General features: G+C 38.7%; 109 protein-coding genes and 3 pseudogenes (1 of these 112 cut by a window edge). 27 read left to right on the forward strand and 85 right to left on the reverse strand.

The genetic code is table 11. The features are described from left to right. Positions 1-593, forward strand: the final stretch of a protein-coding gene (locus ACQKIC_RS11320; protein WP_427591248.1) for a PLP-dependent aminotransferase family protein. 835 nt of this gene lie to the left of the window's left edge; the window shows 593 of its 1,428 coding nt (coding positions 836-1,428); its start codon lies beyond the left edge, outside the window; the stop codon is at positions 591-593. 13 nt (positions 594-606) lie between these two features. On the opposite strand, the gene ACQKIC_RS11325 is transcribed toward ACQKIC_RS11320, so the two are convergent. The 7 genes from ACQKIC_RS11325 to ACQKIC_RS11355 form a co-directional block, all read right to left on the reverse strand. After that, entirely contained in the window at positions 607-1,941 is a 1,335-nt protein-coding gene (locus ACQKIC_RS11325; protein WP_402988574.1) for a D-serine ammonia-lyase, read from the reverse strand. Between the two features lie 34 nt (positions 1,942-1,975). Further along, a complete protein-coding gene (gene pabB / locus ACQKIC_RS11330; RefSeq protein WP_402988571.1) occupies positions 1,976-3,724 on the reverse strand; it encodes an aminodeoxychorismate synthase component I in 1,749 nt (582 codons plus the stop codon). 89 nt (positions 3,725-3,813) lie between these two features. Then, a complete protein-coding gene (locus ACQKIC_RS11335; RefSeq protein WP_402988568.1) occupies positions 3,814-4,836 on the reverse strand; it encodes an LLM class flavin-dependent oxidoreductase in 1,023 nt (340 codons plus the stop codon). A gap of 88 nt (positions 4,837-4,924) precedes the next feature. Then, on the reverse strand, positions 4,925-5,923 hold the full coding sequence (locus ACQKIC_RS11340) for an LLM class flavin-dependent oxidoreductase (RefSeq protein WP_402988565.1): 999 nt from the start codon (positions 5,921-5,923) through the stop codon (positions 4,925-4,927). A 271-nt stretch (positions 5,924-6,194) separates the two neighbouring features. Further along, on the reverse strand, positions 6,195-8,441 hold the full coding sequence (locus ACQKIC_RS11345; RefSeq protein ID WP_402988562.1) for an AAA domain-containing protein: 2,247 nt from the start codon (positions 8,439-8,441) through the stop codon (positions 6,195-6,197). A gap of 217 nt (positions 8,442-8,658) precedes the next feature. Then, entirely contained in the window at positions 8,659-10,455 is a 1,797-nt protein-coding gene (gene pepF, locus ACQKIC_RS11350) for an oligoendopeptidase F (protein WP_427591247.1), read from the reverse strand. Positions 10,456-10,620: 165 nt separating this feature from the next. After that, entirely contained in the window at positions 10,621-11,355 is a 735-nt protein-coding gene (locus ACQKIC_RS11355) for a YqcI/YcgG family protein (protein WP_402868614.1), read from the reverse strand. A 240-nt stretch (positions 11,356-11,595) separates the two neighbouring features. Here ACQKIC_RS11355 and ACQKIC_RS11360 point away from each other — a divergent pair, with 240 nt between their 5' ends. Then, complete coding sequence (locus tag ACQKIC_RS11360) at positions 11,596-11,850, forward strand: small, acid-soluble spore protein, alpha/beta type (protein ID WP_402868617.1); 255 nt, start codon at positions 11,596-11,598, stop codon at positions 11,848-11,850. Positions 11,851-12,046: 196 nt separating this feature from the next. Here the strand turns inward: ACQKIC_RS11360 and ACQKIC_RS11365 are convergent, their stop codons facing one another. Beyond that, complete coding sequence (locus tag ACQKIC_RS11365; protein ID WP_427591246.1) at positions 12,047-13,135, reverse strand: branched-chain amino acid aminotransferase; 1,089 nt, start codon at positions 13,133-13,135, stop codon at positions 12,047-12,049. A 551-nt stretch (positions 13,136-13,686) separates the two neighbouring features. On the opposite strand from ACQKIC_RS11365, the gene ACQKIC_RS11370 reads away from it, so the two are divergent. After that, positions 13,687-14,958, forward strand: a complete 1,272-nt coding sequence (locus ACQKIC_RS11370; protein WP_402958780.1) for an L-lactate MFS transporter — start codon at positions 13,687-13,689, stop codon at positions 14,956-14,958. 373 nt (positions 14,959-15,331) lie between these two features. Then, positions 15,332-16,144 (forward strand): formate/nitrite transporter family protein, encoded by an 813-nt coding sequence (locus tag ACQKIC_RS11375; protein ID WP_402868623.1) that lies wholly within the window; start codon positions 15,332-15,334, stop codon positions 16,142-16,144. A 119-nt stretch (positions 16,145-16,263) separates the two neighbouring features. On the opposite strand, the pseudogene ACQKIC_RS11380 reads toward ACQKIC_RS11375, so the two are convergent. From ACQKIC_RS11380 to ACQKIC_RS11390, 3 genes and pseudogenes are all read right to left on the reverse strand, one after another. Further along, a pseudogene (locus ACQKIC_RS11380) lies at positions 16,264-16,578 on the reverse strand (hypothetical protein). A gap of 68 nt (positions 16,579-16,646) precedes the next feature. Continuing rightward, a pseudogene (locus ACQKIC_RS11385) lies at positions 16,647-16,856 on the reverse strand (IS1595 family transposase); the annotation flags it as partial. Continuing rightward, positions 16,837-17,031, reverse strand: coding sequence for a hypothetical protein (locus tag ACQKIC_RS11390; RefSeq protein ID WP_427591349.1), 195 nt, complete (start codon positions 17,029-17,031; stop codon positions 16,837-16,839). The gene ACQKIC_RS11390 and the pseudogene ACQKIC_RS11385, both read right to left, overlap by 20 nt. Before the next feature lie 108 nt (positions 17,032-17,139). Here ACQKIC_RS11390 and ACQKIC_RS11395 point away from each other — a divergent pair, with 108 nt between their 5' ends. Then, positions 17,140-18,216, forward strand: coding sequence for an AI-2E family transporter (locus ACQKIC_RS11395; RefSeq protein ID WP_402988541.1), 1,077 nt, complete (start codon positions 17,140-17,142; stop codon positions 18,214-18,216). Positions 18,217-18,309: 93 nt separating this feature from the next. Here the strand turns inward: ACQKIC_RS11395 and ACQKIC_RS11400 are convergent, their stop codons facing one another. From ACQKIC_RS11400 to ACQKIC_RS11465, 14 genes are all read right to left on the reverse strand, one after another. Beyond that, positions 18,310-18,768 (reverse strand): YueI family protein, encoded by a 459-nt coding sequence (locus ACQKIC_RS11400; protein ID WP_402988534.1) that lies wholly within the window; start codon positions 18,766-18,768, stop codon positions 18,310-18,312. Positions 18,769-19,331: 563 nt separating this feature from the next. Continuing rightward, the gene (locus tag ACQKIC_RS11405; RefSeq protein ID WP_402868629.1) at positions 19,332-19,454 is read right to left on the reverse strand and encodes a hypothetical protein; all 123 of its coding nucleotides are present in this window, start codon (positions 19,452-19,454) and stop codon (positions 19,332-19,334) included. A 114-nt stretch (positions 19,455-19,568) separates the two neighbouring features. Then, entirely contained in the window at positions 19,569-19,991 is a 423-nt protein-coding gene (locus tag ACQKIC_RS11410; protein WP_402988525.1) for a nucleoside 2-deoxyribosyltransferase, read from the reverse strand. Between the two features lie 472 nt (positions 19,992-20,463). Continuing rightward, positions 20,464-20,814, reverse strand: coding sequence for a hypothetical protein (locus ACQKIC_RS11415; protein ID WP_402988520.1), 351 nt, complete (start codon positions 20,812-20,814; stop codon positions 20,464-20,466). Between the two features lie 123 nt (positions 20,815-20,937). After that, on the reverse strand, positions 20,938-21,204 hold the full coding sequence (locus ACQKIC_RS11420) for a DUF4190 domain-containing protein (RefSeq protein ID WP_427591245.1): 267 nt from the start codon (positions 21,202-21,204) through the stop codon (positions 20,938-20,940). Positions 21,205-21,345: 141 nt separating this feature from the next. Further along, the gene (locus tag ACQKIC_RS11425) at positions 21,346-21,996 is read right to left on the reverse strand and encodes an amino acid ABC transporter permease (RefSeq protein WP_402868637.1); all 651 of its coding nucleotides are present in this window, start codon (positions 21,994-21,996) and stop codon (positions 21,346-21,348) included. A gap of 14 nt (positions 21,997-22,010) precedes the next feature. Continuing rightward, the gene (locus tag ACQKIC_RS11430) at positions 22,011-22,649 is read right to left on the reverse strand and encodes an amino acid ABC transporter permease (protein ID WP_402958753.1); all 639 of its coding nucleotides are present in this window, start codon (positions 22,647-22,649) and stop codon (positions 22,011-22,013) included. Positions 22,650-22,771: 122 nt separating this feature from the next. Next, entirely contained in the window at positions 22,772-23,599 is an 828-nt protein-coding gene (locus ACQKIC_RS11435; protein WP_402868641.1) for a transporter substrate-binding domain-containing protein, read from the reverse strand. A 22-nt stretch (positions 23,600-23,621) separates the two neighbouring features. Then, the gene (locus ACQKIC_RS11440; RefSeq protein WP_402868643.1) at positions 23,622-24,350 is read right to left on the reverse strand and encodes an amino acid ABC transporter ATP-binding protein; all 729 of its coding nucleotides are present in this window, start codon (positions 24,348-24,350) and stop codon (positions 23,622-23,624) included. 457 nt (positions 24,351-24,807) lie between these two features. Then, complete coding sequence (locus tag ACQKIC_RS11445; protein WP_402869851.1) at positions 24,808-25,218, reverse strand: hypothetical protein; 411 nt, start codon at positions 25,216-25,218, stop codon at positions 24,808-24,810. Between the two features lie 240 nt (positions 25,219-25,458). Beyond that, positions 25,459-26,652, reverse strand: a complete 1,194-nt coding sequence (locus ACQKIC_RS11450; RefSeq protein WP_402868645.1) for an ABC transporter permease — start codon at positions 26,650-26,652, stop codon at positions 25,459-25,461. Next, positions 26,652-27,341: an ABC transporter ATP-binding protein gene (locus ACQKIC_RS11455; protein ID WP_427591244.1), complete on the reverse strand. Its 690-nt coding sequence runs from the start codon at positions 27,339-27,341 to the stop codon at positions 26,652-26,654. Before ACQKIC_RS11455 ends, ACQKIC_RS11450 begins: the two co-directional genes overlap by 1 nt. Further along, complete coding sequence (locus ACQKIC_RS11460; protein WP_427591242.1) at positions 27,338-28,459, reverse strand: efflux RND transporter periplasmic adaptor subunit; 1,122 nt, start codon at positions 28,457-28,459, stop codon at positions 27,338-27,340. Before ACQKIC_RS11460 ends, ACQKIC_RS11455 begins: the two co-directional genes overlap by 4 nt. After that, on the reverse strand, positions 28,459-29,133 hold the full coding sequence (locus ACQKIC_RS11465) for a Yip1 family protein (protein ID WP_427591241.1): 675 nt from the start codon (positions 29,131-29,133) through the stop codon (positions 28,459-28,461). Before ACQKIC_RS11465 ends, ACQKIC_RS11460 begins: the two co-directional genes overlap by 1 nt. A gap of 355 nt (positions 29,134-29,488) precedes the next feature. Here ACQKIC_RS11465 and ACQKIC_RS11470 point away from each other — a divergent pair, with 355 nt between their 5' ends. From ACQKIC_RS11470 to ACQKIC_RS11480, 3 genes are all read left to right on the forward strand, one after another. Further along, the gene (locus tag ACQKIC_RS11470; protein ID WP_427668635.1) at positions 29,489-29,941 is read left to right on the forward strand and encodes a nucleoside deaminase; all 453 of its coding nucleotides are present in this window, start codon (positions 29,489-29,491) and stop codon (positions 29,939-29,941) included. Positions 29,942-29,976: 35 nt separating this feature from the next. Next, positions 29,977-31,740, forward strand: a complete 1,764-nt coding sequence (ade, locus tag ACQKIC_RS11475; RefSeq protein WP_427591240.1) for an adenine deaminase — start codon at positions 29,977-29,979, stop codon at positions 31,738-31,740. Positions 31,741-31,876: 136 nt separating this feature from the next. Beyond that, positions 31,877-32,938 carry a lactonase family protein gene (locus tag ACQKIC_RS11480; protein ID WP_402988815.1) on the forward strand — a complete coding sequence of 354 codons (1,062 nt, stop codon included), beginning with the start codon at positions 31,877-31,879 and terminating at the stop codon, positions 32,936-32,938. 159 nt (positions 32,939-33,097) lie between these two features. Here the strand turns inward: ACQKIC_RS11480 and ACQKIC_RS11485 are convergent, their stop codons facing one another. The 3 genes from ACQKIC_RS11485 to ACQKIC_RS11495 form a co-directional block, all read right to left on the reverse strand. Further along, entirely contained in the window at positions 33,098-33,895 is a 798-nt protein-coding gene (locus ACQKIC_RS11485; RefSeq protein ID WP_402988500.1) for an endonuclease I family protein, read from the reverse strand. A gap of 90 nt (positions 33,896-33,985) precedes the next feature. Then, positions 33,986-34,600 carry an NUDIX hydrolase gene (locus tag ACQKIC_RS11490; protein ID WP_402868655.1) on the reverse strand — a complete coding sequence of 205 codons (615 nt, stop codon included), beginning with the start codon at positions 34,598-34,600 and terminating at the stop codon, positions 33,986-33,988. A gap of 312 nt (positions 34,601-34,912) precedes the next feature. Next, on the reverse strand, positions 34,913-36,253 hold the full coding sequence (locus ACQKIC_RS11495) for an aspartate aminotransferase family protein (protein WP_427591239.1): 1,341 nt from the start codon (positions 36,251-36,253) through the stop codon (positions 34,913-34,915). A 393-nt stretch (positions 36,254-36,646) separates the two neighbouring features. Here ACQKIC_RS11495 and ACQKIC_RS11500 point away from each other — a divergent pair. Both ACQKIC_RS11500 and ACQKIC_RS11505 read left to right on the forward strand, forming a co-directional pair. Then, a pseudogene (locus ACQKIC_RS11500) lies at positions 36,647-37,613 on the forward strand (D-2-hydroxyacid dehydrogenase). Positions 37,614-37,793: 180 nt separating this feature from the next. Next, a complete protein-coding gene (locus ACQKIC_RS11505; RefSeq protein WP_071349777.1) occupies positions 37,794-37,994 on the forward strand; it encodes a cold-shock protein in 201 nt (66 codons plus the stop codon). 218 nt (positions 37,995-38,212) lie between these two features. On the opposite strand, the gene ACQKIC_RS11510 is transcribed toward ACQKIC_RS11505, so the two are convergent. The 8 genes from ACQKIC_RS11510 to ACQKIC_RS11545 form a co-directional block, all read right to left on the reverse strand. Beyond that, a complete protein-coding gene (locus ACQKIC_RS11510) occupies positions 38,213-39,043 on the reverse strand; it encodes an enoyl-CoA hydratase-related protein (protein WP_427591238.1) in 831 nt (276 codons plus the stop codon). Positions 39,044-39,242: 199 nt separating this feature from the next. After that, positions 39,243-40,235 carry an ABC transporter ATP-binding protein gene (locus ACQKIC_RS11515; RefSeq protein WP_402868663.1) on the reverse strand — a complete coding sequence of 331 codons (993 nt, stop codon included), beginning with the start codon at positions 40,233-40,235 and terminating at the stop codon, positions 39,243-39,245. 12 nt (positions 40,236-40,247) lie between these two features. Continuing rightward, complete coding sequence (locus tag ACQKIC_RS11520; RefSeq protein WP_402868665.1) at positions 40,248-41,258, reverse strand: ABC transporter ATP-binding protein; 1,011 nt, start codon at positions 41,256-41,258, stop codon at positions 40,248-40,250. 48 nt (positions 41,259-41,306) lie between these two features. Then, positions 41,307-42,236: an ABC transporter permease gene (locus ACQKIC_RS11525; protein WP_402868667.1), complete on the reverse strand. Its 930-nt coding sequence runs from the start codon at positions 42,234-42,236 to the stop codon at positions 41,307-41,309. Beyond that, positions 42,236-43,165, reverse strand: coding sequence for an ABC transporter permease (locus tag ACQKIC_RS11530; RefSeq protein ID WP_402869855.1), 930 nt, complete (start codon positions 43,163-43,165; stop codon positions 42,236-42,238). Before ACQKIC_RS11530 ends, ACQKIC_RS11525 begins: the two co-directional genes overlap by 1 nt. 119 nt (positions 43,166-43,284) lie before the next feature. Beyond that, the gene (locus ACQKIC_RS11535; RefSeq protein WP_427591237.1) at positions 43,285-44,919 is read right to left on the reverse strand and encodes a peptide ABC transporter substrate-binding protein; all 1,635 of its coding nucleotides are present in this window, start codon (positions 44,917-44,919) and stop codon (positions 43,285-43,287) included. 538 nt (positions 44,920-45,457) lie between these two features. Continuing rightward, positions 45,458-46,033: a GNAT family N-acetyltransferase gene (locus ACQKIC_RS11540; protein WP_427591235.1), complete on the reverse strand. Its 576-nt coding sequence runs from the start codon at positions 46,031-46,033 to the stop codon at positions 45,458-45,460. Positions 46,034-46,096: 63 nt separating this feature from the next. Next, a complete protein-coding gene (locus ACQKIC_RS11545) occupies positions 46,097-47,332 on the reverse strand; it encodes an NAD(P)/FAD-dependent oxidoreductase (RefSeq protein WP_427591233.1) in 1,236 nt (411 codons plus the stop codon). Positions 47,333-47,676: 344 nt separating this feature from the next. On the opposite strand from ACQKIC_RS11545, the gene ACQKIC_RS11550 reads away from it, so the two are divergent. Further along, positions 47,677-48,303, forward strand: coding sequence for a CAP domain-containing protein (locus ACQKIC_RS11550; RefSeq protein WP_402958731.1), 627 nt, complete (start codon positions 47,677-47,679; stop codon positions 48,301-48,303). A gap of 201 nt (positions 48,304-48,504) precedes the next feature. After that, positions 48,505-49,104 (forward strand): exonuclease domain-containing protein, encoded by a 600-nt coding sequence (locus ACQKIC_RS11555; protein WP_402868676.1) that lies wholly within the window; start codon positions 48,505-48,507, stop codon positions 49,102-49,104. Positions 49,105-49,280: 176 nt separating this feature from the next. On the opposite strand, the gene ACQKIC_RS11560 is transcribed toward ACQKIC_RS11555, so the two are convergent. The 11 genes from ACQKIC_RS11560 to ACQKIC_RS11610 form a co-directional block, all read right to left on the reverse strand. Continuing rightward, on the reverse strand, positions 49,281-51,671 hold the full coding sequence (locus ACQKIC_RS11560; RefSeq protein WP_427591232.1) for a YhgE/Pip family protein: 2,391 nt from the start codon (positions 51,669-51,671) through the stop codon (positions 49,281-49,283). Positions 51,672-51,990: 319 nt separating this feature from the next. After that, on the reverse strand, positions 51,991-52,989 hold the full coding sequence (locus ACQKIC_RS11565; RefSeq protein WP_402958727.1) for an NAD(P)H-dependent flavin oxidoreductase: 999 nt from the start codon (positions 52,987-52,989) through the stop codon (positions 51,991-51,993). Positions 52,990-53,147: 158 nt separating this feature from the next. Continuing rightward, positions 53,148-53,888: a Cof-type HAD-IIB family hydrolase gene (locus ACQKIC_RS11570; protein ID WP_402868682.1), complete on the reverse strand. Its 741-nt coding sequence runs from the start codon at positions 53,886-53,888 to the stop codon at positions 53,148-53,150. A gap of 119 nt (positions 53,889-54,007) precedes the next feature. Continuing rightward, on the reverse strand, positions 54,008-55,003 hold the full coding sequence (locus ACQKIC_RS11575) for a cation diffusion facilitator family transporter (protein WP_427591229.1): 996 nt from the start codon (positions 55,001-55,003) through the stop codon (positions 54,008-54,010). 200 nt (positions 55,004-55,203) lie between these two features. Beyond that, entirely contained in the window at positions 55,204-55,974 is a 771-nt protein-coding gene (locus tag ACQKIC_RS11580) for a hypothetical protein (RefSeq protein WP_427591228.1), read from the reverse strand. A gap of 178 nt (positions 55,975-56,152) precedes the next feature. Beyond that, positions 56,153-57,412 carry a glycosyl hydrolase family 18 protein gene (locus tag ACQKIC_RS11585; protein WP_427591227.1) on the reverse strand — a complete coding sequence of 420 codons (1,260 nt, stop codon included), beginning with the start codon at positions 57,410-57,412 and terminating at the stop codon, positions 56,153-56,155. 322 nt (positions 57,413-57,734) lie between these two features. Further along, complete coding sequence (locus ACQKIC_RS11590; RefSeq protein ID WP_402868690.1) at positions 57,735-58,484, reverse strand: (S)-benzoin forming benzil reductase; 750 nt, start codon at positions 58,482-58,484, stop codon at positions 57,735-57,737. A 48-nt stretch (positions 58,485-58,532) separates the two neighbouring features. Then, positions 58,533-59,990: a cardiolipin synthase gene (gene cls, locus ACQKIC_RS11595; protein ID WP_402868691.1), complete on the reverse strand. Its 1,458-nt coding sequence runs from the start codon at positions 59,988-59,990 to the stop codon at positions 58,533-58,535. A gap of 248 nt (positions 59,991-60,238) precedes the next feature. Beyond that, positions 60,239-60,502, reverse strand: a complete 264-nt coding sequence (locus ACQKIC_RS11600) for a metal-sensitive transcriptional regulator (protein ID WP_402868692.1) — start codon at positions 60,500-60,502, stop codon at positions 60,239-60,241. A 136-nt stretch (positions 60,503-60,638) separates the two neighbouring features. Then, positions 60,639-61,085, reverse strand: coding sequence for a CoxG family protein (locus ACQKIC_RS11605; RefSeq protein ID WP_427591226.1), 447 nt, complete (start codon positions 61,083-61,085; stop codon positions 60,639-60,641). A gap of 207 nt (positions 61,086-61,292) precedes the next feature. Next, entirely contained in the window at positions 61,293-61,901 is a 609-nt protein-coding gene (locus ACQKIC_RS11610; protein ID WP_427591224.1) for a flavin reductase family protein, read from the reverse strand. A 587-nt stretch (positions 61,902-62,488) separates the two neighbouring features. On the opposite strand from ACQKIC_RS11610, the gene ACQKIC_RS11615 reads away from it, so the two are divergent. Further along, positions 62,489-63,088, forward strand: coding sequence for a nitroreductase family protein (locus tag ACQKIC_RS11615; protein WP_427591223.1), 600 nt, complete (start codon positions 62,489-62,491; stop codon positions 63,086-63,088). A 165-nt stretch (positions 63,089-63,253) separates the two neighbouring features. Here the strand turns inward: ACQKIC_RS11615 and ACQKIC_RS11620 are convergent, their stop codons facing one another. From ACQKIC_RS11620 to ACQKIC_RS11630, 3 genes are read right to left on the reverse strand one after another with little or no spacing between them, the layout of a single operon-like run. After that, positions 63,254-64,282: an alpha/beta fold hydrolase gene (locus tag ACQKIC_RS11620; protein ID WP_427668637.1), complete on the reverse strand. Its 1,029-nt coding sequence runs from the start codon at positions 64,280-64,282 to the stop codon at positions 63,254-63,256. 35 nt (positions 64,283-64,317) lie between these two features. After that, positions 64,318-64,752 (reverse strand): hypothetical protein, encoded by a 435-nt coding sequence (locus ACQKIC_RS11625; protein WP_402988467.1) that lies wholly within the window; start codon positions 64,750-64,752, stop codon positions 64,318-64,320. 22 nt (positions 64,753-64,774) lie between these two features. Then, a complete protein-coding gene (locus ACQKIC_RS11630; protein ID WP_427591221.1) occupies positions 64,775-65,551 on the reverse strand; it encodes an SDR family oxidoreductase in 777 nt (258 codons plus the stop codon). A 202-nt stretch (positions 65,552-65,753) separates the two neighbouring features. Between ACQKIC_RS11630 and ACQKIC_RS11635 the strand changes: the two genes are divergently transcribed. Continuing rightward, positions 65,754-66,206 carry an OsmC family protein gene (locus ACQKIC_RS11635; protein ID WP_402868705.1) on the forward strand — a complete coding sequence of 151 codons (453 nt, stop codon included), beginning with the start codon at positions 65,754-65,756 and terminating at the stop codon, positions 66,204-66,206. A gap of 46 nt (positions 66,207-66,252) precedes the next feature. Here the strand turns inward: ACQKIC_RS11635 and ACQKIC_RS11640 are convergent, their stop codons facing one another. The 6 genes from ACQKIC_RS11640 to ACQKIC_RS11665 all read right to left on the reverse strand — a co-directional run bounded on the left by ACQKIC_RS11640 (position 66,253) and on the right by ACQKIC_RS11665 (position 69,559). Continuing rightward, positions 66,253-66,504, reverse strand: a complete 252-nt coding sequence (locus tag ACQKIC_RS11640) for a YkuS family protein (RefSeq protein WP_402868709.1) — start codon at positions 66,502-66,504, stop codon at positions 66,253-66,255. A 108-nt stretch (positions 66,505-66,612) separates the two neighbouring features. Then, a complete protein-coding gene (locus ACQKIC_RS11645) occupies positions 66,613-66,774 on the reverse strand; it encodes a hypothetical protein (RefSeq protein ID WP_402868711.1) in 162 nt (53 codons plus the stop codon). A gap of 99 nt (positions 66,775-66,873) precedes the next feature. After that, entirely contained in the window at positions 66,874-67,812 is a 939-nt protein-coding gene (locus tag ACQKIC_RS11650; RefSeq protein WP_402868713.1) for a magnesium transporter CorA family protein, read from the reverse strand. A 19-nt stretch (positions 67,813-67,831) separates the two neighbouring features. Next, a complete protein-coding gene (locus ACQKIC_RS11655; RefSeq protein WP_402868715.1) occupies positions 67,832-67,957 on the reverse strand; it encodes a hypothetical protein in 126 nt (41 codons plus the stop codon). Between the two features lie 192 nt (positions 67,958-68,149). Continuing rightward, positions 68,150-68,413 (reverse strand): hypothetical protein, encoded by a 264-nt coding sequence (locus ACQKIC_RS11660; protein ID WP_402868716.1) that lies wholly within the window; start codon positions 68,411-68,413, stop codon positions 68,150-68,152. Between the two features lie 63 nt (positions 68,414-68,476). Next, positions 68,477-69,559, reverse strand: a complete 1,083-nt coding sequence (locus tag ACQKIC_RS11665; protein WP_402958711.1) for a nitric oxide synthase oxygenase — start codon at positions 69,557-69,559, stop codon at positions 68,477-68,479. Positions 69,560-69,825: 266 nt separating this feature from the next. Between ACQKIC_RS11665 and ACQKIC_RS11670 the strand changes: the two genes are divergently transcribed. Then, on the forward strand, positions 69,826-70,149 hold the full coding sequence (locus tag ACQKIC_RS11670; RefSeq protein ID WP_402868720.1) for a winged helix-turn-helix transcriptional regulator: 324 nt from the start codon (positions 69,826-69,828) through the stop codon (positions 70,147-70,149). Positions 70,150-70,281: 132 nt separating this feature from the next. Next, on the forward strand, positions 70,282-71,196 hold the full coding sequence (locus ACQKIC_RS11675) for an NAD(P)/FAD-dependent oxidoreductase (protein WP_403122732.1): 915 nt from the start codon (positions 70,282-70,284) through the stop codon (positions 71,194-71,196). A 90-nt stretch (positions 71,197-71,286) separates the two neighbouring features. Here ACQKIC_RS11675 and ACQKIC_RS11680 read toward each other — a convergent pair whose 3' ends face one another. Further along, the gene (locus ACQKIC_RS11680) at positions 71,287-71,433 is read right to left on the reverse strand and encodes a lmo0937 family membrane protein (protein WP_402868724.1); all 147 of its coding nucleotides are present in this window, start codon (positions 71,431-71,433) and stop codon (positions 71,287-71,289) included. A gap of 258 nt (positions 71,434-71,691) precedes the next feature. On the opposite strand from ACQKIC_RS11680, the gene ACQKIC_RS11685 reads away from it, so the two are divergent. After that, complete coding sequence (locus ACQKIC_RS11685) at positions 71,692-72,018, forward strand: DUF2680 domain-containing protein (protein WP_402958705.1); 327 nt, start codon at positions 71,692-71,694, stop codon at positions 72,016-72,018. A gap of 187 nt (positions 72,019-72,205) precedes the next feature. Next, positions 72,206-74,182 (forward strand): S9 family peptidase, encoded by a 1,977-nt coding sequence (locus ACQKIC_RS11690; RefSeq protein WP_427591220.1) that lies wholly within the window; start codon positions 72,206-72,208, stop codon positions 74,180-74,182. 48 nt (positions 74,183-74,230) lie between these two features. Here the strand turns inward: ACQKIC_RS11690 and ACQKIC_RS11695 are convergent, their stop codons facing one another. From ACQKIC_RS11695 to ACQKIC_RS11725, 7 genes are all read right to left on the reverse strand, one after another. Continuing rightward, on the reverse strand, positions 74,231-74,662 hold the full coding sequence (locus tag ACQKIC_RS11695) for a CBS domain-containing protein (RefSeq protein WP_402868730.1): 432 nt from the start codon (positions 74,660-74,662) through the stop codon (positions 74,231-74,233). Between the two features lie 55 nt (positions 74,663-74,717). After that, entirely contained in the window at positions 74,718-75,554 is an 837-nt protein-coding gene (locus ACQKIC_RS11700; RefSeq protein ID WP_427591219.1) for an MBL fold metallo-hydrolase, read from the reverse strand. Positions 75,555-75,655: 101 nt separating this feature from the next. After that, positions 75,656-76,636 (reverse strand): ABC transporter permease, encoded by a 981-nt coding sequence (locus ACQKIC_RS11705; protein ID WP_427591218.1) that lies wholly within the window; start codon positions 76,634-76,636, stop codon positions 75,656-75,658. Further along, complete coding sequence (locus tag ACQKIC_RS11710; protein WP_427591216.1) at positions 76,629-77,543, reverse strand: ABC transporter ATP-binding protein; 915 nt, start codon at positions 77,541-77,543, stop codon at positions 76,629-76,631. Before ACQKIC_RS11710 ends, ACQKIC_RS11705 begins: the two co-directional genes overlap by 8 nt. Continuing rightward, positions 77,540-78,337 carry a GDSL-type esterase/lipase family protein gene (locus ACQKIC_RS11715; RefSeq protein ID WP_402988417.1) on the reverse strand — a complete coding sequence of 266 codons (798 nt, stop codon included), beginning with the start codon at positions 78,335-78,337 and terminating at the stop codon, positions 77,540-77,542. Before ACQKIC_RS11715 ends, ACQKIC_RS11710 begins: the two co-directional genes overlap by 4 nt. A gap of 261 nt (positions 78,338-78,598) precedes the next feature. Next, complete coding sequence (locus ACQKIC_RS11720; RefSeq protein ID WP_402868739.1) at positions 78,599-79,774, reverse strand: MFS transporter; 1,176 nt, start codon at positions 79,772-79,774, stop codon at positions 78,599-78,601. Positions 79,775-79,815: 41 nt separating this feature from the next. Continuing rightward, positions 79,816-82,002 (reverse strand): PAS domain S-box protein, encoded by a 2,187-nt coding sequence (locus ACQKIC_RS11725; RefSeq protein ID WP_427591214.1) that lies wholly within the window; start codon positions 82,000-82,002, stop codon positions 79,816-79,818. A gap of 357 nt (positions 82,003-82,359) precedes the next feature. Between ACQKIC_RS11725 and ACQKIC_RS11730 the strand changes: the two genes are divergently transcribed. Continuing rightward, positions 82,360-83,268 (forward strand): YitT family protein, encoded by a 909-nt coding sequence (locus ACQKIC_RS11730; RefSeq protein ID WP_402868742.1) that lies wholly within the window; start codon positions 82,360-82,362, stop codon positions 83,266-83,268. Between the two features lie 90 nt (positions 83,269-83,358). Here the strand turns inward: ACQKIC_RS11730 and ACQKIC_RS11735 are convergent, their stop codons facing one another. The 4 genes from ACQKIC_RS11735 to ACQKIC_RS11750 all read right to left on the reverse strand — a co-directional run bounded on the left by ACQKIC_RS11735 (position 83,359) and on the right by ACQKIC_RS11750 (position 87,796). Continuing rightward, positions 83,359-83,553: a cold-shock protein gene (locus tag ACQKIC_RS11735; RefSeq protein WP_402868744.1), complete on the reverse strand. Its 195-nt coding sequence runs from the start codon at positions 83,551-83,553 to the stop codon at positions 83,359-83,361. Positions 83,554-84,394: 841 nt separating this feature from the next. After that, positions 84,395-84,601 (reverse strand): cold-inducible protein YdjO-related protein, encoded by a 207-nt coding sequence (locus tag ACQKIC_RS11740; protein ID WP_402868746.1) that lies wholly within the window; start codon positions 84,599-84,601, stop codon positions 84,395-84,397. Positions 84,602-84,734: 133 nt separating this feature from the next. Then, positions 84,735-86,855: a DNA helicase RecQ gene (recQ, locus tag ACQKIC_RS11745; RefSeq protein ID WP_427591212.1), complete on the reverse strand. Its 2,121-nt coding sequence runs from the start codon at positions 86,853-86,855 to the stop codon at positions 84,735-84,737. Positions 86,856-86,989: 134 nt separating this feature from the next. Further along, the gene (locus ACQKIC_RS11750; RefSeq protein WP_427591211.1) at positions 86,990-87,796 is read right to left on the reverse strand and encodes a LysM peptidoglycan-binding domain-containing protein; all 807 of its coding nucleotides are present in this window, start codon (positions 87,794-87,796) and stop codon (positions 86,990-86,992) included. A gap of 257 nt (positions 87,797-88,053) precedes the next feature. Here ACQKIC_RS11750 and ACQKIC_RS11755 point away from each other — a divergent pair, with 257 nt between their 5' ends. From ACQKIC_RS11755 to cotJC, 3 genes are read left to right on the forward strand one after another with little or no spacing between them, the layout of a single operon-like run. Then, positions 88,054-88,287 carry a spore coat associated protein CotJA gene (locus ACQKIC_RS11755; protein WP_427591210.1) on the forward strand — a complete coding sequence of 78 codons (234 nt, stop codon included), beginning with the start codon at positions 88,054-88,056 and terminating at the stop codon, positions 88,285-88,287. 2 nt (positions 88,288-88,289) lie between these two features. Beyond that, complete coding sequence (locus ACQKIC_RS11760) at positions 88,290-88,556, forward strand: spore coat protein CotJB (protein WP_402868753.1); 267 nt, start codon at positions 88,290-88,292, stop codon at positions 88,554-88,556. A 12-nt stretch (positions 88,557-88,568) separates the two neighbouring features. Beyond that, positions 88,569-89,138, forward strand: a complete 570-nt coding sequence (gene cotJC / locus ACQKIC_RS11765; RefSeq protein WP_402868755.1) for a spore coat protein CotJC — start codon at positions 88,569-88,571, stop codon at positions 89,136-89,138. A gap of 48 nt (positions 89,139-89,186) precedes the next feature. Here cotJC and ACQKIC_RS11770 read toward each other — a convergent pair whose 3' ends face one another. The 4 genes from ACQKIC_RS11770 to ACQKIC_RS11785 form a co-directional block, all read right to left on the reverse strand. Continuing rightward, a complete protein-coding gene (locus tag ACQKIC_RS11770) occupies positions 89,187-90,059 on the reverse strand; it encodes a CvfB family protein (protein ID WP_427591209.1) in 873 nt (290 codons plus the stop codon). A 122-nt stretch (positions 90,060-90,181) separates the two neighbouring features. Continuing rightward, entirely contained in the window at positions 90,182-93,076 is a 2,895-nt protein-coding gene (locus ACQKIC_RS11775; protein ID WP_427591208.1) for an ATP-binding protein, read from the reverse strand. After that, a complete protein-coding gene (locus tag ACQKIC_RS11780; RefSeq protein ID WP_427591207.1) occupies positions 93,051-93,434 on the reverse strand; it encodes a response regulator transcription factor in 384 nt (127 codons plus the stop codon). The genes ACQKIC_RS11775 and ACQKIC_RS11780 overlap by 26 nt, the downstream gene beginning before the upstream one ends. Positions 93,435-93,563: 129 nt before the next feature. Further along, entirely contained in the window at positions 93,564-95,171 is a 1,608-nt protein-coding gene (locus ACQKIC_RS11785) for a GGDEF domain-containing response regulator (protein WP_427650547.1), read from the reverse strand. A gap of 339 nt (positions 95,172-95,510) precedes the next feature. On the opposite strand from ACQKIC_RS11785, the gene ACQKIC_RS11790 reads away from it, so the two are divergent. Then, complete coding sequence (locus ACQKIC_RS11790; protein ID WP_427591204.1) at positions 95,511-96,704, forward strand: alanyl-tRNA editing protein; 1,194 nt, start codon at positions 95,511-95,513, stop codon at positions 96,702-96,704. 80 nt (positions 96,705-96,784) lie between these two features. On the opposite strand, the gene ACQKIC_RS11795 is transcribed toward ACQKIC_RS11790, so the two are convergent. Then, entirely contained in the window at positions 96,785-97,198 is a 414-nt protein-coding gene (locus ACQKIC_RS11795) for a hypothetical protein (protein ID WP_403122700.1), read from the reverse strand. Positions 97,199-97,276: 78 nt separating this feature from the next. Continuing rightward, complete coding sequence (locus ACQKIC_RS11800) at positions 97,277-97,489, reverse strand: hypothetical protein (protein WP_402868768.1); 213 nt, start codon at positions 97,487-97,489, stop codon at positions 97,277-97,279. A 120-nt stretch (positions 97,490-97,609) separates the two neighbouring features. Here ACQKIC_RS11800 and ACQKIC_RS11805 point away from each other — a divergent pair, with 120 nt between their 5' ends. Next, complete coding sequence (locus ACQKIC_RS11805) at positions 97,610-98,131, forward strand: N-acetyltransferase family protein (RefSeq protein WP_427591202.1); 522 nt, start codon at positions 97,610-97,612, stop codon at positions 98,129-98,131. A 53-nt stretch (positions 98,132-98,184) separates the two neighbouring features. Here ACQKIC_RS11805 and ACQKIC_RS11810 read toward each other — a convergent pair whose 3' ends face one another. Further along, positions 98,185-100,428, reverse strand: a complete 2,244-nt coding sequence (locus tag ACQKIC_RS11810) for a HelD family protein (protein ID WP_427591200.1) — start codon at positions 100,426-100,428, stop codon at positions 98,185-98,187. Between the two features lie 519 nt (positions 100,429-100,947). Here ACQKIC_RS11810 and ACQKIC_RS11815 point away from each other — a divergent pair. Beyond that, the gene (locus ACQKIC_RS11815; RefSeq protein WP_402958671.1) at positions 100,948-102,567 is read left to right on the forward strand and encodes an ABC-F family ATP-binding cassette domain-containing protein; all 1,620 of its coding nucleotides are present in this window, start codon (positions 100,948-100,950) and stop codon (positions 102,565-102,567) included. A 121-nt stretch (positions 102,568-102,688) separates the two neighbouring features. Here the strand turns inward: ACQKIC_RS11815 and mnmH are convergent, their stop codons facing one another. Next, positions 102,689-103,726, reverse strand: a complete 1,038-nt coding sequence (mnmH, locus tag ACQKIC_RS11820; protein WP_402958669.1) for a tRNA 2-selenouridine(34) synthase MnmH — start codon at positions 103,724-103,726, stop codon at positions 102,689-102,691. 114 nt (positions 103,727-103,840) lie between these two features. Beyond that, positions 103,841-104,890, reverse strand: a complete 1,050-nt coding sequence (selD, locus tag ACQKIC_RS11825; protein ID WP_402868777.1) for a selenide, water dikinase SelD — start codon at positions 104,888-104,890, stop codon at positions 103,841-103,843. A 167-nt stretch (positions 104,891-105,057) separates the two neighbouring features. On the opposite strand from selD, the gene ACQKIC_RS11830 reads away from it, so the two are divergent. Then, positions 105,058-106,116, forward strand: coding sequence for a permease (locus ACQKIC_RS11830; protein WP_402958667.1), 1,059 nt, complete (start codon positions 105,058-105,060; stop codon positions 106,114-106,116). A gap of 287 nt (positions 106,117-106,403) precedes the next feature. Here the strand turns inward: ACQKIC_RS11830 and ACQKIC_RS11835 are convergent, their stop codons facing one another. Beyond that, entirely contained in the window at positions 106,404-106,985 is a 582-nt protein-coding gene (locus ACQKIC_RS11835; protein ID WP_402868781.1) for a hypothetical protein, read from the reverse strand. Between the two features lie 193 nt (positions 106,986-107,178). On the opposite strand from ACQKIC_RS11835, the gene ACQKIC_RS11840 reads away from it, so the two are divergent. Beyond that, a complete protein-coding gene (locus ACQKIC_RS11840; RefSeq protein WP_402868783.1) occupies positions 107,179-107,439 on the forward strand; it encodes a hypothetical protein in 261 nt (86 codons plus the stop codon). Positions 107,440-107,876: 437 nt separating this feature from the next. Here ACQKIC_RS11840 and ACQKIC_RS11845 read toward each other — a convergent pair whose 3' ends face one another. The 7 genes from ACQKIC_RS11845 to ACQKIC_RS11875 all read right to left on the reverse strand — a co-directional run bounded on the left by ACQKIC_RS11845 (position 107,877) and on the right by ACQKIC_RS11875 (position 115,291). Then, positions 107,877-108,740, reverse strand: a complete 864-nt coding sequence (locus ACQKIC_RS11845; protein ID WP_402988386.1) for a 3-hydroxyacyl-CoA dehydrogenase family protein — start codon at positions 108,738-108,740, stop codon at positions 107,877-107,879. A 154-nt stretch (positions 108,741-108,894) separates the two neighbouring features. Next, entirely contained in the window at positions 108,895-110,046 is a 1,152-nt protein-coding gene (locus ACQKIC_RS11850; protein ID WP_402988383.1) for a thiolase family protein, read from the reverse strand. Positions 110,047-110,111: 65 nt separating this feature from the next. Further along, complete coding sequence (locus ACQKIC_RS11855; RefSeq protein ID WP_402988381.1) at positions 110,112-111,260, reverse strand: acyl-CoA dehydrogenase family protein; 1,149 nt, start codon at positions 111,258-111,260, stop codon at positions 110,112-110,114. A 60-nt stretch (positions 111,261-111,320) separates the two neighbouring features. Continuing rightward, positions 111,321-112,361, reverse strand: coding sequence for a phosphotransferase family protein (locus tag ACQKIC_RS11860; protein ID WP_402988378.1), 1,041 nt, complete (start codon positions 112,359-112,361; stop codon positions 111,321-111,323). Then, entirely contained in the window at positions 112,339-113,550 is a 1,212-nt protein-coding gene (locus ACQKIC_RS11865; protein ID WP_427591194.1) for an acyl-CoA dehydrogenase family protein, read from the reverse strand. The genes ACQKIC_RS11860 and ACQKIC_RS11865 overlap by 23 nt, the downstream gene beginning before the upstream one ends. 78 nt (positions 113,551-113,628) lie before the next feature. Beyond that, positions 113,629-114,387, reverse strand: coding sequence for an SDR family NAD(P)-dependent oxidoreductase (locus tag ACQKIC_RS11870; RefSeq protein ID WP_402988372.1), 759 nt, complete (start codon positions 114,385-114,387; stop codon positions 113,629-113,631). A gap of 115 nt (positions 114,388-114,502) precedes the next feature. Next, entirely contained in the window at positions 114,503-115,291 is a 789-nt protein-coding gene (locus tag ACQKIC_RS11875; RefSeq protein WP_402988369.1) for an enoyl-CoA hydratase/isomerase family protein, read from the reverse strand. Between the last annotated feature and the right edge of the window lie 52 nt (positions 115,292-115,343).

The raw sequence follows: 115,343 nt of genomic DNA on the forward strand, positions 1-115,343 counted from the left end.
ATAGTGAATTTCGTTATAGTGGAAAAACGATTCCCTCTCTACAAAGTTTGGATGCTGGTGATAAAGTGATTTATTTAGGATCATTTTCTAAATCATTGATTCCTTCTATTAGGGTCAGCTATATGGTTTTGCCTCTCGCTTTACTAGAAAAACATAAAGAGGAATTATCTTTTTACCATTCAACTGTCTCCCGAATCGATCAACATATTTTGACACAGTTTATGAGAGAAGGAGATTTCGAGAAACATTTAAACCGAATGAGAAAAGTTTATCGTAGAAAGTTGGAAAAGGTTTTGGAACTATTTAAACCCCATCATCAGCAGATAACGATAATTGGCGAGCGATCAGGACTTCACATCGTCCTCATCGTTAAAAATGGTATGAATGAAGAGGATCTTATCCTAAGAGCTTCAAATGCTAATATTAAGATTTACGGACTATCTTCCTATAGCATTCAACATAAGAAAGAAAGTCCACCCAAAATCATTCTTGGTTTTGCAGGAATTCCTGAGAAGGAACTGGAAAAAGCCATTCAACTATTGCTGGTTTCATGGGGATTCGACAAAAAAAAAGAAGTTCAGAATGGTTACTGAACTTCTTTTTTTGTTACATTCTTGTTAAGTATCTTTCCATCATTTCTTTCGGGACCATACTTCCCCCTGTAGCCCATATGATGTGCGTGGACTGATTTAACCTTCCTGTCAATCCTTCCTTAATGATATACTTTTCTCCTTCTTCCCTACTGAATATTTGAACCGGTCCATATGCTCCTGCCAGGGCTGATGGCTCTAAATAATAAGCTTCCGTTTTAGCCATCATTCGAAGGAAGTCAAATAATCTTTCGTCCCCAATCGTGAAACTTCCACTCAACATAGAGTCCATCATATTCGAAACCAACTTGGAGGGTCTACCGACTGCCAGGCCATCTGCTTCCGTTTTATTATCCACCCCAAAATCCTGCACGGAAACTTTTTCATGAAGTCCTGTTGCCAACCCGAGCGTCATACATGGTGAATGGGTTGGCTCTGCGAAAAAGCAATGAACATTTTTTTGAAAGGCCAGTTTAAGCCCATACGTTATCCCTCCTGGGCCTCCACCCACACCACAAGGTAAGTACACGAACAGAGGATGTTCTTCGTCAACTATAATCGACTTTTCATTCAATTGCTCTTTTAGCCGTGTTGCGGCCGTTGCATAACCAAAAAGTAGATCGACTGAATTTTCATCATCAATAAAATGACAACTGGGATCGAGAGAGGCCTGTCTGCGCCCCTCCTCAACGGCTTTACTGTAGTCCTCTTCATATTCCTTTACGATGACACCGAGCGACCTGAGTTTATCCTTTTTCCACCGCTTGGCATCAGCTGACATATGAACGGTTACCTTAAACCCAAGGTGGGCACTTATTATCCCAATGCTTAAACCTAGATTCCCTGTCGACCCGACAGCAATGGAATAGTGTGAAAATAACTCTTTATATTCATCACTGGCCAATAATTCATAGTTATCGGTTTCTTTAAACCCCCGATCTTTCATCGCTATTTCTTCCGCCCGTTTTAATACCTCATATATGCCACCTCGAGCCTTGATGGAACCGGAGATCGGTAAATGACTGTCACACTTAAGCAGTAGTTTACCTGGGATGGCAATTTCATAGATTTTTTCCATTCGACTCTTCATGGAAGCTATTTCGACTAATGGAGATTCAATGATTCCATTCATGGGTTTTGTTTCCGGAAAGGCTATGGCAATATACGGAGCAAACCTATTCAATCTTTCTTCTGCCTCTTTCACCTTTGCTGCTTGAACAATTGGATGATCAAACATGCTTGTGTAGTTCGGATTTAACCAGAAAGTTTCTTCAGTGTCCATTAGTTGTTTAAGCAATGGATTTTCCTTCCATTCTTTTTTTGTCAGTCCCGCAACTGTATGTTCTTTCATGACACCCCTCCAAATAATGAATGTTATAGAGTTTTTATTGATTGGTAAGCTGAACCTTAATCCTTCCTCTTACACTATTAATAAACCAAATTTCCTCAGCAGTAACCAATTCTTCCTTTTTTATGACCCTTTCCTGGATTTCTTTCCTCTTTAATAGTTCTCGACGAAAAGTTCCTGCAAGCAAGCCTGATTCCAAAGGGGGAGTGATGAGTTCCCCATTGATTTTCACGACAATGTTTCCGTTCGTGAACTCCGTGACATCCCCTTTTTCATTCCAGAGCAATACGTCATGAAAGTCAGGATACCTTCTTTTAAATTCATCATAAACGCCTCGATTCGTAGTTTTATGATGAAGAAAAGGATTTTCACTATGAATCGGACTTTCGGCTACGATAACTGATATTTCCGGATTTACCCCATCAATTACTTGCCCAGAGACACTAATTTCCCCATTTTCCGAAACTAGCACACGAATCTTTTCTAACGTGTCGGTATGTATGGAGGAGTATTCTATTAGTTGATTTCTAAGCGTCTTTTCAGGGAGCCTGAAGCCAAAATAATCTGCAGATTGTATCACTCTTTCAATATGTTCCTCCAATAAAGAATATTCGCCATTCTCAAGCCTGATTGACTCTAAAAGCTGGTAAGCCGGGTGCTCTTCCGTCAATAGTTTTGCTTTCAAGAAGGCTTCCTCGTATTCTTCCAAAGAAGCCGAGTCCCAAGTGATTCCCCCTCCGACTCCATATGCAGCCTGACCAGTTTCCTTATCAATTACTACTGTCCGTATCGGTACATTGAAAACTGCTTCCCGATTAGGAGTGATGTAGCCAATGGCGCCACAATATATTTCACGCGGTGAATTCTCAAGTTCAGCGATGATTTCCATTGTTTTAATTTTCGGTGCACCCGTTATCGATCCACATGGGAAAAGTGCCTTGAATAAATCAATAATAGTCGTTTCCGGCTTCGTACTTGCAGTGATTGTCGATGTCATTTGCCAAACTGTCGGATATTTTTCGATTTCCTTAAGCTTAGATACCTTAACAGTCCCTTTTTCCGATACCATCCCCATGTCATTTCTAAGCAAATCGACAATCATTAAATTTTCGGCTTGATTTTTTTCGGAATTGGCTAACCATTTGGCATTCTCCAAATCTCTCTCTCTATTTCCAGCCCGCTTTACTGTCCCCTTCATGGGACGGGTGATTAATTGTCCATCTTCCCATCGAAAGAATAACTCTGGAGAAGCGGAAAGAATCCGATATGTTCCCAGATTTAAATAAGCACTATAGTTGGAACGTTGAGCTCTTACAAGGCGATTATAAAATGCATAGTCATCCCCTTCAAACTTCGATCGTAAACGCATTGTGTAATTCACCTGATAGCTGTTACCTCTCTCTATCTCTTCTTTAATCCTTTGAAATCCAGCATGATAGGATTTAGAATCGGTTTCGGAATCCCAATCGGCCATATGAAAGGCACCCAACGTTTCTTCTATGAATTCTCCCGGACTTTCAAAAATCCCAAACCATAATAAAGGCATGTTTCCACCCTCTTTTACTTTCAAACAGTTATTAAAGGCTGGGGCGGCTTCATAAGAAACATAACCTGCTACATAATATCCTTCATCAATCGCTTTCTGTACTTCATCGAATTTGATTACCACTTCTTCAATCGAATGGGCAATCAGAATCTTTTTCGGCTTATTAAAATACATGGGCTTTTTATGTCCATATTTATCTGTAAAATGAAACAATAATGATATTGGAACTTCCTGGGTCATGTTTTGCTCCTTCAGTTTTAGTGAATAAAGATATCCCGTTTCCAGTTTTAAAAAAGAGCTTGCAGTGTTTCTGCAAGCTCTTTTAACCCTCATTTCATTCCAGTGATCTCGGCAACGATTTCATAAGAACGAAGTCGGGCTCCGTGATCATAAATCGCCGAGTTTATAATCATTTCATCCGCCTGTGTTTCATCAAGGAAAGCCTGTAATTGTTCCTTGACTTGTTCCGGATTCCCGATGATTGATGCGTTCAATTGCTTCATGACGATCGCTTTTTCGTATTCGGTCCAGAGCCCCTCCATCGAATCGACCGGCGGCGCCATTTGGCCAGGGGTATTCCGAATTAAATTTAAGAATTGTTGTTGATAAGAGGTCGCAATTTTGTGTGCTTCTTCAGTAGTGTCTGCCGCAAATACATTGATGCCTACCATCGCATGTGGTTTATCAAGTACATCGGAAGGTTGGAAATTATTCCGATATCGCGCTAATGCCGGTTTAGTGTTTTCGGGTGAAAAGTGACTGGCAAATGAGAAAGGCAGACCAAGTTTTGCCGATAGCGCTGCACTGAATCCGCTTGAACCGAGTAGCCAAATAGGGATATCCTGTCCTTCCCCAGGTATAGCCCGGACCCGATTATGTTTGGAATCGGCACTTAGATAGCTGCGAAGCTGTTCCAACTGTTCCGGAAAATCCTGTCCATTATTACGGACATCACCGCGAAGAGCCATAGCAGTATACTGATCGCTTCCTGGAGCTCTTCCTAGACCCAAATCTATTCTGCCCGGATACATTGCCTCAAGTGTACCAAACTGTTCCGCAATAACAAGAGGAGCATGGTTCGGAAGCATGATCCCCCCTGAACCGACCCGGATTCTCTCCGTCTTGCCAGCGACATGGCCGATTAGCACGGAAGTCGCAGAGCTTGCGATGCCGGGCATGCTATGATGCTCAGCCACCCAGAAGCGGCGATATCCCCATTCTTCTGCGTGCTGGGCTAAGTTTACGGTATTATGAAATGCTGCAGATACTGTACCGCCTTCAATAATGGAGGCTAAGTCCAATACGGAAAAAGAAATATCACTCAGTTTTTTTGTTGATGTGTCATAATTCATATATTCAACTTCTTTCTCTTTTTAAAATGAATGGTCGCAAAGCCATCATATAGAAAATGCAGGGAAATTGCACATGAATTGCTTATACTTACTTTCCAAAAAGCTCCTTGGCAATCAAACGGAACGAGTTCAAGCGGTCTTCCAATAGATGTGTGATCGTGATAATCATGATTTCATCCGCTTGATATTGCTCCTTTAGGTCCAAAAGGCGACGCTTGACTTGTGATGGAGAACCAACAATCATCTTTTCATCTATTTTCCTCTTCCATTCTTTTTCCCTATCCGTCCATACATATTCGCTAGCCTCTTCTATACTAGGAACCATACTACTTTCCCCTTTATCGCTTTGAATTCTCCATAAAGTATTGCTCAATGCAATTTCTTTTGCTTTTTGTTCATCTTCTGCACAAATTACAGATACCGTTAAGATCGTTTTCGGGGACAAAAGGTTCCCTTTTGGTTGAAAGTGGCTGCGATAATGCTGTAAACTTTTCACACCATCATTTTGGCTCATGAACTCGCCGAATGCGTACGCAACACCATTCTCCGCAGCAAGCTTCGCACTTTTTTCACTTGTGCCAAGAATCCATGGTTCCGGTAAAGTCTCTGGGACAGGTGCAGCCGCAACATTAGAAAACTGGTGATTCTCCGGAAAATCCCCTCTCAGAAAATGTAGCAATTCCTGTACTAGCTCTGGCATTTTGTAGACATTTTGCAAATAATTATCTGACAGTGCCATCGTTGCTTCTGCAGAACCACCTGGGGCACGTCCAATCCCAAGATCGACCCTCCCTGGGAAAAGTGTGGCCAGCATGTTGAATGTTTCAGCCACTCGATATGGCTTATAATGTGGCAGTAAAACAGCACCTGCCCCAATTCTAATGTTCTTCGTTTGAGTACCAATGTAACTAAGCATCACCTCGGGTGTAGCACAGGCCAAACCTGGTAAATCGTGATGTTCCGTCAACCAAATTCTGTTGTATCCCAGTCTATCACCTTCCTGCGCTAGAAGTAGTGAATCATGTAAAGCTTGTTGTGCCGTTTGGCCAGATGAAATGGGCGATTGATCTAAAATACTAAGCTTCATTTCTTCCTTCCTTTCATGTTCTCTTTATACTTCATCGTAAATCATTGGTAGAAAATTGTCGCCTAATTGGCTTATACGTTGAATTCCTTAACTAAGACGATAAGGATTGGAACAAATTTCAGGATGAAAGGGTGATAATGATATTCTAGCGAGGTTATCTATTGGATAATGAATGATTTTTGGTCAAAAATAATTACTTATTCATATATTTTAACGAGTTGAACTATAAAATATTCACAAAAAAAGACCCAATCAGGGTCTTTTCGTCAAATTATTCATTTCTTTTAAATTGAGAGGTAAGTTCCATGGCGATGATTGACGAATCCAGTCGAGCGGATATAAACGGTGGCTGAATTCGATTATTTGTCTCAATAGGGACTCCCAGCCAGACAAAGCGTTTATCGAAGATGATAAACGAGAAGGAAACCGGCAAACTTATAAAGGAATGTAAAGGGATATCCGAATTTCTCTTTCCGGATATGATTGTCAACTTGACCTTGGGGTTTCTTTTCAACAAAATCTGCTTCCAATCATCTGACAGCAAGTTTGCATCAGGGATTGCCATAATCATCTCATGGTTGGTATTACCCAGATCCTCCAAGACTTTTTCCAGTTTTCGTGCATGCATCCACTGCAATCTGGAATGTTGGTGTTTCACCCATTTCCCAATGTCTTTCCTTGGAATCACCTGACCGTTATGCGTTTGATGGTCCACAAGTTGTCGAAGCGTTTTACTACGATATACATGTTTATTTATAAAAGAAGTATCGCACACATGCAGAAATTTACCTTTTGTCCGCGTTATTGCCACATTAATGAGCCGTTCACTTTCTCTTCCTGTCAATAACATCCCAGCACGATCCTGTGGATAGCTATCTACCGTATCAAAAACCATTACATCACGTTCACTGCCCTGAAAACGATGGACAGTTGCGGCAATAATATCAGTAGTTTGCCGTTCGTTCCGGTACAGATCATCCAATAGCTTTTCCATCCATTCAGCCTGTGCCCGATATGGTGCCACATAACCAATCGATTTAGCACCATCAACATATGCTTCATGAATCAGCTGAAATGATAATAATAATTGCCAAAGATTCATCCTTGAGTGGGAAGTACGCTCCGTCATACAATATTCACCAGAACAGCTCGTATCAAGAAGAACAGAAGCCTTGTTGGCAAACGGTTCCGCAGCCCTGATACTTTCTCTGCTTATCGAAACACTTTCATGATCTCCCACAAAATTGTTGTAGACAACACGGTTTGTAAAGGCCGAAATCTCTGGATGCATACGGCGCTGTTCTTTTAAAAGGAATAAATGTGGATGAAGCGTCCCTTCTTCAACTGATTGCGCAACTCCAGCCCTATGAAATATATCCTCTTTCAACCAAAGTTTCACTAAGGAATCACGGGCTGCTGCGATCGGTGGAAGCTGTTTGAAATCACCTGAAACTAAAATGTGTTTAGATAAAGCCGCAGCAAATGCCACTTGCGGTACGTATGCCATGCTGGCTTCATCCAAAATGATCAAGTCATACTCCCTAGTGTATAACGTTTCATCTTTAGCGGCTTTTGCCAGGGTCGTCCCGATAATTTTGGCTTCTTTTAGGAATTCTATCTCTTTTTGACGGATTTTCTCCAAAACCCGCGCCAATTTCTTTTCTAATTCAAGCAATTCGTCGGTGTCCCTTTTACTGAATGAACCTGCTAAATCCTGTTTCAATAAACGTTTTTCTCCTACAAGTTTCTCTTTATCCGCTAATAAGTCCGGTTCATGCTTCCCTAGTAATTGCCCCGTTACAATATCTTCATGAATTGCTAAGGATTCACCGATTTGTGACCCATATCGAAGGACGTCCCCTTCGTGAAAACGTTCTTTCCTTTTTATGAATGAAGAAATTTCGGCCATCAAAACATCAACAGCTTGATTACTATGAGACAGGACGAGTATCTTTTTACCTTGAAAATAATGGTTGGCAGCCGTACGAGCCAATGTGTAGGTCTTTCCAGTCCCGGGTGGACCCCAGACAAATGTGACTGGATTGAACTTTGAGCGTGCATACAATTCCCTCACACTACTTTGTTTCTCGCTGGAAGGATGTTTTTGTGGCATGGAAGGATCCATAAGACGCTTAATCCTCAGCCTCTTTTTCTTACTTCTCTTAACTTCATCTAACCTTGTGATTAGTTGCTCTAAAAGTTCCCAAGGATCGTGGTATAGAAATGCTTCCCCTATTAAATCACCCAATGACCGTTCAAAGGAAAGGATGATGCTTTTTCCTTCTGACGATAAAACTCTCCCATCCTGTTTAATTCCTCCCCATTCCAGCCGTACAATCGACCCGACCGGAATTTTCACTGAAGAGCCCGTTTCGAAGAAATAGGTGAATGAGCCATCACTTGAAAGGAGATGGCCATTTGAAACTAAATATTTTGTACTTCCGTATTTCTTTAGATGCAGAATTTCAAGTTGAAGGGCCTGTTGCCATTCTTTTATATAATTTACCGTTGAATTCATTGTTCACGTTCCCTCACAATTTATGCTAATGAATGAAAAAGAAAGCTATACTAAAATACTTTTTGTGAGTAAAATTCGACCACAAAAAAGTGTATACTCTCTCAACATACGGAATAAGACCCAATCAATGAAGATTGGGCCTCTCTTTTGCCAATAATCTTACTATAGCATCTTTTCATTCATCGTACCATGGGCTGTTTTGGAAGAAATGGGTACATTAGCCCTCGTTCAGCTCGGCAAATTGGTCAACCAAATCACTGAAAATTTTCATCGCATTTTCAATCGGTTCCGGTTTGGTTAAATCCACTCCGGTTTTCTTAAGCAATTCTAAAGGAAAATCCGAGCTGCCGCTTTTCAAGAACGTTAAATAGCTTTCAAGGGTCTCTTTGTCTCCAGAAAGGATTTTATCCGCAATGGTGATGGCAGATACATAGCCCGTAGCATACTTGTAGACGTAAAATGGACGATAGAAATGAGGGATGCGTGACCAACCATATTTCACTTCCTCATTGAAGATGATCTCCGGACCATTATACGTGCGAAAAATCTCTTCATAAGCTGTATTCAAAACCTCTACATTAAGAGGTTCATCATTTTCCGCCTTTTCATGGACGATCTTTTCAAATTCAGCAAACATGACTTGCGTGAAGAAGGTTCCTTTAAAGCTATCAATAAAATGATTGAGCAAATGCTTCTTCTTTTGAAGGTCCTCGGTCGTTTTAAGTAAATGACGTATCAGTAAAATCTCATTTACGGTTGAAGCTACCTCCGCAACAAAAATGGAATAACCAGCTGTGATTTTTGGTTGATATTTTGAGCTGAAGTACGAATGCATGCCATGACCGGACTCATGAGCTAGTGTAAACACACTGTCAAGATCGTCACGGTGATTCAGCAATATGAATGGATGCACACCGTAAAGTCCCAAGTTATAGGCTCCAGACCGTTTTCCCGGTGTTTCCCTTACATCATAATAGCGGTTTTCCTTAAAGCTTTTTAGGATTTCCACATATTCCTCACCTAATGGCTTCAACGCATCGATCATTAATGCAAATCCATCATCATAGGTAATGTCTTCTTTAGCGCCTTCAACAAGTGGCACGCTTAAATCATATGCACGCAATTCATCCACACCCAATACCTTTTTGCGCAAAGCGATATATTTATGCATGGGTTCGATATTTTCTTTTGTGGACGTGATCAGATTATCGTACACTTCTTTTGGCACTTTGTCCCCGAATAGGGATTTCTCTAAAGCGGATGGATAGTTCCGAAGCTTCGATAAGTTGACATTATTTCTTATTGCCGTTGAAAGAGTGGAAGCTATTGTATTTTTTAATTGTAAATAAGGTTGGTAATAAGCCAAATAGGCCTCTTTCCGCTTTTCCCTGTCATCATCTTCTATTAATTTTGAATACATTCCGCGGGTCAACTCTACTTTTTGACCTTTTTCATCTGTCACTTCACCGAATTTAATATCCGCATTGTTAATCATCCCGAAAGTTTTTTGCGGAGCTGAAAATGCTTCACCTATTTGGGAAATTACTTCTTCTTGTTCCTTCGATAACACATGGGCTTTATAACGGTATGAATCAAGTAAATCTTCCTCAAAGTATTTTAATCCCTCTACTTCTGCTATGTATCTTTTAAGTGTTTTTTCATCTAAGCTTAGTAAGAATGGCATAAAGAAGGCAGATGCACTGCTAATCTTTCTGCCTAACTGACCTGCTCGGTCAAGTAGTGCCTGAGATGAGGTGACACGGGTATCCAAATCCGCTTGGAGCATGGCAAACACATAGAGTTTATTATAGGTATATCCGATTTCTTCACTTAAATGTAAGTAATCAAACAACTCTTGAGCTGTATGAATATGACCGTCAAAAGCCTTTAATGTATCAGTTACAGTAAGGACTTCTTGAAAATCCTTCTCCCAATCATCCTGGTTTTTATAAATATCAGTAAGATTCCACGTTTCTTCCTGTTTTACTTCTTCACGTGTCTTGAATGTTTTCATGATAACACTCCCTTTCATATCCCTTATCCTCTTATTATAAGCGACTTTCCGGAAAACCTGCACAGAAATGCATGGTTGAGGATTTTTTTTATTGTTATTTGGATTAAATCTCACTATCCATTTCAAGAAGCAGATAATGAAAAAACGAGAGCATCTTGCCCTCGTTTACTTGGAATCTTTGTGATGAAACGGACATTTCCCAAGGATTGGTTCGCTATCATCACCTATGAAGAATTGTTTCCATTCATTGTGGTTGACATCTCCATAATGACTGATGTCTGGATGCGTGGGCAGGTTATCCCACTTTTCGACTCGTTCCCTTACCTTTTCACGTGACATGATTCCTCCCTTTTCCGTTCCTTCTAACCCTTCAAATATCATTCGAGGTTGAAATCCTAGGACGAGGCTATTACCTAAATCACGCGTTTTACGCTGTTTATATGCCGGTGCATTTCCAAAAATAAAGATGGGTTCCCCTGCAAAATGAAAGTCCCACAGATAATGTTCAGGATCCTTTGGCTTCTCTATCGGCCAAGGTGTATGATCATGGGCATGTAAATATTGAAGGATATCCCAAAATCGCTTACGATATAATTCCAAGTCACCTTCTTCTTTTTCCGGCTCCATGAAAACAAAAAGACCATGCCTAATATATGGAGGCTCCTGAAATAATTGCAGAAATTTTTCTACAGCCTTTGGGAGATTGGACCAATCTTCCTGAGTGATATATGCATAACGCAGTTCACCTTTATTTTCTGCCTTCATGCCAAAATAACAAGGAAAAGTCTTGTCTGTTACCGTATCATGGAAAGTTTGATATTCTTTAATCACCCATTGTGGTACTCTTTTTGGGTTCGTCATGTCTTCTTTCGTTAATAAACAAGAATTCGCAGTCAGCATTTCACTACTCCTCACAAATATTATTTATATTTATGTACCCGTTGCCTAAAAAGTAAAACGTCCGAGGTGACTGCAATTATTGACATTCCACGTTAAAATTTCCCTTTACCTTTCCTTTTGTTCGTTATTTGAAATGACAAATAGAAGAGTTCATATGAAAATTTTTCAATCGATCACTAGCATGAGCATATGATGTTTTTTTTACCTTTTGGACAGCCTAAAATAAAGGGGTGATAATCGGTGTCAAGAAGAAATAAAATCCTAGTAGAAGAAGCCCGAGCAGACCTTAATCAACTAAAAGCCAAAGTTGCTGGATCAAGAACCCATGAGGAGGCGAAATTTGAAGCTGCCAATGAAGTCGGCATTCCTTTAAAAAAAGGGTATAATGGCCAAATGACAGCAAAGCAAGCTGGTAAAATTGGCGGTCATTTGGGAGGTAATATGGTTAAGTCACTTGTTGAAATGGCCAAAGAAAACCTAAAAGTCCAAAAGTAATGTTATATAAAGTGTGGCTCCTCATTCCAGAATAAACATATCTTCCCCATTCTTAACTAAACTATATTGAACATGGTATCCTGTTATTCCAAAATTTTAAAAAGGGGTCTGGAAATAAATCATTCCAAACCCCTTTTGATGAAGGCAAAATGTTTTTTCCTAACATTCCGACTCATTTCTGTATAACTTCAAAATCTTAGAGAGTAATTTTTTCTTCAACTTTCGTAGTCCAACCCAATTCATCTTGAATTTTACCTGTTTGAATTCCAGTTAGCGTTTCATATAGTTTTTTGGATAGTTCACCCGTTTCACCATTTTGAACGACCATTTCTTCACCATTCCATAGGAATTCACCTATAGGAGAAATGACGGCTGCAGTTCCAGTACCGAATGCTTCTTCTAATTGACCTGATTTATAGGCATCATAGACATCCTGCATGGAAATTCGCTTTTCACTCACTGGAAGGTTCCAATGTTTTAACAATTCAATAATGGAATCGCGAGTGATGCCCGGAAGAATGCTACCATTTAAAGCTGGAGTAATAATTTCCCCATTGATTTTAAAGAAAACATTCATGCTTCCCACTTCTTCGATATATTTCTTCTCCACTCCATCAAGCCATAGAACTTGCGAATAACCAAGCTTTTCGGAAACCTCCTGAGCTTTAAGGCTCGAAGCATAGTTTCCTCCGGTTTTAGCTTCTCCAGTACCTCCATTCACTGCACGCGTAAAGGATGACTCAACCGCTATTTTCACTGGGTGAATACCTTCTTTATAATAAGAACCTACCGGCGACATAATGATGATGAATTTGTAACGGTCTGATGGAGAAACTCCTAAATAAGGTTCCGTCGCAATAATGAAAGGACGTATATATAATGATGTACCCTCTGCTCTAGGAATCCAGTCGTTATCAATACTAATTAACGTTTTTAACGCCTTCAATGCATAGTCGACATCTACATGAGGGATACATAAACGATCATTTGAACTATTTAAGCGTTGGAAATTCTTTTCCGGACGGAATAAGATAACTTCGTCTTCATCTGTTACATATGCTTTTAATCCTTCGAATACAGATTGTCCATAATGAAATATCATTGATGAAGGCTCTAATTCGAGCGGTTGATAAGGAACAATTCTTGGATCATGCCACCCTTGCCCTTGTGTATAGTCCATAATAAACATATGATCGGTAAATGTTTTACCGAACTCCAGCTGTTCAGCCTTTGGCTTTTCTTTCTTCGTTGTACTAAGCGTGATTTGCATGTCTTGTTCCTTCATTACCAAAACCCCTTGTTGAATATTTTTACAAGATTTCACTTCCATAAAACCTATCTTAATTAGTTTACTCCTATAAGGTTTCATAGTTCAAGCCCTTATAACTAAATTTTCCGAATTTTTTAAATAAAATTTCGTTTTCATCTAATTTTTTCGTCATTTAGAGGAAAATCCATTCTATTATGTAAGTTATTTGGTCATATCATTCCCTCCCATGCTATCGTTTATTGAATATTTATATGTTTTCAGCTAGCAAATTATCCAGTTTAATTGATTATTATCTCCTATCCCTACATATTAATTTAAAAAATTCTTTTCTCTCAAAATTTAATGGTGTGTATGTTTCTTCTATAAACTCTTTTACAAAAACACTCCCTTAATTAAGGCTTACTGTCATTTAATCTCATTTTTATTAAAAAAATTTAATTTAGTAGTTTACTAGTAAATAATAATCTTATATACTAAGGCAACGAGATAGATAAAATGCATATAACTTAACGAACCATAGATAAAACGCATGAATCTTTCTCATAACTGTGAAAAGGGGTACCAACATGACAAAAAACAGATGGTTAATCGCTTTATCAGCTATCGCTATCCACCTTTCTATAGGAGGGGCATATGCTTATAGTGTTTACAAAAAGCCCATAGTAGAAGCAATGGGCTGGTCAGAGACTGAAGTTACTTTAGCGTTTACTATAATGATGGCACTTGCAGGGACCTCTGCAGCTTTCTTTGGAAAGTTCGTAGAAAAAAATGGGCCAAGGAAGTCAGCCATGGTTGCCGCGGTACTATTTGGTTTAGGTCAAGCCGGATCTGGCGTGGCGATTATGATTGATTCGCTTCCACTTTACCTCCTTACCTATGGGTTTTTAAGCGGATTAGGAATGGGTATCGGTTACATATCACCAGTTTCGACCCTTGTTAAATGGTTCCCTGACAGAAGAGGACTTGCAACTGGGATGGCAGTGCTCGGTTTCGGTGCAGGTGCACTTATTACGGCGCCTGTTGCAGCTAGCCTTATGCAGTCTGTAGGAATATCTACTACCTATTATATTTTAGGCGCTGGATACTTCATCCTAATGTTTTTAGGTGCTTCTTATATTGCACCGCCCAAAGCAGGTTGGATTCCAGAAGGCATGAAACAAGACATCGAATCAGGAAAAAAGGAATTGAAAAAAGATTTAAGACAATCTACCGCGAAGGAAGCGGTTAGAACAAAACACTTTTGGATGTTATGGTTCATGAAATTGATCAACACTAGTGCAGGAATCATGATGATATCAGTAGCTTCTCCCATGGCTCAGGATGTAGTCGGGCTTTCAGTTGCTGGGGCGGCTACCCTAGTTGGTATCATGGGGATTTTCAATGGTGGTGGAAGACTTGGCTGGGCAGCCGCTTCCGATTATATCGGTCGTCCTAATGTTTTCGTCATTTTCTTCATCATCCAAATTGCGGCATTCCTATTACTTCCGACCACTACCAACTCCTTATTATTCCAAGGTCTGATTTTACTCGTTGTTAGTTGTTATGGAGGAGGGTTCTCTAACCTCCCTGCATTTGCCGGTGATTTATTCGGAACTAAAGAAATCGGTGCAATCCATGGTTACCTATTAACAACTTGGTCTCTTGGTGGAGTTTGTGGACCTATGTTGGTAACTTATATCAGAGAAAGTACAAATAGCTACATTCCTGTGTTTTACGTTTTCGCAGTCTTGATCACGATTGCATTCGTCATCTCAATAATGCTTCGTTTAGATATCAAGAAAATGAGAAACGCACAGGAACAACAAGGATTCAAGGCTCCAGTGGAAAAAATCTCCTGACATGAGCCTTGATTCATCAACTGAATAAGCTAAAAAAGGCATTATCGAAGCAGGCCCTTTGGGCAACATGCTTTTGATAATGCCTTTTTAGCTGCCTGAGGATTACATCCTTTACCAAGGCACACTATGCATCTGGTTATTTTTTCATTATTTTATTTTTTCAATATATTTATTAATTTTTCTCAAAACCCCCAAAACCCCATTAAAATCTATCTTTTTTTTAAAAAAAAATAAAAAAATGTTATTTTGTTATAGAAAAATCTAAATAGAAGTGTATAATAACTGATGGTATTGTTTATATGGTAAGTAAGTCCTTGCCTCTTAACTACTAAAAAATAAAAAATAGAGAAAGTATTTTTCAAGGGGGAGCAAAATGAGTTATAACAACCCGCAACAAATGGCGCAAATTGCAATCAATGCAGGGAAAAAGAAAGCCACGTTGCCACTAAGAAGCATTTTAATTTTAGGATTCCTTGGAGGCGCGTTTATTGCCTTAGGTTTTCTATTTTACATCCGCGTTACGGCCGGATTACCGCCAGAATGGGGTACACTGAATAATCTTATAGGCGGATTAGTTTTCCCGCTAGGATTAATCCTTACGGTCGTTGCAGGCGCAGAATTGCTAACAGGAAACATGATGGCAGTCTCAATGGCAGCACTAGCTAAAAAGGTCACTGTTAAACAATTGACGATTAACTGGATTTTAATTGCCGTTACAAACCTAATAGGCTCCGTCTTTGTAGCATACGTATTCGGACACCTTCTTGGTTTGACCGAAACAGGGGTTTTCCTGGATAAAACCATTGCAGCTGCCAACTCAAAGGTTGATGCAAGTTTTATTGAATCTTTCATCTCTGCAATAGGATGTAACTGGCTTGTAGCATTGGCTATTTGGATGAGCTATAGCGCAGAAGACACTACTGGTAAAATTGTTGGTTTGTTCTTACCAATTACAGCCTTCATCGCTATTGGATTCCAACACGTTGTAGCCAATATGTTCATCATTCCAGCTGGTATTTTCGCAGGTGCACTTACTTGGGGAGATTATATCATGAATTTCATTCCCGTATTTCTAGGTAACGCTGTCGGTGGGGGAATATTGGTAGGATGTCTTTACTACGGTGCTTTTGGACGTTCTGAAAAACAACCCGCAAAAGAAGTACAAAGTTTGAAAAAGTCATCATAAGGTTCGGATTAGATCTCCATTTTACATGGAGGTCTTTTTTTATATAGGCTTTGTTATAGTTTAAGTTAAATTTTGATTTTAAAAAAGTAGAACTTCTTAAAAACGGAAGTTCTATTAAATTATTTATTTAGTTCTTCGGTAAGAATGTTGATGGCTTCCAGAACTTCTTCAACATTTTCCTTGTCATTCATTTCATTTTTAGCGTGAAGTAATACTGGTCGAACTGACTCAACTGAACGCCCGAATATACATCCATTCATATCTTGGAACCATCCAAGTATGAAAATGATGGGATATGCGACATCTTGATGGGCGTGAAAGAGCTCTGTTTCAATGACCACGCCGCCATCTGGTTCAACTACTCCACTTGTTAATGCACAACTAAGACACTCAACTTCTACCGTTCCTCCATTAGATAAGGTGATTTTCCTCAAGTGTTTTCCCCCGAGCGAAAAATATTTTACTTATTCCAGATATAACTCCATTTGGTTAAATATATAGTTTATATCTCGAACTCAGATAACCCAATTGTACTATATATATTTCTTTATTTGGAATTAAATTCCCCTTAACTAGTATATCTTTCATTGTGACTTCTTCTTTGAGGATGGATACTTTCTAACAGGTGTAACCAAGCGAGGTAATTATTTAGACATTTGGTTGCTACACCGTTAAATCGCTGTATCCATCCTTTAAGTCTGCGGTGGTAGTCGCAACCGATGCTTTTCTGCTGGATTACGTTTTTGGATGACTTCGAGGATTTCAATTGCTCTCATAGTTGTCACCCGTTCATATTTGATAATCCCATCACAGAACATTCGTTCCTTTAAAGTGAATATCAGACCTTTAACAGAGCCTTTATATAAAATATTCAAGAATTTGTCCATTCATTTCTACTCTATCGAAAACCACTGAAAATGGCATAAAAGTTTAGTATAGCGTCATTCAAGGGAAATAGTGATAGTAAAAGTAGATGTAGAAGGGGGAATTCAATTGTGTGGATAAACAAACCTTTTTTTAAATATGCAACAGGGATTATTTTAACCATACTTATCATTGTATTACTTGGTAAGATAGAATATGTTTTTAGACCCATTCAAAATATCATTGCGGCCGTATTTTTCCCCATCCTATTAGCTGGATTGTTATATTACATATTAAGGCCGGTTGTTCAATTTCTAAGCAAGTTCATTCCTAAAACTTTGAGTATTTCCTTAGTTTTTCTGATAATATTTAGTGCAATTGGTTATGGCAGTTACTTTGGAAGCCCAGTTCTCGTTGATCAATTCCAAAAATTATCGGATCAATTCCCAGGTAAAGTCAAGGAACTTTCTGAACAATCCGAAGATGTCGAACATGTGATAGAGAAAAATGATTTTGGCATGGTAAATATAAAAACCCTTAAAGAGAACTCCGTAACCTATTTTAAGAATTTTTCAGATAAGATCATGGTAAATATCAACACCATTTTCACTACAGTAACAAGTGTTCTAACTGTTATAGTCATAACCCCGTTCATTTTATTTTATTTTCTGAAAGATGGCGAAAAATTAAGGCCGTTCTTATTAAAGTTTATTCCAAAAGAAGTGGAGGCAGAGGGAAACACTATATTAAAAGACGTCGATAAGACTCTATCGACCTATATTATCGGCCAATTCATCGTATCAATCGTAATTGGGGTCTTATTATATATCGGATACCTCATCATTGGACTCGATTATGCATTAGTATTTGCCCTTATAGCTATGGTATTTACGATTGTACCCTTCCTAGGCCCACTGATAAGTGTACTTCCAGCTATTTTCATCGCTTTGCAAACAGATGTTGGTTTGGCGATAAAAGTCACCGTTGTCTTTATAGTGGTTCAGCAAATCGAAGGTCACCTGATTACTCCAAACATTATGGGAAAGAGACTTAACATTCACCCATTAACGATTATCTTGCTGCTCCTCGTTGCCAGTTCAATATATGGATTCATAGGTATGTTAATTGCAATTCCTGTTTACTCAGTCCTAAAAACGACCATCGGTAACTTTAGGAAGTTTTATAGATTGAGAAAGAAACGAACATAAATATATATGTTCTAAGAAGTGAGGGCCCATTATTGGTCCCTCTTTCTGAGGTTTTTTTCCATAGACTATTCCCATACCTTCGCTAGATTGCTCTTATCGTGGTTTCTTTAGTACTTTTTTTACATATCTCTTAATCCTTGCTTTTAAACTATTCTTCTTAACAGTTTTAGGTTTACTCTTTTCTTTCTCTTTCTCAATATAAATATTCCCTTTATCAATAGCATTTTTTTCGGCCAATACCAGACCTAAATCGGAATTGTATTCCTGATTTAAAACAACCTTGTACGGAATCTTATATTGATTAGATAATTTAATGTATTTCCCTAAGTACTGATAATCCATTTGACCATTCAGAAGTAAATTAGCCCGTGGATATTGTTTCATCCTATTTTCTATTTCTGGATATAGATTGTTTTCAAAGACTTGTGATTTTGTTAATACGATAATGACTCTTTCCCGTAACGTCCCAAGAAACTCCCTACGTTCACCCGGCTTGATTTCTTTTGTTCCATAAATTCCTTGTTCAAGGTAATCCTCCACTTTGCGAGACAAGTATTTTTCACCTCCTACATTCCTTCTTCATTATATGTCATTTTCCCTCTTATGGTGCCCAATTTCCTGTATGCTTCTAAATAAGTATGTATAAAAAACATGAAATTTAACCTCCATTCTTAAAGAGGCGTTAGTACTATGTAGAACTTTAAGAACAAAAAACTGTGAGGGATAAAAACTCTTAGCAGTGATAAACTAAAAATCCAATGACAAGTAGAATGATACAATTTTATACATTTAGACATTTTTCCCCAACTAAATTTATGAATTTCATGTTATAATTTACAAATAAACAGATGTTGATTTAAGCATGATCACACACTACATATAAGGAGGAAATACAGATGTATGATGGACTTCTCTTAACGATTATTGAATCAGTTTTTGTTGTCGGAACTATTTCCATGTTTGTTATTTTAGGATTTGTAAAGGGCCGCGTTTTTTAATTTCCACTACTATTCATTCTATTCTCACATGCCTGATTACTTACTCTTGTAATATTGGTAATCAGGTTAAACTTATTTACAAAAGAAAAAAGCATATCCATTGCGGCATGCTTTTCTTTACCAATTATCCGTCTTATCTAATAACTTATCAATGTCAAATGTATAGAGATGAACTGGAATTGATTCTTCGGCCATTTCTTCAGTAGCTAGTAATAACTTATCAATGTCTATAGTAGCCAAATAAACTTCCTCCCTTTTTTAGTAACCTATACCCGATATTTTTATATACTAAACATTACGTTTTGATTTTTATTTTTTTGGGGGTATATTCAACTGTTTATACAAAAGACATTATTAAGAATTCATAGGACTTGGATCATCTTGTTCTGCTGGGGCAAGTGATTGAATTAATTTCACCAACTTATATAAAGTCCCGCTGCAGATGATGGCACCAGGGATATTATGGAATATTGATTTTTTGTTAATATGATAATTCTCTTTTTCAGGCGAATACACAACTATTTTTTTATTTGAAGAAAGGGCATGTCCTAGTTCATAAAGGTTTCCCTTTCCCGCAGTAAGAAAGATTAACATAAAATCCGCTTCATCTATTCCTTCCTTTTCATAATCCCCTAAACTATTAGTGGTTTCTTTATTACCATTCTTGTCAAAAAGATTCCACTCATTTACACATGAGAACCCCTTTGCATTCAATTTCTTTATTAATGATTTAACTTGCTTTATATTTTTTTCATCCGATGCTATATAATACTTCACTAATACACCTCCATATTATTGATACTTTTTACCTATATTATCTACACTATACATATTCGTTATAAAGAACTCAATATCCTTTCAAAAATAAAAATAATTGTTTCTATTCTCTATATAAATCGGCTAGTATCAATAACACCATTGATGCATCAAGTTAATATGACAAAACTAAGCTATAATTTCTTGGTCTCCCAGTGGATATGAATACTTTTCTACCTAAGAATGATTAAACGAAGTAATTACCATTTTTCAATAAATTCGAAGAAAGACAGGCATGATAGCCTATTTAAATAACCCCTCATACATCTTATTCCTAAATGCTCGCCATTTGAAACCGTTAAAGTGCGAAGCTCTACTACCCTTTCGGAGGTACGTTCAAAAAGAACCTCTGCCATTCAAAATGAATTGTCATTATACTTTCCATAACCGTAGATTAAATACAGAAATCCCTTTTTCACACAGAAAAAAAGCCTTATCCTCTCCGTAGGGTAAGACTTTGTCTTTCTTTTTCATAAGTAATATGTTCAATTTCAATGCGAAATGGGTCAGCCTCGCAAATATTAATTCCTCGATCTACATTCACTTTTTCCATTTTAGTTGCATCAGGGATTAGTTTCTTTGAATGGATAAAATGTTCGACCATCGAACACAATAGTTCTTGAGCACAAGCTAGAGCGTCGCCCCTATCTCTTCCGCTAACGGAAGATGTGAAACCCTTTCTCTTAAAATCAGGAAAACACACTTGAATTGAAAATGAATCCATGATTAAAGGGTGCTTTTCATAATAAAAAACAGCAGGATACTTAAATATCTGATTGGACAAAAACAACATCCCCCCTTAATATTTAGTTCATGTAAATCATAACATATTTTCCCAAAATAATCCTAATGAAGTATTTCCTTTATCTTCATATTTTCAAATTAGATAAGTAGAATTATCGCTATTTTATGACGGAATAGAAAATAAGAGGATAATAAGGACTATGATCATATTAAAAATGATCCCAATAATACTGCATACTTTTCCTGCTGTCGCCAAATTGATACCAGGCTCTCCCGAATGTACAATTTCTTTTGTACCATTTGAAGCAAAAATCAGACCTAATATCCCTAATATAACTCCGATAAAGGGAATGAGAAGGGATAGAATTCCTAGGATTAAAGAGGCTAGTGCTTTGCTATTGGTACGCTTAATTTCAGACAGCTTTTTCACCTTCTTTCCTCTTCATATGTATACGATTTTGAAATGCATATGATTCACATTATCGCTCATTACGAGTCCCCTCCTATGGAATAGAAAGAAAAAATAGCTGAGATATGATAAAAACTCCGACTCAAATATGAGTCGGGGGATTTAAGTACGTTTTAATTCTAGTCTCCTGGCCACTAAAGATAAGCTAAAATTAACGGCAAAATACATTAGGGCTACTAAGATTAAAATTGGAATCAAGAAATTTTGACCTTGCCCATAGATGATTTGCCCTTGATGGGTCAATTCTGGCAATGAAATCACTACCGCTAATGAGGTGTCTTTCAATAGAGAGATGAATTGGCTCACTAGAGGTGGGACCATTCGGCGTAGTGCCTGCGGAAGTATGATATGTATCAAGGCTTGCACATAACTTAAACCAGATGAACGAGCTGCCTCCATTTGTCCTTTATCAACTGATTTCAACCCACTTCGTATTACTTCGGATATCATGGCTGATTCAAAAACGGTCAAAGCAACAATCGCAGCTGGAATAATTTCCAACTTAATTCCTACTTCAGGCAACGCTAAATATGTAAAAAGAATGATTAACAACAATGGTAAATTACGAATGGTTTCAACGCCGACAGCTAAAATTTGTGATACAACTGGTATCTTTGCATAACGTAAAATGCCGACTAGTCCCCCGATGATAAAACTTAAAATGATAGATACAAAAGCCACCTGAATCGTTACCCAAAAACCTTCTAATAAAAACTTTAAATGATCTGGTGTGTATGCTCCTAAAAAATCCATGTCTTATACCTCCCTCAATTACTCTTAGCCAGACGTTTTTCTAAATAACCAACGCCAAGGCTTAAAGGAATGGTAAGAATTAAATAAAACGCTGCTACGAAAATGTAAACATCGAACACTACAAAGGTTCTTGAGGATATTAAATCACCGTGATACATAAGATCTAATCCAGCAACGACTGCTAAAATGGAAGAATTTTTAACGAGATTGATGAATTGGTTCCCAAGAGGGGGAATGACAATTTTCACGGCTTGTGGCAAGATGATGAATCTCATCGCCTGTCCATATGTCAGTCCTGAAGAACGGGCTGCTTCCATTTGTCCTTTCGATACCGAAAGAATGCCGGCTCTAATGGCTTCCGCAATAAATGATGATGTGTATATAGTCAAGGCTAACGTACCTGCATATAACCCACTTAATTTCAGGCCGAGGAAAAAGAAAAATGTGATGATCAATAAGGGTATATTCCGTATGAACTCCACATATGCGGTCCCAAGCCAATTCAGAGGCTTAATCGGAGCAATTCTCATGATAGCAATAAGCACACCAAGGATTAAGCTTGATACTAAAGCAATTAAACTAGATATGATTGTATTTTTAAAACCCATTAAATACATATCTAAATTCTCTGTCAAAATGGAGAAATCAAGCAAGACATCCACTCTCCTCTAACTAATCAGGATGAGCAAATTGCTCATCCTGACAGATCCAAATATTATTCTTTTAGTAGGTAAGTAAAAATCCTATTTCTTCTTACCACATGTAAATGAATACGTTATTGCTTAATCCACTTATCATGAATTTCATCATATTTCCCGGAGTCTTTAATTGATTTAAGAGCTTTGTTCAATTCATCTACAAATTTTTCATTTCCTTTTTTAACTGCAATTCCATATGGCTCATCCGTAAATGTGCCGCCAACAAGTTCGTAATTTGGATCTTCATCAGCCATACCATAAAGTATGGAATCATCTGTCGTCAATGCATCACCTTGACCTGATTTAAGTGCTGCGAATGCTTCCGAATAATTTTCGAATTCCAAAACATTTGCTTCGGGAGCTTTTTCGCGGATATTTATGGCTGAGGTAGAGCCTTTTACAGCCAATACCTTTTTACCTTTTAAATTATCAATACCTTTGATGTCACTTCCTTTTTTAACAAGTAATGATTGTCCAGCATCGAAATAGACATCAGTGAAGTCAACTTCTTTTTTACGTTCTTCCGTAATGGTCATAGTCGCAACAATCGCATCGATATCCCCATTGTTCAATAAAGGCATTCTTGTTTTAGACGTTACTTCTTTGAATAATACTTTTTCTTCATCACCAAGGATCTCCGCTGCAAGTGCTTTCGCAATGTCGATGTCAAATCCTTCTACCTCTTTTGTATTTGGGTTTTTCAATCCAAACAGACGCGTATCATTCTTTACCCCGAATACGATTTTATCGTTATCCTTAATTTGAGTTAGAATATCTTTATCTTTGTTCCCGCTTCCACCATCTTTACCTTCATCAGAATCCTTTTCCCCGCCACAACCTGCTAATAGTATGACAGCTAGTACTGAAAGCAATGATAATTGTAACCATCTCTTTTTCTTCAACATGTAAATCCCCCCTATTTTTTATTTAATGATTTAATATACGGCTGAGAAATAGACGCGCCCTCTCTTCGTGAGGGTTTTCGTAAAAATCAGCCGGTATTGCCTCCTCCAAAATCCTGCCCTCATCCATGAATACGATTCGGTCCGCCACTTCACGGGCAAATCCCATTTCGTGTGTGACCACGACCATCGTCATTCCTTCTAGAGCAAGCTTTTTCATCACATCAAGTACCTCGCCGATCATTTCTGGATCCAAGGCTGAGGTAGGTTCATCAAACAACATGATTTCCGGTCCCATTGCCAGTCCTCTGGCAATGGCAACACGTTGCTGCTGTCCACCGGAAAGCTGTGAAGGATAAGAATTCGCCTTATCCGAGATCCCGACTTTTTCCAAATACTTTTGGGCAATTTTTTCCGCTTGCGCATTCGTTTGTCCTAAAACCTTCTTAGGTGCCAACATAATATTTTCCAATACGGTTTTATGAGGGTAAAGATGAAAATGTTGGAAAACCATACCGATGTTTTGGCGCAACTTATTAATGTCTGTTTTTTTATCCGCAACATTCATCTCATTGATGGACAGCGAACCTTCCGATATCGTTTCTAAGCGATTAATACAACGAAGAAGCGTACTTTTTCCTGATCCAGATGGACCGATTACTACGACCACTTCTCCCTTATTAATTGTTAGATTAATATCTTTCAATACATGAAAATCACCAAAATACTTATTAACCTGATCAAAAACTATCATAACTAATCCTCCCTAGCCTGCAACATTTTTCAAAAAACAAAAATAGTCCAAATAATCTGAATTAAAATGCGAAAAATGCAATAATTTTGATACCGGCCATCTTAGTTTACTTCATTCTATACCTATGTATAATTTTCTTAAGAGAGAACTCTTCTGAAAGTTATATCAAACTATTAATTCTAAAAAAATTCATTTACTATAACACTTTTTATTATATCCAATTCTTCATATAATTTCCATAAAAACTTATATTTGTTATTTTTTCTACCTTATTCATTTTTAATAAAGTCGAATTTTATCATATTTCGTACAGAACAACACGTTTTTAGACTAAATGAAGGAGTGCTGCTCTAAATAGATCTTTTTCTAGTAAAGTAATGGAAAAAGAAGAGGCAGAAATAATAAATCGTTTCTGCCTCTCCTTTTTATACCCCTTCAGATTCCTTGTTCTCACCATTTATTCCTTTATAATAGAATCCTCAAATGGTGCTGAAAATAAACCCTTTGGACCTAGCATATCTGTTTCAGACTCTCGCTCATCACCTTTGACTTCATAAGAACCCGCAGGAAAGAAATCAAATAATTCACTATCCTTATGTAATTCCAGAAAGTACTCAGAAAGCTCATCCATAAGTTGCTGATATTCTTCGTGTTCGATGATTTCACCGGACTCATCAATTCGAAAATTCATATTAATCGCATCCTGTAGCCGTGCATGGTTCGAAGCTGCAATATATAAATCTACGTCTCCACATTCCATACATAACAATTCTCCTTCTTCCCTTGCCTCTTCATAAGAATTTCGAACCATTTGCTTAAGAATACTATCTATTTCATTAAGGTTATCTAGTTGTCGTATAGTCTTCATCACACAATCGCCCCCAAAATCTTAAAAATATTTTTTCGATTTATTACGTTTTATCTACTGAAAGGAAAATAGAACTAAAAACTATGTTACTACCTTCAATTACAAACGTTTTGTTGTTTTTTCAATTCATGTGCAACACGGAGGTTAGCCTACCGGTATAATTGTATACCATAATAATAGCATGATAGGAGAAAAGAAGAAAAAAAACCTGTACTCAAGTACGTACAAGTTTCGAGATGCTTATTCATATCGCAAGGATTCAATCGGATTCATTTTGGAAGCCTTATTCGCCGGTAAAATTCCGAAAACAATGCCTATTGTCATGGAAAAGGCTACACCTCCAAGGACAACCTGCCAAGAAATTAGAGAGGGAAGCCCCGCAAAAAGAGAAATTAGCGTGACAACGATCCACCCTAAAACGATGCCCAACAATCCACCAATCAGTGTTAAGATGATCGATTCAATTAAAAATTGAGTTAGTATCTGTCTCCTTGTGGCTCCTAGCGCCAAACGAATGCCAATCTCTCTAGTCCGTTCCGTAACGGATACAAGCATGATATTCATTACACCAATCCCCCCCACGACGAGGGATATGCCTGCAACAGAACCGATTATCAAAGTCATGATCCTGGTAATTTGACCAATTGCCGAAGCGATTTCTTCCATATTTATAACTTGATATGATTCCCCTGCATTGTGAATAGAATTAAGTTTGGCAGAAGCTTTTTTACCGATAGTGTTCAATTGATCAGTATTTTCTGCCTGCAACAGAATAGAGGTCACATCATTTTTACTGAAGACCGTTTTCCACGTATTAGATGGCATATACAATTGCACTGTATCAAAAGCAAGGAGCCCTGTTGATTTTTCCATTACTCCAATAATTTCAACGGGTTGCGTTCCAATCCGAATGACTTGTCCAATTGGTGATTTCCCATCAAATAAATCCTCTTGCATCGTATGGCTTGCAATGGCAACTCGCGCTCCACCCAAAAAGTCAGCAGAAGTGAAATTTCTTCCACTGGCCACATTAAGTCTATTTAAATCCAGAAAGGCATCATTTATGCCTACCACAGAACTATCGATGGATTCCTGTTTGTGGCTAACTTTTGTAAACTCTGAACTTGAAGCAACCACCCGTTTAACACCGTTAAGATTTTCAAGTATTCGGATATCTTCCTGATTAAAAGCAGCTTCATAGATAATATTCGGATTCGACTGCATTTCTTCCTCTGAGGGCTGATAAAATAATTCAACCGTATTACCCGGACCTACAATTTCCGATTTCAGCATCGCTTCCCCACCTTGCCCTATTGCAACTACGATAATGACAGCGGCTACTCCAATTATGATGCCCAACATCGTTAACATAGAACGCAATTTATGAGCTTTTAGAGAACTCAAAGCCATCGTGACATTTTCGAATACACTCATTAATCCTCCCCTCTTTCTATGAGGGTAGCAGGAAGAATTTCACCGTCGCGTACAAATATGGTCCTAGAAGCGTATTCGGCAATTTCGGCTTCATGTGTTACCACAACAATTGTGACTCCCTCTTCATTCAACTTCCTGAATTGTTCCATTATCGCCACACTCGTGATTGAATCTAGTGCACCAGTTGGTTCATCCGCTAAAATTAATTGGGGTTGTGTGACAATGGAGCGTGCAATAGCAACACGCTGTTTTTGCCCTCCAGAAAGAGCATTCGGTAGATGACTCATTCGGTCTTCAAGTCCCACCTTCTTTAATGCTTCTTCTGAACGGAATTGACGTTCTTTTTTTGAAACGCCGGCATAAATCATCGGTAACTCAACATTTTTCCAAGCTACTAGTCTTGGTAATAATTGAAATTGTTGAAAAACGAATCCTATGGATGTATTTCGGACCCTAGCCAATTCGTCTTCTGAATAACCAGAGATATTTTGGCCCGAAAGCCAATACTCTCCAGTTGTTGCTTGATCTAAACATCCGATTATATTCATCAATGTGGACTTTCCCGAGCCTGAAGGTCCCATAATCGCAACGAACTCTCCATTTTCAATGGAGAAATTCACGTTTTTCAACACATGTACATCCTCTTTACCTAATTGATACGTTTTTGTTATTCCTTTTAACTCGATCATTCAACCGTCACTTCCATTCCTTCTTCAATCTTGTCTGAAGGATCGATAACAACTCGGTCGTTTTTGTTTAGGCCTTTGATTACTTCGATTTTTTCACTGGAAATGATACCAGGCTTTATTTCTTTCTTTTTTACGGATTTCCCGTCCACCATATAGACGAACATCCGTTCACCCTCATCGATAATCGCATCCATTGGAAGCACAAGTGCCTTCTTTTTATCTGTTTCAATTTCCATGAAAAGCTGAAAACCAGGCTTTAAAACATCCGTTTCACTTATTAGTTTAGCCGTTACTGGATATTGGACAGCCTGGGAATTCCCTTGACTGAGATCTGTTTTCTGAGGAATGGAATGTATATTCACAATTTCTCCTTTCCACTTCTCATCCTCAACGGCATCAGAACTAAAACTCACACTTTGCCCTTTCTTTATTTTCAATGTGTCGTATTCAGAAAGAACTCCTGAAACTAGCAAGTTACCAAGATTGCCGATTTGGATAAGAGGTTCAGCCGTACCTGTTACAGCTAAGGACTCTCCCTGTTTACTTACGGTGAGCACGACACCATCCACCTTACTCTCCACTTTCAGATCCCGTATCTGTTCATTCAACTGTTTTTCCTTCAAAAGCACCTGTTTCAACTCAATATCTGCTAATTTTGTATCCGTATCAATTTGATCGAATTCTGGATTTAATTGTTCTTCTGCTCTATCATCCCCAACTTGTTTACTTAGTTGTTTTTCCTTTTCTTCAAGTTGTTCCTTCTGCCTTTTTAACTGATTGATTTTCAAATAAGCAGATTCTTTTGATAGGTTGTTTTGTTCTAATTCAGATTCTAACTGAGGATTTTCATAAGTCAGCAGAAGATCACCTTTTTTCACTTTCTGACCTTCTTTGACTTCAACCTTTTTAAGTTCTCCCTTTTCTGTGGAGAAATAAACCGTCTGTTGATTTTCCATCGCTACACTACCTGGAATCATGATGGTGGAAGAAATATCCTCCATTTTGGGAACTATCACCGAGACCGATGGTCCTTTAGCCAAAACCTGCCGGTAAACGCTAACAGTGACCATTATTACAATAAGTAGACTGACTCCTATAATGATCCATTTCTTTTTCATTACATGCCACTAATTCCCGAGAATAAACTACCGATGAACGCCATACCTATTTGAAATAGGAAAAAAATAATAGCTATCGTCACAGCTACTCCCTTAGAGAGGTTCGCCACTTTATTTAGACCAATGGCAATCAAAACAGTGGCCCAGATGGTAAAGACCTCAAAGACTCCCAAAATCTTAGAATCCGAGTTCAGTAAACCTGCCAAACTCGTAACATACACTTCAGGATTTCCACCAATCAGCAAACGTATAAGTCCGTTTAAAAAAAGTCCTATAGCTGTGATTAAATAAATAAACGTCTTCATTGAAAATATTTGTTTAAAACTCACTTCTGAATTTGCGATTTTAGCCACTGCTAGCAAAACAGCACTGGAAATTAGAACCGATACCACTGGTGAAAGAACACCGGTAATAACCATGGTAACCAAAGTAACCATCTTAACAATTTCAACTTGCCCTGAAGGAACTTCTTCCCCAATTAATTCATTGATATCTAATGATAGACTTAAAAAATATGTACCAATTAAAAAAAGTAAAGTGATCAATAGCATTGGAACCCAAATCTTTGGCTTGCTTTTGATTCTTTCGAATTGTTCCACAGGACTTGTAATCATTCCAAACAAAGAAGGACCCTTTATCTGCTCCTGATTTAAATCTCCCAACCTTTTTTCCATATAAAAACACCTCTTCCTTGAATTTACTTACATTTATTCTACGAACAAATTTTCATTAAGTTTCAAAAAAAGTATAAATGTAAACGGGGATGGACAACTTTTTAAAAAACTAAAATGGAGAAGTTGATGATTTCACGATTTTACCGAGATGACTCGCAATACATAATCCTTTTTACCTCCCTTATTATTTCTTCCATAATAAATTTCTCAATAATGAATGATTTAAAAAATTATTTTCAAAAATGCGTTCAACGATTTCCTAAATATGTTATATTATATATAAATTTCATGTTATGTAATATAACACAGCTTTTAAATATAAGTCGGAGGGGTGTTTTAGATGAATATAAAATTCATGGAAATGGCAGTGCAACTGGCTACTGAAAATGTGAAGAAACAAAACGGTGGTCCTTTCGGAGCCGTGATCGTAAAAGATGGGGTCATTATAGGAAGAGGCTGCAATAATGTCACTACGGCGCTTGACCCCACTGCACATGCTGAAATCCAAGCTATTCGCGATGCTTGTAAAAACCTGAACAGCTTTCAGCTTACAGATTGTGAAATCTATACTAGTTGTGAGCCCTGCCCGATGTGTATTGGTGCTCTTTATTGGGCACGACCTAAAGCAATCTATTATTCTTGTACAAAACAAGATGCAGCTCAAATCGGGTTTGATGACGATTTTATTTATCAAGAGCTTGCGATCCCAATGGAAAACCGCTCCATCGCCATGCATCGTATAGATTTCACCGACCATGATTTACCATTCCGCACATGGGAATCTCAAGCAGTTAAAGTGGAATACTGACAATAAGCCTAAGTCCAGATGAGGAGGAGGTCTCTTTGAAATCACACTTAATGAAAAAGAGAATGGACGTTGCAGCAGGTAGAATACCTGCTGATTACGTCATTAAAAATGGGAAAATCATTGATGTATTCAATGGGGAAATTTATACTGGCGACGTTGCTATAGTAGATGGTTATATTGCAGGTATTGGGAATTACGAGGGAATCTCTGAAATAAATGCCGCAGGTAAATACGTATCACCTACATTTATCGACGGACATGTTCATATTGAATCATCCATGGTACGGCCTTCTGAACTGGCCAAAGTTCTACTTTTACATGGAGTAACTTGCGTCGTGGCGGACCCACACGAGATCGCCAATGTATCAGGAAGGAAAGGGATACAATATATGATTGAACAATCGGATCACCTCCCTTTCGACTTTTACTTTATGATGCCATCTTGTGTTCCGGCAACTGACTTCGAGGATGCGGGCGCTGTTTTAAAAAGTGAAGACTTATATTCTTTTTACAAAAATCCGCGGGTGCTTGGTTTAGCTGAAGTGATGAACTTCCCAGCCGTATCCAATGCAGATGATGATATGATTCAAAAAATCATCGATGCATACAAGAATGAAAAAAAGATTGATGGTCACGCTGCCGGACTTACTGAACAGCAACTCAATATATATATGGCTGCCGGTATCCAAACCGATCACGAATGCACCACCGCAAAGGAAGCAAGAGACCGACTACGGAAAGGAATGTATCTTATGATTCGGGAGGGAACTGTAGCAAAAGACTTACGAAATCTGCTCCCTGCCGTTACTGAACAAAATTCCCGCCGTTGTTTATTCGTCACCGATGATCGCCACCTAGATGATCTTGTAACTGAAGGTAGCATTGACCACAATGTCAGAATTGCCATAGAAGAAGGAATCCCCGCTCTGACCGCGATTCAAATGGCAACAATAAATGCCGCCGAATGCTTCGGGTTAAGAGAACATGGTGCCATTGCACCTGGATATAAAGCCGACTTTCTATTATTCGAAGATCTCCAATCCATCCAAATTCAATCCGTTTTTAAAGATGGCAAACTAGTTTCTAAAGATGGCCAGTTAGTGAACTTCCCTGAAGCCCCGAAACACAAGTTGGAGGAAAAATTAACACAGACGGTACACCTTCAAGATTTGTCAGATATAGATTTTCATATAACCTTACACAATGCCCTTGCCAACCTTATTGAAATCATACCGAACAGTCTAGTTACAAAACATATAATCGAACCGGTCGCTCTCAATCAAAATGGCCTATTTCAATTTTCCCCCTCCATGGATCACGTAAAGCTTGCTGTTATAGAACGGCATCAAAAGACAAAAAAAATCGGCCTTGGAATCGTCAAGGGTCTTGGCCTACAATCAGGTGCAATCGCCACAACGGTTTCCCATGACTCGCACAACTTAATTATCGCTGGTACGAATGACCAGGATATGCTGGTAGCTGCTGAGGAAATAAAAAAAATGCAGGGAGGATTAGTCATTATCCAAGATGGTAAAACTCTTGCCTCCCTACCTCTTCCGATTGCTGGACTAATGAGTACAGGGACGTATGCGGAAGTTTTACACAACTTAAAGGAAATGAATCACGGGTTATTGAAGATTGGTGCCAACAGACACTTTAATCCATTCCTGACGCTTGCTTTTTTAGCGCTTCCCGTTATACCTGAAATTAAATTAACAACACAAGGCTTATTTTTAGTTTCATCATTTCAACATATATCAAACCAAGCCAGTACATCTAAAAAAATCGAAACCATATAAAATCTTCACTAAACGAGTACCTTTTTCTGTTTCAGCAAAATTTTATTGTTAATTAAGATTCAACTCCATTAAATTCGGGGAAAGATATATGAGTTCATCGTATGTTAAAATAAACTCATTATCTTTCTAGGAGGGAATCAATATGGAAAATCCGAAACAAACCTTTACCGGATACATCGGTACTTATACGAAAGGAGACAGTAAAGGCATTTATCGTTTCACACTTGATAGTAACGAAGGGAAGATTACAACGCCCGTCCTTGCTGCTGAATTAAAGGATCCTACTTATGTAACGATTAGTGAAGACAAAAAACATTTGTACGCCATCTTAAAAGAGGCCGGTAGCGGCGGTGTTGCTGCATACTCTATTGATGAAGGATCAGGTGATCTTACTTACTTAGGTAAGGAGCTAACTCCTAATGGATCCTATTGCCACATTAGTATCGATAGCAAAAAAAATGTTTTGGTCACAGCCAATTACGGAGATGGGATTATCGAAGCTTACAAACTTAACCCCGACGCAACACCTGCTTCAGTATCATCCACGATACGCCATACCGGAATGGGACCTAACAAAGAGCGTCAGGAAAAGGCACATGCACATTATGCAGGCTTTTCACCTGATGAAAAATACATTGCCGTCGTTGATCTTGGAATCGATCAAATAAACACATATGGAATACATAATGGAGTATTGGAAAAAGTTAATAGTTTGGCAGTCACTCCTGGAAGCGGGCCAAGACACCTAACCTTCCACCCTAATGGAAAAATCGCTTATGTTATGACAGAACTTGCACCTGAAGTCATTGTATTGGCGTACGATTCCCAAAATGGAAGTTTTTCAGAATTGCAAACCATCCGGACAGTCCCAGAAAATTTCCGTGAAAACAATCAAGGAAGTGCGATCCACATATCTGCGGATGGGGAGTTCGTTTATGCAGCAAATCGTGGGCATGATAGCATCGCTGTCTTCCAAACCGATAAAAAAACCGGAAAACTAACCTTGGTTGAATTAGTTTCAACAGAAGGACACTGGCCACGTGACTTCGCCCTTGATCCTAGTGGGAAGTTCCTTGTTGCCTCTAATGAGGAATCAGGGACCTTGACGTTGTTTTCTCGAAATGATATAAATGGTAAATTAACGTTACTTCAAAAAGATATCCAAGTGCCATTCCCAGTTTGCGTGAAGTTTCTTTAAACCCTTTTCATACCATATAAAAAATAAAAGGATTGAAGCAGTGGAAGCTGCTCAATCCTTTTTGAGTTCATTATCCTGTAGGCTTCTTTCAATATAACATTCAAGAGAAACCCTAACCTCATGTCCATACATATTTTAGTTCGTAAAACAAACGTCTTTTTAAGTCCACTCACCTGCCATTTCGGGGAAATCGATAAATGGGTTGCGATTCCCTTGTACTTCGAATATGGCCTGATTACGATGTTTTTCATATAAGTTAACCGGAAAACGATGATGCCAGTCCAATAATAGATTGATATCGATATTCTCTTGATCAATAATCCCTTCATATCGCAGTAAAAAATACAAAGTGGCCCTCGCTACGATTCCTTTTCCATATTCAGGCTCAAATTTTCCTTTTTCAGCTTTGCCACATCCGGCTTTTATCCCTCGTACTTGAGGTTCTGGGGAATAGTCCACAAAGTCATGATAAGGGGAATTCCCGCGGCTACTATTACAAGTTGGCTCACAGGCAAATAAATGATGTAAGTCCCCTCTCATCGGTTCTTTTTTACTAAACCATGATTGAGGAACGACATGTTCACAATTAAGAGACATACTATTAACCTCAAAGGATTGACTTCCTTTCGTTAACAGTTCAAGAACTCGAATATCTGCTTCTATGACTTCGACAGGATCCATACCTTTACCGGAATACAAGCTTTTCAGCTTTCCATCTTCCTGAAGATCAACCCATGGATATAAAAAACGATGGGGTGAGTAACTCGGCTGGTTTACATGAGTACTTCTTAACAAGGAGTTTAAGTGTTCCCTAGTCCAGGGACCGCCAAGATAATAAATTTCCCGACTTTTCAAATCTTTTATTTCATCATAGTACTCATGGCTCACTTTATATTTTTTAAGCTCTGCTATAGATTGTTCTCGTTCAATTTCCAATCGTCTCAGCGTGTATCTCATCCCTCATCCCCCTCTTCATCAAAAACCGTTTTTTACCATATATATAGTTTATTTGGATTTACTGATAAAGAAAAGGTGCTTTAGAAGGGTCTAACGTAGAATTTTAATAAAGTGGGTAAGTATGGTTGCCGTCATTCCCCAAATGACACGGCCTTCATATTGGTAGAAATATTCTTTCGTCTGTCTTGGTTGCCATTTATAATTCTCTCCACCAACAACTAAATCGTGTGGAAAGTTTTCTAATGGCTCGACTTTAAAATTCACATGATATATCTCTGGGGGCTTTTCCATGAAAAACGAAAGTGGAACAGTAAAGACCGTTTCGACTTCAGATGGGTTGGGTGCCAATGGTTGATCACCTCGGATAAATCCCACATATGGGTACACAATCATCCCAAAAGGGGATACAAGATAATCGATTGGAAATACATTATATATATCCTCTTTTGCCACACCTAGTTCTTCGTACGTTTCACGAAGGGCAGCCGTCTGCTCATCCATATCAAGATGATCAATTCTTCCACCAGGAAAACAAATATCCCCCGGTTGCCTTCTCAATTGATGTGAGCGCTCTTCAAACAGGACGTGTATGCCATCCTCCTTTTCGATAAGCGGTACTAAAACTGCATATTTTGCAAAGTCCCCACTGCCTAAAATAACAGGCGTATGTAAAGTTAATTTTTTCGTTATTTCTTCATTGTTCATGAACCACACCTCTTCTGAGAGTTAATCATTTTTCTAGTTCTTGTCTACATACTTTTATTATGTACCAAAAAGACCATTTTTTTAAACCAAAAAAGTTGATAGCCCCTTCCATTCAAATGAAGTGCTATCAAACTATCAATTTAATAAAGAAAAATGGCCTGTATCTCTTTACTTTACAAGAGAGCTAACTTAACGCTAAGCACCCTTAAACAAAATATTTTTTATTATATCATTTCCAATGGCTAATAAACAAAAAGAAAGAACAGAATGAGATATCTTCTGTTCCGCCTTAATACATTTCCGTTTCTATCTTTAAAACTCAGCTAAAGTTCGCTTTAAGGTTGTTACGATGAAAGAATAATCCTTTTCGGTGATACTTAACGGGGGTGCTAGTGTCAATACATTATTAAAACCTGCTACCGTATCGCCATTTTTTCCGATGATCAATCCATTTTCCTTGCAAGAAGCAATAATTTTATTGATTTTGGATAATTCAATCGGTTTTTTCGTTTGCTTATCTTCTACAAGTTCAATTCCGACTAACAAGCCTTTACCACGTACGTCACCAACATTAGGGTGGGATTTCATTTCATCTAAATCCTGCAAAAGGCGAAGGCCTAGTTCTTTCGAGCGTTCAATCAAATTTTCTTTTTCATAGATTTCCATATTTTTTAAGGCGAGTGCGCAAGAAGCAGGGTTACCACCGAATGTATTTACATGCCGAAAACGGTCATAATCTTCTGTACCTACATATGCCTCATATATTTCCCGTTTGACAGCCGTTGCGGATAAAGGAAGATAGGCACTTGTAATCCCTTTTGCCATCGTAATGATATCCGGCTGTACATCATAATTCATAAAACCGAACTTCTTACCCGTACGACCAAAACCACAAATCACCTCATCTGAAATCAGCAAAACGCCATTTTTATCGCAAATATCTTTAACCTTCTTCATATACCCCTCTGGAGGCATAAGAATACCTCCACCTGTAATGATTGGTTCCATAATAACTGCAGCAACAGTTTCACTCAATTCCCATGTGATGGCACGTTCAATTTCAGAGGCACTTTTCTCTCCACTTTCGTCCTCTGGATTTCGATATGAATCAGGAGGCGTCACATGAAGAAAACCTGGAGCAAGCGGTTCGTATTTATATTTTCTCTGTGCCTGACCTGTTGCTGCCAACGCCCCCATTGTATTCCCATGATAGGACCTGTAACGAGAAATGAATTTATAACGGCCATGTTCCCCTTTTTGCTGATGATACTGCCTTGCAATCTTAAATGCTGCTTCATTCGCTTCTGAACCGCTGTTGGAAAAGAAAATTACATAATCACCGCCGAGCCAATCATTCAATTTTTCTGCCAGTTTAATAGCTGGAATATGACTATTCGTTAAAGGAGAATAGGGAAGTTCCTTTAACTGTTCATAAGCTGCTTCAGCAAGTTCTTCCCTTCCATATCCTACATTGACACACCATAAACCAGACATTCCATCCAGATAACGATTTCCATCAATATCAGTAATCCAAGCCCCTTTACCTTTTTCAACTACCATCGTTCCTGGATTTGGTCCAGCACCTTTCATATTATGCCAAATATACTTTTCGTCCATTTGTTGTAAATCCTTCAATTCTTTTTTAACTTGCATAATCCTCTGCACCCCTTTCTATTCTATAAAGAAAGGTCGAACCTGATATGTTTCGACCCCTATTTCGTATGAGTATTTAGCCATAAATCGCTTTTTTCTTTACGGTTGCTGGATCCCACCTTTTCATTCTTGACCTCTGATTCCATCCGAAAGATATTTCTTGTTTTCATTATATTTTTTAAACGGATTTTTTACATTAGACGTTTTGTATAGTAAACGATTGAATATTTAAACATTTTGTTCGCCGTGATAAACCATCATGGTGAATATCAAAGTTTTTATCTCCTCTTCAAATTTCCCTCACATATAAATAGCCTATAAAAGGCACTATCATTGTATTCCCAAAGAAGTTTACGTATAATTCAGAAAAGTGAATTAGATGGGAGGATTTAAATGAATAAGCGGAAAATCATTATAAGCCAGGACTTGAATGAACAGTTGCTGAATCAAATTAAAGAGTTGATTCCGGAGTGGAATATTATAATAGGGAGAAATCCAGCGATATGGAAGAATCATATTCATGAAGCTGAAATAATTGCAGGTTGGAAAGCAGAAATGAAGCAACCCATTATACAAGGGGGAAGGAAAAAATTTAAAATGGGTACAGACATGGAGTGCAGGAGTAAATGCTTTGCCACTGGATATCCTTGAAAAAGATCATGTTCAGATTACGACGGCAAATGGAGTTCATGCCTACCCTATTTCTGAAACTATTTTCGGCTTACTCCTTGCTTTCACTAGAAAAATTGATACGTATGTTAAACAACAACAGAAAAAAAACTGGCATCACGCTCATATGAAACAGGAAATTCACAATAAGACTATCGGAATCATAGGGGTTGGGAAAATTGGTAAAGAAACGGCGAAGATTGCCAAAGCCTTCGGGATGACGGTCATCGGAGTTCGCCAGTCAGGTATGCCAGAAGAATTCGTGGATGAAATGTTCAAACAGGACCAATTACAAGATGTTCTTCCTAAATGTGATTACGTAATCGTCACTTTACCTCTAACCTCTAAAACAAGGAATATGTTCGGCACAGATGAGTTCAACTCGATGAAGTCCTCTGCTTTCTTCATTAATGTTGGTCGTGGCCCAATCGTAATTGAAACCGACTTGATACAAGCCCTTGACGCTCATCAGATTGCCGGTGCGGGGCTTGATGTATTTGAAACTGAACCACTTCCAGAAACTAGCCGATTATGGGAGATGGATAATGTCATCATGACTCCACACACTTCAGGAAATACTGAATTTTACGATCAACGTCTAATTGAAGAAATCTTTATACCGAATTTAAAGAACTACCTTTCTGGTGAAAGCCCTGAAATCAATTTATTAAATTATAAAAAAGGTTATTGACGGGATTTACCATGTAAATAAAAGGATCAATACTATATCCATTGCAAAATCCGACAGTATCTGTTATTCTTAAAAAGAATTATTTTTGTTCTTGAAGATTGATAAGTGAAACACTTTCCTTCTGAAAATTGAGCAAGGGTAGTAACACAATGTGTGGATTCACACTAGGAGGCAACAAAAATGGAACAAGGTAAAGTAAAATGGTTTAACGCAGAAAAAGGATTCGGCTTCATCGAACGCGAAAACGGAGACGATGTATTCGTACATTTCTCAGCTATTCAAAGCGAAGGCTTCAAATCATTAGACGAAGGTCAATCAGTTACTTTTGAAGTTGAGCAAGGTCAACGTGGACCCCAAGCTACTAACGTTCAAAAAGCATAATAATATCCATCATATATAATGGACTCTACTCGTAGAGTCCATTTTTGTTGTTGTTTTTTATAGAAATCAAAAAAAACCCATCAAATTGATGGGGTACACGAAACAAGTTTAGTAAATGGTAACCAAAGTATAACACACTAAGAACGGAAACCCTAATTATTCCGAAAAGTACAATAACAAGCCTGTTTACTTCATTAAATTATCGAAATTGCTCCTATTCATTCGACACCCCAGGGATAGAACGGTGGCATATCCGTACTGCTCTTCATCGTAAATTTTGCCTTCCGATTTTCCAGATAAGCTCCAATCCCTTCTTGTGCATCCGCTTGTTTCCCAGTCCAATGGAGCATTTTAGATTCAATTTTATGTGATTCATGGGGATGATTGGCCCCCAGCATCGTCCACATTAGTTGCCTAGATAATGTAACAGAAATAGAAGAGGTATTTACCGCTATCTCATTGGCAATTTTCATGGCTGTAGCCATCAACTGATCAGGCTCGACAACTTCGTTTACTAATCTTGCTTCATACGCTTCTCGTGCGGAAATCATTCTACCGGTAAACACCCATTCAGTCGCCTTACCCATGCCCACGAGTCTTGGTAGGAACCATCCACTGCAGGCCTCCATCGTAATCCCCCGCTTTGCAAAATCAAAGCTCACTTCCGCATCAGATGAAGCAAGCCGGATATCCATCGGTAAAGTCATAGTGATTCCAATCCCGATAGCAGAACCATTAATTGCGGCAATAATTGGTTTTTTCATATCAAATATTCGTAATGATAAGACCCCACCAGCATCTCGATATTCCACTAAAGGAGTATGGTCCATAAATGTTTCCACGCCTTTTTCCAAATCCATACCAGAACAATACCCTTTTCCGGCACCGGTCATTATAATCGCCCGTACTTCATCATTTTCATCCGCTTTATCAAAGACTTGAATCAGCTCTTGACACATTTTTTCATTAAAGGCATTCATTCTTTCAGGGCGATTGAGTGTAATTATCATAACATGATCAACAATTTCAGCTTTTATTGTAGAATACACTTTTATTCCTCCTTATCTCACAGAGCATAAAGACACCGAATAATATTTTTACATATAATAACATTTTATATGTTTGATTTCCCAAAAGATAGAATTAAGTATAAGAGTCCTTAATTTTTTCTGTCTATTTAGTTGAGATTCCTCCCTTGGATGTAAAAAAGACCAGTTGCACAAAGGCCAACCGGTCTTACTATTTGATTTACCAGTATAAATGGCAAGCAACGAAGTGCCCTGGCTTTTGTTCTTTCCATTCTGGTATGGCACTGGAACACACTTCCATGGCTTTTGGGCAACGTGTACGGAATACACAACCGCTCGGCGGATTGATTGGACTAGGTACATCACCTTTCAAAACAATCCGCTCCCTTTTAACTGTAGGATCCGGAATAGGTACAGCAGATAGTAGCGCTTGTGTATAAGGATGTAGCGGGTCTTTAGTAAGAGAATCACTATCCGAAAGTTCCATCATCCTACCTAAGTACATAACTAAAATACGGTCTGAGATATACTTTACCATTGATAAATCGTGAGCGATGAATAAATAGGTCAACCCCATCTCCTTCTGCAATTCTTTGAGTAAATTTACTACTTGGGCTTGGATGGATACATCAAGAGCTGATATGGGTTCATCACACACAATGAATTTTGGATTTAGCGCTAACGCCCTTGCAATCCCGATTCGCTGACGTTGTCCGCCACTGAATTCATGTGGGAACCGACTGATATGTTCAGGATTTAGTCCAACCAGCTTTAGCAAATCTTCTACTCTCTTCTTTTTTTCTTTTCCTTTTAAAATCCCATGAATGGCAAGAGGTTCTCCTATTAGTTCCTCTACTTTCATACGAGGGTTTAGCGATGCATACGGATCTTGGAAAATCATTTGGATTTCTCGACGGACTTTCGACATTTCCCCCTGTTTATAATCAAAAATATTTTTCCCTTGAAAAAGGACTTCTCCATCTGTCGGCTCATATAGTCGTGTGATTGTACGTCCTGCCGTGGATTTACCACAGCCGCTCTCCCCAACTAGACCAACAGTCTCCCCCTCAAATATCGTAAGGTCCAGTCCATCAACAGCTTTCAACGAATCGGAACCGATAGGAAAATACTTCTTCAAATTTTTTATTTCAACAAGACGAGATCTTTTGCTGAGATCTTTTTCTTTTAATGACTCATTTTTCAGTGAAACCATGATTCTCCTCCTTTATACCGTAGTCGTAGATTGATCTCTTGTTGCTTTTGCCATCGGATGATGAAGCCAGCATGCTGCCGTCTGTCCCACTTCCACTTCTTCAAGTTCCGGGTTATGGTCTTTGCATACTTTCATTGCATATTCACATCTTGGATAAAAGGGGCAGCCCTTTGGTGGATCTAATAAATCGGGAGGAGACCCAATGATTGGAATCAACGGATCCGTTTTTTCCATATCTAGCCTTGGCACGGTTTTGAGAAGACCCTTTGTATAGGGATGCTGTGGATTTGCAAATATCGCTTCTACCGTTCCAGTCTCCACAACCGTGCCCGCATACATTACGATTACGCGATCGCAGGTTTCTGCAACAACACCTAAATCATGTGTTATAAGGATAATAGAAGTATCCATCCTTCGCTGAATATCTTTCATAAGTTCTAAGATTTGTGCTTGAATCGTTACATCCAATGCAGTTGTTGGCTCGTCAGCAATTAATAATTGTGGATCACAGGCCAGGGCTATCGCGATCATTGCCCGCTGACGCATCCCCCCCGAAAACTCATGCGGATATTGTTGCATCCTTTTTTCCGGTTGGGGGATGCCCACCAATTTTAAAGTATCTAAGGCCCTTTCATATGCATCTTTACGAGAGATTTCTTTATGTTTTAAAATAGACTCCATGATTTGAGTGCCTATCTTGGTTGTCGGGTTAAGCGAAGTCATCGGATCTTGAAATATCATACTGATGTCATTGCCTCGAATTTTCTGCATTTCCTTTTCATTGGCTTTAACGAGATCTTTTCCATTAAATAGTATCGATCCTTTTTCATACTGTGCCGGTGGTGTTTCCAACAATTTCATTATGGACTTTGCCGTTACGCTTTTTCCGCACCCAGACTCTCCTACAATCCCAATGGCTTCCCCTTTTTCCACCTGGAAGTCCACACCTCGGACAGCCTGCACTTTACCCGCATACGTATGGAAGGTGATGTGCAGATCATTGACCTCTAACAATTTCCCCATTAACGTCCCTCCTATTCTAGTTTCAATATCTTTATGATTAGGACTCTATTATTTTCTAAGCTTTGGATCCAGTGCATCCTGAAGACCATCACCCACTACATTGAAGGCAAACATCGTCACCGAAATAAGGATGGCTGGGATTAAAAGCTGATAGAAATTACCGACTAAAATACTTCCCAAAGCATCACTTGTAAGGGTACCCCAACTAGCTTGAGGAGCTGGCACACCTAGCCCTAAAAAGCTCAACGTCGCCTCGGCAAAAATTGCAGTAGGAACGGTCAATGTTAAATTTACTAAAATAGGTCCCATTGTATTGGGAATCATATGTTTCCTTAATGTCCAATTCGTATTAGCACCAGAGATAGTGGCTGCATGGACATATTCATTTTCCTTTAGCTGTAATACCTGGCCCCGGACCAATCGAGCCATTGGGATCCAGCCTGTGATCGTCATTGCGATGATAATTGGTAATATACCAGGATCTAAAACTACCATCATTAAAATGACCATCAGTAAATATGGAATGGCATAGATGACTTCGGCAAACCGCATCATTAAATTATCCGTGCGCCCACCACGTATAGCTGAAATCCCACCATAAATGACACCGATTATAAAATCGATAAGAGCAGCCATCAATCCTATAAATAAGGATATCCTCGCCCCATACCAGGCTCTCGTAAATAGATCTCTTCCGGCTGTATCCGTACCGAACCAATGTTCAGCGTTTGGTCTAAGATTCTTTTTTGCAAAATCTTGTTCGTAATATGAATATCCATTCATGTAGGGCCCGAAAATAGCCATAAACACTAATAGGACAATAAGAACAAAACCTGCCATGGCCAGCTTATTTTGCTTAAACCTTCGCCATACATCAGACCAAAATGATATGGTTGGCCTTGATATTTTTTCCGCTTCCTTAAAATTATCTTCTGCGGGCGAGAACATTTCTTCGGTTAAATGCACTTTTTCTGCCATTATTTACTCTCCCCCGTCACTTTAATTCTCGGGTCAATCAACGTATAGGCTACATCCACTATGAAAATCAATATGACAAGCACTGCACTATACACTATTGTGGAACCAAGAATAACCGGGTAATCCCGATTGAAGATTCCTTTTACAAACATCTCTCCCATCCCCGGAATTCCAAAAATGCGCTCAATAATGAAACTTCCCGTTACAATGTTGGCCGTCAGAATGCCAAGAATCGTAATGACAGGTAAGATGGCATTTCGAATCGCATGTTTGATAATAATGCTACTTCTTTTCAAGCCTTTGGCCTTAGCGGTCAATATGTAGTCCTGACCCATGACTTCCAGCATGCTCGTCCGCATTAACCTTGCAATAAAGGCCAGTGGCATCATGGACAGGGCGATAGAAGGTAAAATCGTATGTTTCCAAGTCGCCCATGTAGCAACTGGAAACACTTTGAATTCTATAGCGAGATAATTAATCAGCACTGTAGCTAAGATAAAGTTCGGCACTGATATACCAACAATCGCAATGATCATTGATAGATAATCAGGTATTTTATTTCGATATAAGGAAGCCACTACACCTAGAATCAGACCAAAGAAAACGGCAATGGCCAACGCTTGCGCACCTAAATGTAAAGATACTGGGAACCCGTTCACAATATAGTCATTCACGGAAATGGATGAAGATTTTAAGGAAGGACCAAAATCAAACCGAAGCACTTCCAATAAATAATTTCCATATTGGGCTAATAGTGGTTTGTCCAATCCATAATGGGCTTGTAGATTTTCATATACTGCAGGAGGCATTGTCCCTTCTTTAGCAAAAGGATTTCCTGGTATGGAATGCATAATGATAAAAGTGATTGTAATGACCGCCCATAAAGTTATAATTGCCCATTTTAATCGATTCATCGTATATCTCAACATGGTAATCACCTCAATTCTCGTTTTCATAGAAGTTTAAAGCAGAAATGAATTCATGAAATTTTCAACTGAAAAATGGGGTATGTCCGAATAAGGACATACCTCCCATCACTATCGTGCCTTTATTTTTTGTCTGCGTAAATAAAGTTTGGATATTCGTTGATTGGTGCATAAATTCCTGTAACATTCGATTTAACCATGTATGGTTTAGTATAGAAGTAAATCGGGATAATCGGCATTTCATCAATTAATACTTTTTCAGCCTTGTGTAGAATAGGCATGCGATCTTCCGGTTTCAATGCAGTTTTTGATTCCTTAAGATACTTGTCGTATTCCTTGTTAGACCAATCGGCATCATTATAAGCGCCATCAGTCTCCCAAAGCATGAATGTCATTGGATCGACATAATCACCAACCCAGCCAGCACGTGAAATTTGGAAATCTCCCGCTTTTTCACGGTCTAATTTAACCTGGAATTCAGCATTTTCCAATTTGACTTCAACACCTAAATTTTTACGCCACATTTCTTGAACAGCTTCGGCAATTTTCTTATGGGCATCTAATGTGTTAAATAAAATGGAGAAATCAGGCATTTTTTTCATACCCTCTTCTGCAAGGCCCTCTTTTAATAACTTTTTAGCTTCATCTACATTTTCTTCAAAAAGGTTACCTGTATTTTCCTGGAAATCACCAGTGGCATCAGGAATACCAGGAGGAACGATACCATAGGCTGGCTGTTGGCCACCTTGAGTAACATTATCCGTGATCATTTTACGGTCAATGGCCATGGATAAAGCTTTTCTGACTTTAATATTATTGAATGGTTTCACTTTAGTATTTAAGTTGTAATAGTAAACGGCAAGTTCTGGACCATTTTGGAATTCTTTATCTCCAGAGTTAACCAGCTGGCCTTGTTTGTCCACTGGTAATGGATATGCCAGGTCAAGTTCACCATTCTCATACATTTGCCATGCTGTATTTTCGTCTTCAATTAGAGCGAAATTTACCGCATCCAATTTAACTTGATCCTTATCATAATAATTTTCGTTCTTCTCGATTTTAATGCTCTCTTTATGTTTCCATTCTGTTAATTTGAATGGTCCGTTCGAGACATGCGTCTCTCCCTCTTGAGCCCATTCAGGATTTTCTTCTTGGACTTGTTTATTGATTGGGAAAAATGCATAGAATGATGTTAAGTCCAAGAAATATGGAGTAGGCTCTTCTAATGTAACTTCTAATGTAAGATCATCCGTAGCCTTTACACCAACATCCTCTTCCTTGCCTTTTTTCGCGTTGTACGCTTCTCCCCCTTTAAGGTAATAAAGTTGGTAAGCATAGTCAGCCGCAGTGTCAGGATTCAAAGCATATTTCCATGCATATTCAAAGTCATTGGCGGTAATGGGATCTCCATTCGACCACTTTAAACCATCTTTTAATTTAAATGTCAAAGTTTTACCATCATCACTAGTCTCCCATGATTCTGCAACCGCTGGAACGATTTCGCCTTCCTCGGTCTTCTTAGTCAACCCCTCGAAGGTATGATTTAGAATCCAAGAATCATGAGTTCCTTGTGCTTTAGCAGGGTGTAGTGATCCAGGTTCGGATGAGTTATTCAGATTTAACACCTTTGGTTCAGTGGATTTATTAGTGCCTTCCTCTTTTTCTTTCGAAGTTTCCTTCGATCCTCCATTACACGCGGCCAGTACCAGTATCATGGCTAAAAACAATGATAGTACTGAAAATTTAGACTTTTTCAAATGTTTTCCCCCTCTGTACGATTTAATTGTGGAGTCACCCAAGCTCAGGCCCCTCCCATTTCTACTCTATCAACTGCCGGCTTATTTCATTCCGGAAATTTTCTGCGAGGATTAGTTAGAAGTTTAGCGTTCATCATTACACTTAGTCAGCAAACCGATTACACTCGTTTTGCCCTTTTCCTCGGAAAACCCAAAAAACAGCAGTTTAATAGCTTAAAACCACCTTCCTTTCAAACCTCGCAAAAGGATAATATTATTATATTCGACCATAATTTGCTAAACCCTTCAAAATATTACAAAATTAAATAATCTATTTTGTACCCCTTATACTACATTTTTAAATATATACGGCTTTAAAAGTGGACTAAGTTCCCGGATAATCTGGTTTCAAATGGCTGGATGGTTTATGATTCTAACAAAACGATGAATGGATGGAACTTTGGACGTTCATCTATAAATGTTCACATATCAGGCACAAAAAAAGCCCATGATTGGGCATTTTCTCTGATGCACTAAACAAAACTCTCTGTTTCAGTCCCTATAGAAAGCGGGGGGGCAATGAGCCAGAATTCAATGCACTATATTCACTATTCAATAACGAAAAGATCCGGACATCTTGAGATTCTTTATTAAAATATAGATAATTTCTAAGCGTTCCTTCTTCCTGAAATCCAACTTTTTTCAATAAGTTAGTCGAAGGCATGTTATGCGGAAAAGCCATCGCGGCAATGCGATGCAACTCAAGTTCATGAAAAGAGAATCTCAATACTTCTCTGACCGCTTCCCACGTATAGTACTTTCGCCGATAATCAGGGTGAACTTCGTAACCTATTTCTGCCCTTTTATTAGACTTATTCAAATGATTTAAACCTACCGTCCCAATGAACCTTCCTGTATCTTTTAAGACCATTCCCCATTGGATTCCTCTTTCATTAATGTATGAGCTTCTAAAAGAATGGATAATCCTCTGTGACTCTTCTAACCGAAGCAATGTTTCAATGCCCCCATACCGGGTTACCTCTTCCCTTGAAAGGATATCAAACAGACTTTCTGCATGCTGCTTACCTATTTCTATCAAATACAGCCTATCCGTCTCTAATTCAGGAAACTTCATTTCTTTTCCCCCTAGTAATCATCCTTTCCTCTATTATTCTATTCTCTAGGGCGTGTTTCCTGTTTAACCGACAGTTCCTTTCATAAGAGACCTTTCCTTTAAGTATAAGTTTGAATCGGGATGTCTATTCTTTGTTATCAAATCTCTAATGATTTGTGAGAGAATGACACTATAAACTGTACCATTTCCCCCATACCCCATTAAGAAATAGCAGTTAGGGTAATTCGGATAAATCCCAATGGTTGGTAAACCATCATGTGACTCACCAAAGAAAGCACCCCAATAATAATCTGCTTGGACCACGCCCTCCAATTCTGGGAATAAACAGACAAGTTGACTCAACAATTCATCCCGCTTATGTATGATTTTTGAATCTCTCTTCTCGGAATAGGTTATTCTTTCGTCTAATCCACCTATGATGATCCGGTTATCAACCGTTTTCCTTGCATATAAATAAGGCCTTGCCGTTTCCCAAATCATCATTCCTTCATCCCATTTGGCAAGATTTGCAATCTGATTCGTTGCAATGGCATAGGAACTGAGAATCATAGCATTCGGATCATTCACTTCTTCTTGGGCTTCATAGCCTGTGGCAAAAATAACATGATGTGCACGGATAGAATGACCTGTATCGGTGATTAACTCCGTATGATCATCTTTTAAGATTTTTCCATTGATTTTCGTATTGGAAAATATACGCACACCTTGTTGATAAGCCTTTTTCAGTAATAAATGAGCATGCTTATAGGGATTTATTTCGGCGTCATTCCCTGTGACAAGCGCCCCTGCTTTAAAAAAGGAAAAATGTTTTCCTATTTCGTTTTCCGAATAATATTCTACTGGAAAGTTGCGGTTTTGAAGGTTCTGATACTCTTCTTTCAACATAGAAACATCCTCTGGATTAGAAGCATAATACAAACTCTTTCTAATCTTAAAGTCTGAGTCATCAGCTAAGCTTGGGACAACCTTTTTTTCAAGCGTACGTATGGCTTCCAAGCAGAGCTGGACATGTCGAGTACCAGCTTCTTCTCCAAAACTATGAATCAGAGAAGTTAAGGATTTATCATTTGAATATTGTAAAAGACCCGTGTTAGCCACCGTACTGCCTGTACTTAAGTCCCTCTTATCTACAAGAACCACATTAAGTCCCGTCTCAGCGAAAAAATAAGCACAATGTGCTCCGGACGAACCAGATCCCACTATGCAAACGTCACACATAATGTCTTCTTCCAATATTGGATATTTCATTTCTTCATGGTAAGTCTCATTCCAATATAACTTTCCGGATTTCAAATCCATCCTTACCTTCACCTTCCTATTAATGTACGATTTGTACTTGTTTTAGTTCTATATCTATACAATAGAGTCTTATAAACTAATCCTTCTTTACCCTTATCATGGTAAAATGCAAACAAAAAAATAATTCTTTCCGAACAAATATTGATGGATATCATACGGAGACAATGGACTAGCTATACCATTACGCCATCCAAATCAAGATAGTATGTACCTACTTTCTTTTTAGATAGAGCTAATTCTTTCATCCTGGTTTTCCCCTTTTCAAAAATTAACCAGTTTACGTTATCCTAATTTTATAGCATACTAGATTTTCATTACTGAATTTTGTAAAAGGAGGAAGTTCAATGAAGATAATAATTTTACCGTCTGTACTAACTTTATCGCTACTTTTCCCAACTGTGGCTTTAGGGTCCAATTCCTATACAGTGAATAATGGAGATACTTTAACGAAGATTGCTACTGAACATAGTATCAGCCTTTCCGATTTGCTTATGGCGAATCCTATTTTAGATGATCCTAATCAAATTAAAATTGGCCAGGCTATCTCCATACCCACCACCAAAAATGAAACAACCCACGAAAGTAACTCTTCAGTTGAACAACAAGTTCTTGACCTAGTAAATTCTGAACGTTCAAAAGCTGGACTGAAAGACTTGGAATTGGATCAAGAGCTCTCAAATGTTGCAAAAACAAAATCAGGGGATATGCGTGACAATCATTACTTCAGCCATACAAGTCCTACCTATGGTTCCCCTTTCGACATGATGAAGTCCTTTGGTATTGGTTATACATATGCAGGGGAAAATATTGCAGCTGGCCAAACAAGTGCATCTGCAGTGATGAAATCATGGATGAATAGTCCCGGACATAAAGCCAACATTTTGAATGGGAATTATACGCATATTGGAGTTGGATATGTTCAAGGCGGAACCTACAGCCGTTATTGGACGCAGCAATTCATCGGAAAATAAGAAAAAATGCAGCTTATTCGCTGCATTTTTTTCTTTACCCTTTGGCTTTAATAAAAATCCCCCTGAATGTATAGATGGCTCCTTTCATTGTTTGCATCTTTTTTTAAACTTTTATATTATACTAGTCTTTAACGGCTGATATTATACTCCGTTCGCTAAATAAAAAATTTCAGATAGTAGTATACATTGGAGGAAAAGTAATTGTCTAATAGAGTAGGTTTAGTTCTGGATGTTGAGACGACAGGATTGCGACCGGGATCGGATGAAATTATCGAACTCGCTTTAATCCTTTTCACCTATAACAGCGAGACTGGAAATATTTTAAGTCTAATTGAACAAGATTCATTTTTAAGAGAACCACTCTCATATCAAGCAAAACGGAATTACGGTCAAGCATACAGAGTTCATGGAATATCCTATAGTTCTGTAGAGGGGAAAAGTTTTCATGATGAAAAAATCAAATCATATATAAACCGTGCCGATTCCATTTTCGCCCATAACGCCTCCTTTGACCGCAGTTTTCTCTACCAGATGTATCCGGAAATCAATGATCATAAGTGGTTTTGTACAATGCGAAATGTCCCTTGGAAACAATATGGTTTCCTAAATAGTAAACTATTAACCCTGCTTCAAGCCCATGACATCACTAACTTTCAAACACATCGAGCCATGGATGACATTTCATACTTAATGCAATTGTTGCAAAAATCAAATCCATTAGGCCTTCCTTATTTAAAGGATGTTATCGCTAAAAAACCAATGAGAAAATATTCGCCTTCTTCTCAAAAATCTCATGTATAAAAAAAGCAGGAAAATCCCCAGTGAATTTTCCTGCTTTTCCACGTGTATTCCGTTCTGCAAAAAAAGCCAACACTCTTTAAAACGATATAACGAATGAGACTGGCTCACCATATTGTCGTTGTTATCACCTACACCCATTCAAAAAAATAGCGGACTAAGATTGAGTCCGCCTTCCCTTATACCGCTAACTCTTCTTCTTTAGCTAATGCATTTTTTTGCTTTTTGAACCTTAAGCTGTAGTAAACGATAGATAGAATCAAAGCCACTACCAAGAAAATCGCCAAAGTGCCAAGATTATGCCACATGAAACCATAATCGCCTGTGGAGATAACCGCTCTAAAAGCATTAATCGAATAAGTCATCGGTAAGAATGGTGTAAAGTGTTGCAAGAAATTAGGCACCAATTCATTCGGGAAAGTCCCCCCGCTACTAGTCAGCTGAAGAATCAAAATAAGCAAGGCTATAAAACGCCCCGGGTTATCGAAAGCTGCACCTAGGAACTGGATGATCGCCATAAAAGTGAAGCTGGCCATAATGCTAATCATGAAGAATAGCGGGATGCTTGTAACTTCAATTTCTAAGCCTAATATCAATATCGTATCCACCAAAATGGCTTGACCTAGCCCGACTAGAGCCATGACACTATATTTACTGATAAACCAACCGAACCCATTTTTAGGAATGACGGCTGGATCCCTCAACGGGAAAATAATCGTCAATACGATTGCTCCAATAAACAAGCTCAATGAAACCAAATATGGTGCAAAACTTGTACCATAATTCGGTACATTATTTATTGGCATTTTATCGACTTTAACCGGACTTGCAAACATATCATAGACATCATCATCCGCTTTGATGTCACTTGCATCCTCCGCTCCATCTTTCAACTCATCATGTAATTCTTTTGATCCATCCGAGAGTTTGGCAACGCCATCTTCAAGCTTAATGGCTCCATTGGCCAATTCTCCCATTCCATTGGTCAGGCTCGATGATCCGTCTTTCAATTTATCTGTTCCAGCAACCAGACTTTTCGATCCTTCTGAAAGTTGGGAAGTTCCACTAGATAATTGCTTGGAACCATCTTCTAATTGGTCAAGTCCCGTGACCAAATTATTGCTGCCTTCCGTTAATTGACCAAGTCCATTCTGAGCCGTATCTATGCTTTCACCGAATGTCGTTAAACCGGCTACCAATTGTCCCTGTCCACTTTCTAGTTCACTTGCTCCACTAGCCAGTTTTCCTTGTGCTTCGGACAATTGGCTGAAACCATCACTAAGCGCGTCCGTTCCTTTTCCAACTTGACTGGCACCATCGCTAAGACTTGTACTGCCTTTGGAAATTTCAGAAGCACTAGCTGAAAGTTTACCTACTCCCTCGGAAACTCCCTTGCTTCCCTCATTAATTTTAGTCAATGATGTAATAAGACCTTCCAAACGCGCTTTTTCAGCTGGGTCTTCCGAAGCCTGAGATTGTTGTTTCAATCCGGAAATAACTTCATCGAGCCCCGCAGAAACTTGAGCCGCACCTGTTTTTGCTTCACTGGCAGCAGCACTCCAATCGTTCAATGAAGATGAAAGTTGACTTGCACCCGCCGCTACACCATTAGCTCCTTCAGACAGAGTTGGAAGTTTTCCTTCAATCTGATTGAAACCTTCCAAGGATTGTTGCAAACCTGTTGCTAACGTACCCGTTCCTGCTTCAGATTTCTTTGCTCCCTCTAAAAGTTCCGTTTGTCCTGCTTTCATTTGCCCGAAACCAGAACTGAATTGCTGTAATCCTTGGTTTAGCTCTTTTGAGCCACTCGCTGCTGAACCGACACCATTCGAGAAGGTCACCGATTTTTCGGCCAACTTTTCAAGGTTATTTTGGATTTTAACCGATCCTGACTGAACAGAACTAATTCCTTCATCCACTTTCTCTGCGCCTTCTTTGGCAGAGTTAATTCCGGTACCTAGTTCTTTTGTTCCGTCTTTCACACTATCCGTACCATCCTTCAGCTCACCTGCTCCATCGCTAGCATCTTTAAGGCCGCTGGCAACATCTTGCAAACTATCGAACATCGACTCCGCATAAGTTTTCGTAACTGCTGAAGAAACCTCTGCCTTGATTTTTTCGGATGCGGCATCACCAATCTTAGTGGAAATGTAGTTATAGCCTTCATTAGATGTGTAAATCAAATCCAATTTTTCCGGTTCATCATCTTGCAAAGTGGTTGCATTCTTAGAGAAATCCTCTGGAATTTCTATTTTCATATAATAGTCCAGATTTTTCAGTCCTTGATCCGCTTCTTTTTGACTAACAAAATGCCAATCAAAGTCTTTCTTTTCCTTCAACTCTCCCACTAAATCTTTTCCAATGGTGAGTTCCTCTTCATTAAATTCAGCCCCAACGTCATTATTGACAATGGCGACCGGCAGTTGGTCAACCTTTCCGTATGGATCCCAAAATGCCCACAAAAACGTTCCGCTATAAAGAAGGGGAATACTGATGATCCCTATGATTGAGATTAGTATTATAGGATTCTTTATAATCGCCAAAAATTCACCCTTTAACGATTTAAACATGATTTTCAAATCCTCCTCCAAGAAGTACTGACCAATTCATTCATTCGGTCATTATCTGCGAGTAATATACCATTTCTTATGTTATTTTTCAACCTTTTAATCGTTAGAATTCAAAATGATAACGATTTTCCTGAATGTGGTCATGGATAGGATTTTGGGCTTTGCGTTATTCAGCTATCATCAGAATTGTATATAATGCTCGGAAATTATCCATTCCAAATCACTACCAAATTCATGCAATAGGATCATGTCCAATTAAAATAGAGGGCCCAGTATGGACCCTCTACAACTTTCACAAATCAGCTAAAGCGCTTTCAATTCATCTAGATATGATTCCTTTTATTTTTCCGGCCTGTTCGGTTAATCTTCCAAGGGAATCACGATACTCATTTTCGAGTTGCTTGATAATACCAGCTGTTGTATCAATCTGCTTTATGGCGCCGACACCATGACCTGCAGACCAGATATCACGCCATGCTTTAGATTCCGATGATTTTGACATGCTATCAAAATCGACTTTTTCTTTTTTGGCTAATTGCTCTGGATCCAATCCTTCTTTTCTAATACTTGGTTTAAGCATATTGCAGTTAACACCTGAAAATGCATCAGTCAAAATAATATCATCTTGATTAGACTCTACAAGCATTTGACGGTATTGGTCATTCGCCATGCTCTCTTTTGCCACGATAAAACGGGTGCCCATGTAAGCCAAGTCAGCTCCTGCAGCCTGGGCGGCCAATATACTATGACCCGTACTAATTGATCCGGCGAGTAGAATGATTCCATCCCAGAATGTCCTGACACTGTCCACAAAAGCAAAGCTATTTATTTCACCTGCATGTCCTCCTGCACCTGATGCTACAAGGATTAAACCATCCACGCCGGATTCAGCGGCTTTTTTTGCAAAATCCACACTGCTGACATCAGAAAAAACTAGGCCTCCATAGCTATGTACAACATCCACAACATGTCTTGGCGATCCGAGTGAAGTTATGATGATGGGAGGCTGATGCTTTTTGACCAATTCCAATTCTTCCTCTAGGCGACTATAGGTCCGATGTACTACCATATTCATTGCCCACGGCGCGATTTTGCTGTTTGGATCCTTGTCCCTTGCCGAAATGAGTGTATCATTAATATCACCCATCCATTGGTCCAAGACTTCGATAGGCCTTGCATTCGGAGCTGGAAACGAGCCTATTACCCCATTCAAACAACACTCTTTTACTAAATCCGGACCAGAAATTAAAAACATGGGTGCAGATATGACCGGTAAAGAAAGTTGACTCCACCAGTGCTCAGGAATAGATTTGCTCATCATTATAACCTCCCAATGTTAATATATTACCAAAATATTACACTACAAGAGTATCATACTTCTAAAATACAAAATTTTCAAGAAATAATTGTCCATTTTAACGTGTAGAAAAAAACTGCATATGGAAGGCGATTCCACATACAGCATCGTTTTCATTATTAAGAAAGTACCCATTTACGTATCGCTTTTGCCACTCCATCTTCCTGATTGGTCGAGGTCACCCAATCGGATTCTTCCTTAACGATTTGTTGGGCATTCCCCATAGCTACTCCTATTTTTGCTTCTCGAATCATGGCAAGGTCATTTAGACTATCCCCTACTGCCATGACTTGGTCCATAGTAAGATCGAGCATTGAACAAACACGTTCAATTGCCTTTGCCTTATTTACGCCATGAGCATTCACTTCAATATTCGTTGGGCTGGAATTACTGATTTCAAGATTCTCTTTTGTCCTAAGCTCTTCCATAATCAGTTGACGGATGGCATCGTCCTTGGTATCGAATCCAAATTTAAGCCATTGTGATTCATTAATTTTTTCGGGCATCTCAGCCCGGTAGACACGATCACAGCTGGTTGCCCAGAAATGGGTTCCATGCTTTTGGCTTAATTCCCACATCCATTGTACATATTCGCTATCGACAATATGCCTTTCCACCAATTCACCATCGTTATTGTATATTTCACTGCCATTGACCGTTATTAAGTATGATTGAAGTTCCATGGACTTGGCAAAGTCATTACATGTAGCAAAGGATCTTCCCGTACTCAAAATCACATGAACTCCCCGCTGTTCTGCTTCTTTAATCGTACGTCGATTTTCTTCTGAAATCTCCCCTTTTTCATTTAAAAGCGTACCATCCATATCGAGTGCAACTAATCGTATGTCTATGTTATCCATGAATAAACACCCTTTCTCTTTTCTATGTAGATACCTATAGCATACTGTATCTTGCTGTTCCAAGGAAGAAATCTGATTGTATAGGTAAAAGATCTCTTCTTACTTACTCAAAAATTTGCTCATCTCTTCTTTTTCTCTTCCTTCACTTTGGAATGAATCTTTTCCTGCCAATTTGCAACACCGTCATTTTCATCGAACTCTATAATGACATCCGTGACTCCTCTTTCTTTGAAGATTTCTGCAATCAATCTGTCCTTTATCATATCCGCTTCAGCAATCGTTATATGCGCATCCAGCTCAACCTCAAGTTCCACATGAAAGTTTTCCCCTTCTTTAATAACGGCAAGTTTCTGAATATCACGAACTTCTGGATCTTTCATGACCATCGTTCCGATTTTCAGGCGCATATCAACGTCAGCTTCACCTAGTGCACCTGCTGCATTTTCAAGGAATACCCGACCCACTACGTAAAACATTCCGAGTCCAATGAATACAGAAGCTATCCCTTCCGCTTGCCTAAAAGGAGTGAAATTCGCCAGTAAAATCGCTATAATTGCGAGTAGACCACCACCTGTCGCTACCATATCTTCCATAAACACCAGTTTTGTGGCTGGTTTTGCACGCCTTAAACCCGAAAAGCTTTTAACTATAACCGCAGCAGCCCCCTTTGCTTCGATATTCACTTCTTTAACCACTTCTTTCATTGCTTTAAACAGGACATAGGATTCAAGGACAACCGCTGCGAATAAAACGGTTAAGTTAATGACAATCCCATTTGATTCAGTAGGATGCAAAATATGATGGAAGCCTTCCTTTATCGTTTCATAAGACATGATCCCAACAATCAATACAGCTCCTAAAAGCACCAGGTTCACCAAACGGCCAAAACCTTCCGGGAAGCGCTCTGTCGGTGCCTTTTTACTTAAGGCAGAACCAATGAAAACGAAAAACTGATTGGCAGCATCCCCCAAAGAATGGAGTGTTTCGGCGAACATCGCGACATTTCCGGTCATAAAATAGGCAATTCCCTTTAAAATGGCGATGATACTATTAACACAGGCTGCAATAAAAGCTGATTTATTGCCCTGCTTAAGCAATAACATTAATTTTTTCATATCAGGCATACCCTCTTCACTTTTTATGATTTCATAAGTTGTATTATCTCCAAAGCCATTTAAATGAATCATAATAAAAGCAAAACGGGATTGTACTTACAAAGGGCCATCCGACGCCGTAATTCGAACCTTTTGTAACACAAAAAATGGTAGTAGACCAAGGGCCTATTACCACTTTTTTAAAAAATATGATTATAGAATCAAGCTTCCATGCTTTTAACCAGTTTGGATGGGTTGTTCACTTTATAACGAATTTCCTTATTGTATTTCTTCTCTACGACTTTTCCGTCAAATTCTAGAGCGTCGCCTTCTATAAGTTCAGCTTTTTTTAAAGTTTTGCTATAACCACACCATGCATCCCCAATGAGAAGTTCTGGATCCGAGGTAACTTTTACATTTTCTAATAAGATGACTTCATCCTCTTCACCCGTAAAATGATTCATTTTGGCTGTAAACTCTTTGACTGTTGCCGTAAAATGAACTTTTTCAGCAGGTAAGTCCAATTTCGGTTTAGCCGGTTCCTTTTTACTCTTTGACTTTTCCTTTTTTTGTGTAGCTTTCGGCGCTTCAGTGCTGCTCTTTCCAGGGTCCTCTGTTCCCTTACCTTTCGCATCCTGTACAACTTCGGTCAAAGACCCTGGAGCAGCAGGACCGCTCAATAATTCTTTCCCAAAATTCGAACTTTGCATTTCCTTTAAATAAGCGGGATGAATACAGCTAAGCCTGCCATTATCAAATTCGACAACAATAGTATCCAGACCATTTCCATATTGTTCATAACCGGCCAACTTTACTTTTGTTTGAAAGCTTCCACTTTTATATAGTAATTCTTTTTTTACTGATCGAGCAGTGAACAGTTTCCACTCTACCCCTTTTGCAATATAATCCTCTTCATCTGAAAAAGAGATATAATCTCCTTTTGGTTCAATATAGTGAACCAGTTCCTTAGTTTCTGCTGGAGTTTCAGCCACAGTCAACACTCCTATTTTTTCTGTATGCTTATATATTAGCAAAGGAATGGCAAGTTGCAAATGAATGGGCATGATTTACTAAAAACTTCTGTCATTACTCTGTATGCTTTGAGTGGTATTACATAAATTATTTCTGTCTCTCATCGTTTCCCTATTCGTATCGAAAAAAACTGTATAACTATTTTATTATCAAAATATTCTCCTGTATATATGCCCAATTCTGTGGAAAACGCAAACCAATATGCCAATAGGTGGTACCAGCCAGTTCATATGCATCAATCGCTTGATATTTTGCAGTTATTGAGCGAATATCTTCAAACCAAACGATATGTTCTGAGTTTTCTTTTGTATATGAGTAAGTAGGAGAGGCGGCTTTCCTATCAAAGCGAATTTCTGAATTTGTTGCGATTGCTAAGTTTTGGGCATTTTGTGCTGACATCGCGCTCGTCTCATTGCTAGGGACGAGCCAACCATATCCGTACATAGGAATGGCTACCTGTAATTTATTCGCAGGCATCGTAGATATAGCATACTGGATGACCTCAGTCATCCACCAAATAGGGGAAATTGGTTCTGGGGGGCCGGTCGGGTAACCATAATCGATGGTCATTACGGCGACTAAATCGGCAACCTTTCCAATGCCCTTATAATCATGTCCGCCAACAATTCGATTTTCTGGATTATCTTCCGTTTTCGCATGTACATTAACTTGTAAAATCAGTCCGTTCAATTCCGCTTTTAGCTCTTGTAAAAAAGTCACATATTCCTCCCGTTTACCTGGAGGGACGAATTCCAGGTCCATACTCACTCCGCCATACCCTTTTTCCTTCACGAAATTCATCATACTTGTGATGAGATTTCTACGATAAATGGAACTGGTGAGGACATCACCCGCCAAGTCCGCATCAAAATTACCGTTTTGAAAATTACGAATCATCAATAAAGGTGTCACTCCATTTTGTTCACATTTCTCTATAAGGGGTAAATCGTCACCTTCTATATAGGCAAAGCCTGCCTGCGTAAATGAATAGGCTACAATAGCCAGATAGGTTAGCTTATCCCCGTTCTCCTCAAGCATTTCAAACACTGTACCGCTTGAAACTGGAAAAGAAAATCCCATCGTAATCAATCTTTTCTTATAGGGGGAAGGAACGAGTATTCTTTCCCCTATCTTAAGTATGGCTGATAGACCCGGATTAGCTTTTTTAATGGCTGATACGCTCGTCATATATCTCTTTGCAATCCCTGAAAGCGTGTCATTCTGTTTGATTAGATATGTACGGTTTCTAACTCCTGTCTCGGGGATATATAGGGCTAAACCAGGAACCAGTGCTGTCGTTTCCAGACCATTCACTTCCACTATCCTTGCAGAATCAACCTTGTACTTTTGAGCTATGGCCTCTAAAGTATCTCCTCTTTTGACGACCTGGATTGTCATCTCACCCTCCACTCCTCACAAAAGTAAATGTAAAGTTATACTAGTGTCACTACACTTTTCATTTTGACCTTTATCATTAATGTATTCTATTGATATGGCCTAAATGTGTAATTTCATCTAATTAGTTTTAACATGAGGATAGCAGGGATGTAGCTTGTACCCTTAGACGCTGTTATGTAAATAGGAGCTTAGTTTCACACTAGAGGAGAGGCTTTGATTTTTCAACAATTCCATGGATAATCAGGTTCTAAGGAAGGCAAAAGGGACCTTCTATATGGAGGTCCCCTTTTACTAGAGCTTATTTGCTACCTATTCATAAAGATCAAAGTAATTGATTGAGTTCGTAAAACTTCCCATTTTCCAACTTATTGACCTCTAACAATTGCAACAGTTTTTCTGCCACGAGTTCTGGGCTCCTCAACAGCCCCTTTTCCTTATAGTCATGAAATTTAGTTCTGTCTGAAAAGTCCTTTTCATCAGCAGAACGGATGGTTTCTTGCATTCCTGTATCCATCACCCCTGGTGAAAAAGATATGAGCGTCGTCGGATAAGTTTCTTTCTCCTGTTCTAGTCCAGCTACACGGGTGAACATTTCAAGACCCGCTTTTGTACTGCAATAGGCTGCCCAGCCATGATAAGGATTCTTGGCTGCTCCTGATGAAATATTGACCATCACCTTTTTTTGTTTCCATTCCTTTGTACGTTTGATAAATGCATCCGCCAACACAACAGGTGCCATGAAGTTCACACGTAGGCTGAGTTCTATATTTTCTTGTGCTAAATTCCCAACTGTCTTGATTGGATCAATAACACCTGCGTTATTGATAAAATAAACATCACTATCTTCATCCAATTCTGTAAAAATCTTATCGATTAATGGCGCAAGTTGTGAACCGTCGAATAGATCCATATAGATGAAACTAAGCTTCGCTCCGGCCATAACTGCTTTTTCAGCCATTTCAGGATGAGGGGTACGAGAAATTAAGATACAATGATTCCCGTCGCTCAAGCACTGCTCTGCTAGAGCTGCTCCTAGACCTCTTGAAGCCCCTGTAATTATAAAAGTTTTCACCGCAATATCCCGCCTTTTTCTAAATGTATTTTTATCCGATACACCACATTATAAAATCGGTGATACCAGTCTCGCGATGGACTCCTTAAATCGAATCCACTTAGAACGTTTTTCAAATTCTTCTATGGTTAACGGTTTGGAAACCTCTATATCCCTATAAAAAATCTTCGTCAATTTTTCGGCAATTCCTTCGTCATAAATGAAAGCATTCACTTCAAAATTCAGTTTAAAACTTCGGACATCGATGTTTGCCGTCCCGACCGAAGAAACTTCTTCATCCACGACAATCATTTTTGCATGGATAAAGCCCTTATCATAGATATATACTTTAGCCCCTGCCTTTAATAACTCTCCAACATTATAGAGGGTTGCCCAATATACGAAAAGATGGTCAGGTTTATTGGGAATCATGATATTTACATCAATACCCGATAAACTTGCAATTCGGAGCGCATCCAATAAGCTTGCGTCCGGAATGAAGTAAGGAGTTTGAATAAGAATTGAATGTCTCGCTGAAGAAATTAATTTAATATAGCCATTCTTTATTTGTTCCCATTCCGAATCGGGTCCGCTGGTTACAATTTGCAAATCGGTAGTACCTTGATAAACAGGGGTCGGAAAATAATGCGGTTGATAGGTTATGTCATGATGCTTCGATGCTTGATTCCAATCCAGAATGAAACGGGTTTGGATGGCTTTAACTGCAGGGCCCTTGATTCGAAGGTGTGTATCACGCCAATATCCAAATTTGGGATTCAACCCTAAATATTCATCTCCTACATTAAAGCCGCCAACATAACCGACTTCCCCATCAATAATGACGAGTTTACGATGATTTCGAAAATTCAAGCGTAAATTTATGAATTTCAACTTAGATGGAAAGAACGCTTCCACTCGCCCACCTGCTTGTCTAAACTCCTTAAAAAAGCCTTTTGTCAATTTCCTCGATCCCAATTCATCATATAATAAGCGGACCTTCACTCCTTCATTGGCTTTTCTGGTCAAAGCCTCGATGAACCGCTTGCCCAGAACATCTCTTTGGATAATGTAATATTGAATATGTATATGATTTTCAGCCGCTTCAATATCCTTAAAAAGTTGTTCGAACTTTTCTCTTCCGTCCGTAAAAATATCAACCTGATTATCTTCCGTTAATACGGCATCATTATATCGAAGGTGCATATAGATCAAATCACGATAATGGCTCGATGAATTATTACGATATGGAAAATCGTCTGTGCTAAGGTCAATCATTTGTTTTTTTAGGATTTCCTCAATCCCGATCTTCTTTTTGTCCTCCCACTGAAACAAGTGGGCGTGTCTCAAACTCGTCCCGAAAAGGAGATATAAAATAAAACCAACAACGGGAAGGAAATACAAGACTAACAGCCAGGCCCATGTGTTGCTTGCTTCTTTTCTTTCAAAAAATATTACGACCGTGGCAAATAATATATTTAAAATAAGAATGAGACCGAATAATACGGATGTAATTTGCGTTATTTCCATGGCAATTCCCTCACATAATTTTTATCCCTTTAAGAATAACACGCAAATCCTTTTATAACAAAGCGATATCGTGCTCTAACTGGCCAAGATGTAGTTGCATTTCCCGAGATTTCAAATAAAAAATCCAGCTTCCCTATATAAGCGGTGCTGGATCCAATCCATTAATGAAAATTGATGATACCTACGTAATCCTCTACCCATATTATGATTTGCCTCTACCATGTAAAAGTAAGAAGAATCTTTAATCATCAGCGACTTTTCACCAACAAATTAACTGCTTCTTTAACAAGATCATCAGGGTTCTTGTCTCCAGACTCGTTTGCTTCGCGTACACACTCTACAAGATTGGAGCTTACAATTACACCTATCGTCCGATCTATGGCAGATCTTGTAGCAGACAATTGGGTGATTACCTCCCTACAATCCTTATTATCCTCCATCATTTTCAAGATACCCCGTAGTTGACCCTCTATCCGTTTAACACGGTTCTTCATTTGCTTTTCATATTCCATGTGAGGTTTACCTCCTATTTCACTTTACATCCTTTATCTTACCACGTGCTTATTATTATGTTCATCCCTTTTCACAGAGTTTAAACGTATTTTACATCTAATACCCCATGACAGATGTTTTAGCCAATGTACCAAATCACTTTTTTTGCAATTGAAGCCTTTGAGCAATGGTTTCAGCAAATTCAACCGTCATTTGTGGGACATGGGATTTCATTAATGCGTTGATAATAGGGGCCTTTGCTCCTTTTGCTGTAATATCTAAGCACCCAGTCATCTTTGTTCGCTTCATTTCTACACTTTCAGCCAAAAAGTAACCATATCCATCAAACTTCTCGTTTATTCCCTGAAGATTGAACGTGATCTTATTTGGTACTTGCCATTCCATTATCTCAACTGCCAACTTGATTTTCTTTTTCATTAAACCGAGATCACTCTTAAACTCCCAAATAAGGGTGCGTTCATTTAACAGTTCGTGCTTGATATAGCCTGGCACTAGCGGTGCCCATTGTTCAATATCACTGACAAATGCCCAAACTTTCTCAATAGGTATGGATAAGTCAATACTATGTAATCCTTCTGTCACTGGGGGTCCCCCTTACATATTTTACTACATCATCAAACCCTATGCCTTCCATACATTATTAGAACCCCTTTAAATCCAGAATGTCCTTGAAAAAATGAGCCATGCCACCTGAAATGGTTGCCTAATTCGCAAGAAATCTTCTCTATGAAAAAGGACGATATCTATTGATAGATATCGCCATTTGTCAAATTAAGGGTCGAGGGGGAATCAAGGACGTTGTAGTTCAAATAACTCCCCAAGTTTCGTATAAGTTTGTCCAGCCAAACGAGCTACCGGCTTAAGGCCATTCTGGTCGATTCTTCCTTCATGATAGATGCCTTGGTCGATATGATAGCAGACTACTCTACCTATTAATAAATCACAGCCTGGATCGTCCACTGAACCCGCTAAAGGAATAGCTCGTTCCAATTTACATTCAAAACGCACTTTTGCTTCTTTCAAGCCAGGCACTGCCACTTTATCACTAGCAACAGTGGTAAATTTAGTGAGAGTTAATTCACTCTCTTCAGGTCGGAGCTCTGCGGCCGTTTGGTTAACATCTTCAACAATGTCCTCATCTGTGATATGAACGATGAATTCCCCACTTTTAATCGCATTTCGGGCGGTATCCTTTTGGACTCCTTTTTTTCTTTGAACAGAAACAGAAAGCATGGGAGGATTGGAACTGACTATATTGAAAAAACTAAAAGGTGCTGCATTTATTATGCCAGTTTCTGATTGTGTCGTAATAAGAGCAATGGGTCTTGGAATTATACTCCCCGTCAGAAATTTATAATTTTCCCGCTCACTTAAGCTTTTAGGATTTACTGAAATCATTTTTTATCCCCTCTCAATTATCATTAGTGCTCAGATCAAAGAATAGCCATGATCACCTCCACAAAGAGAGTGTGAATGGACCACCTCATTGCCAAACCCTGACTGAATTCCTCTTATATTTTCATACTCTTACTCAGAAATACTTATTTATATGATTCGTCATCTCTTCTTCGCGAAAGAACATCTCCTATGTACTCGGACCATAGCAAAAGTTGCGCCGCAAACTCACCAAATGCCTAGGCGAGCGATTCCGTGTCCTCAATTGTAAACACTCCTCGCTAGGCTTAATGAATCCCAACTACGACCATGAATAACCACGCCGAACCTGCAGAATTCGTTGAAACACCGGGCGGTCTCTATGAGGATCGAGTGAAAGCTATCTATAATTCTATTATATAGAAGAAAAACAAAAAGTCAGCCTGCAATTGCAGAAGAAGACGGATTTTACTCGCTGCTTATACCCCACTTACCTACCCTCACCAATGCCAAAAGTAAACACCATTGGCCTGAATCCATTTATTTCTTAACATATTCCTACCATTACGAGGCACCATAATTATGTAGTAGATTTAATGGAGGTTAGTAATATGAAGAAAGATTTTTGGCAGGCGATTGAAGATAGACGGTCCTATTATGGAATCAGCAAAGAAACGGTTGTCCCAAATAGCAGGATTAAGGAAGTGATCGATCATGCTGTTCAATATTCCCCAACAGCTTACAATTCTCAAAGTGCAAGAGTAGTCGTTCTAACAGGTAAAAGCCATGATCAGTTTTGGGATATCACCAAAGAAACCCTCCGAAAAATCGTTGACGAAAAAGACTTTAAACAAACAGAAGACAAAATGCTTTCCTTTAAAAATGGATATGGAACTGTACTATTTTTTGAAGATCAATCAATAGTGGAACATCTTCAAGAAGCATTTAAATCATATGCGGATAAATTCCCTATATGGTCCAATCAATCCTCAGGCATGTTACAATTTGTGGTTTGGACCGCCTTGGAGGGAGAAGGATTTGGAGCCAGCCTCCAGCATTACAATCCATTAATTGATGAGGAAGTTACAAAAACATGGGATTTGCCGAGGAAGTGGAAACTAATTGCGCAGATGCCATTCGGAAAACCAACTGCTGAGCCAGGGGATAAAGAAATCGTTCCGCTTGATGAGCGAGTGAAATATTTTCCATAAAGAAAGGCTGGTTCATGAGTGAGCCAGCCTCATTTGTTCTAAATTAAAGTTCCCCTGCAAAAAACCTTGAGAATATGACCGATGCAAATCCTAAATATCCTAACACTGACATAACTTTATATTCATTATTTTCCTTTATCATGGTATATAGCCCCCTTCTCCGTACTATTTTACTTTCTTGATGGGTGAAGATCGCGCAGGAAGCCACTCTTTAAGATACTGGGGTAGCTTACCGGCATAGTTGTTGGAAGCATGTCCACTTTGAAGGAGTTTGTAGGTTTTGTCCTTACTTTTTAGAAGCTTCATTATGGGGAAAATCATTTCCTGTGGTACTAAACGGTCGTTTTCACTTGCAACCACTAGAACATTTGCATCAATATTGGTGATTTTTGCTTTTTCACCCTTCACTTTCAAGTGTCCCTTAACCAGACGGTTATTGATAATAAGGTCATCTGTTAGTTGTTTTGCAACTGCACCAGATAAAGGGACATGACCATTCGTCCAAGCGTTGAACCTACGCCAGTTTTGAACATATTGTTCATTATCCGCTTGATTTAGCAAAGATAAATATGGAGAAAAGTAAATAGGTGAAGTGATTAATCGAATGCCATTTTTCACCCCACTGGCCGGTATGACTTTCATGATGTCAAGCACTTCATCAAAATTGGCACTTCCATCCCTCATCGATGCCTGCCATTGATCGAATACTTGCGAATCACTAAAATCGATGGGTGTCACCGAAAGAATCAGGTTTCTAATTGGCTCATTTGCAATAGCAGCATACATCGTAGCTATCGTCCCACCCAAGCAAAAGCCCATTATGGAAATTTCCGATGCACCTGAGTGAAGAAGCGCACGCCGTACCCCACTCCGGATATATTTTATAATATAATCATCTATCGTCGTATCTCCGTCTTCATAGCCTGGACTACCAAAATCAATCAAATACACTTCGAAGCCTTCGTTAACAAAAGCTTCTATCAAACTATTTCCTGGTCCTAGATCAAGAATTACAGGTGTATTAATCAATGAATAGATGAGAAATACTGGTACTTTATATTTTTTTTTGATCGGCGGATAATACCATAATGTTGATTTGTTCTTGTTCCAAACCCGTACCCTCGGTGTAGTGCCCATTTCCGGCATCGGCTGATTTGGAATATCCAAAAAGTGTTTCCATTTAGGCGTCGCCATAGTTTTACGACCTGATTTATTCATTTCCTTCATGTTCATAAACCTTTTACTTGTACCTTGGCGTTGGATAATAAGGAATCAAAAAGAAAGTCACTGATCTTCTTTTTATCACGTACCTGCCCTGTACTTTCCCTTTTTTTATTTCGTGAACTTCTTCTACTGGATCGTTTTTCCCCTTCAGTGAGATGTAAAAGTAGCTCTTCAACCTTGTCTACTTTTTCCTCAAGTTGAATGACTAATTTGGCTACATTAGCAACATCCTGTTTGGTTGGGTAATTCATGATGATGGACATTCTCTCCGAAGCTTCCTGAAACTTATTTATACGCGGAACCTGTTGCTGTGAATTGTTGCTGATGGATTCAATAAAACTCCTATTATTAATGAACTCACGAATTTTATCATTTAACTCTTGTTCTTTTTGAGTGCCCAAGAGTTTTAACCCTTTATAAAAATCTGTTTTTTTTGGCATTTATGCTTCCCCTCTTCTTTGTTTAGATTGTAGCGGCGATGCCTCCATCAACGATCAGAACATGCCCCACTATATAGTCTGAAGCTTTCGACGCTAAAAGTATTGCCGCTCCTTTTAAATCCTCACCATTACCAAATCGATGTGCCGGAGTTTTTCCAAGAATGTCATAATCGGATTCTTCAAGGATTTTCTTTGTAATCTTAGTTGGAAAAAAGCCTGGTGCTATCGCATTCACCTGAATACCATGTCTAGCTAATTTGACACCAAGATCTTTTGTCAAGGTAATGATAGCTCCCTTGCTAGTGTTATAAGGAATGGTCACCATCAACTCAGGGTGAGTGCCTCCAAGCCCTGATACCGATGCGATATTAATAATTTTCCCGGATTTTTGTGACATCATGATTTTTGCTACGGCCTGTGAAAACAAGAATGTACCTGTAACATTAACGTTCATTACCTTTTCCCATTTATCCTCGGGAATATCTTCTAACGGACCAGACCATGAGGTCCCGCTATTATTGACAAGAATGTCAATGCTACCGAAATGATCCATTGTTTCTTTTACAACTGAATCAATATCGCTTTTGTTCGTAATATCACATTCAATGGCCAACGCCTTCGTACCCATTGAATGTAAGTATTTACAAGTTTCTTCACATACAGAAAGTTTCCGTGAAGCAATTACAATATTTGCACCCGCCATAGCCAGTGCCAACGCTATTTGTTTTCCGAGACCTCTCCCGCCTCCTGTTACAATAGCCGTTTTATTCGTCAAGTCGAATAGATCCAATGTAGTCAACTCCCCAGCCCCTTCATTATAAAATCATTTCTTTTACAATCTATATTATTATAGAAAAGCCTATACGATATTGTGCTTAAAATAGTCTCATGCCCCAGCCTGTTTGGAATTATCATTTTCAACAGCTTATGGACGGTGCATACTCTACACGAGCAAAATCCTCCAATAAGGTTTAAACTAAAGAAATGTAAGGGGGAGACTTATGACATTACATCATTTTCATTTACGCGCGAATTGGCCTGGTGGAAGAAATGGCAGTGGTACGATACAGGCAGGTAATCTACAAACGGAAATTAGTGTGCCTCCGGAAATGGATGGACCGGGGATTGGGACCAACCCAGATGAAATGCTGCTCGGTGCAGCATCTACTTGCTATATTATTACGCTTGCGGCCATGCTTGAAAGAAGCCATATTGAAAAGGCCAGTTTGACGATGGAATCCGAAGCCTTTGTGGATGTTACGAATGGGGTATTCACATACAAGAAAATCATTCATCGACCATCTCTTGTTTTAACTGATGAAGCTACGGATAAGGACTTGGAAAAAGCCCGAAAACTTGTGGATAAATCGGAGGCCTCTTGTATGATATCGCGTGCCATCAAAGGCAACGTGGAAGTAGAGGTAGAACCGGACATTTCCATCGCTCCACGTTAATGTAAAAAGAGTGCCTAACCACGATTCAAGGATAGGCACTCTTTACTTATTGGATGGAGTTCATTTTGTTTTCTACCTGACGGCATACTTCATCAGCCGTTAAACCGTCTGCATCTATAATGGAAGCTTTGATGGAAGTATCGCTGATTCCCATTACGTTCGTTTCCAAACCTGTTACAACACAACAATCCAAGTTCTTCGCATCTGCTTCTTGCTTGATTTCAACTACATCAAAACCTTTATCGCGGAGTGCTTCTTGGATATTCGTTAATGATTCTTCAACACCGATTTTTGACATCTTCACACACCTCCTCTACGTTTAATGATTTCCTTTCCTTGGGCAATTTATGTATGGTCCTTATTTTCCTTAAAGACAGGAAGAGACCTAATATCGGTCTCTCATTCTTCATAAATTTTGTTTAAGGATTTCTTCTTGTATTTGCTCATTTTTTAATGGTTCATCACCATTTGTCCCTGCCTTTGATTTTCCTCCCACAGCTCGCTTCGGTTTCATATCACTAGTCTTTAGATTATTATTGGGAGCTGCCTGTTCATTCCATTCAGTCATCGCATTCACCTCTCTTACGTTTAAAGTTCCCCTTGTTTCGCGAATTCATGAATGCTTTTTCTTCATAACAAAACCGGCTTCACTAGAAAGCCGGTTGTTTTAAAAATATTTCTTTTTCCAAAATATAAAGGCTGTTGTGCCTGCCAGACTGATAGCAATTAATAAAGTGAAGATAAAAGCATATGGGTTATGCTCAAATGGTAGATTCACATTCATTCCATAGAAACTTGCCACCATAGTCGGGAGCGTTAGTATAATCGTAACCGATGTAAGGAACTTCATGGCATTATTGACGTTATTGGATATAATGGATGCGAATGCATCCATCATCCCGCTCAAAATTGATAGGTACACTTCTGCCATTTCAATCGCCTGGCCATTTTCAATGATTACATCCTCTAATAATTCTTTATCTTCTTCATACATTTTCAAGTAATTAAAACGGAGGATTTTGTCGAGAACAACCTTGTTTGACTTCAAGGATGTCGTGAAGTAAACCAGACTTTTTTCCAATGCCAAGAAGGTGTACAGTTCTTTATTTTTCATGGACTGATGCAGTTCTCGTTCGGCTTCATTAGTCATCTTGTTGATTTGCTTAAGATAACGTAAATAATAGGACGAGATTTCAAATAATATCTGCAGGGCAAATCTTGTTTTCTTATTAGAGTAAAAACCTTTGATTTTATTATTTTTAAAATTGGTTAAAATGGGTGAATCTTTGAGAGATACCGTAATGAAACAATCATTCGTAAAAATCATGCCGATTGGTATCGTTTCAAAAATGGGCAAGTCCGCTTCATCCTTTGTCAAATAAGGGAAATCGACGATAATCAGTAAATGATCATCCTCTTTCTCTATACGAGGCCGTTCCTCATCATCTAATGGATCTTTCATGAAGTTAATCGGTACTTGCAAAGTGGAGCAAATATATTGTATTTCATCTTCTGTCGGTGCCACTATGTTCACCCATGAACCTTTCGTCATTTCATCGGTTACGTTCAGCATGCGGCTTTCATTCGTCTTGTATATCTCAATCATTCAAACGACCTCCTCTTTCTTAGAGAAAGCTCAATTTACCATCTTCGAGTAGATACTCATGGAGAATAACAGTCTCGACGTCTAGCATCATATCGGCTTCCTCTTGCTTACTGGGTTCAGGGTCGTCATAAGAACTGATGCCCACTCGTATCACATCCTTTCAATTCCTTTATCTTAATCCTAAATCTTCTAAAGCACAATAAATAATTCCCCAAGCTCTTTTCACAACATATGAAAATGCTGACTAGTTTCTTAAGCGCTATAATTGGTTAACTTTCTAAAAAAATCATTTCATAAAAAAATCGCTTGGGATATTTCCCAAGCGATGGTGTTTCATTTAAGTGTGCTTCACAGTATTATAGTAATTTACGCTATACATAGCGCCTTCATCCACCATTTTATTGTCTTCGTGATCATATGGGTCAGGATGTCCTGCCTTTTCAATTAAGGGATCTACCGATTGTCGTTTATTCCAAAAACTCATTGCCTTCGTTTTTGCACTGGACCATACATTTTTCGCTTTCCCTCGGTTCGTTTTAGATAAAAACGAGACTCCGGCAACTCCGACTCCGAGCAGTACTACATTCTTTGCTAATGCCATCATTACCTTCCTCCTTAACGTTGGATTAATATATATGTACCCTCACCCATTAAATGTAAACATTCATTTAACGTAAGGGGCCTTTTTATAAAAGAAGTTGGGCTTAACGATTTCATTTTGATACGATTTATGAAAAACATGCGTCGTTGCTGGAGAGACAGGTGGAATTAGCCATGTCCAGTCCCCCGTTACATTCCGTTTACATGATGCCTCCCTTTCTTCGAAAAGCTTAAATTGCTTGGCGGCTGTATGATGGTCAACCATACTCACACCAGCTTTTTTAAACGAATATAGAACCGCTTCATTCAGTTCAATCAGTGCCCGATCCTTCCATAATGTGGAATCCCTTCGAATGTCCAATCCCATTCTCTCTCCGATGCTGGGAAGCATATTGTAGCGATCCTCATCCGCAAGGTTTCTAGCCCCAACTTCAGTCCCCATATACCATCCATTAAATGGAGCCGCCGAGTACGAAATACCGCCAATCTCCAGTTTCATTCCGGAAATAATGGGCACAGCATACCACTTAAGGCCCAAGTCCTGGAACCAGGAAAACTCAGGATGGCCAATTGGTACTTCTTTAATGATTTCTTTCGGGATTTCATATACTCTTGGAACTTTTCCGCCTACTTGAATCACGAGTGGCAAGATATCAAACGATCCATACTTCCCCTCCCATCCCAAGGCCTGACACTGTTTGGTGAAAGCTATCGAACTAGAATCCCCAACTATGCCCGTTTCCGTCTCATATCCGGCATATCGTATAAGCTGATGATTCCATATCTCTATCTTATTTTCAATATCCTGCTGTTTAAAAACGGTGATGATTGGCCTGATATTTCCATCATTCGTTGCCCATTCAATATGCTCAATCAAGGCAGACACAATATCATCCTCACTTTGGAGAGCCCTTTTATCTAGCACCCGCAATGAATCCCAAAACAATCTACCAATACAGCGATTACTATTTCGCCAGGCCAATTTAGCCCCATATTCCAATTCTTCCGGCGTATGTTCATACCTACCCGTATCTTGGATTTCCTTTTTGATTTGACTAATTCTATCCATCGCTTCTTCATCTGTTTTACCCATTTCATCATGATATATCTTGATGAAGGAGATGGCTTCATGTAGTAATTCACTCATCTATCCCACTAATCCTTCCATCTATACTGACCTGAGATACTAATAACGTATCATAGATCTTATCTCTATCTCTAAAAGAATACCTTAAAGAAATAGTATTTCTTTAAAAGATGTGACAATTTCTGGTCAACACGACCCATCAATCTTACTATATGTAAGTAGCTATACTTTTTTATATAACAACCTATACAGTAACTAAATAATATTCAGTAAAGTTGTTACATACGAGGTAAATGCTTTATAATGAATACCAACGGGGTGATATGATGAATAATGTGACACTTTGTCCTCGATTTGAAAAAGGCATGCAAATCTTGAGTAAACGTTGGACAGGATTGATCGTCAATCAATTACTTAATGGACCTCAACGGTTTTGCAATATTGAATCTGCCTTCCCAATCAGTGGCCGAATTCTTTCTGAACGGTTAAAAGACTTGGAATCTGAAGGAATCGTAAAAAGAGATGTTTACCCAGAGACACCTGTCAGGATTGAATATTCTTTAACAGAAAAAGGCGAAGCGCTTGCACCGGTGATTCACGAGATACAGAACTGGGCACAAGAATGGATCAAACCCATAGAGGACCAATAGGCTATCCTATAAAAGAGAGGAACCATATATAGAGGTTTCTCTCTTTTTTATGTCTTACCTTTGTTTATTCGTATATGTTCAGTGGTATATTTTTCTCATAAAGGGTAACTCCTAAAAGCAGGCGGTGAATTTATGAAAAAAGTGGACTGCATCATTATTGGAGGAGGCATCGCCGGTTTACAGGCTGCCATCCAACTCGGAAGATACAATCACAATATAGCGGTGATAGACGCTCAGAAAGGCCGTTCATTGATAGCTAAAGACTATCAAAACATTCTAGGTTGGCCTGAAGGAGTGAGCGGAAAACGGTTAAGGAGCCTAGGGAGACAGCATGCAGAAAAGTTCGGAGTCGAGTTCTTCGACGGTACCGTGACTTCACTCGAGAAAAAAGAGGATCTTTTTATAATGTGCACAGATGATGATATCCATTACGAAGCGAAAACGATTTTTCTTGGGACAGGCGTTACCGATAACATTCCAGCTATAAGGAATCTCTATCCTACTCTTGGTATCTCCACTTATATTTGTCCAGACTGTGATGGGTATGAAATTAAGCATAAACAAACAGTGGTCATTGGCGGGGGAAATACGGGGGCTAACATGGCGCTCACCCTTTTATATTGGTCAAAAGCTATCATCTATGTAAACCATTCAAAAACCAAGATCAATGAAACGTTCAGAAAAAAGCTAGAGGAAAACCAAATACCTGTATTCGAAGAAGAAGTAGAGGAAGTTAAAGTCGATGAATCTCAAAATCTTCAAGCTATCCAATTGGTAAATGGGAAAAGGATAGAAGCAGAAAAAGCTTTTGTAGCATTTAAAGGGAACAAAATAAATAATGCACTTGCCAAACAACTTGGTGTTGATGTAAATGAGACAAATCATATTCATGTGAACCCACGTACGAAAGAAACAAATATTCCGGGAGTATGGGCTGGAGGAGATCTTGCCGCCCATTCCGAGCAAGTAACCATTTCAATGGGGGACGGAACTCAGGCTGCCATTTGGATTCATAAACGCCTGATGGGTGAGCTGCCTCCTGATTAGGGGACAGAAAAAAGTATCGGTACCCTCATTCAAGGAAACCGATACTTTTTTTATAAACTGTGTATTACTATTTAGCGCTACGCTCGACGTCTACCTTCGGCGTATACCTTGAAATACTTTTACCAGGATCAATATGACTGCAATGATAAGCAGGATGTGGATAAAACCCGCCGCAATTTTAAATACCAAACCGAGAATCCATAATAAGATGATGGCACCAATTATTGTCCAAAGCATTGTACTCTCTTCCTTCCTTCATTGCAAACACTTACAGATATCCTTCTAAGCCATTGCCGTAAGCGTGTGCAAATTTAATCTTACATATAAAATACCCCAATCTTCCACTAACAAACCTACTCTTCCGCCAACAAAAATATACATAAATCTGTTAATACTGTAAAAGATAATCATGTAAAGTTCTTGATCAGGATAATTTCCAGATTATATTCATGGGTGGTACCCTTATGGTGAAAAAATTTAAAAGGAGTGTTTTAAATGAAAAAAATAGGTGTAATGGTTGCAATCTTTTCCCTATTACTTTGCATGCCGATCCTTCCTGCTTCAGCTGAGGAAAACCAACAATCCGTTAAGCAGGATAACGTACAATTCACAGAGTCCCAAAAAACAGAATTAGCCACTATCCAAAAAAGGATACTAGCGGACAAAAAGGAGTTAATTGAAAAATATGTGGAATATGGTGCACTTTCTAAAGAAGAGGCAGACAAAATGTACGCACATTTTGAACGACACTACAAAATGATGGAGCAACATGATTTTCAAATCCCTTCCCACCGCCCACATACAAAACACATGCCAAAGTAATGAAATGACTGATTTTTCTTCTATTCCGGCCTATACATAGGACGGAATTTTTTCATCCTAGGCACTTATTCATTCTCGTGCCTGAAAATTCGCTGTGTACTTGTTTCCAAAGTGTAAAATATTTACTAAAGGATTTGGAATTCCCTGTAGCGAATACATAGAGACGAGAAATGAAAGGATGAAGAATATGCACAAAAAAGGAATATCAGCAGAAGACCTATTTCAGATGAAATCTGTAACCGATCCAAAACTTTCACCCGATGGCAGCATGGTCATTTATGTACAAACCACCATCGATGAACGAACGGAAAAATACATCTCCAACTTATATATGTATAGCCTGATCACCACTGAAACAAAACAATGGACATTCGGGAATCACCGTGATACCTCACCAGGCTGGTCACCAGACGGAAAGTACATTAGCTTCTTATCAGACCGTTCTGGAAAAAAACAAGTTCATATCATTCATTCAATCGGTGGGGAGTGCCGACAGCTGACGCATTTCCTCGATGGAGCAACCAATCCCATCTGGTCCCCTTGTTCGAGAAAACTGCTACTATCCACTATGGTACCTGAAAATAAGGCGGTGTTATCCGAAAAAGAAGAAGAAACCTCATGCAAAGATGTACAGCGTTATGATCAGATAAAATACAAATGGGATGACAGAGGATATTTCAATCATCACTATAGTCAACTCGTCTTGGTAGATATAGTAAATGGTGAATTCATATTACTAACGGAAAATCTGACGAACAGTCACCCAAATGCCTGGTCTCCAGATGGATCTCAAATCGCTTATATTAGCGGTGAACCGGGGAAAAGTGATTTGGACCTATTCACAGATATCTACATTATGGATGTCAAGACGAAAATTTCCCGAAAAGTAACTGGCAGCTCTGGATATTACCGTGATCCAAAATGGTCCCCTAATGGTGAATTCCTTTCCTACATTGGCCACAACAAAGAATTTGCCGGTGCAACCTCTTCAAAAATCTGGTTGTACTCTGTTTTGGATGAAACCATACAATGTTTGACGGAAGGTTGGGACGTTGAAATAGGAAGCTCCGCCATCGGTGATTTCCAAATGGGCGCAGTGGATCCTGGCATTCTGTGGACGAATGACAGCCAAGGCTTTTACTTCTTAATAAGTGATTATGGAAATACCGGTGTTTATTATGGATCGATTGAAGGGGCCATGTACCCTTCCCTCCTCGAGCCTCAACATGTATATGGGTTAACAATCAACCCGGATAGCCATCATGCCATCGTAGCCATAAGTACACCTGTTCATCCCGGTGATTTATTTGTTTATAACCTCATGACTGGCGATAAAGAACAGATCAGCTTTGTAAACGATGAATACTTACAGGATAAAACTATAGCTATTGCCGAGCCCATTTCCTTCCGTTCAACAGATGATACCCTCATCCACGGCTGGATCATGAAGCCATGTGAATTTGTGGATAATAAAAAGTATCCCCTCATTTTAGAGATTCACGGTGGGCCTCATGCAATGTATGCGAATAACTATGTTCACGAATTTCAGACTTTGGCGAATGAAGGCTATGTTGTATTGTTCATCAATCCACGCGGAAGTGTTGGATATGGACAGGAGTTCGCGAATGCCAACCGTGGTGATTATGGTGGAATGGATTATGAGGACTTAATGGCTGCTGTAGACTATGTTCTAGATTTCTACTCCTTTATTGACGCTGAAAAGTTAGGTGTAACGGGTGGCTCCTATGGAGGGTTCATGACCAATTGGATTATCGGTCATACAAACCGCTTCAAGGCGGCTGTGACCCAGCGTTGCATAAGCAATTGGATAAGTTTCTATGGAGTCAGTGACATCGGATATTATTTCACCGAATGGGAAATTTCAGGAGATGTCATTAACTCACCAGAAAAATTATGGGAACACTCCCCATTAAAGTATGTAGCAAATGTGCAAACTCCTTTGCTATTACTTCACGGGGAAAAAGACTATCGTTGTCCTATTGAACAGAGTGAACAATTTTTTGTAGCATTAAAAAGGCAAAAAAAAGAAGCGGTGCTTGTTTCCTTCCCAAATGAAAACCATGAAGTATCCCGAAGCGGGTCACCCAAAATGCGTCTTCGTCATATAGTGGAAATCAAGGAATGGTTTAATAAGTACCTTTAAAAACAAAAGAACTCTGCTAGCGTTCCCGCTAGCAGAGTTCTTTTGTTTTTAATGTTGAATCTGATCTCGGTTCTCAGAAATAGAATGTAAAGCGATACCCGCTTCGGAAATTGTCTGGTTGTGAACGGCAAGGTCGCCTAAAGCGATAATACCAACCAATTTTTCCTTTTCTACAATCGGCAGTCTTCTTACTTGTTCACTCGCCATCAAATCCTCTGCTTCTTCCACTGACATATCCGGCGAACCCGTAACAAGGTCTGTGGAGATAATATCGGTGATTTTTGTTGAATTTGGTTTTTTCTCTGCGACAGAACGGGTAACAATGTCCCTATCTGTAATAACACCAATTAAACGATTGTTTTCTAAAACGGGAATAACTCCAACATTACCATCCTTCATTTTTAAAGCTGCTTCGTATACATTATCTTCAGCCGTACAAAAATCCACATCGGATGTCATAATATCTCTTATTTTCGTCATATAATTCCTCCATCTAAATGAGATCTTAATTTATTCGAAAAATAGTCTTTCTTATTTATTCTACGTATTCCCCGTAATCTGGCCTTGCAATAGAATCAAAGTTCCTTGCTAGGTTTGCTAAACCTTTCGTAAGTTCCTCTCCTTCAATCGGATAACCATGACCCGTTATCACAAGCCTCGGCTTTAAATCAGCTAGGGTTAATACCGATTGTTTGGCTGCATCCCAATCAGTTGTCAAATAGCGTGGAGGACCAGTCAATTCTTTTTCCTGAGTGATGACTTTATAAAGGGAATCTTGTCTGACGTTAACAAAAGCATCACCCGCAATCAAGCTTCGATCGCCTTCTCTAAAAAGAGAAACATGCCCAGTTGAGTGTCCAGGAGTATGGATCCATTTCCAGTCGGGAAGTCCGGGAACACTATGGTCATCCGGCAGGGGCTGAACTTGCTCAGCCAAATCAATTCCCTCGTTTGGAAACAGCCAAGATATCTTCGCGACCAAACCACCTTCCACCGTGGGATCAGGTTCTGGATAATTCTCTTTGCCGGTTAAATAAGGCATTTCATTTTGATGTGCATAGACCGGAACCTTCCACACTTTCAATAAATCTACTAGTGCTCCGATATGGTCGAAGTGTCCATGAGTGAGGATAATGGCCTCTGGAGGATGATTCTCACCATAAATCTCTTCAGCTTCTTTCTTGATCATATCTGCTGAACCGGCCATACCCGCATCAATCAGGACCCACTTCTTTTCATCTGGTGACCCTATGAACACGACATTCACAATTTGAATAGGAAAGCAATATAAATCCTTATTCACAAACTGACCTTTCCCACTGGATACTGATGTCATTGGAATGATTTTTTTGTTCAAATTATTATTATCCATAAGCCCCTCCACTTATTTATTTATTAAACGTTGCTTTCATTTAAAAGGATACCCGCCTTTGAATAATAAAAACCGGCCTTGATGCAACAAGCCTTCCTCGATTAAAAAACATCCTTCCGTGTAAATACCGAAAAAGATACAAGCAGGGCAATGGCCCACCAAGCAAGTAGAGTAATCATAGATGATGATAAGGTCATACCCTCGATAGGAGGTGCTGTCCCACTAACATATGAGGTCAACTTTAAATTCACCATAAAGAAATATTTAGCCGATTCCCAAGAAGAAACCATGTTGCTTAAAATGGCTCCGGATATTAGGGAGGCGAGCATGATACCCATCCCTGCAGGTGTACTTCTAACTAGTACTGACAACATGAATGAAAGGGTTCCTACCACTACGGCCACCAGCCAGACTAGGCCCATATCCATCAAAAGGAATTTCCATTGTTGGACCATTCTTACCTGGCTTATATCCACTTCTCCGCCATTTATGCCAAAACCGGTAATGGTCGGCTCATTCCAGCCATGATACCCAAAAACAAGACCTGATAAAAAATAAGCGAGAAGAGCGGTCATCGCCACTATCAAGGAAACAGCCAATAACAAAGTAATATATTTACTCAAAAGTATTTGCCATCGTTTCACAGGCCTAGTGAGCAAGAGTTTAATCGTTCCCTGACTACTTTCCGAGGATACGAGGTCACTGGCTACAATCATGATTAAAAGGGGAATGAATAGGTCTATTGAATTCTCCAAAAACATACGTGTAAAAGTTGCAGCCCCAGGTTCTGAAGGGTTAATGTCGTGGTCTAGATAATATTGCTGCTGTTTTAGGGTGACCTGAAGCTGCTCTCTCCATTCATCCAACATCCTGCTTGAGCTCAATCTGTTCTGAGTATCGATGATTTGCTGTTGAACTGCAGTACGCCAATCATCAGTACCTAACTTCTCTCTTTGCTCCTCCACTTGTTTATATTGTGCGTATGTAAACATCAACACTAGTATACCTACGATAATTCCAATGATGAGCAGCCGTTTCTTTGCCAATAACTTCATCATTTCATTTTGAATCAGGTTACTCAATTCCAGCACCCCCACTTCCGGTTATTTGTAAAAATAACTCCTCCAAGGCTGGAAGTCTACGATTCATTTCAAGTACCTTCACACCCGCAACATTCAGGGCGGCATTCCATTCGGGAGTCCTATGTTCATCAAATTTTGTGACGATATAATCGTATTCCACCATTATATCCGTAAACGCACTAAGGATTTCGCTTCCCTTTTGCAATGGCTCAACACGCCAAATCATCTTTTCCTGAGTCTTTAATAAATGTTCTACCGTATCAGTTTGGATGATTTCACCTTTTGTAATAATGGCCACTCGATCACAAAGAAGTTGTATTTCCCCCAGTAAATGGGAAGATACCAAAACACTCATGCCTTCTTCTTCTGCAAGTTTCCTAATGAACTGGCGCATTTCACGGATTCCTGCGGGATCAAGTCCATTTGTCGGTTCATCCAGGACCAATATTTTAGGTCTGTTTAGCATAGCTTGTGCTATACCAAGCCGCTGCCTCATACCTAACGAGTATGTCTTCACCTTTTCATGAATCCGAGCCTTAAGACCAACTAACTCAATGACTTCATTCATTCTTGATTCATCAACACCCGGTAGCATTCGTGCAAAATGGAGCAGATTGTCCCAACCACTTAAATATGGGTAAAGTTCTGGATTTTCTACTATACAGCCTAAATTCTTCATGGCTTCCGTAAAGTTTTTACGTACATCGTACCCACATATTTCAATGGAACCTGATGTTGGCTTAATTAGGCCAACCAACATTCTGATTGTCGTCGTTTTCCCGGCCCCATTCGGACCTAAAAAGCCGAATACTTCACCCTCTCTTAGCTCAAACTCTATTCCCTTTATGATTTCCCGCTTGCCAATCGTTTTTTTTAGATTCTTCACGCTCAATGTCACATTCCTCATTTTGCTTCCCCTTCCCATTGAATTAAAGGAGAGATCCTATCCGCGATCAAACGATACCCTTCCTTATTGGGGTGAAATCTATCCGAATACAAATACTCATTCACTGATAACTGAAATAAATCAAAAGTCGGTACGAATACGGCATTTTCATAGGTCGCAATCACCTCAGCTGTTTCGTTATTCCAATCCCGAACAATTTTATTTGTATCAAAGTCTTCATCCAATTCGATGAAGGGGTTGTACAAACCGACCATGAATATGGTGGCTGAATCATTTAATTTAGTGATTTCCTTTAAAGTCTCATTCAAATTTTTCAAATAGTCCTTTTGCAATTCACTGGTAACCTCAAGATCATAATCAAATAAGGTCTGACCTTGCTGAAAAAGATCATTCCCGCCGATTGTAATCATGATGACATCCGCTGACTGTATTTGGCGACCTATCTCCGATTGTTTCACCTGTTCAGCCAATTCTTTGGATACTTGCCCCTTTACTCCAAGGTTATGAACAAGGGGTTTGCTATTAAAGCGACTTTTCAAGTCTTCGACCACAAGGCCCACATAGCCTTTCCCTGTCTCATCGCCAGTTCCCCGAGTCAGAGAATCTCCTAAGGCCACTAAGGTGAAATCATCTGGAACATTTTTTTCTATTGATTTTGAATTTGCTTCTTTCAATTCCACTTCAGAGGATTTTTCTCCATAGTAATCGTAAAGTGTCCACCCTACACAAAACAGAAAAAACAGTCCGATAAGCGCTGCTATAATAGTTGTTGCAATAACCCTGACTTGGCTCAATCACATTCATCCTTCCGATGGTTTACTTAATTCCATTAAAACACATTATTTCCAATAATAAAAAGATGTCGACCCCGTTAACTAAACTGTCCGTTCTTTTTTTCATAAACGCATGACAACCATGAGCCGATTCCAGTAGGCTTCCACGGTAAAAACAAGATAACCTACCAACTAGCACCGTATTAAACTCAATGGATTAGCAAACAAAAAAAGACTTATTCACAAATGTGAGCAAGTCCTTTAAAAATTATAAATTCTTTACTATATGGGCTGACCTCCCGTCTTTCCCTCCATTATCATAAGCCATACCGTAAGTATGATACCAAGCACCGAAAGACTTCCAAAAAAGAGATAAACCATGTAAATACCTGATGTATCCATGATCATGCCACCGAAAAATGTACTGAACCAATTACCGAACCCGTTCCCTATCGCAGAATAAAGTGTGACTGCCGTAACGGTTATATGAACTGGTACAACCTCTTTAATATATTGCAGACCTGCTGGAATAAATAATCCAAGTGAAAAACCTTGCATGATAGATGAAATATAAACAATGGCTAAACCGGGTTCCATAAAATAGAGAACCCATCGGACCAGCGAGGCACCCCCTGCCAATAACGTGATTGGCAGCAACCCCCATTTATGAATCCAACTTCCTGCGAGACGTAAGAATGGAATTTCGGACAGCACCGCGAGCAGAAATGCAATGCCGATTCCTGTATAGGTTCCACCCCTAGCCTCCACGAATAGGCCATAATAGACGTTATTCGCCAGGTTGGGACCAAAAATCAGGAATGTTACGGCAAGAAAGACGACAAAACGTTTCATAATAAAAAGTTCCTTTATTCCACTGAAAAGCTTTGCTTTTTTTTGCGGTGACTCCTCGGGTAAATGCAGAGCTAGAAAAGCAGCAAAAAGAAGGCTGATAAAAAATACGTAGAAAATAACGGATGGGCCTATGAAAGTTTCCGATAACCTCCCCATCACAAAAACGGCCACTCCAAAACCAAGCGAACCATATAAACGGATTTTCCCATAATTCGCGTTGATACTCGTCGTATATTGCAAGGTGATGCTATCAGACACAGGGATAAGGGCACTTTGAAAAACTGCCAGTCCCACTGAGATGCATACTAAAAATAGAAAAGGTTCAAATAAAACATATCCTAACCCAAAAATTCCAGCAAATAAGGTAGTCAACGCCAGTATCCTAGTGGGTTTTCCAGTCCAGTCACAAATCAGTCCCCATATAGGTTGAAAAAAAATCATCACCAGTGGTCCAACAGACATGATGAACCCTATTTCAAATCCATTCAGTCCGACCTCATTAGCTAAATAGACACTTAAAAGTGGTGTCAAGCTACCTACCGCAAAAAAAGAAAGAAGATAAAACCCTTTTAATCGTGTTATATGAACCTTTTCAAGTTTATTCACTAAAATATCCCCATGAAGTCATCTAAATACTATTACAAACACTAGACAGTTAGTCCCAGTTCCCTTTCTTGTCTCTTTCTTTCTTGCAACAACTCCAGAGGGAGGACAATGTTAAATACAGTCCCTTTATCAACTTCACTTTCTACAAACACTCGTCCTTGATGACTTTCAATGATTTTAAAGCTAACCATAAGACCCAGCCCATTCCCGGATTTTTTTGTAGTGAAAAACGGTTCACCCAATTTTCTTAATTGATTGGGAGGGATTCCTACTCCTGTATCTGTTATAGAAATATGAACCTTCCTTTCCCTTAATTCCATAGTGACCCTGATTTCTCCTCCTTGCGGCATCGCTTCCATTCCATTCTTAATGAAATTCAGAAAAACTTGTTTCAAACGATTTTCATCGCACTGAACATGGATTTCTTCTTGGAAACTAGTAAAGAAGAGTATAATATTTTTCTTCTTCGCATCATACTCAGTTAGCGAGATAACATTCTGTAAAATCGGGACGATATTCTTTGTTTTCAGATTCAAGGACTGTGGTTTTGCCAGATCCAAAAATTCTTCAATAATCTCATTTACCCGGTTGATTTCATCTAAAATGATATCCAAATATTCTTGTCGCTCACTATCCGTTTCATCTAATTGTAAGAATTCCGTATACCCTTTAATCGATGTAAGAGGATTTCTTACTTCATGGGCCACTCCTGCAGCCAGTTGTCCGACAGCTGCCAATTTATCCTGGCGATAAAGCATTTCTTCTGTTTGTTTTCGCTCTGTGATATCATAGCGAATCGCGAGAAATTGATAGGGTTTGCCTTCAACTGTATAAAAAGGGACAATCGTGGTATCCACCCAATAATAACTACCATCTTTCGCTCTGTTTCTAATTTCCCCTTTCCATACTTTGCCCTTATGTATGGTCTTCCACATATTCTCGAAAAACTCACTTGAATGATATCCGGAATTCACCATTTTATGCGTTTGTCCAATTAACTCGTTTCTCGTGTACCCAGAAATTTCAGAGAATTTTTCATTAACCTCGACGATGATTCCTTTATCATCAGTTACGGCCACGATAGACGATTGATTAATGGCATAGTACATATCACCCAATTCTTTAATAGAAACCTTTAAATCCTTCTCAGCCTTTTTCCGACTGGAAATATCAGATCGTATGGATATATATTGATATGGTTTTCCTTTCTTCATAAAGGGCACAATCGTGGTATCCACCCAATAGAGCTCCCCGTTCTTTGCCCGATTACATATCTCACCATGCCATGTCTGTCCATTACTGATCGTTTTCCATAGATTGAAAAAAAACTCTTTAGAATGATAACCCGAGTTAATGATTGAATGATTTCTTCCAATCAGTTCATGCTCTTCATATTGGGATATTTCAATGAATTTTTCGTTAACATAGGTTATGATGCCTTTTGCATCCGTAATGGCCACAATCGAGGATTGATCTAAAGCATAACGGATATCACTCACTTGGTTGTCACTCTTCACCAACCGTCTTGCAACAATTGTGCTCGAGCCAATTAAATTCGCTAGTATGAAAAGCGAAACAAAGCATACGAGATAAAGCATAAAGGGTGTTAATTGAGCGAGTCCTTTCATATTCACCATTTCTGGAGTAAGTGGAAGCCCTCTCAAAAAAAGAAAATGTCCTCCAATAATTGCTCCGCTCATAATGATCGTACTGACTGGTTTTAGGAAGGGTTGACTCCCTTTTCCATTATAAAATAATAGTGAAAATCCGCTTACAAACAACAAAAAAATTATAACTAGCGTACTACCTAACAACCATTGATTAAGTTCCAAGGACTTACTCAATGGATACAGGCCAATTAAATAATTTGATAAAAGAGCCATCGTAAACATAAAGCTACAGAAAACCATTTGCAACATGGAAGGGTTATGGGCAATGGCCAAAAGGCCAATCCCTACAAATATGGCTCCTAATATTAATGAAAGCATGATTAAGGAAAAGCTGTAAGCCGTAGTCCTGTCACTCTCATAAGTAAAAACATATACAAAATTCATCGTCCACATAGTCACTCCCATGGAGCAAGTACTTCCCAAATACAAAAGACGTTTATATTTTTCTGCCGAAATATATGTTGTCAGCAAATCCAAGGCGGTATAGCAAGCCATGAATGTCAGGAGTGCTGCAATTATAAATAGGATTGGATTGGATGATACAATTGATTGTTCCATTAACCTTCTCACCTCTATCGTTCTATTATCCTATATTGTAATGTAAATTTCGAATTGCTTAAAGACTTTTATTTCTATTTACCTGTCTTCCTGAGTTATTTAAAGTTATTTTCTGTATATTCAATAAATAAATCTTCGACAACTATGTAAAAAAATAATAGAATGACAAATATTTTTCCTATGTATCGAGTAAAATAAAAAGTGTTTATCAATCGTTCTCCTCCTGAGAACAATGATTACAATTCATGAGTAAGTGCAAAACAAACTACGTTCGGAGAGCTTATTTCTTTTTTTAATCCCTTTTATACGTTTATAATTAAATAGAGAATATATATAAAAAGGAGTGGGGGCATGATAATGTCGGACCTAGCAAGCGCAAATACAGCCGAAATTATACAAAAGAAGACGCAGCATAAAAAACTGACGCGTAGGCAAGTTTTACAAAGAGGTCTACTCATAACGATTGGTGCCGTATTAATGGCTGTCGGCCTTGAGATTTTTCTTGTTCCGAATAACGTTATCGATGGAGGCATTACCGGCATTTCCATTATGTTATCTTATATCACCGGCATGAAACTTGGTATCTTTCTTTTTGTTTTAAACCTTCCTTTCTTTTTTATTGGATATAAACAAATCGGAAAAACCTTCGCTTTATCTACCCTATATGGAATATTAATCCTTTCTTTAACTACCACATTGCTTCATCATGTACCAGCTTTCACTCAGGATATTCTCCTTGCTTCAGCTTTTGGAGGCATGATACTTGGAATTGGGGTTGGAATGGTAATTCGGTATGGTGGTTCATTAGATGGAACTGAAATCCTTGCCATTCTAGCTAGTAAGAAACTTCCTTTCTCTGTTGGTGAGATTGTCATGTTCTTCAATTTATTCATCCTTGGCAGTGCAGGATTTGTTTTTTCCTGGGATCGTGCCATGTATTCGATTCTGGCTTATTTTGTAGCGTATAAAACGATGGATATCGTTATAGCCGGTTTGGATGAATCTAAATTTGTTTGGATTATCAGCGATGAATTTTTGGATATAGGGGATGCAATCATGCATCGCTTAGGACGAGGCGTAACTTATCTAGCTGGAGAAGGCGCCTATTCAGGGGACGATAAAAAAGTTATATTCTGCGTAATAAACCGTCTTGAAGAAGCAAAACTTAAAGATATCGTAAAAAGTTTCGATCCTTCTGCTTTCCTTGCCGTCGGTGATATTGCCGAGGTTCGAGGTGGACGGTTCAAGAAGAAGGATATCCATTAAAAATACCCTTCTTACATTTGCAATATTCAGTTATGATTATGCAGCAAAAAAAAGCTGAAGGGAAGAATCCCTTCAGCTTTTTTGATGGTATTAATAATTTCTCGGATTGTTAATTGCTTGTAGCATTCTTGTACCTTGTTTCATTTTACTACCGCATAATGGGCAAAGGTGCTCATCATTGCTCGTAAAGTTATCCCGAATCCACCCTTTACAATCTTCTGATGTGCATTCCCAAACCTTAGTTTCTTCAGGAATGATTTCTTCCGTATTATTTCTTCTATACATGTATCTCACTCCTTAGATTTAAATTGACTTAGCACAGATTTTTTGTGCCGGTGCCATAAAGATAAAGAAGAATAGCTAGCGATTAATCTAAATAAATGTGAGTATAGCCCATTTACTTATCTAAGATTAGTTACTATACACTCAAGATAAATGAGTGGAAATAACAGGAGATCACAACCAATTTTAAATATCTCATTATACATTATAACATATTTCTTCATAAAATATTTAAGTTAAAGCTTAAGATACCTACAATTCCAAATCCAAGTATTCACAATCCAGCCTTTGACTACCTCAGAGCTTGTAAAGACGGGACTGTATTCAAGAATCATAATCATGATTCTTGCAGCTTGTTCGCTTAGTATAAAGTCGAATCAAGCATGAGAGTAATTTTAGTGCCATAACCTAAAACAATGAAAGCCCTGCCTCTCTCTCATCCATACGGCTCCTAGACCGTGCCTGTGAGAATCAGGTGAAAGCTGATAAGTACATGTTTATTAATTAAACCGTCCGTAATTCCAATTGGGAAAATTAAATCCAAAAGATAAATGGCTACATAGAAGTAAGTTAATGAAGAACAAAATGAATCGAGGAAAATACCTGGTGATTAAAACGTATTTCTTTCTAGTTGTTTTAACTTGTTTCTACTTCATCATAAAAACGATGAAAATTATTTTATTAATAAAAATGTATCTTTTAAATTACCCTCTTAGTGTTTTCTAATAACAACACTGAATTTTAATTATAGCACACGTTTCTTATGATGTAAAGAGTAGTTATTATATCTTGATGAAATCCTAATTACATTCCCAAAATAAAAAGAGGTAAGTACTTACCCCTTTTACTTATACGCATTATATTCATTTTCAATTTTCGGAAGTTCTCTAACTTCTTCAATTAATTGACTTCCACACATTGGACAATCATAGTTTACTGAGGCAAAGTCCTTCCTCATCCAGCCATTACAATCCGCTGATCCGCACGCATATACAATAGTATCTTCCATTATGATTTCTGGTTCCTCTGAATTCTTTTTGCCAAAATACATGAGCAACCTCCTTTTTCAAATTACACACCAAGTTTTAAGCCAATGAACTTTTCGGCTGTTTTACTTCTATAGTATACGTATCAAATCAATTTCTTATTTATCCAGCGCTAAAAAATAACCATTATTTGATGAATTAGTTAGCTAATGTGGCTTTTACCATGATCGCTTTTATCTGAAAGTATGAAAAATGATTGGGAAGGGCCTCTTTAAGAGGTTTTAGCTTTCCGGAATCAAGTTGTTTAGCAGTTTCCAGTACTAAATCGTACTCTTCTTGATTGAAGAAACCCTCCCATTTGATATCCATTTGTTCTTCCGCACACTTTAATAAATGATTTTCGATGGAAATTGTAGACAGGCCTCTTATCGTTGCAATTTCTTTGATTGACTTTCCTTCTTGATATAAACGATAACTTTCGATATGTGAAGGTCCTGTACTGCTTTTCGTCGTTTCTTTTTTATATATTCTATTCGACTCAATGTCAGGATGTGCTTGTAAATAATTCGAAACTACCTCTAAAAATGTCCTACCAAAACGATCGTATTTTTGTGAGCCCACGCCTTTGACCTCAAGGAAATCTTGTTCTGTCACAGGTAACCTTGTTGCCATATCCTTTAAAGTGGCATCCGAAAAAATAATGAATGGCGGCACATTTTCCGCACTTGCGATGTCTTTTCTTACACGTCGTAATTCTTCAAACAAACCATGATCCACATTAATGCTGGTGACTTGTTTCACTTCTTTGCGTAGCACTTGCTTCTGATTTAGCAATACTTCCCTACCAGCATTTGTTACTTTAAGAACAGGAAATTGCCCACCTGTCATTTCGATAAATTGCTTGGCGGTCAAAAAATCTATGAAATCGGCAACATCTTTAGCTGACTGATTATTAATGATTCCATATGTCGAGAGCTTATGGAATCCAAATTGTTCTATCTTTTTGTTTTTTGAACCTGTAAGCACTTGACTGATCATCGTCTTGCCGAACCTTTCCCCCATTCGCAACATGCACGAAAGGACCATTTGCGCCTGAGTTGTCACATCTACGGCATCACGTTTATCCGTACAGTTTTCACAATGACCGCAATCTTCCGGATTCTCTTCACCAAAGTATCGAAGGATAAATGCTTGTAAACACCCTTCTGTAAAACAATAATCCTTCATCCTATTCAGCTTCTTCAGTTCTTGGGCTTGCCATTCTTGAGAGGGATTGGATTGGTCGATTAAGAAACGCTGAATCTGCATGTCTTGAGGTGAATAAAGCAGAATACATTCACTATCCAATCCATCACGTCCTGCACGACCTGCTTCTTGATAATAACTTTCCATATTCTTCGGCGTTTGGTAATGGATGACATAACGAACGTTTGATTTGTCAATGCCCATACCGAAAGCTGAGGTTGCAATCATCAAAGATATATCGTCACGAATGAATAGCTCCTGTTGTTCAGATCGATCATGTTCATTCATTCCAGCATGATAACGTCCTGTTTTAATACCCGCTTTGTTGAGTTTGGCATGTAATGAATCGACTTCTTTTCTTGTTGCAGCATATATAATACCGGACTCATTTTTATTCTTCTCAATATAACGCATTAAATATCGACCGCGGTTCTCTTCCTTGACGACGGAAAAAAATAAATTTTCCCTAGCGAATCCTGTGGATACCGTATGGTTTGCAGTAATTCCCAATGACTGACAGATATCTTCTGTTACATTCGGGGTTGCTGTCGCTGTTAAGGCAAGAATGGTTGGAGCTGTCGGCATTTCTTTCAAAAAGGTTTTGATTTTTAAATAACTTGGTCTAAAATCATGACCCCATTGAGAGATGCAGTGAGCTTCGTCTATCGCGACCATCGATATATCCACACTAGCCAGATCCCTCTGAAAAATATGGTTTTCCAATCGTTCCGGTGCCAGGTATACCAGCTTGTACCTTCCCTGCTTAATATCTCTCATCCTATTGGAAGCTTCCGTACCAGATATGGAGCTGTTGAGAAAAGTGGCATCGATGCCGTTTTGTTCGAGGGCATCAACCTGATCTTTCATCAAGGAGATTAACGGGGATATAACGAGTGTGATGCCTGGTAAAAGTAGGGCTGGAATCTGGTAGCAAATTGACTTTCCTCCTCCAGTCGGCATAATTCCAGCTGTGTTTATTCCATCTAAGACTTGCTCGATAATCTTTTCTTGGCCTGACCTGAATGATTCATACCCAAAATACTGCTGTAAATATTCGCGTGCTTTTTCTATCAAAGTGTGACTCCCCCAATTGACTATTGTTTTAATATCTCTATTGTACTCGTTTTTTTCATACACCAAAAGAATAAAAATAGACACAGATATTATCTGTGTCCATCCCTTCTTTCATATAGAGCAATTGTCAGTTATTAATTAAGGATTTTTAGATTAACGTTTTTGACGCCCCAGTTTAGAGCATCTTCTTTATTTGGAATGAAAATATCGACCTTATTTCCTTTAATCGCACTACCTGTATCAGCTGCCGTTGCATAACCGTAGCCTTCTACATATACTTTTGTTCCTAGCGGTATGACAGATGGATCAACGGAAATGACTTTTTCATTTGGATTTGCTTTCAAATCCACCCCTGTCGCTGTGACGCCGCTACATCCTTGGCAATCTGCCGTATAGGCTGTTGCCCTTACAGTCATTTCTTTTGCTACATTGTCTTGATTTGATTCATTTTGCGATACATTATTCTCTTTTTCTGTTTTTTCAGGTTGTGCAGGTGCAGTTTTTTGTACTGGTGCAGTCTCTTGTGCTGGTGCAGCTTGCTCTGCCTTATTATCTGGACCTGTACTTGCTGCCTCCACCTTATTTGCCGCTGGCTTAATAACTAGGGCCTGTTTTGGATGAATTGTATCTGTATTTAAATTATTCCATGATTTAAGGTCCTTAATCGAAACATGATATTTATTCGCTATTTGCGATAATGTGTCTCCAGCCTTTACGGTATATTGCTCTTCTTGAGAAATATGTAAGGAGTCTCCCACATATATATAATCTGACGTTAATTGATTCCATGATTTAATATCTTCTACTGAAACTTTATGTGATTGAGATAATCCCCATAGTGTGTCACCATTTTTGACTGTAACTTCCTCAGCTTGAACCGGTATTGTAAATGCTCCTGATATGGCCACCACGGCCGTTAACGATAAAATTGATTTTTTCATATATCGTACCTCCTTGTGAACTCTTTCAAAAGCTATGTTCTAAATACTATCACAGTTTGTCCCTATACAAAGAACAAACAGATAAAGAATAGATGTCAAACATCACAGAAAGATAACAAGAGGATAACAAGCCCAAAAACACAAAAATGATTCCAAGTAGAATCTGTCCTTCTTTTTGGCCGTTTTTCATTAGGCATATTTTATTTACAACAGCATAATTATTAATGGATGACCTTTTATTGAAAGGAGGAGTTTCCTTGGCAAATGAAAAGACTTTTACCCTGATCAAGTCCTATAAGCCTTTTCATAGCAAATTCGATCCATGTCCACCAATCGGAAGAAAGTATTACCGTACGCCTCCGAATTTGTATATTAATTTTCAGCCGCCTAACCTAGAACAATTTTCTCCAGAAGAAGCTTTGAAGTATGGTACGCTTTGGAAATTTTTCTACGATTATTATGATAATCCATATCGTGAAAGGGAGAAATAGTAATGAATAGGAAACTGGATGATGAATACTACCAGTTACTCGGCCAAATACAAGCTGCCGATTTCGTGTTAGTCGAGCTGACTCTGTATTTGGATACACATCCCCATGATCAGCAAGCTTTACAACAATTTAACCAATTTCAACAATACTCAACCAAATTGAAGGCTGCATTTGAACCTAAATACGGCCCATTGTTTCAATTTGGAAACAGTCCAGATGGTGAAAATAAATGGGAATGGGGCCAAGGACCATGGCCATGGCAGGTTTAAGGAGAGATATCTATGTGGATATATGAGAAAAAGCTACAATATCCAGTAAAGGTTGGTACTTGTAATCCCACACTCGCTAAATATTTAAGGGAACAATATGGAGGCGCTGATGGTGAATTGGCTGCCGCACTACGATACTTAAATCAACGCTATACAATTCCGGAAAAAGTTATCGGATTACTGACCGACATTGGAACGGAAGAATTTGCCCATTTAGAAATGATTGCAACGATGATTTATAAACTTACAAAAGACGCCACACCGGAACAAATGCTAGAGGCCGGTCTTGGTGACCACTATGTTAATCACGACAGCGCCCTCTTCTATGAAAATGCAGCAGGAAATCCATGGACGGCTACGTATATTCAAGCAAAGGGCGATCCCATAGCAGATTTATATGAAGATATTGCAGCAGAAGAAAAGGCCAGAGCAACCTATCAATGGTTGATTGACATTTCGGATGATCCGGACATCAACGATTCATTAAGGTTTTTAAGGGAAAGGGAAATTGTTCATTCCATGAGATTTCGTGAAGCGGTGGAGATTTTAAAAGAAGAAAAGGGGAAAAAGAAAATCTTTTAATAAAAACCATAAAAAAGCAGCGGAGAAGTTCATTCCGCTGCTTTTTTATCATTTACGATCAGAAGAGTATGTCCATCCTTCTTCTTGATAAATCTTTCCTTCTTTCATCAATTTACCAAGAGCACGTTTAAAGGCTCCCTTACTTAAACCGAAATGGAACTGGATATCACTAGGCGGAGTCTTATCACCATATGGCATGGCTCCACCGCGATTCATTAAATAAGTATAGATGATATCAGCATCTTCTTCCATTAGATCTTGCTTGAATGGAAATAGAGAAACGTTAAGTGTGCCATCTTCCTTACTGTCGATTACACGCCCCTCAACAAATTCTCCTAGGCGCGGCTCTTCTTTTCTCTCACTTTCATGAATAAAGCAACGATACCCTTCCTCCGAAACAAAGAAGGAACCGACCATCAGCAATCGATATACATTCCCTTTTACGGTAGTATTGCGGACTCCTTTTAATGGAGCTGGAACAGTGATTTCTTGAATGGTATCTTCCGTTGTAAGTCTGCCGAATAAACGATCATTCCGATCTGTTTTCAGGCAAATATAGAGACGATCCCCCACTTCCGGCCATAAACGATCGATGTTCGGAAGGTCGTCCAAAGATACAAGAATATCTTTAGAAAGCCCAATATTCACAAAGACGCCTAGCTTCTTTTGTACATTGACGACTTCTGCCCAGCCATATTTGTCAATCTGTATTTCCGGAATATTCATGGTAGCCGTTAACCGTGCCTGTTTATCATGATAGATAAATACTGTAACTTCATCACCAATTTCAAGTACAGTACCTTCATTCGCTTCATTATGGTGTAGCAAGACATCTTCCGAACCATCAGTCAAGAACCATCCGAAATCAGCCTTACGTTCTACTTGTAACTCTACAGCCAAACCGGCCTGAATTTTTTGCATGTATAAAAATCCTCCTGTAACTTACCTTTACCTACAATTGTACCCAAATATTTATTTTTCCATCATATTTGAATCTATCATTTTTTTATCTTTCTGTACACCTATTCTAACATTTTTATTTTTCAAAGGCTTCTTTCGGCTTCCCAGGATGGACGTGGGACCATAATCTGGCCTTTTTTTCCATTGCTTAATAACGTATGCATGATCACCTTTGATAATTGACTTGGTTTGTATGGTTTAACCAAGTATTCCTTTGCCCCAAGCGAAAAACCTTTTTCTTTTTCATCAAGCGCAGTCGATACAAAAATGGGGATGTCCTTTAACTCCGGTCTTTCTTTCAACTCTTTCATGATTGACCACCCATCCATTTCCCCCTCTTCAAGGAGAATGTCAAGGACGATGGCATCCGGAGGCGATTGCTTCAATTTCTGAAGCGCCTTCTTTCCGCTTTTGAAATAACTGACTTGAAAACCGCTGTCAACCAGTTCGTATCTTAATAACTCCGCTAAATTGAAATCGTCTTCAATGACCATGATATCATAGCTCAATTTTTTTGAATGTCCATCATTCAGGGTACGTTCTTCCTTAAGGGTTATCTTAGGGAATGAAAGGGTGAATGTACTTCCACGACCGTACTCTGATTTTACGGATATATGCCCACCATGCGATTTGACGATTTCCTCCACGATGGATAACCCTAAACCCGTTCCTCCTATCCGCCTGCGGTCCGAATTGTCCACACGGTAAAATTTCTGGAACAAATGCTTAAGGGATTCCTGTGGGATTCCCAACCCCTCATCCACGATATCGATGGATAACGTTTCTTTCTTGCTGTACACCCGAATAAGAACTTTCCCTCCATCTGGAGAGTATTTAATTGCATTACTCAATAGATTCATTATAGCTTGTTCGATTTTTGCGCGGTCACCTATAATCACGAGATCATCAGTTTCCGCAAGAAGACGAATATCATGGAGTGATGTGCTAATTTCAAGGTTCCCTATGACCTTTTGCAACAACGGTAGAATCTCAACATATTTCTTCTCATATGTTTGTTTACCCGATTCCATTCGTTGCACATCCAGAAAGTCATTGATTAAAGCGGTGAGCCTCTTCGCCTCATTATAAATAGTCTGTAAATACTTTGTTTGTCTTTCCGGTTTTAACGGTTTATTTAACATTAATTCGGTAAAGCCTAGAACACTCGCAAGCGGGGTACGCAATTCATGACTGACGGTACTGACAAACTCGGACTTCATTTGGTCCACTTCATATTCTTTCGTAATATCACGAAAAACCAAAATGGTGCCATAAGCTTCTTCACCATACTTTATAGTTTCAAAGTACACCTTGAGAACCTGGTTGTTTTCTTTCTTGTGAAAAGTGAACGTGCGCTCTTCAGAGTCCGCTTCTTCATCCGCTCTTTTTAATGCTTTTTCCAAGGTATCCAAGAAATCTTCTTGGGCAATCCGGCTATCCATTTCACTACTCCATCTTTCCCATGGAGATCCGATGACATGTACTGGTTCCGACCCCGGTTTGAATAGGTCACAAAATTGTTGATTCACTTGAACAATCTTTCTATCTTGGTCTATTAATTGAATGCCTTCCTGTATCGTGCTCAGGATATCCTGATTTAACCGGCGATTATCTTCCGTTTGCTCGTACAGCTTGATTTTATCAAGTGAAGTTGAAATCTGCTTAGCCAATGTTTCACATTCACTCATTTCTTCTTCTGTATAAGCGGATCCATAACGGCTGAAAACCATGATTGCGTCGACCTCTTGCAAAGCGGATAGAACGGGAAGAAATAAATCATAACTGTAATTCGTATTTTCATGGTATCCCTTTTCACTGACATGTTGCTCTCTTTTAACAGTGAATGGCTTTTTTCCTTCTATTAAGCGTTCATTTAACCCAGTATTGATATTCTTTCGGTATTGCTGTACTCCATATTCCGATATGCCGAAAGAAGAATATGCATCTTCATTAATTAGAGTGATCATACCACGGTCAGCTCCAATCAAACTGCTCATATTACAGACAATACTTTTAAGAACGTCATTTTTATCCAAAGAAGTGGAAATACCATTTATTAGTTCATTTCTTCTAGTCAGTTGTTTCTCATTCTTCGTTATAAGCCCCAACGTTTCTTGTAATTCATTCTGCTGGGCCTGAAGTTCATCTTGCTGAGCAAGCAATTCTTCATTATGAGCCATCAATTCCTGCTCTTTATCCTGAATGCTTGCAATCATCTTTCTAAAGGCAATGGCCAAAACCCCTAATTCATCTCCCCGGCCTTCATCTACTGAAATGATGGCGTCCCTACCAGCTGCAATCTCATTAGCTGCAAATGAAAAATCAGCCAAAGGCTTTCCGATATTCCTAATAATGCTTCTCACGACTTTCTGAAAGACCAATAAGAAAACAAGTACGAATCCGATAAAGGTCCCTTGTAAAATGGACTGTTCTTTTGCCAATGCATTCACATTCTCATCAAGCTTTTCTGAAAGCGCAGACGAATACGACCTTACACTGTCGCGAAAATCCGCAACTTGGGCAGTGATCTCATTTTCTATTTGCTTACCCTTATCCCTACTCCCGTCCATTTCCATATTCGAAAAAACAGGCTTAATGGCATTAAAATAATAATCAGTAAAATTCACGAGATCGGTGTGGACTTTTTCATCGGCTTTTGAACTTGATAGGTCCTTGAAAGTGGAAATATCATGTCGTATCTTATCTTCCCTGCTCCAAACTTTGTCTTTATATGTCTCATTTCCAAATGCAATATAACCTCTAGCATCCAAAAAGACATTATTATATTGCTCGTAAATTTCATCCAACAACAATTCTTTCTCAACAATTCCATTTCTTTTCTGGATATATTCTGCATTCACAGTCTGCAACACATAAAATAAAATCCCTGTACCAACTATGAATAAAATGATACAAGCAGTCATTAGACTCACTACTTGACGAGAAAGACTCTTATTTGAATAACGTTTCAGCTTCATCTAAAATGGCCTCTATTTTCTCTAAAAGCTTCATTGGACTAAAAGGCTTGGCCATGAAATAGTCCGCTCCCGCTTCTAAAATTCTCTCTTGTTCAAATTGCTGGCTTTTCGCTGATAGCATCAGGATTTTCCCTTTATTTTCAATTTCAGTTGATTCGATTTTTTCAATGATTTCTAAACCGGTATAGCCTGGCATCATATAATCCAAGATGATGAGATCATAGCTATTCTTTTCAAGTAATTGAACCGCTTCAATACCATCAGAAGCTTCATCGACTTCGTAATCTTCATCCTCTAATGTATCCACAACAAGCATACGCAAAATTTCTTCGTCTTCAGCTAATAAAATCCGTTTCACTTTTTCATTCTCCTTACGATCAGTACTGCAATAGAAGGATCAATTCGTTTCAAATGCATGTGACTCTTTGAAACCGCAACCCTACTTTCTCTTTTATTTTCCTATCGAATAGAAAAAATGGTCTACTGCTTACATTATTTTTTTTATCAGACGTTCCATTCTTGCCTGAAGATCAGTAATATTAAAAGGTTTTGTGACATAATCATCCGCTCCCAATTTTAATGCTGTAGCAATGTCCCCCGAACTTTTTCTACCGGTTAACATCAAAACGGTAAAAGAATCGGCATTGCTACCCTTTTTCACTTTCTTCAGTACGTCAATGCCATCCATAGTTGGCATTACTCCATCAAGTATCAAAAAATGGGAGATGTTTTCGTTTGCCCGGTTTGAATTCAAAAAAGAATCCCCATCTTCATATACGGCTATATGTAAATCATAAAGAGGAAAATCCATCGACTGCAATATTTTCGTTAAGATCGTTCTAATAATGATATCGTCATCTATCACTGATACATTAAGGTATTTCTTTTTAATGCTAGTTTTTTGAATGCTCTCCACCCGCGCTCGCCCTAAACGCTTTGCTTCATACAAGGAACTATCCGCTTCCTCAAAAGCCTCTTTAGGAGTAATGCTCTCATCATGTACCGTATAAACACCAGCAGAAAAAGAGACAGAAAAATGTCGTTGTTCATAAGTGAAACTTTTGGTAGAGAAAATCTTTATTAATTCTGTTAGTTTATTCCTGGCTTCCTCATTTGCTGTCTGAGGAAATATAATGACAAATTCTTCACCGCCATACCGGCAAATCAAATCGGAACTACGGATATTGTTTTTAATAAATTGGGCAAACTCCAACAAAACGACGTCACCCATCGCATGTCCATATGTATCATTTACTCTTTTAAAGTGATCCAGATCTATGATACTAATCGAAAACAGATTTCCGTTTCGTTTGAAATCCTGAAAATAACGCGGTAGCATATCTTCAAAGAACCTACGATTATATACTTGAGTAAGTTCATCAATTAGGACGGATTGATCGAAAATTTTCTTGCGCTGAATATGTCTTTCTATTTTCACAACAAATTCTTCAATATCTATAGGCTTACTAATGAAATCATCCGCCCCCATTTTATATGCTTTAATTCGTGATTGTTTGTCATTTTGAATGCTAATCATGATTTTAGGGATGAAATATTTTTCATTATGAAAGTGGATATCCTGCAGAACTTGATAACCATCTTTCGTAGGTAATTGAATATCTAGAATTAAGCAATCTGGCTGCATCTCAAAATATTGTTTTGTAGCTTTAACCGGATCAGAACTCGTTATGACCATCCACCCTTTTTCTTCAAGGATGTCCTTTAATAAAATCAGCATCGATATATCGTCATCAATGATTTGAATGAGTGGGGCCTGTGTATCATGGGCTGGCTTCTCTTTTATCTCCACTTCTGCAAAATGCTCATATTCATAGGTATGTTCAATTAAAGCAAATAGTAGATTTTCAAGGTCATCTTGTTTCCATACTCCATCACTGTCTTCATCGAGCTTTCCTAACAGATTTTCGGATATTAACATGAGACCACCTAACTCTATGGTGCCTGCAGTCCCTTTAATAGAATGAAGAAAACGGTGTACCTCATTTGTAGTAACCATCTTCGTTTTATCTAATTCCAACCAATCAGAAAGCTGTTTTTTAATATTTCGATAGAGAGTATTTTTGTATTTTTCCATATTGACTATGTGCAATTCTAATCACTTGACCCTTTCTAACCTACGTAAATAAACATATTGCATAGAAAAAAAGATAGTCGACTTTCACACAAAGCCTGTAAATAGTCGAGCCCCAATTCCATATTTTTATTTTAATTAGGTCTAAAGTATATTCTTTCAGGAATATTTTACATCAAAAGGTTTTTTCTATAAATAGCATAATGACGGTCTCATGAATTTTTTTGAATCTTTGTCATAAAGACTACATATTTTACTGTAACATCCGATAAAGGTTCCTTATTCCATTAATATGGTTGGGGGTGATATAATTTACTGAATAAAGATGGGATAGGGGTTATTATGACAAAGAAACTATATTATGAATCATCCAAGGTATCTGAATGGGACACGAAGGTCCTCGACATTTTTGAAGAAGAAGGCTTTTATTATATACTGCTCGATGCAACAGCTTTTTACCCTGAGGGTGGAGGTCAACCTGGGGATATTGGTAGCATAGATGGTATACCAGTTCTTGAAATTTCAAAAAATGAAAATGAAGATATCCTTCATAAGGTTGGAAACAGCCCCGCTTCCCTTTTCGTACATTGCAAGCTTGATTGGGAACGCCGTTTCGACCATATGCAGCAGCATAGCGGACAGCATTTACTTTCAGCCGTCTGTAGAGACCTTTTCAACGCGAATACCGTCAGTTTCCATCTTGGCCAAGACATTGTCTCCATTGATATTGATACACCTTCCTGGACTGATGTCCAAACAGTTGAAACGGAACGGATCGCCAATCAGTATATCTATGAGAATCGTAAGTTACATACATACTTTGTGTCTGAAGATCAATTGAAGACCATACCCGTAGTCAAAATGCCTACGGTGACAGAAAACATTCGAATTGTAGAAATCGAGGGGATTGAATTTAATCCTTGTGGTGGAACGCACGTGGAACAAACCGGAGAAATAGGAATTATTAAAATCCTCAAAACGGAAAAACAGAAAGAAAGTACACGTCTCTATTTTAAATGTGGCTTAAGGGCGTTAAACGACTATACCGACAGCTTGACCTTACTTTCTACGTTATCATACAAATTTAATATAGGTCGTATAGATATCCTTAATAGGGTGGAAAGATTGGAAAACGAGCACGACAAGCTATCAATGGCTTATGAAAAGCTCAAACTGAAAAACATGGAGTTTCTCGCTTCATCGTTGTTGGCAAATATAGAAGATGGGGCGTTGATCGCTCATGTTTTTGAAGACCATACATTGAAGGATCTACAACTGCTCTCTTCAGCTATACATCGGAAAGAAAGCTCACTTGTCCTATTTATAACGTTACAGGAACAAAAGGCTCTGCTTTCACACGATGGCACCATCTCCATTCATTGTGGACAATTCTTTAGGGAATGGCTTTCTTCACACAATGGTAAAGGTGGGGGCAATGAAAAATCGGCTCAAGCGGGGTTTTCTTCGCGGGAAGATATGATGGCATTTTATACATTTGCCGTTAATAAGCTAGGTAACACTCATGGAAATACCTGATAACAAATTATTTAAATGGAGAATTTGAGTTAATGAAAGGGAGAGGAATAAATGAGGTTCCTCTCCCTTTCATGTTTTCTTCATTTATCAATTTTCAAATGTTCCAGACCATTCTCTTCTATATAGAGATGGTATTTCTCTTCAAGTTCAAGTACTCGTAAAAACGCTTCCTCTTGGCTGAAATTTTTGAGCTTCGATTCCTTCACAAACTCGTTTCTTGCCATGTGATAGGCAAGCTTATCCAGGAAAACGCCATCTTCATACTCATTAATTACTTCTTGGATTTTTTCTTCAAGCTCACGACTCACATCGTAAATCCCATACTCTTCTATATATTCAATTCCTTTCACGCCAAAATCCTTCGCATAGGAATTCAAATACTGCTCTAGCTCACTGAATTCTTCATTTTTTTCCATATCAGATGCTATCCAATATCCATACTGCACCAATTTAATTAATGTATTATATTGGTTGTTCGTAAAATTAATTTTCATCACTGACTCCTTTAAAGTATTTCTATCTCCAAAAAAAGAATAAACCGTATCGGATCAAATGTCCAATACGGTTAAAAATCAATCAGCTATTTCTGTCACCGAGAAGTATGCAGCCTTTTCAGTGTCTACCACATAATGTGTATCGCCTTTAACTAAATTATAAAAGCGGTGCTTCTGAATATTTGAAATGATTTGTGTACTGTCATCCCCATCGACCTCATGCTCAATCTCTTTACCACCTGGAAAATAAAAACCAACTTTCAATTTCATCTTTCTCAACCTTCCCTTCATCTCGTTGAATGACTCTTTTATTTCTTTTCCTTTATAAGAAACTTTTAAACATAAATCTGAAGTTTAATCTCATCTGTCATGATATTCTATGGGAAACTACTAAATGGAAGGTGATTTCACATGCAAATCAGAAAGGCTACAGAAAACGATATAACTGGGATAGCCCACGTTCATATAAAAAGTTGGCAATCCACTTACAAAGGAATTCTCCCAGACTCATATCTGAACTCTTTAAATTTAGAAACCAGGAAAAAAAATTGGTCAAGAAATCTAAAGATGCTTCATAGTGCAACATATATAGCTGAAAATGGTGATGGAAAGATCGTCGGCTTTGCAGCAGGTGGTCCAGAACAAACGAATCATCTTCATATCCAAGGTGAGGTATACGCCATTTATCTGTTAAAAGAGTACCAACGGCAAGAGATCGGAAGAAAACTAATGAAAGCAGTGGTAGATGAACTTGTACAAAAGCAACATGCTAATTTAATTATATGGGCGTTAAAGGACAATCCATCAAGGGGTTTTTACGAAGCACTCGGCGGCCGCATAATCAGCGAAAAAACGGTTAAAATGGCCGGAATCGAGTTAGCCGAAGTTGGTTATGGCTGGGATAATATCCTAGATATCCTAGTGAAATTATAATAGGCAGGACAAAATAGGAGGCACAGACGTCTATCGGCCTCCTATCTTATCCATCAAGCTAAAAGAAAATCTTCTTTTTCACTTCCAAAAAAGTAAAGGCGATGTAAAGGTCTTGTCATGGTGACATAAAGCAATTTCAAATCAAGTTCATTCTCCAGAAGAAATGTCTCTTCCAGAGATAAGGCCACGACAACATCGAATTCAAGACCTTTGGATTGATAGGATGGGATTATCATCGTTTTATGCTTCGGAATCATACCCTCTTCATTAATTAAATGAAAATCATTGGACAGCTTACTCAATTTTTCATTCGCGAGCACGCAATCTTTCATCGTTTTGGCGATGATGGCAAATGTATGATACCCTTCCTCCTTTAACTTTTCGATAAGATCAATCAATTGCCCCTCCCAATTGCTTTTGATGGATATGAATTCAGGTTCGTTTCCATGACGGACCACAGGCTCGACCTCAGGAAAATCATAAGGTAACATTTTTAGAATCCGATTGGCCTGCCCCATGATTTCAATGGTCGTCCGGTAGCTTTTTTGCAGTTCTGTATAAGTCGCTCTAGGAAAAATGGAACGATGAACATCTTCCCATGTTTGAAGTCCCCTATACGAATGAATGCCCTGGGCAAGGTCTCCAACAAGTGTGAACATATCCGTGTCAAAGGCTGTCTTCAATGCTTGCAATTGCATAAAACTATAATCCTGGGCTTCATCTATGACAACGTTTTTGGCTTTATGGTCTTTATTAACACCAAAAATTAATTCCTGTAAATATAACAAGGCACCTAAATCCTCGATTTCGTAGCTTTTTTCATGAAACAATCTTTGGTTATATTCACATAACGTACGTGCATCCTCGAAGCTTAGTTTACCGTTGCTGTAGAAGGCAAGACGTTCAGGATCCTGATATAACTCCTGATAATACTGTAGCAAGCCTTTGTTTGTGAATGGCTTAAAATAAGCTTTAACTGACGTACGAATCGCCTTTTTCATCCGTTCGGTCCGTTCTATCATTTTGTCATGGCACTTTGTGACAAATTCCTTCCGCTTTACAGGATCAATGTTCCTGGCGAAGGCTTTATCAATTTTCGTTTGATAAAAATCAGCAACTCGATCCAACATTTTTTTCTTTTTCAATTTCACTTCATTTTGTAAGATGTCCTTTAACTTATCAAGGCGTCCATAAAGTGGCAGGTACCAATAATCTTCTTCTAATAATCTAATAAACTTCTTGGCAGAATATAACCGGTAATTATCACAATAAAAATCTTCCACTGGGTGAAAGCTCCGGAAGATATCTTTTATATATCCGTCCAAAATCAATTTAAATAAAGGAGATCCTTTTAAACCCGATATCCAGATTACCACTTTCGTTTCGTCATTATTTTCCTCCAATATACGCATCAACTTATCATCATGTATTAGATTTAAAGGCCGCCCAATTGCCACCTGGACGTATTCAGCAAATGTGAACTGTTTGACTTTATCGACTCCCAGTTCCGGCAAAGCTTCGGATATGTAGTCGATGAATACTCGGCTTGGGGCAAGGATCATTAACTGACGTGGATCAAATAAATCTTTGTAATGGTAAATGAAATAAGAAATCCGGTGTAAGGCAATCGTCGTTTTACCACTACCAGCCGCCCCTTGTACGATAATGGGTTTATTTAAATCGGCACGAATGATTTTATTTTGTTCTTCCTGAATCGTCGTGATAATGTCTGTCAAGCGATTGCTTGAGCTTTTAGAAAGGGATTCCTGCAACAATTCATCCGTTGTAGTCAAGTCAATGTCCCTGACCTCTTCCAACTCGCCATCCTCAATCATCAGTTGCCGCTTTAACGTGATATCCCCGCTGAATGTTTCTCCTTCCGCTTGATATTTCACTTCTCCAATTCGGCCCTCATAATATAGATTGGCAATGGGCGAACGCCAATCGACGATAATCTGTTCTTGGCTTTCACGTTGATACAAGGATGTTTTACCAAAATAAAGAATTTCTCCCTGAGTATTGTCATGCCGGACAAAGTCTACTCTTGCAAAGTATGGTTTGTTCCTTGCTATTTTCAGACTATCCAATTCAGACTGAGACATTTCAAAGAAATTGGCGGTAGTCAGTAACTGGGAGTATAAACCTGACTCCGACCAATCCGCATCACCAAAAGCCTCTTGCATATTCTTCTGGAATTGATCCTTATTGCTCTCTGAAGTTTTGATGACTACATCAATGTACCTTTTTGTAAAATCCAACCGCTCGCGTTCTTTTTCAAAATCGGGATGTCGTATCATTCTGATCCTTCCCCTCTACATGTGAGAACATGTGAAATTAAACCATGCCCTCGGAAATGGACATACATATTATCAAAGAAAAAAAGAATTGACAATTACATTCAACCTTTTTATTTATCTCAAACGGTTTTTTTAAGAATCTTTTTTAAAGCAGTAAGTCCAGTTTACGTTATATTTCGAATGAAAAACTATATATTCCAGAAAAGAATCTATTAGAATTAAATATTTGGAAATATCATTGTTATATTTATATCGGAGATATGATAGTTACGGCTATCTAGATGGGCTGACGGGAGCAAATATTTCTTTATTAAGCCAAAATAAAAGAACTAGTACCAAGTCATCCACATCACTCACATAAAGGATTAGAGTAGTTTTCTTATAAGAACGGTGTATAGAGCAAATTGCCAAATTATCACGCATATATCACTTTTCCCTTATGTTAACCTAAAATATTTTTATTGACCCCTCTTTCATGTTATAATTTTAAAGATATTGTCATTGGAGGAATGTAAATAAATGATTACAGTAAATAACGTTGGTTTGCGCTACGGCGATCGTAAACTGTTTGAAGATGTTAATATAAAATTCACGCCTGGTAACTGTTATGGATTGATTGGGGCAAATGGTGCCGGTAAATCCACATTCTTAAAAATTCTTTCCGGAGAAATTGAAGCACAATCCGGTGATGTGCATATGGGACCTGGCGAACGCCTGGCCGTTTTGAAACAAGATCATTTTGCTTTTGAAGAAGAAGAGGTCCTTAAAGTTGTCATCATGGGCCATGAAAGACTATACGAAGTCATGCAAGAAAAAGATGCAATCTATATGAAAGAAAACTTCACTGATGAAGACGGTATGAAAGCCGCCGAACTTGAAGGTGAATTCGCAGAACTTAACGGATGGGAAGCTGAACCTGAAGCATCCATCCTTTTAAAAGGTCTTGGCATCTCTGAAGACCTTCATACAAAGAAAATGGCTGAATTAACTGGTGGCGACAAAGTGAAAGTATTGCTTGCACAAGCCCTGTTTGGCAAGCCTGACGTCCTTTTACTTGATGAGCCTACCAACCACTTGGACATAAAAGCAATTAGATGGCTGGAAGAATTCTTGATTGGTTTCGAAAATACCGTTATCGTCGTTTCCCATGACCGTTACTTCCTTAATAAGGTATGTACACATATTGCGGATTTGGATTTCGGTAAGATCAAAATTTACATCGGTAACTATGACTTCTGGTATGAATCAAGCCAACTAGCTCTTAAATTGACACAAGATGCCAATAAGAAAAAAGAAGAAAAAATTAAAGAACTTCAAAATTTCATTGCGCGATTCAGTGCCAATGCTTCTAAATCAAGTCAAGCCACTTCACGTAAAAAATTATTGGATAAAATAAGTCTAGATGATATTCAACCATCATCCCGCCGTTATCCTTATGTAGGTTTTTCACCAGAGCGTGAAATTGGGAACGACCTCCTACGTGTAGATGGAATCACAAAGACCATTGATGGTGTGACCGTGTTGAATAACGTAAGCTTCATCATGAACAAAGAAGATAAAATTGCATTTGTCGGTAGAGATGAAATTGCTAAAACGACCATGTTCAAAATCCTTGCTGGAGAAATGGAACCAGATAGCGGTACTTACAAATGGGGTGTTACCACTTCACAAGCGTATTTCCCGAAAGACAACTCTGAATTCTTCGAAGGTGTCGATTTGACACTTGTTGATTGGTTGCGTCAGTACTCTCCTAATGATCAAAGTGAAAGCTTCCTGCGCGGTTTCCTAGGCAGAATGCTATTCTCCGGTGATGAAGTGACGAAAAAAGCCAGCGTACTATCAGGTGGAGAAAAAGTCCGCTGCATGCTTTCTAAAATGATGCTAAGTGGTTCAAATGTATTAATGCTTGATGAACCGACCAACCATCTTGATTTAGAATCTATCACAGCCTTGAATAACGGATTGATCAATTTCAAAGGAGCTATGATTTTCTCTTCTCATGATCACCAGTTCATTGAAACAGTTGCAAACCGTATAATCGAACTTACACCTAAAGGAACTATTGATAAACAAATTAGCTATGATGAGTACCTTGAAGATAGCAAATTACAAAAGCAAATCGCTGACATGTATAAATAATAGAATATCAAAAAAAGCACACCTTTTTTAGGGTGTGCTTTTTTGCATTATAAAACGAATTAGGATTCAGGTAACCGATTAATTATTGATTGGAAAAGGAAAACCCAAACAGCACTACTGCTTATCCATGCTTTACACGTAACCGTTCACGAATGATTTCAATTGCTTCATCCACATTTTTAGCCTGGATTGTGATTTTTCGATCATCGGGAAAATGGTCAGCGGTATGTTGATACATAGGGTCATAGTAGTATTCAAGTAATAGTGCGACTGCCGACGAATAGTTACCGGATCTCAAATCATTTTCTATTTGAGTAGCAATGGGTGTATGAATCCGTCTTTTAATCCTTAAAAAGGCTTCTAGACACTCCTGTTCATGTTCCCAAGGTTGATAGTCCTCTAAAATATGAAGAACTCTTTCTTCTATGGGTAAATCGATGAATACCTGTATTCCTTGTTCCTTTTTTGCTAAAACGGAATCTGGAATTATGACTTTACCAATCCTTTTACTTTCTCCTTCAATAAGAACAAACGGTGATTGCTGAACTTTTTGGACACTCTCGAAAAGTAATGAATCGAATTTTTTTTGATTATTCGGTTCCAGACCAATCTGGCCAAAAACAGACCCTCTATGATTTGCCATACCTTCAAAATCTAAAATAGGGTATCCATCTTCCCTAAGTCGATGCAGAATTGTCGTTTTTCCTGTTCCGGTAAATCCGTTCAATACATAGGCTTCGGGTTTCATGTCCAGCGTTTCTAAGTGATCTACCACCCAGTTACGATAGTTACGATACCCTCCATCCAATCGAAGGGCTTTAATTCCCATTAAGGATAGGACAGTGGCAGTGGTCCTGCTTCGCATACCCCCACGCCAACAAAAAACGGCTTTTTTGCCTTCTATCTTAGCAAAATCCTTTATAAACTGTGGTAATTTTACTGAAATAATTTCTAAACCTCGTTCTTTAGCAGCCTGGGCACTCACTTGTTTATACAGCGTTCCAACCTCGGCTCTTTCTGCATCATCAAAAAACGGTATATTTAAACTGCCAGGAATGGTGGCGTCTTTATATTCAGATGGGGAACGTACATCAATTACCGTGAGTTCTTTCTTATCCTTTAAATCGAGCAATTCATCAACTGAAATATCTTGGAACACAATGTTTCCACCTTTCTGGATCTGAAAGAAAAACTTGAATATCTTCAAACGTTGAGAAATGAGAATGGAAGAAATCAGCTTTCGTCGATTTCTTCCAAGCAAATTTTTCGTTCATTATATGACAACAATGTGCCCTGGATTCTCTTCGGTTACTTCACCAATTATTGCGGCTTCCACTCCCGCATCTTGTAAATCGGATAATAATGCATCTGCTTCTACACCTGCTACGGAAATCAAAAGTCCTCCAGATGTTACGGCATCACATAATATCCATTGATCTATCTGATCCATTGTTTCTGGGAAAGTGACATCACCTTGAAGATGGGCAAAGTTATTTTTTGTTCCCCCCGGCACGGCACCAGTTTCAGCTAGCTCTTTAACCCTCGGCAATATTGGCACTTGGGCATGATGGATACGAAGACCGGTATTACTTCCTTTTGACATTTCTGAAGCATGCCCTAATAGACCAAAACCAGTAACGTCCGTACACGCATGGACATCATAGGATTCCATCGTTTCTGAAGCTATTTTATTTAACGTGGACATTACTTTTGTAACGTGGGCGATTTCTTCCTCTGTTAGAAGGTCCCTTTTAATCGATGTCGTTAAAATGCCCACACCAATAGGTTTAGTCAAAATAAGTTTATCCCCTGGTTTTGCCCCTGCATTTGTACGGACCTTGTCAGGATGAACAAGTCCCGTCACGGCAAGACCGAATTTTGGTTCATTATCATCGATTGAATGTCCCCCGACAAGAGTGGCACCTGCTTCTTTTAACTTATCTCCTGCACCTCGTAAGATATCAGTTAAGACTTGTTTGTCCAATTTGGAAATTGGGAAGGCAACAATATTTAGCGCAGTTAGCGGTTTTCCCCCCATTGCGTAAATATCACTGATGGCATTGGCTGCCGCAACTTGTCCGAATGAATATGGATCATCAACGATGGGAGTGAAGAAATCAACGGTTTGTACAATCGCCAATTCATCATTTAAACGATAAACACCAGCATCGTCACTTGTATCTAAACCAACTAATAAATTCGGGTTAGGAAGAGTAGGTGGTAAACCACGTAAAACCTGAGCCAAGTCTGCTGGACCGATTTTACAGCCACAACCTCCTTTTGAGGATAATGAAGTAAGCTTAACACTATTTGAATTTGTCATAATTAAATCAACCTTTCTTTTCGTCTTAATTATTATAAAACACATAGTCAATAAAAGCATAATTCAGGCTTAAATTTGTGAAATTTACTATTTCACCAAAATAAATTAAAGATTAGTGGTATAATATATTGTCTTTTGAAATTTTTTTATTTTATTGGGAGGTAACCATGTCACAGCTAAGACCTACACTACTTGAACAACGCACGTCAAATACTAAAGCTTTGTGGTTTATCGTTTCATTTTTAGTAATCGCTATTGTAGGATTACTTTATATAAAATGGTGGCCCTATTATCAAAAAGGGATGCTAGCAGCCGATACTCATTCCATTGGAACATCTATTTTGGGAGACCAGTCCAGCGCCACCCTATCATGGAAATCTGCCTGGGATTATGCACAGGTTTATTTCTCGTCCGTATGGAAAGCGGCCATACTAGGAATCCTGCTCGGCTCTTTGGTACAAGTCTTATTACCAACACAATTGCTTCTTAAATGGCTTGGGAAAACATCGTTCGGCAGCACATTCATCGGGGGGTTAGCTTCGGTCCCTGGTATGATGTGTACTTGTTGTTCAGCCCCAGTGGCGGTTGGACTACGTAAAAAAAATGTCTCAGTTGGTGCAGCTTTAGCATTTTGGATTGGCAATCCAACCATCAATCCTGCGACGCTTGTCTTTATGACATTTGTTTTATCATGGAAATTCACGTTAATTCGTCTATTTTTCGGACTGATTTTAACTTTCGGAATCAGCTATTTAGCTAATCGCTTTGTTAAAGACAAAAAACCGGTTGATATAGACCAGATAATAACGGACACTGAAACTACTGGAAACTTCCTTTCTAGATGGTTAAAAAGCTTAGGAAGTATGGTTCTTTACATTGTTCCTGCATATGTTTTATCTGTATTGCTTATTGGGGCTGCGCGTGTTTGGCTATTCCCTCAAGTAGACTCATCTACAAACGGTATAATCGCGATTGTCATCTTTGCAATAGCCGGTATGCTTTTCGTTATACCTACTGCTGCTGAAATTCCAATTATACAAACGTTTATGTCTTTAGGACTTGGTGGAGGACCTGCTGCAGCCTTGCTTCTAACACTACCAGCAATCAGTCTGCCATCTTTAATACTTGTCGCTAAGTCATTCCCTAAAAGAGTCCTATTGTTTGTCGTGTCCTCTGTAGTGATTCTTGGAATAATAAGTGGATTGGTAGGAATGGTCCTCTTATAAGAGTAATTTAAATCGTTAATAAATATAGGTATCAATATAAGTAAAGAACGGAATGGATTAGCTTAGGGCTAGTTCATTCCGTTCTTTACTTTTTTTGCATCTCTTCTGTATGAACATTATCCCCATCTGACAACCCTCTAAACGTAAAAAGACTTGGACGATATAAGATCTGTCATAATCTAGAGGACTACCACTTAAGTTACCTTTTCGTTTGCCCCACTTCAAAAAAACCCACAGAGAGAATGAAACTCTCTGTGGGTTCTCTTAAAAACAGGCAGACTTCTCAATTACTTTTCTTTTATTTCCTGGAGTTCAAACCTTATGGTCTTTTTATTAGAAGAATCAACAGATTCCTTTAAAATCTGACCTACACCCTTTGCATAATAGGTAAGATTGTATTCATCTGAACCATTTTCAGTCGTTCTAACCTTTACGACGTTATTAAAGGTTCCTGCTGGAGTTGTAACCGTTTCATCAACAGATTCAATGTTGAAAGTAAAAGGCTTGACATCCCACTTTTTGCCCACCTCTACCGGGTAAGCCAGTAGTTTATCGTCACCGTAAAATAAGCCATACTTGTTTTCCTTCTCTAAATAAGTATCCGCTCCATACCATGTATCATACCCTTTAGATGTTCCAATAAAGCTTAGTTCAAATTTAATATCTTTCTTTTTCTTTGCATTGTATTCCTGGACTATATATACTTTTTCCGTATCTTTCAGATAACTTGAATCTTTAGAAATTACAGTCGTATCAGCAGCTTCTTCAGAATTATTATCCGAGTTAAAAACTACCTTAGACACAAAAAACATCAATATAACAATAATAATGAGTGAAAGTGCAATTATGAGTTTTACTGGTTTTTTCAACGGTATCTTCCTTTACTCTAACTTTTTATTTTTTAAATCTTTTCAATCTTACCATATAAATATGATAGTGATAAAGTAAATACCATTTCTGTTTATTATTCCAGTATATATCATGTCATTTAATCATTTATTCCATTATCTTTGAATAGCTAAAAGGATATAAAGGTATATTGTTTTAAAGGAGTGAATACAGGTGGAATTAAATTTAGTAAAGCAAATTTTTGAAGATACAGGCTTTCATTCATTATATGATAAATTCAGCTATCAACTTTATGTAACAGGATTATTCGACCTAGTAGATCAACAATCCATTATTGAAAAATTTCTGGATTCGTATGATTTCAATGAAAATCATACACTCCTTTTTGATGATTTCTCTTATTTCTTTAGAAGTTTTCATTACTCCCTTCAAAAGGCTGAGTATTGTTCTATTCTACAACCTGAATGGGATTAACAGTCCTACTTTAATGAAAAAAGTACCAAAGATGTACTGACGAGTTATGTATTCGACCATTAATTATCTAGTGTGAATACGGTATTGGACCAAACCCATGCTAGCTAACCTTTTTTAGATCCAGCCTTTTTCCTGAAATAATCACAGAGATATTCATTAAGTTCTTCATTCTCTATTCAGTGATCAAAATAATTATTCAAAAAGTGAAATAAGCCAAGGCATCTTTGGGAAAGTGCTTGGCCTATTTTGGTATCGAATTTTCAAGTGAAAATAATTGTATTCCCTATAGAACTTATTGAACTTTAGAGGTATATCCATTCGCCCTCTTTATAAACGTTACAATGACTCGCCAAGGATCATTGCTTTCTTGGGGTGATGCATTTCCTTTGGTTTAAGCGACTGCTGATGTCATGGGTTGTTAATGGATTAGATTGCCGTTAACTATAGGTATAAAAGCCTTTTCCTGTTTTCCTTCCATATTCTCCTTTGAAGTATTTTTCTGTGATGACCCTTTGCGGCTTTTTTGATTCGTCGCCAGTTTCTTCATATAGGATTTTCCTGATATAATAATTCACATCAATTCCGGTTAAATCAAGGAGAGCAAACGGACCTATCGGATGATTAAGCGCTTTCTTACAAGCAAGATCAATTTCCTCTACAGTCGCTACATCATTTTCTAATAAATAAATTGCTTCGTCTATTAGTGCACCCAAAATTCTATTAGCAACAAATCCCGAAATTTCCTTTTTTAATAAAATTGGGGTCTTGTTGATTTGTTTTACAAACTCAACCGCAGTGTCCGCTGTTTCGTTTGAAGTATGCAGCCCTTTTACAACCTCTACTAATTCCATTACTAGCACAGGATTAAAGAAATGAAGATTACATACCTTGTGTGGACGTTTTGTCGCATCCGCTAATTTCGAACTTACAATCGTGGAGCTATTCGTGGCAATAATCACATCTTCTGAAACCAATTCGTCTACTTCTGAAAATAATTGCCGTTTTACTTCGAGATCTTCAACAATTGCTTCAATCACAAATTCTGTATCTTTTAGCGCTTCTTCTAAAGACGTTACAAAATGCAGTCTTGAAAAGGCTTCTTTCACTTCTTGAGAAGATAGCTTGCCTTTGAGTATTCTTTTTTTCATATGACCATTCAATGATTCCTCTGCTTTTCTTAGGCTTTCTTCACTTATATCTCTTAAATAAACATCTATACCAGCAAGTGCTGAAACCATCGCAATTTGTGATCCCATAGCACCTGATCCAATAACAGTTAGGCGATTGATATTTTTTTTCAAAAACTCACTCCTTTTGTTCTTAAATTTTTATGATTAACAATGCGTGAAAAGTTGTACCATGTTTAAAAAAACCTTTGACACAATTTCTATGCTTTTTGTTTAGAGAATTTTTGAGCCTCATTGAAACCAATAGATTACCTGCATGAGTTAATTATTAGTAGATTCTTTCTATAATAGTTCCATTAGCCATCCCACCACCTTCACAGATAGCTTGAAGTCCAAATCTACCACCAGTTCTTTCGAGTTCATGCATCATCGAAACCATAAGACGAGCACCTGTAGCACCAAGAGGATGACCTAAAGCAATTGCGCCACCATTTGGATTCAATTTTCTAGGGTCTGCTTCCATTTCTTCTAACCAACACATTGGAACTGACGCAAATGCTTCATTCACTTCATATACATCCATGTCTTCAATCGTTAGTCCTGCTTTATTTAATACTTGTTTAGAGGCTTCAATAGGTCCCGTCAACATTAAGATAGGATCAGAACCAATCACTGCACGGGCAGCGATTCGGAACCTAGGTTTAAGCCCTAATTCCTCCGCCTTCTCCTTGGACATAAGTAGTAATGCTGCGGCGCCGTCACTCATTTGACTTGAGTTGCCTGCATGAATTTTTCCATCCTCCGCAAATGCTGGTTTAAGGGTTCCTAGTTTTTCAATTGTTGATCCTTCCCGTGGACCCTCATCTTGTTTAACCTTGATAACTGTTCCGTCTTCAAGTGTGACCTTTAGAGGCATAATCTCCCTTTCAAACTTTCCTTCTCTTTGGGCATTCAATGCACGATTATGACTTTCTAGAGAAAACTCATCTAACTGTTTCCGGGTAAATTCCCATTTGTCTGCAATCTTTTCCGCAGACAACCCCTGGTGGATCATGTCGAAGCGAGAAGTCAGCATCTCACTCCAATCGGTATTTTTCCGCGATGATCCCATTGGGACACGAGTCATACTTTCCACACCGCCAGCGATCACAATATCCATATCCCCACTCATAATTGCTTGCGCCGCAAAATGTATCGCCTGTTGACCAGATCCACACTGGCGGTCAATTGTTGTCCCTGGTACCTGAATTGGAAAGCCTGCCATTAAGGCAGATATTCGGGCAATGTTATATGTTTGTTCTTCTATTTGGGTTACACAACCCAATATGACATCTTCTACGAGACTAGTGCTTATGCCCGCACGTACTACTACTTCGTTTAAAACATGAGCAGCTAATTCGTCCGGACGAATAGAACTGAGAACCCCTTTTCGTTTTCCAACAGGAGTCCGAACTCCCTCTATAATGACCACTTCACGCATATACATTCCTCCTAGTATGGATACTTAATAACTTTTATATGAAACTATTACTTTATTATTTTTTGTTACTCCAATACTTTAGATGAGACATTTTCAATAATTGTTTCCGATTTAAGATGGTTTACTCTTGCTATTCGAATCTCCTTATACCACCTTTCTATTGGCAAGTCACCAGCAAAACCAGCACCTCCATGAATTTGTAAGACATCATCCACAATTTTTGAAGCAGTTTCTGTAGCCTGAAGTTTCGCAGTTTGAGCAATTAGCTCCCAATCCTCTTCATTCTTATCGATCCTTTTTGCAGCATCTTGCACTATTAATCTAGCCGATTGCAACGAGATATACGCTTTCCCGAGCATATTTCGAATTGTTGGAAATTCAGCAAGCGGTTTTCCTCTCGTAATCCTCTTTTTCGCGAATTCTTTCCCATATTCAATAGCTTGAACGGAAACACCTAAGCATTTTGCGGCAAGTAAAACTTGTGATTCGGCTAACCACTGTTTTATAAATCTCGTTCCATCACCTATCGCACCAATACGTTGATTGTCACAAATTCGTGTTTGATTAAAAATAATAGAGTGTGCAGAATGTACATCAATTAAAGTCATTTCTTTCCTTTCCAATTGGTCAACAGAATCTAATAGAAAAAGAGTTGGTTTAAGCTCTCCACTTTCAAGTTGACAATTTACAAGGATAACACCAAAACCCGATGTATCTAGGTTTTGTATATAGGACTTTTCACCAGTGATGATCCAACTGTCTTGATCTCGAATAGCTGAAGTGGTTAATTTGGTTAAATCATTATCTTCAGCTTCCTCCCAAACGGCGATAAAACAGCCTTTTTCAGTTTTCATGGCAGGCTTTAGAAAATAGTCCCGCTGTTTGTTCGTACACTCAGCTAAAAAACTTGGAAATGCCCCTCCGAACACATCTGCAGCTGGATGGTAAAGACCAAATGGGTGCTTGGAAGCTTCCTCTACTAATTTCGTTCTATCAAGTAAGGATATCTCCGCGCCGCCCCATTCCTCATTTGTACCGATTCCATCTAAACCATAATCATCAACTACTTGTTTTAAACGTTTAACGATTTCATTCGACAACTCTTTTCTATCTCTTTTGAATGACTTCTCAGCATCTTCTGCATAATCGCATAAAATGGATGATAAAATTTCTTTTACATTTTCTAACTCCGGTTTCAATAACTCGTTAGCCAAGGTCATTCCACCCCCATCATAATTTGGATGATTTTCTTAACTAATGGATACAGAAGAGTCTCAGCGAAGCATTTCTTTTCTCTGCGCCTTAGAGGCTTGTTCTAATAAATTCTTGATGCCTATATCCAATTTTCCAAACCGCTTATCTTTTGCCTCCCCGATTTTCCAACGATAATAGATTTGCTGAAGAATCACGGCAATTTTGTAAAAGGCGAAAGTCAAATAATAGTCAATATGTGTGATATCACGACCGCTTTTTTCACTATAAAGTTCTAATATTTCTCTTCTGGTAAAAAATCCAGGATTCATTGTAACGGATGATAACCCTGTCACTTTATCATCGGGTTCGGTCCAATAGGCAAGTGTCGTACCTAAGTCGGTTAGTGGATCACCAATCGTACTTAACTCCCAATCAAAAACACCAATTACCTCTCCCGGGTCATAAGCTGCAAACATCATATTATTCAATTTAAAATCGTTATGAACAATGGTTGGCGAAAGAGAAGGTGGTATATTATCAAGAAGCCAATTTTCCAAAGAGCTGACAGCAGGAATATCATTTGTTTTCGCTTGGTGGAACCGCTTGATCCACCCATTCACCTGTCGACCTAAATAGCCATCTGGATAACCGATGGTATCTAACCCAGCAGTTTTATAATTAACAGCATGCAATTTGACTAGTGTATCAACTAAAGCTTTTGATGCATGTTGTCCTACGTTTTCCTTATTTTCATATTCATTTGGGATAGTTTCATCAAACACACACCCCTCTTTTTTCTCCATCACATAAAAGTGGCGTTCCATAATATTTGGGTCCGCACAGTATAAATATGGCTTTGGTGCAAGCGGGAAAGCACGATTCAATTTTTCAAGTATTTCGAACTCTCTTTTCATATCATGGGCCTTGGGAGGAATGGGACCAAATGGTGGCCTTCTCAAAACTCCTTGCCAGTCCCCAATAGAAATAAGGTAAGTTAAGTTCGAATATCCTGCTGAGAATTGGTTTACCTCAAGGGGGGAAGAACTTAGCCCTTGTATTTCTTGACGGAGATACTCCTCGACAATGGACCAATTAATCTCATTGACTTGTAGTTTGCTCATATAGTTTCTCCTTTGATTGGTAATTCTTTAATACCTGTCGAGCAACCACCATTCGGTGTACCTCATCCGCTCCATCATAAATTCGAGCGGCTCTTGCTTCTCTATATAACCCTTCTAGTGGTGTATTTGGCGTCAATCCCAACATTCCTAGATTTTGAATAGCTCGGTCGATGACATTATTTAAGACTTGAGCGCCATATAACTTAGCAAGTGAAACTTCTTTCCTTGCTTGGTCCCCTTGGTCCATTTTCCAGGCAGCTTGTAGTGTTAGTAATCTGGAAGCCTGAATTTCTGCTTCTGAATCTGCAAGATCGTTTTGAATAATTTGCGAATCTGCCAGTGTTTGAGCCCCATCTTTTTTCGTTAAAGAATAGGCTATCATTTCATTCAAGGACCGTCGTGCTACACCTAGCCAGCGCATGCAGTGGGTAATCCTCCCAGGACCTAATCGAAGCTGAGCTAGTTTGAATCCATCTCCTCGTTTCCCCAGCAAATTATTCTCTGAAATTCGGCAATTATGAAACTGAACTTCACAATGTCCTCCTATATAATGATCTCCCATGACAGGAACTTCACGCACAATCTCAAAGCCTGGTGTCCCAGTATCTACAAGGAACAAGCTCGTGCGATGATGAGGCTCGGCTTCCGGGTCTGTTACGACCATCACAATGGCAAAAGCAGCTCCCTCTGCACCAGTGGTAAACCACTTATGGGCATTGATGATCCACTCGTTTCCATCTTTTATTGCTGTTCCTTGGAGTGTTCTTGGGTCAGAACCTGATACTTCCGGCTCCGTCATAGCAAAACAGGAACGAACTTCATAATCTGCCAGTGGCTTTAAATATTTTTGTTTTTGTTCCTCAGTCGCTGCATGAACTAAAATCTCGCCGTTACCAGCGTCAGGAGCCATTGAACCAAAAACATATGGGCCGATAGGACTTTGACCAATCACTTCTGACAACAATCCTAATGAGACAAAACCCATTCCCATTCCACCTACATCTTTTGGTAGATGTCCAGCCCACAAACCATTTTCCTTCACAATTTGTTGTAATGGCTTTAAAATTTCCTGAGGTAATCCACGATGCGGGACCATATATTTTTCATTTGGAAAAACATAATTGTGCATAATTTTGGTCGCTTTATCTACCATTGCTTTTTGCGCTCCATTTGGGGTAAAGTCAAACAAGATTATCCCTCCTTTTGTTTTTTTCTTCATTTATTTCATATCATGATAAGGAAACATTGCCTTCCCCAAAGAGAATACTTATTGAGCTAACCATCCACCATCTATATAAATCGTTTGCCCTGTGATAAAACTGCTAGCCTCCGAAGCTAACAAAATGACAGCACCGGTTATTTCTTCTGGTTCTCCTAATCGATTCATCGGAGTCTTCCCAATCAATTTTGCTCGGATTTTTGGATTGCTTAACTCTTGTCTATTCAACTCTGTTTCAATGTAGGCAGGTCCAATCGCATTCACTTGGATGCCATGTCTTACCCATTCAAGCGCCAACGACCTTGTTAAATTAATTACTGCAGCTTTACTTGCCGTATAAGGAGCTATCCCATAATCACCGACAGCACCTGCTACAGAGGCAAGGTTGATAATTTTTCCATATCCTTGCTCTTTCATTACCTTCCCCGCAGATTGGCAACAGAAAAACAGTGATTTTACATTTAAGTCCATTACCTTATCCCAATCACTCTCGGAGATATCGAAGGCCAACTGTGTATGCGAGATTCCTGCATTATTAACTAAAATATCGATTTTTCCGAAGTGTCTAACTACTGTTCCCATCATTTCTTTGGTTGCTGAGATATCCCGAAGGTCCGTCGGAATACTGATTACCTCTCTTCCATACTCTTTCACTTCGGCAACTACTTCTTTATTTTTTTCTTCATTCCGGCCGACGATCACAATATCTGCACCAGCTTCCGCTAGCGCTAACGAAATCGCTTTTCCTAATCCGCGGTTTCCTCCAGTAACTATTGCCACTTTATTCTCTAAGTTAAATCTTCTCACTGATTCACATCCTTTATTATTATTAACTAGAAGTGAATTCCCCTCCTTTACAAACAACGAGGCTAGATCAGTAATCTAAGTAACAAAGGAAAAAATTTTACATCTTATATACACCTTATTGGTAAGAACCGGTAAAATTAGGTTTTGTTTTGTCAATGAAAGCACGAACCCCTTCTTGATGATCCTGTGTATTAAATACAATCCCTTGGACCATTGCTTCTTCTTTGAGAATATCCTCCAATGAAGATTCCATACTGTGATTTAACATTGTTTTGGTTAGCCCAATGGCAATTGGTGGATTAGCGACAAATGAATCCGCTAATTCGGTGCAAAAATTTAATAGATGATCTTCCTCAACAACTTCTAGGCATATGCCATAATCTTTCGCTTCGCTTGCGGAAAGAATTCTATCTGAGAACGCAAGCTCCTTTGCTCTTGCCATCCCAACGATTCTTGGTAAATGATAGAGTGCCCCTAGATCAGGAACTAGGCCAACTTTATTAAAACTCAATCCAAATTTGGCCTTAGAGGAGGCAATCACAATATCACATGCGATTGCAATGCTGAATCCCGCTCCGATAGCAAAACCATTAACCGCCGCTATCACGGGTTTTTCCATATTAACCAATTCCTTTAGAAAGTAACTATGCTTTTGCATATATTTTCTCCCGCTGGCTGCAGAAGTCACTTTTGAAAACCCCTTTATATCGCCACCAGCACAAAAGGACCTCCCATTTCCTGTTAGAATAACAGCACGAATAGAAGAATCATTTTTTATAGAATTGAAGAAATGGTTCAACTTCTCAATGATTGCACCTGAAAGGGCATTGAGAGAATTAGGTTCATTCAGAGTGATTGTGGCTATCCCATTATTTACTTGCATTATGACCGCTTCATTTTCCATTGTAGAGCTCCCTTCCCGGAAATTTTTTTTAATCATGATAGGGATATATATT

It is taken from the genome of Peribacillus sp. NPDC046944 (assembly GCF_050272735.1).
GTDB lineage: Bacteria > Bacillota > Bacilli > Bacillales > DSM-1321 > Peribacillus.

Bases quoted from the DNA above. Each gene is read 5' to 3' on its own strand.
- ACQKIC_RS11325 (WP_402988574.1), bottom strand. From the start codon at position 1,941: ATGAAAGAACATACAGTTGCGGGACTGACAAAAAAAGAATGGAAGGAA.
- pabB (WP_402988571.1), bottom strand. From the start codon at position 3,724: ATGACCCAGGAAGTTCCAATATCATTATTGTTTCATTTTACAGATAAA.
- ACQKIC_RS11335 (WP_402988568.1), bottom strand. From the start codon at position 4,836: ATGAATTATGACACATCAACAAAAAAACTGAGTGATATTTCTTTTTCC.
- ACQKIC_RS11340 (WP_402988565.1), bottom strand. From the start codon at position 5,923: ATGAAGCTTAGTATTTTAGATCAATCGCCCATTTCATCTGGCCAAACG.
- ACQKIC_RS11345 (WP_402988562.1), bottom strand. From the start codon at position 8,441: ATGAATTCAACGGTAAATTATATAAAAGAATGGCAACAGGCCCTTCAA.
- pepF (WP_427591247.1), bottom strand. From the start codon at position 10,455: ATGAAAACATTCAAGACACGTGAAGAAGTAAAACAGGAAGAAACGTGG.
- ACQKIC_RS11355 (WP_402868614.1), bottom strand. From the start codon at position 11,355: ATGCTGACTGCGAATTCTTGTTTATTAACGAAAGAAGACATGACGAAC.
- ACQKIC_RS11365 (WP_427591246.1), bottom strand. From the start codon at position 13,135: ATGAAGGAACAAGACATGCAAATCACGCTTAGTACAACGAAGAAAGAA.
- ACQKIC_RS11370 (WP_402958780.1), top strand. From the start codon at position 13,687: ATGACAAAAAACAGATGGTTAATCGCTTTATCAGCTATCGCTATCCAC.
- ACQKIC_RS11375 (WP_402868623.1), top strand. From the start codon at position 15,332: ATGAGTTATAACAACCCGCAACAAATGGCGCAAATTGCAATCAATGCA.
- ACQKIC_RS11390 (WP_427591349.1), bottom strand. From the start codon at position 17,031: ATGGACAAATTCTTGAATATTTTATATAAAGGCTCTGTTAAAGGTCTG.
- ACQKIC_RS11425 (WP_402868637.1), bottom strand. From the start codon at position 21,996: ATGGATTTTTTAGGAGCATACACACCAGATCATTTAAAGTTTTTATTA.
- ACQKIC_RS11435 (WP_402868641.1), bottom strand. From the start codon at position 23,599: ATGTTGAAGAAAAAGAGATGGTTACAATTATCATTGCTTTCAGTACTA.
- ACQKIC_RS11440 (WP_402868643.1), bottom strand. From the start codon at position 24,350: ATGATAGTTTTTGATCAGGTTAATAAGTATTTTGGTGATTTTCATGTA.
- ACQKIC_RS11445 (WP_402869851.1), bottom strand. From the start codon at position 25,218: ATGAAGACTATACGACAACTAGATAACCTTAATGAAATAGATAGTATT.
- ACQKIC_RS11450 (WP_402868645.1), bottom strand. From the start codon at position 26,652: ATGAGTGTATTCGAAAATGTCACGATGGCTTTGAGTTCTCTAAAAGCT.
- ACQKIC_RS11455 (WP_427591244.1), bottom strand. From the start codon at position 27,341: ATGATCGAGTTAAAAGGAATAACAAAAACGTATCAATTAGGTAAAGAG.
- ACQKIC_RS11460 (WP_427591242.1), bottom strand. From the start codon at position 28,459: ATGAAAAAGAAATGGATCATTATAGGAGTCAGTCTACTTATTGTAATA.
- ACQKIC_RS11465 (WP_427591241.1), bottom strand. From the start codon at position 29,133: ATGGAAAAAAGGTTGGGAGATTTAAATCAGGAGCAGATAAAGGGTCCT.
- ACQKIC_RS11470 (WP_427668635.1), top strand. From the start codon at position 29,489: ATGGAAATGGCAGTGCAACTGGCTACTGAAAATGTGAAGAAACAAAAC.
- ACQKIC_RS11485 (WP_402988500.1), bottom strand. From the start codon at position 33,895: ATGAGATACACGCTGAGACGATTGGAAATTGAACGAGAACAATCTATA.
- ACQKIC_RS11490 (WP_402868655.1), bottom strand. From the start codon at position 34,600: ATGAACAATGAAGAAATAACGAAAAAATTAACTTTACATACGCCTGTT.
- ACQKIC_RS11495 (WP_427591239.1), bottom strand. From the start codon at position 36,253: ATGCAAGTTAAAAAAGAATTGAAGGATTTACAACAAATGGACGAAAAG.
- ACQKIC_RS11505 (WP_071349777.1), top strand. From the start codon at position 37,794: ATGGAACAAGGTAAAGTAAAATGGTTTAACGCAGAAAAAGGATTCGGC.
- ACQKIC_RS11515 (WP_402868663.1), bottom strand. From the start codon at position 40,235: ATGGTTTCACTGAAAAATGAGTCATTAAAAGAAAAAGATCTCAGCAAA.
- ACQKIC_RS11520 (WP_402868665.1), bottom strand. From the start codon at position 41,258: ATGGGGAAATTGTTAGAGGTCAATGATCTGCACATCACCTTCCATACG.
- ACQKIC_RS11525 (WP_402868667.1), bottom strand. From the start codon at position 42,236: ATGGCAGAAAAAGTGCATTTAACCGAAGAAATGTTCTCGCCCGCAGAA.
- ACQKIC_RS11530 (WP_402869855.1), bottom strand. From the start codon at position 43,165: ATGTTGAGATATACGATGAATCGATTAAAATGGGCAATTATAACTTTA.
- ACQKIC_RS11540 (WP_427591235.1), bottom strand. From the start codon at position 46,033: ATGAAGTTTCCTGAATTAGAGACGGATAGGCTGTATTTGATAGAAATA.
- ACQKIC_RS11545 (WP_427591233.1), bottom strand. From the start codon at position 47,332: ATGGATTTGAAATCCGGAAAGTTATATTGGAATGAGACTTACCATGAA.
- ACQKIC_RS11550 (WP_402958731.1), top strand. From the start codon at position 47,677: ATGAAGATAATAATTTTACCGTCTGTACTAACTTTATCGCTACTTTTC.
- ACQKIC_RS11560 (WP_427591232.1), bottom strand. From the start codon at position 51,671: ATGTTTAAATCGTTAAAGGGTGAATTTTTGGCGATTATAAAGAATCCT.
- ACQKIC_RS11565 (WP_402958727.1), bottom strand. From the start codon at position 52,989: ATGAGCAAATCTATTCCTGAGCACTGGTGGAGTCAACTTTCTTTACCG.
- ACQKIC_RS11570 (WP_402868682.1), bottom strand. From the start codon at position 53,888: ATGGATAACATAGACATACGATTAGTTGCACTCGATATGGATGGTACG.
- ACQKIC_RS11575 (WP_427591229.1), bottom strand. From the start codon at position 55,003: ATGAAAAAATTAATGTTATTGCTTAAGCAGGGCAATAAATCAGCTTTT.
- ACQKIC_RS11585 (WP_427591227.1), bottom strand. From the start codon at position 57,412: ATGACAATCCAGGTCGTCAAAAGAGGAGATACTTTAGAGGCCATAGCT.
- cls (WP_402868691.1), bottom strand. From the start codon at position 59,990: ATGGAAATAACGCAAATTACATCCGTATTATTCGGTCTCATTCTTATT.
- ACQKIC_RS11600 (WP_402868692.1), bottom strand. From the start codon at position 60,502: ATGGAATATGAAAAGCAAATGAAGAACCGTGTTAAACGGATAGAGGGT.
- ACQKIC_RS11610 (WP_427591224.1), bottom strand. From the start codon at position 61,901: ATGATTTCAGTAAATCCTAAAAGCTTAAGTGAGCGGGAAAATTATAAA.
- ACQKIC_RS11615 (WP_427591223.1), top strand. From the start codon at position 62,489: ATGAAGAAAGATTTTTGGCAGGCGATTGAAGATAGACGGTCCTATTAT.
- ACQKIC_RS11620 (WP_427668637.1), bottom strand. From the start codon at position 64,282: ATGGCGACGCCTAAATGGAAACACTTTTTGGATATTCCAAATCAGCCG.
- ACQKIC_RS11625 (WP_402988467.1), bottom strand. From the start codon at position 64,752: ATGCCAAAAAAAACAGATTTTTATAAAGGGTTAAAACTCTTGGGCACT.
- ACQKIC_RS11635 (WP_402868705.1), top strand. From the start codon at position 65,754: ATGACATTACATCATTTTCATTTACGCGCGAATTGGCCTGGTGGAAGA.
- ACQKIC_RS11640 (WP_402868709.1), bottom strand. From the start codon at position 66,504: ATGTCAAAAATCGGTGTTGAAGAATCATTAACGAATATCCAAGAAGCA.
- ACQKIC_RS11645 (WP_402868711.1), bottom strand. From the start codon at position 66,774: ATGACTGAATGGAATGAACAGGCAGCTCCCAATAATAATCTAAAGACT.
- ACQKIC_RS11650 (WP_402868713.1), bottom strand. From the start codon at position 67,812: ATGATTGAGATATACAAGACGAATGAAAGCCGCATGCTGAACGTAACC.
- ACQKIC_RS11660 (WP_402868716.1), bottom strand. From the start codon at position 68,413: ATGGCATTAGCAAAGAATGTAGTACTGCTCGGAGTCGGAGTTGCCGGA.
- ACQKIC_RS11665 (WP_402958711.1), bottom strand. From the start codon at position 69,559: ATGAGTGAATTACTACATGAAGCCATCTCCTTCATCAAGATATATCAT.
- ACQKIC_RS11670 (WP_402868720.1), top strand. From the start codon at position 69,826: ATGAATAATGTGACACTTTGTCCTCGATTTGAAAAAGGCATGCAAATC.
- ACQKIC_RS11675 (WP_403122732.1), top strand. From the start codon at position 70,282: ATGAAAAAAGTGGACTGCATCATTATTGGAGGAGGCATCGCCGGTTTA.
- ACQKIC_RS11680 (WP_402868724.1), bottom strand. From the start codon at position 71,433: ATGCTTTGGACAATAATTGGTGCCATCATCTTATTATGGATTCTCGGT.
- ACQKIC_RS11685 (WP_402958705.1), top strand. From the start codon at position 71,692: ATGAAAAAAATAGGTGTAATGGTTGCAATCTTTTCCCTATTACTTTGC.
- ACQKIC_RS11690 (WP_427591220.1), top strand. From the start codon at position 72,206: ATGCACAAAAAAGGAATATCAGCAGAAGACCTATTTCAGATGAAATCT.
- ACQKIC_RS11695 (WP_402868730.1), bottom strand. From the start codon at position 74,662: ATGACGAAAATAAGAGATATTATGACATCCGATGTGGATTTTTGTACG.
- ACQKIC_RS11700 (WP_427591219.1), bottom strand. From the start codon at position 75,554: ATGGATAATAATAATTTGAACAAAAAAATCATTCCAATGACATCAGTA.
- ACQKIC_RS11710 (WP_427591216.1), bottom strand. From the start codon at position 77,543: ATGAGGAATGTGACATTGAGCGTGAAGAATCTAAAAAAAACGATTGGC.
- ACQKIC_RS11725 (WP_427591214.1), bottom strand. From the start codon at position 82,002: ATGGAACAATCAATTGTATCATCCAATCCAATCCTATTTATAATTGCA.
- ACQKIC_RS11730 (WP_402868742.1), top strand. From the start codon at position 82,360: ATGTCGGACCTAGCAAGCGCAAATACAGCCGAAATTATACAAAAGAAG.
- ACQKIC_RS11735 (WP_402868744.1), bottom strand. From the start codon at position 83,553: ATGTATAGAAGAAATAATACGGAAGAAATCATTCCTGAAGAAACTAAG.
- ACQKIC_RS11740 (WP_402868746.1), bottom strand. From the start codon at position 84,601: ATGTATTTTGGCAAAAAGAATTCAGAGGAACCAGAAATCATAATGGAA.
- ACQKIC_RS11750 (WP_427591211.1), bottom strand. From the start codon at position 87,796: ATGAAAAAATCAATTTTATCGTTAACGGCCGTGGTGGCCATATCAGGA.
- ACQKIC_RS11760 (WP_402868753.1), top strand. From the start codon at position 88,290: ATGAATAGGAAACTGGATGATGAATACTACCAGTTACTCGGCCAAATA.
- cotJC (WP_402868755.1), top strand. From the start codon at position 88,569: ATGTGGATATATGAGAAAAAGCTACAATATCCAGTAAAGGTTGGTACT.
- ACQKIC_RS11770 (WP_427591209.1), bottom strand. From the start codon at position 90,059: ATGCAAAAAATTCAGGCCGGTTTGGCTGTAGAGTTACAAGTAGAACGT.
- ACQKIC_RS11775 (WP_427591208.1), bottom strand. From the start codon at position 93,076: ATGAAGCTGAAACGTTATTCAAATAAGAGTCTTTCTCGTCAAGTAGTG.
- ACQKIC_RS11785 (WP_427650547.1), bottom strand. From the start codon at position 95,171: ATGGAAAAATACAAAAATACTCTCTATCGAAATATTAAAAAACAGCTT.
- ACQKIC_RS11790 (WP_427591204.1), top strand. From the start codon at position 95,511: ATGACAAAGAAACTATATTATGAATCATCCAAGGTATCTGAATGGGAC.
- ACQKIC_RS11795 (WP_403122700.1), bottom strand. From the start codon at position 97,198: ATGAAAATTAATTTTACGAACAACCAATATAATACATTAATTAAATTG.
- ACQKIC_RS11800 (WP_402868768.1), bottom strand. From the start codon at position 97,489: ATGAAGGGAAGGTTGAGAAAGATGAAATTGAAAGTTGGTTTTTATTTT.
- ACQKIC_RS11805 (WP_427591202.1), top strand. From the start codon at position 97,610: ATGCAAATCAGAAAGGCTACAGAAAACGATATAACTGGGATAGCCCAC.
- ACQKIC_RS11810 (WP_427591200.1), bottom strand. From the start codon at position 100,428: ATGATACGACATCCCGATTTTGAAAAAGAACGCGAGCGGTTGGATTTT.
- ACQKIC_RS11815 (WP_402958671.1), top strand. From the start codon at position 100,948: ATGATTACAGTAAATAACGTTGGTTTGCGCTACGGCGATCGTAAACTG.
- selD (WP_402868777.1), bottom strand. From the start codon at position 104,890: ATGACAAATTCAAATAGTGTTAAGCTTACTTCATTATCCTCAAAAGGA.
- ACQKIC_RS11830 (WP_402958667.1), top strand. From the start codon at position 105,058: ATGTCACAGCTAAGACCTACACTACTTGAACAACGCACGTCAAATACT.
- ACQKIC_RS11850 (WP_402988383.1), bottom strand. From the start codon at position 110,046: ATGCGTGAAGTGGTCATTATAGAGGGAGTTCGGACTCCTGTTGGAAAA.
- ACQKIC_RS11860 (WP_402988378.1), bottom strand. From the start codon at position 112,361: ATGAGCAAACTACAAGTCAATGAGATTAATTGGTCCATTGTCGAGGAG.
- ACQKIC_RS11875 (WP_402988369.1), bottom strand. From the start codon at position 115,291: ATGGAAAATGAAGCGGTCATAATGCAAGTAAATAATGGGATAGCCACA.